This window comes from Phyllobacterium trifolii (assembly GCF_014192095.1).
Lineage (GTDB): Bacteria > Pseudomonadota > Alphaproteobacteria > Rhizobiales > Rhizobiaceae > Phyllobacterium > Phyllobacterium trifolii.
On sequence record NZ_JACHXN010000017.1, the window covers coordinates 1 to 114187 of the forward strand.

114 protein-coding genes and 9 pseudogenes (1 of these 123 cut by a window edge) are annotated in these 114187 nt (G+C 58.2%); 63 read left to right on the plus strand and 60 right to left on the minus strand.

Translation table 11 applies throughout. From position 1 onward, the window contains the following. Positions 1-105: 105 nt before the first annotated feature. Both rsgA and FHS21_RS30780 read right to left on the minus strand, forming a co-directional pair. Positions 106-1152, minus strand: coding sequence for a ribosome small subunit-dependent GTPase A (gene rsgA, locus FHS21_RS21625; RefSeq protein ID WP_246411132.1), 1047 nt, complete (start codon positions 1150-1152; stop codon positions 106-108). Positions 1153-2252: 1100 nt separating this feature from the next. Further along, complete coding sequence (locus FHS21_RS30780; RefSeq protein ID WP_112525310.1) at positions 2253-2381, minus strand: ABC transporter; 129 nt, start codon at positions 2379-2381, stop codon at positions 2253-2255. Between the two features lie 295 nt (positions 2382-2676). Here FHS21_RS30780 and FHS21_RS21630 point away from each other — a divergent pair, with 295 nt between their 5' ends. The 4 genes from FHS21_RS21630 (at position 2677) to FHS21_RS21645 (ending at position 4504) form a co-directional block, all read left to right on the plus strand. Beyond that, complete coding sequence (locus FHS21_RS21630) at positions 2677-2928, plus strand: RraA family protein (protein ID WP_183663859.1); 252 nt, start codon at positions 2677-2679, stop codon at positions 2926-2928. A gap of 12 nt (positions 2929-2940) precedes the next feature. Then, positions 2941-3135 carry a hypothetical protein gene (locus FHS21_RS21635; RefSeq protein WP_162701798.1) on the plus strand — a complete coding sequence of 65 codons (195 nt, stop codon included), beginning with the start codon at positions 2941-2943 and terminating at the stop codon, positions 3133-3135. Between the two features lie 47 nt (positions 3136-3182). After that, on the plus strand, positions 3183-3365 hold the full coding sequence (locus FHS21_RS21640) for a hypothetical protein (protein ID WP_183663861.1): 183 nt from the start codon (positions 3183-3185) through the stop codon (positions 3363-3365). A gap of 155 nt (positions 3366-3520) precedes the next feature. After that, positions 3521-4504, plus strand: coding sequence for an SDR family oxidoreductase (locus tag FHS21_RS21645; RefSeq protein ID WP_183663863.1), 984 nt, complete (start codon positions 3521-3523; stop codon positions 4502-4504). Between the two features lie 114 nt (positions 4505-4618). Here the strand turns inward: FHS21_RS21645 and FHS21_RS31385 are convergent, their stop codons facing one another. From FHS21_RS31385 to FHS21_RS21665, 5 genes are all read right to left on the minus strand, one after another. Beyond that, the gene (locus FHS21_RS31385; protein ID WP_312879908.1) at positions 4619-4798 is read right to left on the minus strand and encodes a hypothetical protein; all 180 of its coding nucleotides are present in this window, start codon (positions 4796-4798) and stop codon (positions 4619-4621) included. Positions 4799-4806: 8 nt separating this feature from the next. Then, positions 4807-5034, minus strand: coding sequence for a hypothetical protein (locus tag FHS21_RS31390; RefSeq protein ID WP_312879909.1), 228 nt, complete (start codon positions 5032-5034; stop codon positions 4807-4809). A gap of 58 nt (positions 5035-5092) precedes the next feature. Continuing rightward, complete coding sequence (locus FHS21_RS21655) at positions 5093-5416, minus strand: DUF982 domain-containing protein (protein WP_183663865.1); 324 nt, start codon at positions 5414-5416, stop codon at positions 5093-5095. A gap of 453 nt (positions 5417-5869) precedes the next feature. After that, complete coding sequence (groL, locus tag FHS21_RS21660; protein ID WP_183663867.1) at positions 5870-7498, minus strand: chaperonin GroEL; 1629 nt, start codon at positions 7496-7498, stop codon at positions 5870-5872. A gap of 56 nt (positions 7499-7554) precedes the next feature. Next, positions 7555-7869, minus strand: a complete 315-nt coding sequence (locus FHS21_RS21665) for a co-chaperone GroES (RefSeq protein ID WP_183663869.1) — start codon at positions 7867-7869, stop codon at positions 7555-7557. A gap of 510 nt (positions 7870-8379) precedes the next feature. On the opposite strand from FHS21_RS21665, the gene FHS21_RS31580 reads away from it, so the two are divergent. Further along, positions 8380-8535 (plus strand): hypothetical protein, encoded by a 156-nt coding sequence (locus tag FHS21_RS31580; protein WP_376772179.1) that lies wholly within the window; start codon positions 8380-8382, stop codon positions 8533-8535. Between the two features lie 135 nt (positions 8536-8670). On the opposite strand, the gene FHS21_RS21675 is transcribed toward FHS21_RS31580, so the two are convergent. Next, positions 8671-8901 carry a hypothetical protein gene (locus tag FHS21_RS21675; RefSeq protein ID WP_183663871.1) on the minus strand — a complete coding sequence of 77 codons (231 nt, stop codon included), beginning with the start codon at positions 8899-8901 and terminating at the stop codon, positions 8671-8673. Positions 8902-9103: 202 nt separating this feature from the next. Here FHS21_RS21675 and FHS21_RS31790 point away from each other — a divergent pair, with 202 nt between their 5' ends. Continuing rightward, positions 9104-9364 carry an alpha-crystallin domain-containing protein gene (locus FHS21_RS31790; RefSeq protein WP_183663873.1) on the plus strand — a complete coding sequence of 87 codons (261 nt, stop codon included), beginning with the start codon at positions 9104-9106 and terminating at the stop codon, positions 9362-9364. 345 nt (positions 9365-9709) lie between these two features. On the opposite strand, the gene FHS21_RS21685 is transcribed toward FHS21_RS31790, so the two are convergent. The 5 genes from FHS21_RS21685 to FHS21_RS21705 form a co-directional block, all read right to left on the minus strand. Beyond that, positions 9710-9904, minus strand: a complete 195-nt coding sequence (locus tag FHS21_RS21685) for a reverse transcriptase family protein (RefSeq protein WP_246411134.1) — start codon at positions 9902-9904, stop codon at positions 9710-9712. Between the two features lie 111 nt (positions 9905-10015). Next, entirely contained in the window at positions 10016-10822 is an 807-nt protein-coding gene (locus tag FHS21_RS21690) for a DeoR/GlpR family DNA-binding transcription regulator (RefSeq protein ID WP_183663875.1), read from the minus strand. 33 nt (positions 10823-10855) lie between these two features. Continuing rightward, positions 10856-11857 (minus strand): 4-hydroxythreonine-4-phosphate dehydrogenase PdxA, encoded by a 1002-nt coding sequence (pdxA, locus tag FHS21_RS21695; protein WP_183663877.1) that lies wholly within the window; start codon positions 11855-11857, stop codon positions 10856-10858. Continuing rightward, the gene (locus FHS21_RS21700; protein ID WP_183663879.1) at positions 11854-13104 is read right to left on the minus strand and encodes a four-carbon acid sugar kinase family protein; all 1251 of its coding nucleotides are present in this window, start codon (positions 13102-13104) and stop codon (positions 11854-11856) included. Before FHS21_RS21700 ends, pdxA begins: the two co-directional genes overlap by 4 nt. Continuing rightward, entirely contained in the window at positions 13104-14126 is a 1023-nt protein-coding gene (locus FHS21_RS21705) for a 2-keto-3-deoxygluconate permease (protein WP_183663881.1), read from the minus strand. The genes FHS21_RS21700 and FHS21_RS21705 overlap by 1 nt, the downstream gene beginning before the upstream one ends. A gap of 1328 nt (positions 14127-15454) precedes the next feature. Between FHS21_RS21705 and blh the strand changes: the two genes are divergently transcribed. The 6 genes and pseudogenes from blh to FHS21_RS30800 all read left to right on the plus strand — a co-directional run. Further along, on the plus strand, positions 15455-16753 hold the full coding sequence (gene blh / locus FHS21_RS21710; protein WP_183663883.1) for a bifunctional sulfur transferase/dioxygenase Blh: 1299 nt from the start codon (positions 15455-15457) through the stop codon (positions 16751-16753). Continuing rightward, the gene (gene bigR / locus FHS21_RS21715) at positions 16750-17091 is read left to right on the plus strand and encodes a sulfite-sensing transcriptional repressor BigR (protein WP_183663885.1); all 342 of its coding nucleotides are present in this window, start codon (positions 16750-16752) and stop codon (positions 17089-17091) included. Before blh ends, bigR begins: the two co-directional genes overlap by 4 nt. Further along, a complete protein-coding gene (locus tag FHS21_RS21720; RefSeq protein WP_183663887.1) occupies positions 17088-17495 on the plus strand; it encodes a YeeE/YedE family protein in 408 nt (135 codons plus the stop codon). The genes bigR and FHS21_RS21720 overlap by 4 nt, the downstream gene beginning before the upstream one ends. Next, positions 17492-17923, plus strand: a complete 432-nt coding sequence (locus tag FHS21_RS21725; protein ID WP_183663889.1) for a YeeE/YedE family protein — start codon at positions 17492-17494, stop codon at positions 17921-17923. The genes FHS21_RS21720 and FHS21_RS21725 overlap by 4 nt, the downstream gene beginning before the upstream one ends. Further along, positions 17920-18685: pseudogene (locus FHS21_RS21730) on the plus strand (sulfite exporter TauE/SafE family protein). The gene FHS21_RS21725 and the pseudogene FHS21_RS21730 overlap by 4 nt, the downstream one beginning before the upstream one ends. Positions 18686-19215: 530 nt before the next feature. Next, a pseudogene (locus FHS21_RS30800) lies at positions 19216-19415 on the plus strand (site-specific integrase); the annotation flags it as partial. A 52-nt stretch (positions 19416-19467) separates the two neighbouring features. On the opposite strand, the gene FHS21_RS21735 reads toward FHS21_RS30800, so the two are convergent. From FHS21_RS21735 to FHS21_RS21785, 11 genes and pseudogenes are all read right to left on the minus strand, one after another. After that, positions 19468-21204, minus strand: coding sequence for a nitrilase-related carbon-nitrogen hydrolase (locus FHS21_RS21735; RefSeq protein ID WP_183663890.1), 1737 nt, complete (start codon positions 21202-21204; stop codon positions 19468-19470). Positions 21205-21266: 62 nt separating this feature from the next. Beyond that, on the minus strand, positions 21267-22265 hold the full coding sequence (locus tag FHS21_RS21740; protein ID WP_183663892.1) for an acetamidase/formamidase family protein: 999 nt from the start codon (positions 22263-22265) through the stop codon (positions 21267-21269). 42 nt (positions 22266-22307) lie between these two features. After that, positions 22308-23021 (minus strand): ABC transporter ATP-binding protein, encoded by a 714-nt coding sequence (locus tag FHS21_RS21745; protein ID WP_183663894.1) that lies wholly within the window; start codon positions 23019-23021, stop codon positions 22308-22310. After that, a complete protein-coding gene (locus FHS21_RS21750) occupies positions 23011-23730 on the minus strand; it encodes an ABC transporter ATP-binding protein (RefSeq protein ID WP_183663896.1) in 720 nt (239 codons plus the stop codon). Before FHS21_RS21750 ends, FHS21_RS21745 begins: the two co-directional genes overlap by 11 nt. Further along, positions 23730-24794 (minus strand): branched-chain amino acid ABC transporter permease, encoded by a 1065-nt coding sequence (locus FHS21_RS21755; protein WP_376772184.1) that lies wholly within the window; start codon positions 24792-24794, stop codon positions 23730-23732. Before FHS21_RS21755 ends, FHS21_RS21750 begins: the two co-directional genes overlap by 1 nt. A 19-nt stretch (positions 24795-24813) precedes the next feature. Further along, positions 24814-25686 (minus strand): ABC transporter permease subunit, encoded by an 873-nt coding sequence (locus FHS21_RS21760; protein WP_183663900.1) that lies wholly within the window; start codon positions 25684-25686, stop codon positions 24814-24816. An 87-nt stretch (positions 25687-25773) separates the two neighbouring features. Further along, complete coding sequence (locus tag FHS21_RS21765; RefSeq protein ID WP_183663901.1) at positions 25774-27012, minus strand: urea ABC transporter substrate-binding protein; 1239 nt, start codon at positions 27010-27012, stop codon at positions 25774-25776. Positions 27013-27048: 36 nt separating this feature from the next. After that, positions 27049-27714: an ANTAR domain-containing response regulator gene (locus FHS21_RS21770; RefSeq protein WP_183663903.1), complete on the minus strand. Its 666-nt coding sequence runs from the start codon at positions 27712-27714 to the stop codon at positions 27049-27051. Next, positions 27711-28871 carry a transporter substrate-binding domain-containing protein gene (locus FHS21_RS21775; RefSeq protein WP_183663904.1) on the minus strand — a complete coding sequence of 387 codons (1161 nt, stop codon included), beginning with the start codon at positions 28869-28871 and terminating at the stop codon, positions 27711-27713. The genes FHS21_RS21770 and FHS21_RS21775 overlap by 4 nt, the downstream gene beginning before the upstream one ends. 292 nt (positions 28872-29163) lie before the next feature. Continuing rightward, positions 29164-31041: a heavy metal translocating P-type ATPase gene (locus tag FHS21_RS21780; protein ID WP_183663906.1), complete on the minus strand. Its 1878-nt coding sequence runs from the start codon at positions 31039-31041 to the stop codon at positions 29164-29166. Positions 31042-31215: 174 nt separating this feature from the next. Then, positions 31216-31444: pseudogene (locus FHS21_RS21785) on the minus strand (phosphoketolase family protein); the annotation flags it as partial. 566 nt (positions 31445-32010) lie between these two features. Here FHS21_RS21785 and FHS21_RS21790 point away from each other — a divergent pair. Together FHS21_RS21790 and FHS21_RS21795 are read left to right on the plus strand one after the other, a co-directional pair. Then, positions 32011-32625, plus strand: a complete 615-nt coding sequence (locus FHS21_RS21790) for a type IV toxin-antitoxin system AbiEi family antitoxin domain-containing protein (RefSeq protein ID WP_183663908.1) — start codon at positions 32011-32013, stop codon at positions 32623-32625. Then, positions 32622-33464 (plus strand): nucleotidyl transferase AbiEii/AbiGii toxin family protein, encoded by an 843-nt coding sequence (locus tag FHS21_RS21795; RefSeq protein ID WP_246411136.1) that lies wholly within the window; start codon positions 32622-32624, stop codon positions 33462-33464. The genes FHS21_RS21790 and FHS21_RS21795 overlap by 4 nt, the downstream gene beginning before the upstream one ends. 832 nt (positions 33465-34296) lie before the next feature. On the opposite strand, the gene FHS21_RS21800 is transcribed toward FHS21_RS21795, so the two are convergent. Beyond that, positions 34297-35247 (minus strand): AEC family transporter, encoded by a 951-nt coding sequence (locus tag FHS21_RS21800; RefSeq protein ID WP_183663910.1) that lies wholly within the window; start codon positions 35245-35247, stop codon positions 34297-34299. Between the two features lie 708 nt (positions 35248-35955). Here FHS21_RS21800 and FHS21_RS21805 point away from each other — a divergent pair. From FHS21_RS21805 to FHS21_RS21855, 11 genes are all read left to right on the plus strand, one after another. Continuing rightward, a complete protein-coding gene (locus FHS21_RS21805) occupies positions 35956-36711 on the plus strand; it encodes an alpha/beta hydrolase (RefSeq protein ID WP_376772185.1) in 756 nt (251 codons plus the stop codon). Between the two features lie 66 nt (positions 36712-36777). After that, entirely contained in the window at positions 36778-38448 is a 1671-nt protein-coding gene (gene mdcA, locus FHS21_RS21810) for a malonate decarboxylase subunit alpha (RefSeq protein ID WP_183663914.1), read from the plus strand. Positions 38449-38459: 11 nt separating this feature from the next. Further along, entirely contained in the window at positions 38460-38777 is a 318-nt protein-coding gene (mdcC, locus tag FHS21_RS21815) for a malonate decarboxylase acyl carrier protein (RefSeq protein ID WP_183663916.1), read from the plus strand. Continuing rightward, positions 38770-39699, plus strand: coding sequence for a biotin-independent malonate decarboxylase subunit beta (locus FHS21_RS21820; protein WP_183663918.1), 930 nt, complete (start codon positions 38770-38772; stop codon positions 39697-39699). Before mdcC ends, FHS21_RS21820 begins: the two co-directional genes overlap by 8 nt. After that, positions 39686-40417: a biotin-independent malonate decarboxylase subunit gamma gene (gene mdcE, locus FHS21_RS21825; RefSeq protein ID WP_183663920.1), complete on the plus strand. Its 732-nt coding sequence runs from the start codon at positions 39686-39688 to the stop codon at positions 40415-40417. The genes FHS21_RS21820 and mdcE overlap by 14 nt, the downstream gene beginning before the upstream one ends. After that, complete coding sequence (gene mdcG / locus FHS21_RS21830) at positions 40410-41087, plus strand: malonate decarboxylase holo-[acyl-carrier-protein] synthase (protein ID WP_183664010.1); 678 nt, start codon at positions 40410-40412, stop codon at positions 41085-41087. The genes mdcE and mdcG overlap by 8 nt, the downstream gene beginning before the upstream one ends. Beyond that, positions 41063-41959, plus strand: coding sequence for a triphosphoribosyl-dephospho-CoA synthase MdcB (gene mdcB, locus FHS21_RS21835; protein WP_183663922.1), 897 nt, complete (start codon positions 41063-41065; stop codon positions 41957-41959). Before mdcG ends, mdcB begins: the two co-directional genes overlap by 25 nt. Next, positions 41938-42891: an acyltransferase domain-containing protein gene (locus FHS21_RS21840; protein ID WP_183663924.1), complete on the plus strand. Its 954-nt coding sequence runs from the start codon at positions 41938-41940 to the stop codon at positions 42889-42891. Before mdcB ends, FHS21_RS21840 begins: the two co-directional genes overlap by 22 nt. Before the next feature lie 47 nt (positions 42892-42938). Continuing rightward, positions 42939-43364, plus strand: coding sequence for an organic hydroperoxide resistance protein (locus tag FHS21_RS21845; protein ID WP_183663926.1), 426 nt, complete (start codon positions 42939-42941; stop codon positions 43362-43364). A 271-nt stretch (positions 43365-43635) separates the two neighbouring features. Next, positions 43636-44589: a helix-turn-helix domain-containing protein gene (locus FHS21_RS21850; RefSeq protein ID WP_183663928.1), complete on the plus strand. Its 954-nt coding sequence runs from the start codon at positions 43636-43638 to the stop codon at positions 44587-44589. 147 nt (positions 44590-44736) lie between these two features. Beyond that, complete coding sequence (locus tag FHS21_RS21855) at positions 44737-47649, plus strand: ATP-binding protein (RefSeq protein WP_183663930.1); 2913 nt, start codon at positions 44737-44739, stop codon at positions 47647-47649. A gap of 121 nt (positions 47650-47770) precedes the next feature. On the opposite strand, the gene FHS21_RS21860 is transcribed toward FHS21_RS21855, so the two are convergent. Next, complete coding sequence (locus tag FHS21_RS21860; RefSeq protein WP_183663932.1) at positions 47771-48532, minus strand: SDR family NAD(P)-dependent oxidoreductase; 762 nt, start codon at positions 48530-48532, stop codon at positions 47771-47773. 237 nt (positions 48533-48769) lie between these two features. Here FHS21_RS21860 and FHS21_RS31225 point away from each other — a divergent pair, with 237 nt between their 5' ends. The 6 genes from FHS21_RS31225 (at position 48770) to FHS21_RS21890 (ending at position 54151) form a co-directional block, all read left to right on the plus strand. Further along, the gene (locus FHS21_RS31225) at positions 48770-49027 is read left to right on the plus strand and encodes an SDR family NAD(P)-dependent oxidoreductase (protein WP_183663934.1); all 258 of its coding nucleotides are present in this window, start codon (positions 48770-48772) and stop codon (positions 49025-49027) included. Continuing rightward, complete coding sequence (locus FHS21_RS21870; protein WP_183664021.1) at positions 48963-49346, plus strand: Rossmann-fold NAD(P)-binding domain-containing protein; 384 nt, start codon at positions 48963-48965, stop codon at positions 49344-49346. The genes FHS21_RS31225 and FHS21_RS21870 overlap by 65 nt, the downstream gene beginning before the upstream one ends. A gap of 1 nt (position 49347) precedes the next feature. After that, positions 49348-50190, plus strand: a complete 843-nt coding sequence (locus tag FHS21_RS21875; RefSeq protein WP_183663936.1) for an alpha/beta fold hydrolase — start codon at positions 49348-49350, stop codon at positions 50188-50190. Between the two features lie 100 nt (positions 50191-50290). Beyond that, positions 50291-51343, plus strand: a complete 1053-nt coding sequence (locus FHS21_RS21880) for a cupin domain-containing protein (RefSeq protein ID WP_183663938.1) — start codon at positions 50291-50293, stop codon at positions 51341-51343. Between the two features lie 81 nt (positions 51344-51424). Next, the gene (locus FHS21_RS21885) at positions 51425-52549 is read left to right on the plus strand and encodes an HlyD family secretion protein (RefSeq protein ID WP_183663940.1); all 1125 of its coding nucleotides are present in this window, start codon (positions 51425-51427) and stop codon (positions 52547-52549) included. A 12-nt stretch (positions 52550-52561) separates the two neighbouring features. Further along, complete coding sequence (locus tag FHS21_RS21890) at positions 52562-54151, plus strand: DHA2 family efflux MFS transporter permease subunit (protein WP_183663943.1); 1590 nt, start codon at positions 52562-52564, stop codon at positions 54149-54151. 262 nt (positions 54152-54413) lie between these two features. Here FHS21_RS21890 and FHS21_RS21895 read toward each other — a convergent pair whose 3' ends face one another. After that, on the minus strand, positions 54414-54644 hold the full coding sequence (locus tag FHS21_RS21895; RefSeq protein ID WP_183663945.1) for a hypothetical protein: 231 nt from the start codon (positions 54642-54644) through the stop codon (positions 54414-54416). Here FHS21_RS21895 and FHS21_RS21900 point away from each other — a divergent pair. From FHS21_RS21900 to FHS21_RS31585, 5 genes and pseudogenes are all read left to right on the plus strand, one after another. Continuing rightward, positions 54625-54752, plus strand: a pseudogene (locus tag FHS21_RS21900) (AraC family transcriptional regulator); the annotation flags it as partial. The gene FHS21_RS21895 and the pseudogene FHS21_RS21900 sit on opposite strands and share 20 nt — an antisense overlap. A gap of 15 nt (positions 54753-54767) precedes the next feature. Next, positions 54768-55133 (plus strand): benzoate/H(+) symporter BenE family transporter, encoded by a 366-nt coding sequence (locus tag FHS21_RS21905; protein ID WP_246411141.1) that lies wholly within the window; start codon positions 54768-54770, stop codon positions 55131-55133. Between the two features lie 937 nt (positions 55134-56070). Beyond that, positions 56071-56349: pseudogene (locus tag FHS21_RS21910) on the plus strand (SDR family NAD(P)-dependent oxidoreductase); the annotation flags it as partial. Next, a complete protein-coding gene (locus FHS21_RS21915) occupies positions 56315-56590 on the plus strand; it encodes a hypothetical protein (protein WP_183663948.1) in 276 nt (91 codons plus the stop codon). The pseudogene FHS21_RS21910 and the gene FHS21_RS21915, both read left to right, overlap by 35 nt. Positions 56591-56622: 32 nt before the next feature. Then, complete coding sequence (locus FHS21_RS31585; protein WP_376772180.1) at positions 56623-56901, plus strand: NAD-dependent epimerase/dehydratase family protein; 279 nt, start codon at positions 56623-56625, stop codon at positions 56899-56901. A gap of 349 nt (positions 56902-57250) precedes the next feature. On the opposite strand, the gene FHS21_RS21925 is transcribed toward FHS21_RS31585, so the two are convergent. Further along, positions 57251-58567 carry an MFS transporter gene (locus FHS21_RS21925; protein WP_183664015.1) on the minus strand — a complete coding sequence of 439 codons (1317 nt, stop codon included), beginning with the start codon at positions 58565-58567 and terminating at the stop codon, positions 57251-57253. A 193-nt stretch (positions 58568-58760) separates the two neighbouring features. Between FHS21_RS21925 and FHS21_RS21930 the strand changes: the two genes are divergently transcribed. Next, positions 58761-59660, plus strand: coding sequence for a LysR family transcriptional regulator (locus tag FHS21_RS21930; protein WP_183663949.1), 900 nt, complete (start codon positions 58761-58763; stop codon positions 59658-59660). Between the two features lie 185 nt (positions 59661-59845). Here FHS21_RS21930 and FHS21_RS21935 read toward each other — a convergent pair whose 3' ends face one another. The 4 genes from FHS21_RS21935 to FHS21_RS31230 form a co-directional block, all read right to left on the minus strand. Continuing rightward, positions 59846-60415: a TetR/AcrR family transcriptional regulator gene (locus tag FHS21_RS21935; RefSeq protein ID WP_183663950.1), complete on the minus strand. Its 570-nt coding sequence runs from the start codon at positions 60413-60415 to the stop codon at positions 59846-59848. A gap of 71 nt (positions 60416-60486) precedes the next feature. Then, positions 60487-60972: a DUF302 domain-containing protein gene (locus tag FHS21_RS21940; protein WP_183663951.1), complete on the minus strand. Its 486-nt coding sequence runs from the start codon at positions 60970-60972 to the stop codon at positions 60487-60489. Positions 60973-61025: 53 nt separating this feature from the next. After that, complete coding sequence (locus FHS21_RS21945) at positions 61026-62474, minus strand: amidase family protein (protein ID WP_183663952.1); 1449 nt, start codon at positions 62472-62474, stop codon at positions 61026-61028. A 622-nt stretch (positions 62475-63096) separates the two neighbouring features. Next, on the minus strand, positions 63097-63711 hold the full coding sequence (locus FHS21_RS31230) for a TetR/AcrR family transcriptional regulator (protein WP_312879910.1): 615 nt from the start codon (positions 63709-63711) through the stop codon (positions 63097-63099). Between the two features lie 101 nt (positions 63712-63812). On the opposite strand from FHS21_RS31230, the gene FHS21_RS21955 reads away from it, so the two are divergent. From FHS21_RS21955 to FHS21_RS21975, 5 genes and pseudogenes are all read left to right on the plus strand, one after another. Then, complete coding sequence (locus tag FHS21_RS21955; RefSeq protein ID WP_183663957.1) at positions 63813-63995, plus strand: hypothetical protein; 183 nt, start codon at positions 63813-63815, stop codon at positions 63993-63995. Between the two features lie 33 nt (positions 63996-64028). Continuing rightward, positions 64029-64166 carry a hypothetical protein gene (locus FHS21_RS21960; RefSeq protein ID WP_183663958.1) on the plus strand — a complete coding sequence of 46 codons (138 nt, stop codon included), beginning with the start codon at positions 64029-64031 and terminating at the stop codon, positions 64164-64166. Between the two features lie 165 nt (positions 64167-64331). Further along, positions 64332-65198: an MBL fold metallo-hydrolase gene (locus tag FHS21_RS21965; RefSeq protein WP_183663960.1), complete on the plus strand. Its 867-nt coding sequence runs from the start codon at positions 64332-64334 to the stop codon at positions 65196-65198. A gap of 82 nt (positions 65199-65280) precedes the next feature. Continuing rightward, positions 65281-65817, plus strand: coding sequence for a hypothetical protein (locus tag FHS21_RS21970; protein WP_183663962.1), 537 nt, complete (start codon positions 65281-65283; stop codon positions 65815-65817). A gap of 173 nt (positions 65818-65990) precedes the next feature. Further along, positions 65991-66548: pseudogene (locus FHS21_RS21975) on the plus strand (beta-barrel domain-containing protein); the annotation flags it as partial. An 89-nt stretch (positions 66549-66637) separates the two neighbouring features. Here the strand turns inward: FHS21_RS21975 and FHS21_RS21980 are convergent. Then, positions 66638-66913: a hypothetical protein gene (locus tag FHS21_RS21980; RefSeq protein ID WP_112525340.1), complete on the minus strand. Its 276-nt coding sequence runs from the start codon at positions 66911-66913 to the stop codon at positions 66638-66640. Between the two features lie 257 nt (positions 66914-67170). Here FHS21_RS21980 and FHS21_RS21985 point away from each other — a divergent pair. Next, positions 67171-67389, plus strand: a pseudogene (locus FHS21_RS21985) (antifreeze protein); the annotation flags it as partial. A gap of 304 nt (positions 67390-67693) precedes the next feature. On the opposite strand, the gene FHS21_RS21990 reads toward FHS21_RS21985, so the two are convergent. After that, on the minus strand, positions 67694-67894 hold the full coding sequence (locus tag FHS21_RS21990; protein WP_112525344.1) for a cold-shock protein: 201 nt from the start codon (positions 67892-67894) through the stop codon (positions 67694-67696). Between the two features lie 252 nt (positions 67895-68146). Continuing rightward, positions 68147-68404 (minus strand): hypothetical protein, encoded by a 258-nt coding sequence (locus FHS21_RS30820; RefSeq protein ID WP_246411144.1) that lies wholly within the window; start codon positions 68402-68404, stop codon positions 68147-68149. Positions 68405-68696: 292 nt separating this feature from the next. On the opposite strand from FHS21_RS30820, the gene FHS21_RS21995 reads away from it, so the two are divergent. Continuing rightward, positions 68697-69377: a DUF2161 domain-containing phosphodiesterase gene (locus FHS21_RS21995; RefSeq protein WP_183663964.1), complete on the plus strand. Its 681-nt coding sequence runs from the start codon at positions 68697-68699 to the stop codon at positions 69375-69377. Positions 69378-69546: 169 nt separating this feature from the next. Here FHS21_RS21995 and FHS21_RS22000 read toward each other — a convergent pair whose 3' ends face one another. The 6 genes from FHS21_RS22000 to FHS21_RS22025 form a co-directional block, all read right to left on the minus strand. Beyond that, positions 69547-70446 carry a sugar phosphate isomerase/epimerase family protein gene (locus FHS21_RS22000; protein ID WP_183663965.1) on the minus strand — a complete coding sequence of 300 codons (900 nt, stop codon included), beginning with the start codon at positions 70444-70446 and terminating at the stop codon, positions 69547-69549. 67 nt (positions 70447-70513) lie between these two features. Beyond that, positions 70514-71452 carry an ABC transporter substrate-binding protein gene (locus tag FHS21_RS22005; RefSeq protein WP_112525460.1) on the minus strand — a complete coding sequence of 313 codons (939 nt, stop codon included), beginning with the start codon at positions 71450-71452 and terminating at the stop codon, positions 70514-70516. A gap of 74 nt (positions 71453-71526) precedes the next feature. Then, positions 71527-72510, minus strand: coding sequence for an ABC transporter permease subunit (locus FHS21_RS22010; RefSeq protein WP_112525348.1), 984 nt, complete (start codon positions 72508-72510; stop codon positions 71527-71529). A gap of 36 nt (positions 72511-72546) precedes the next feature. After that, the gene (locus FHS21_RS22015) at positions 72547-74106 is read right to left on the minus strand and encodes a sugar ABC transporter ATP-binding protein (protein ID WP_112525350.1); all 1560 of its coding nucleotides are present in this window, start codon (positions 74104-74106) and stop codon (positions 72547-72549) included. Continuing rightward, positions 74103-75500 carry an FGGY-family carbohydrate kinase gene (locus tag FHS21_RS22020; RefSeq protein WP_183663967.1) on the minus strand — a complete coding sequence of 466 codons (1398 nt, stop codon included), beginning with the start codon at positions 75498-75500 and terminating at the stop codon, positions 74103-74105. Before FHS21_RS22020 ends, FHS21_RS22015 begins: the two co-directional genes overlap by 4 nt. Continuing rightward, a complete protein-coding gene (locus FHS21_RS22025) occupies positions 75497-76279 on the minus strand; it encodes a DeoR/GlpR family DNA-binding transcription regulator (RefSeq protein WP_112525354.1) in 783 nt (260 codons plus the stop codon). The genes FHS21_RS22020 and FHS21_RS22025 overlap by 4 nt, the downstream gene beginning before the upstream one ends. 194 nt (positions 76280-76473) lie before the next feature. Here FHS21_RS22025 and FHS21_RS22030 point away from each other — a divergent pair, with 194 nt between their 5' ends. The 3 genes from FHS21_RS22030 to FHS21_RS22040 are packed head-to-tail and all read left to right on the plus strand — an operon-like array spanning position 76474 to position 79672. Further along, a complete protein-coding gene (locus FHS21_RS22030; protein ID WP_183663969.1) occupies positions 76474-77538 on the plus strand; it encodes a class II aldolase/adducin family protein in 1065 nt (354 codons plus the stop codon). Beyond that, entirely contained in the window at positions 77535-78806 is a 1272-nt protein-coding gene (locus tag FHS21_RS22035; protein WP_112551829.1) for an FGGY-family carbohydrate kinase, read from the plus strand. The genes FHS21_RS22030 and FHS21_RS22035 overlap by 4 nt, the downstream gene beginning before the upstream one ends. Beyond that, positions 78803-79672 (plus strand): TIGR01459 family HAD-type hydrolase, encoded by an 870-nt coding sequence (locus FHS21_RS22040; RefSeq protein WP_112525360.1) that lies wholly within the window; start codon positions 78803-78805, stop codon positions 79670-79672. Before FHS21_RS22035 ends, FHS21_RS22040 begins: the two co-directional genes overlap by 4 nt. Before the next feature lie 401 nt (positions 79673-80073). On the opposite strand, the gene FHS21_RS22045 is transcribed toward FHS21_RS22040, so the two are convergent. After that, a complete protein-coding gene (locus tag FHS21_RS22045) occupies positions 80074-81051 on the minus strand; it encodes a L,D-transpeptidase family protein (protein WP_183663971.1) in 978 nt (325 codons plus the stop codon). 602 nt (positions 81052-81653) lie between these two features. On the opposite strand from FHS21_RS22045, the gene FHS21_RS22050 reads away from it, so the two are divergent. Then, entirely contained in the window at positions 81654-82892 is a 1239-nt protein-coding gene (locus FHS21_RS22050) for an adenylate/guanylate cyclase domain-containing protein (protein ID WP_183664017.1), read from the plus strand. A gap of 84 nt (positions 82893-82976) precedes the next feature. On the opposite strand, the pseudogene FHS21_RS31590 reads toward FHS21_RS22050, so the two are convergent. From FHS21_RS31590 to FHS21_RS22060, 3 genes and pseudogenes are all read right to left on the minus strand, one after another. Further along, a pseudogene (locus FHS21_RS31590) lies at positions 82977-83234 on the minus strand (hypothetical protein); the annotation flags it as partial. After that, positions 83119-83355, minus strand: a complete 237-nt coding sequence (locus FHS21_RS31595) for a hypothetical protein (RefSeq protein ID WP_183664023.1) — start codon at positions 83353-83355, stop codon at positions 83119-83121. The pseudogene FHS21_RS31590 and the gene FHS21_RS31595, both read right to left, overlap by 116 nt. A gap of 218 nt (positions 83356-83573) precedes the next feature. Beyond that, positions 83574-84425: a sugar phosphate isomerase/epimerase family protein gene (locus FHS21_RS22060; RefSeq protein WP_112525368.1), complete on the minus strand. Its 852-nt coding sequence runs from the start codon at positions 84423-84425 to the stop codon at positions 83574-83576. Between the two features lie 346 nt (positions 84426-84771). Between FHS21_RS22060 and FHS21_RS22065 the strand changes: the two genes are divergently transcribed. From FHS21_RS22065 to FHS21_RS22080, 4 genes are read left to right on the plus strand one after another with little or no spacing between them, the layout of a single operon-like run. Beyond that, entirely contained in the window at positions 84772-85659 is an 888-nt protein-coding gene (locus FHS21_RS22065) for a sugar phosphate isomerase/epimerase family protein (protein ID WP_183663973.1), read from the plus strand. A gap of 58 nt (positions 85660-85717) precedes the next feature. After that, positions 85718-86887, plus strand: a complete 1170-nt coding sequence (locus FHS21_RS22070; protein ID WP_183663975.1) for a mandelate racemase/muconate lactonizing enzyme family protein — start codon at positions 85718-85720, stop codon at positions 86885-86887. Continuing rightward, positions 86884-87582 (plus strand): FadR/GntR family transcriptional regulator, encoded by a 699-nt coding sequence (locus tag FHS21_RS22075; protein WP_162701801.1) that lies wholly within the window; start codon positions 86884-86886, stop codon positions 87580-87582. Before FHS21_RS22070 ends, FHS21_RS22075 begins: the two co-directional genes overlap by 4 nt. A 22-nt stretch (positions 87583-87604) precedes the next feature. Further along, positions 87605-88579 (plus strand): NAD(P)-dependent oxidoreductase, encoded by a 975-nt coding sequence (locus FHS21_RS22080; protein WP_183663977.1) that lies wholly within the window; start codon positions 87605-87607, stop codon positions 88577-88579. 34 nt (positions 88580-88613) lie between these two features. Here FHS21_RS22080 and FHS21_RS22085 read toward each other — a convergent pair whose 3' ends face one another. From FHS21_RS22085 to FHS21_RS22115, 7 genes are all read right to left on the minus strand, one after another. Continuing rightward, complete coding sequence (locus FHS21_RS22085) at positions 88614-89690, minus strand: ABC transporter ATP-binding protein (RefSeq protein WP_112525378.1); 1077 nt, start codon at positions 89688-89690, stop codon at positions 88614-88616. Then, positions 89690-90799: an ABC transporter ATP-binding protein gene (locus FHS21_RS22090; protein ID WP_183663979.1), complete on the minus strand. Its 1110-nt coding sequence runs from the start codon at positions 90797-90799 to the stop codon at positions 89690-89692. Before FHS21_RS22090 ends, FHS21_RS22085 begins: the two co-directional genes overlap by 1 nt. Then, the gene (locus FHS21_RS22095) at positions 90796-90999 is read right to left on the minus strand and encodes a hypothetical protein (protein WP_112525382.1); all 204 of its coding nucleotides are present in this window, start codon (positions 90997-90999) and stop codon (positions 90796-90798) included. The genes FHS21_RS22090 and FHS21_RS22095 overlap by 4 nt, the downstream gene beginning before the upstream one ends. Beyond that, positions 90996-91955: a carbohydrate ABC transporter permease gene (locus tag FHS21_RS22100; RefSeq protein WP_112525384.1), complete on the minus strand. Its 960-nt coding sequence runs from the start codon at positions 91953-91955 to the stop codon at positions 90996-90998. The genes FHS21_RS22095 and FHS21_RS22100 overlap by 4 nt, the downstream gene beginning before the upstream one ends. Before the next feature lies 1 nt (position 91956). After that, entirely contained in the window at positions 91957-92862 is a 906-nt protein-coding gene (locus FHS21_RS22105; RefSeq protein WP_112525386.1) for a carbohydrate ABC transporter permease, read from the minus strand. A 155-nt stretch (positions 92863-93017) separates the two neighbouring features. Next, a complete protein-coding gene (locus FHS21_RS22110) occupies positions 93018-94328 on the minus strand; it encodes an ABC transporter substrate-binding protein (protein WP_112525388.1) in 1311 nt (436 codons plus the stop codon). A 368-nt stretch (positions 94329-94696) separates the two neighbouring features. Beyond that, positions 94697-95338, minus strand: coding sequence for a TetR/AcrR family transcriptional regulator (locus FHS21_RS22115; protein ID WP_162701802.1), 642 nt, complete (start codon positions 95336-95338; stop codon positions 94697-94699). A gap of 99 nt (positions 95339-95437) precedes the next feature. On the opposite strand from FHS21_RS22115, the gene FHS21_RS22120 reads away from it, so the two are divergent. Genes FHS21_RS22120 through FHS21_RS22135 form a run of 4 tightly spaced genes read left to right on the plus strand, consistent with a single transcriptional unit; the run spans position 95438 to position 99151 of the window. Beyond that, positions 95438-96634, plus strand: a complete 1197-nt coding sequence (locus FHS21_RS22120; protein WP_112525392.1) for a Tm-1-like ATP-binding domain-containing protein — start codon at positions 95438-95440, stop codon at positions 96632-96634. A 12-nt stretch (positions 96635-96646) separates the two neighbouring features. After that, positions 96647-97489, plus strand: coding sequence for a phosphoenolpyruvate hydrolase family protein (locus FHS21_RS22125; RefSeq protein ID WP_112551827.1), 843 nt, complete (start codon positions 96647-96649; stop codon positions 97487-97489). Between the two features lie 26 nt (positions 97490-97515). Further along, complete coding sequence (locus FHS21_RS22130; protein WP_183663981.1) at positions 97516-97929, plus strand: cupin domain-containing protein; 414 nt, start codon at positions 97516-97518, stop codon at positions 97927-97929. A gap of 34 nt (positions 97930-97963) precedes the next feature. After that, positions 97964-99151: a M24 family metallopeptidase gene (locus FHS21_RS22135; RefSeq protein WP_183663983.1), complete on the plus strand. Its 1188-nt coding sequence runs from the start codon at positions 97964-97966 to the stop codon at positions 99149-99151. Positions 99152-99222: 71 nt separating this feature from the next. On the opposite strand, the pseudogene FHS21_RS22140 reads toward FHS21_RS22135, so the two are convergent. Both FHS21_RS22140 and FHS21_RS22145 read right to left on the minus strand, forming a co-directional pair. Continuing rightward, a pseudogene (locus tag FHS21_RS22140) lies at positions 99223-99339 on the minus strand (protease); the annotation flags it as partial. Between the two features lie 61 nt (positions 99340-99400). Then, positions 99401-100075: a GntR family transcriptional regulator gene (locus FHS21_RS22145; protein WP_112525400.1), complete on the minus strand. Its 675-nt coding sequence runs from the start codon at positions 100073-100075 to the stop codon at positions 99401-99403. Positions 100076-100303: 228 nt separating this feature from the next. Between FHS21_RS22145 and FHS21_RS22150 the strand changes: the two genes are divergently transcribed. From FHS21_RS22150 to FHS21_RS22180, 7 genes are all read left to right on the plus strand, one after another. Continuing rightward, the gene (locus FHS21_RS22150) at positions 100304-101422 is read left to right on the plus strand and encodes an aminotransferase class V-fold PLP-dependent enzyme (protein WP_183663985.1); all 1119 of its coding nucleotides are present in this window, start codon (positions 100304-100306) and stop codon (positions 101420-101422) included. Between the two features lie 84 nt (positions 101423-101506). Further along, positions 101507-102301, plus strand: a complete 795-nt coding sequence (locus FHS21_RS22155) for an ABC transporter substrate-binding protein (RefSeq protein ID WP_183663987.1) — start codon at positions 101507-101509, stop codon at positions 102299-102301. 82 nt (positions 102302-102383) lie between these two features. Continuing rightward, a complete protein-coding gene (locus FHS21_RS22160) occupies positions 102384-103058 on the plus strand; it encodes an amino acid ABC transporter permease (RefSeq protein WP_112525406.1) in 675 nt (224 codons plus the stop codon). 64 nt (positions 103059-103122) lie between these two features. Next, a complete protein-coding gene (locus FHS21_RS22165) occupies positions 103123-104403 on the plus strand; it encodes a cysteine desulfurase-like protein (protein ID WP_183663989.1) in 1281 nt (426 codons plus the stop codon). 126 nt (positions 104404-104529) lie between these two features. Further along, positions 104530-105321: a cyclase family protein gene (locus tag FHS21_RS22170; protein WP_183663991.1), complete on the plus strand. Its 792-nt coding sequence runs from the start codon at positions 104530-104532 to the stop codon at positions 105319-105321. A 41-nt stretch (positions 105322-105362) separates the two neighbouring features. Beyond that, positions 105363-107516: a thiamine pyrophosphate-dependent enzyme gene (locus FHS21_RS22175; protein ID WP_112551826.1), complete on the plus strand. Its 2154-nt coding sequence runs from the start codon at positions 105363-105365 to the stop codon at positions 107514-107516. Position 107517: 1 nt separating this feature from the next. After that, the gene (locus FHS21_RS22180; protein ID WP_183663993.1) at positions 107518-109047 is read left to right on the plus strand and encodes an indolepyruvate oxidoreductase subunit beta family protein; all 1530 of its coding nucleotides are present in this window, start codon (positions 107518-107520) and stop codon (positions 109045-109047) included. On the opposite strand, the gene FHS21_RS22185 is transcribed toward FHS21_RS22180, so the two are convergent. The 6 genes in view from FHS21_RS22185 to FHS21_RS22210 are tightly spaced (at most 23 nt apart) and all read right to left on the minus strand, a layout consistent with a single transcriptional unit that may run on beyond the window. Then, positions 109044-109439 carry a RidA family protein gene (locus tag FHS21_RS22185; RefSeq protein ID WP_112525414.1) on the minus strand — a complete coding sequence of 132 codons (396 nt, stop codon included), beginning with the start codon at positions 109437-109439 and terminating at the stop codon, positions 109044-109046. The genes FHS21_RS22180 and FHS21_RS22185 overlap by 4 nt on opposite strands. A gap of 23 nt (positions 109440-109462) precedes the next feature. Continuing rightward, entirely contained in the window at positions 109463-111088 is a 1626-nt protein-coding gene (locus FHS21_RS22190) for an AMP-binding protein (protein ID WP_183663995.1), read from the minus strand. A gap of 17 nt (positions 111089-111105) precedes the next feature. Next, a complete protein-coding gene (locus FHS21_RS22195; protein ID WP_112525418.1) occupies positions 111106-112263 on the minus strand; it encodes an acyl-CoA dehydrogenase family protein in 1158 nt (385 codons plus the stop codon). A 1-nt stretch (position 112264) separates the two neighbouring features. Then, positions 112265-113077 carry an enoyl-CoA hydratase family protein gene (locus FHS21_RS22200; protein WP_210283590.1) on the minus strand — a complete coding sequence of 271 codons (813 nt, stop codon included), beginning with the start codon at positions 113075-113077 and terminating at the stop codon, positions 112265-112267. Beyond that, positions 113070-113573 (minus strand): MarR family winged helix-turn-helix transcriptional regulator, encoded by a 504-nt coding sequence (locus FHS21_RS22205; RefSeq protein WP_112525422.1) that lies wholly within the window; start codon positions 113571-113573, stop codon positions 113070-113072. Before FHS21_RS22205 ends, FHS21_RS22200 begins: the two co-directional genes overlap by 8 nt. Then, on the minus strand, positions 113570-114187 hold the 3' portion of the coding sequence (locus tag FHS21_RS22210; RefSeq protein WP_112525424.1) for an SDR family NAD(P)-dependent oxidoreductase. The gene runs 138 nt beyond the window's last position; the window shows 618 of its 756 coding nt (coding positions 139-756); its start codon lies beyond the right edge, outside the window — the gene reads right to left on this strand; its stop codon occupies positions 113570-113572. Before FHS21_RS22210 ends, FHS21_RS22205 begins: the two co-directional genes overlap by 4 nt.

Consider the following 114187-nt stretch of genomic DNA (forward strand, 5'->3'; position numbering starts at 1 on the left):
CTGCTCGTCGCTGAAACGGGATCGCTTCATTTTCTGTCTCCTGGTGTGGAGAACAGACTAACCTCAAATCGAGGACATTCCAGGGGAGCAGGTCACGAACTCCGTTCATTCCCTGTTTTTGCGCCGGGGCACGGAACTTGTGCCACGGGGTCTGACTTGATTGGCGCTGTTATCGCAGTTTTCGTTCTGCAGCTTGCGCCAGCGGGTCAAACGCTCGGGATCAATCTTGCCTGTAGCCATTGCTGCTTGCACTGCGCAGCCGGGTTCATGATCGTGACTGCAGTCACGAAACCGGCAATGCGGGGCAAGTTCTGTGATTTCCGCGAACACCGTGTCAATGCCGTAACCCACGTGGCTGACATCCAACGTTCGAATTCCCGGCGTATCGATCACCCAACCGCCGGCGGCAATCGCGTGCAGAGACCGGGATGTGGTGGTGTGACGACCCTTGGCATCATGCTCGCGGATAGCGCCCGTCTGCTGGGGCAGTTCTAGGGCCGGGCCCGCCAGCGTGTTCACCAGAGTAGATTTGCCTACACCGGAGGACCCTACCAAAGTCACTGTCTGCCCGACTCCGCACCAGGGAAAGAGCGCAGTCTTGGCCTCAGGAGAGCGCGCATTCAGGGTCACGACAGTCAAACCGCGTTGCAGTGCAGCCGCCTGCTGTTCGAATTCCCAAGCGTTTGACACCGTATCAGCCTTGGTCAACACGATGACCGGATTTGTTCCGGCTTGGTTGGCCAATGCAAGGTAACGTTCCAGCCGAGCGCCATTGAAATCGGCATTGCACGAGGTAACGATAAACAGTGTATCGATGTTCGCGGCAACCAGCTGTTGGGGTCGATGGCCCGCTTTGCGACGTTCCAGCAGTGTTTTTCGCTTCAAAAGGCGTTGCACCAGGTGCGTGCTCGGGTCAACGAGAACCCAGTCACCGACGGCAAAACCTGCGGTCGTCACGTCGGCAGGATAGGTTAGTTTGGCTGTTCCGGATTGAAAAATCGCAGTGAGGCGCGCGCGGTGAACCGTATCAATGCGCATTGGGAGGAGGTTTGTCTCGTTTGACAAAAGCTGATCGCTAAAAAATTCCGACCATCCTAAACTCGAGAGCGAAGCGCTAGAATCAGTCATGGTTTCGTTCATTGGTTGGGGCATCGCGACACAGGCCTTTTTTAAACTGATATATATATTTTGCACCTCGGAACTAACAATATTAGCAATGTCTGGCGCCGATTCTGTAGTCGTTGAATCAGCGCCAGACCTCTACTGGACGGGGAAGGCCAGGAAAACTTTGATGCGTGTGAGCTCGCTCAACTATTCTTCGTCATCTCGTCCAACGCGCGCTTCTCAATCGGATCGATTCTTATATCTGTTTTCATGGCGAAGTCGTGGACTAACGCGCAATTAATGGCTGCGACGCGGGTAGCGAGTTCTTCAATCTCACCTCCGTGGGATGAATGTCCTGGCCTGCAATGTCAGAGATATAGCGCTGAAATCGGTATTGCGCGCGATGGAGAATAATGCAGGATTTATTACGGTGCTTAACTCCACCATATTTTTTGCGCCGAGAAACACCCCCAGTTCCAAAGGCATGTTGAACCGGAGCAGTGGGGGAGTGCCATCGACTTCGGTGCGCGAGATATCGTGTATGCCGTAACGGCAGTCCGCAATTATACGGCAGAACTTGTCAAATCGATTGTCGGCCGCATTGTCGGTCTCGAGCGCGCAGCGCGCGACAAAAGGGGAGGCGCTTTCGTGGGACCTGCGATCCTGCCAATACCACGATCGATTGTTCGGGTCCTTTCAAGGCGGGCATTTGAAGCCAGATCTACGATGAGTGGCGGTCCCGTACACTGATTATCTGGAATTGGTGGGTGAGCGAGATAACGGATATGCACCACTACTCGTCATTGCGGCCATAGCGGCCACTGAACCGATGCCATCAAATGACCGAGATGGGGCCGCTTCCGGTCAGGCAGCTTTCAAGAACCGCCCAGCGAAAGCAGACGTTTAGGTCGGCTGCCGTGATGTCTGGCTCTGACCCAAAAGCGGATCTTTGTCAGTCGTTGGAGCGGCGGTGAAAACTGCTGACTGGGTGGCAGAAGCGCGGTTGTAATACGCTCCGGACAAGGTACAAGCCAGTACCAACTGGCGCTAAATATTTACGGCGGGAACGTACGTCGTGTACAAGGCCGGTTCCTTGCATCAATGGAATGGGAAGGTGGACTCACCTTCCCAGAACACAGAAGCAGCCTTTATTTATACACTGGCGCTGCAGTCGGTTCTGCCATTGGCGGAGGCGCTTTTCCTTTGCCGATCGATCCGCAGGCACTTAAACTCATTACTGTTAGTACGGCAACGACGGTGATCAGAGCTCTATTCATTCGAAGATCCTTTTCATCAAGTTGAAGTAGGCCAACCACTCTAGGCTACTATGGAAAGTGTTAAGAACTGGTCGTCGGATCGGGAACGTATGGATATTTTTAGAGTGCGGGATCAACTCAAAGGACGAAAGGCAAAGCAATTGCTCCTAGAGACTGTCCTGAATTTCACCAAGGTTGCAGTCGGGGCTCTTGGGCACCAAAACACTGAGCAGAGCTTTCATAAGGGAAGGTGAGGCTTTGCCCAGGCAGCAGCGCGCTGCTCGGCGTTAGCTCGATCCGCGTCGGACCAATGATAATGCCTGACTTTGATTATTCCGACACCGACGGGGATTCCATTTCACGTCTCAAGAAATGGTATTCTGGCGATGTGCATGACAGCATGAAGCACCTTGGCCTTTGGGGGCATCTGGAGGGTATTTCACTGCTCGGCTCCCTCGGGGCAGGCGAGGTGGTCTGCGGACCAGCCGTGACCGTGCTCTTTGAAGAGCCAGACGGGAAGGGCGAACCGCAGGACGTCTATCACCACGCCATCGACGACACCCCCTAAGGAGGAATCCTCGTGTGCGAAGCATCCTGTGTGGCAGGTTCGTGTTCCGATAAGTTCATGAGTTCCGGCGCCAAAACGCGCGGAGCAGCCGCCACCATCGTCAACTGCACAGTGCGCGACCTGGCACAGGTTCGCGCGCTCGGATATTCGACGAGCGGGCCGCCATTCGAAATCGGAGAGCGCCACTGGGCAGGGGAACGGTATTGATCCAGGATTTTCGAGATTAAAATGAGATATTAACGGAGCACTCCTGTATGGTTGAACCCGCACGCTTCATCGTTGTTATGGCCTATGACAAGGCTAAGGAGGGCAGTTTTGTCCCAGCAGGCGCTTGCCTGCGCGGCAACGCGGCGATGTTCAAGGATGGGTACAGGCTTGTTCACTGCATCGACATCCGCTGTAAGCTCGGCGATCATCCAGTCCCTGACCTAGCATGACCAGAGGCCAGTGCGTTGTTGGGGGCAACAAGATATCAAACCGTGGGATCAGTACGAACCCGGCGAATTGAATGTTATCGGACGCAGTGGAACCGATTTGCGATTTAAGCCTTTACCAAGCAATCACCGAAACCGAGCTATGTGAGGGATGAGCTATGACACAACCACCGGCGACCCGCAGTCGGGCAGGAGAAGCGACGGCAAAACGTCAGCGCGCTATTCAAACAAAAACCAACCAACGCGAGAAAAGCGCGAGCAAACCCACGACTAAAGCGCCTCAAACCGGAGCTCGGATATATCCTGTTCCACCATTCCGCAAGCAGCATCTGAAAAAACCGGGGCTTGAGGCCTCGCTTGATCCGGCTCCGATGTTCGACGCACCGTTCTATCTCGGCTCAAAAAAACTCGATGGCAAGATCGCTTTGATAACCGGAGGCGATTCCGGTATAGGCCGGGCGGTCGCTGTATTGTTTGCGCGCGAAGGTGCGGACGTGGCGATTGTGCACCTCGATGAGGAAAAGGACGCCAACACGACGAGGGACCTGGTCGAGAACGAAGGCAGAAAGTGTCTGGTGATTGCCGGAGATGTGCGCAAGAAAGCCTTTTGTGAGACTGCCGTCAGCAGAACCATCAAGGCCTTGGGCACGCTGGACGTGCTCGTCAACAACGCCGCGTTCCAATTGCACACCCGTGCTCTCGAAGATCTCAGTGAAGAACACTTTGATGAGACGCTCAGAACGAATCTTTACGGGTATTTCTTTCTTTCGCAGGCGGCGGCAAGGCACATGCAACCTGGCTCAGCCATCGTCAATACTGGCTCGGTGACTGGTTTGATGGGAAGCAAGAATCTGCTCGACTATTCCATGACGAAAGGTGGAATTCATGCTTATACCCGCGCCTTGGCGGCAAACCTGCTGGAAAGGGGCATCAGGGTAAATGCCGTCGCGCCCGGCCCTGTGTGGACGCCACTCAACCCTGCGGACAAGGAAGCAGACGACGTGTCGAAATTTGGTTCGGATACGCCAATGAAACGGCCTGCGCAGCCCGAAGAAATAGCGCCGGCCTATGTGTTTCTCGCTTCACCCCACTGTTCGAGCTACATAACCGGCGAAATACTGCCGATCGTTGGGGGATACTGAGGCCAGTCGCCGCCTCGGCTGGCATTCTGAGGGCTTGGTACCGCGACCCGTGGCTGAAGCTGTTGCATTTCTCGCGCGCAACTGGACCCGCGCCCACGCGGTTGGTGAAATGCCCTAAGCATAGCCGCCCCGAATTTCGATCGGCGTTTCCACCAGATGATCGAAATTCTGAAAAGAATACTCCAGCCATTCGACTTCTGGCAGGGCCGTTGCCATGTGAACGCCGATTTCCAGGAAGGTGTTACCCAGACTGATCGGCACGCCCAGTTCGGCTGCCAGCCAGCCGATGCGCATGACATCGGTCACCTGCCGTGGACGTTAAGGATATCGGCGCCATGATTGTCCAGCAGGATCAGCTTTCCTGCAAGGTCGAGATATTCCCCGCTATTGATCCGGGTCCAGTTGACCGCATGACGCAGTTTACGCAGCCCCTCAAAGTCATGCCGCAATATCGGATCCTCGACGACACGCGTGCGTTTTTCACGCGCTTCGTCGGCAATAGCGCTCAGTCCCAGCTTTGCGAAAAGCATTGGCCGATGATGATCAAGGCGGCGATAAAGGCGGTCAGCTCGACGACTTGCAGGTCCATTATGTCGGCCTCCTGTCATTCACAACTGGTGCTGGAATGATCCTTCCTGTCAAATCAGCTCGGCCCGGGACGTGTTCGCAGTCAGGCGCCAAGGCATCGTGCTTGCGAGCAAAAGCAACGAACAAGCTTCGGGCGGTCTCCGCTTCTAAATCACCCCATAGCGCTGCCTTGCACGCCTTGAGCGCCATAGCATGGGTCGGCTGCTTTTTCGACAGAGGCCATTCGCTGAGCAATGCATAGGCTTCGGATACCGTCCTGACCTCGGTGGGAAAACCTAGTCCGACGAAGATCGTGACGGGGGTGTTGAACATATTGCATTCCATAGGCTCCTCCTTCCTTCGTTTATGGTCGAACAGTTGGTGCTGAGGGTGAGGCCGGTCGCTTTAGACCCGGCGCTGATTTTCTGCTCTGTTTCCGGTAGGTCGAAATAGCGCCCGAAGAACGGATCATTGTAGAGAGGATTGGTTTCGGTGGGCGAGGCGGATTCACCGCGATGTTGACGACAGCGGGCGTCACCTCCTCCAGCACATCGGCGAGCGGACGCTGCATATGTGCCGAAATGGCGGGTTGCGCCTGTACCGGCGATGGCGCCGGAGCCAGAACGAAAGCGAGTGCAACCGAATAGGCCGACAAAAGGCGCAGCATATCCGGACGAACGTTCGCGGCTCGGAGTGATCGACGGCCGTTTATTGTTTGTGATGTTGATCCAATTCAGGTTCATGGCATCACCCGTCGATAAATGGCTGTGACCACCCGGGCGGGCACAGCCTTCCTCATCAGAAGTCCATACCGCCTGCCGGCATGGCAGGTGCAGCGGCTTCCTTCTTCGGCTTCTCGGCAACCATCGCCTCGGTGGTCACCAGCAGGCCGGCGACTGAAGCTGCGTCCTGCAGGGCGGTGCGCACCACCTTGGCCGGGTCGATCACACCCTGGCTGTAGAGATCACCGAACTCGTTGGTCTGGGCGTTCCAGCCGAAGCCGAATTCGCTGTTTTCACGCAGCTTGCCGACGATGATGGATCCCTCGGCACCCGCGTTCTCGGCGATCTGGCGAACGGGTGCCTCGATGGCGCGGCGCACAATCTCGATGCCGGTCCTCTGGTCGGTGTTGTCGGTCACCAGCGTGTCGAGCACCTTGGCTGCGCGCAGCAAGGCCACGCCGCCGCCCGGCAACACACCTTCCTCGACGGCGGCCCGGGTTGCGTGCATGGCGTCGTCGACCCGGTCCTTGCGTTCCTTGACCTCGACCTCGGTCGAGCCGCCGACGCGAATGACCGCAACGCCGCCGGCAAGCTTGGCAAGGCGCTCCTGCAGCTTCTCACGGTCATAGTCGGAGGTCGTCTCTTCGATCTGTGCCTTGATCTGGACGATGCGGCCATCGATCTCGTTCTTCGAGCCGGCGCCATCGACTATGGTGGTGTTCTCCTTCTCGATTACCACCTTCTTGGCACGGCCGAGCATCTCAAGCGTGACGTTCTCGAGCTTGATGCCGAGATCTTCCGAAATTGCGGTGCCGCCGGTGAGGATGGCGATGTCTTCCAGCATCGCCTTGCGCCGGTCACCGAAACCCGGCGCCTTCACGGCTGCGACCTTCAGACCGCCACGCAGCTTGTTGACCACCAGGGTAGCAAGCGCTTCACCTTCAACATCCTCCGCGATGATCAGCAAGGGCTTGCCGGACTGCACCACGGCCTCAAGCACGGGAAGTAGCGCCTGCAAGTTAGAGAGCTTTTTCTCGTGGATGAGAACATAGGGCTCTTCAAACTCGACGCGCATCTTTTCCTGGTTGGTCACAAAATAGGGGGACAGATAACCGCGGTCGAACTGCATGCCTTCCACCACTTCGAGCTCGGTCTCGGCAGTTTTGGCCTCCTCAACGGTAATGACGCCTTCGTTGCCGACCTTCTCCATCGCCTCGGCGAGGAAGCGTCCAATCTCGGCATCGCCGTTGGCAGAGATGGTACCGACCTGGGCGATCTCGCCGTTCTGCGTCACCTTGCGGGCATTGTTCTTCAGTTCCTGGACGACCGCATCGACGGCCTTGTCAATGCCACGCTTCAGGTCCATCGGATTCATGCCGGATGCCACGGCCTTGGCACCCTCCTTGACAATCGCCTGGGCCAGCACCGTCGCCGTCGTGGTGCCGTCACCAGCGATGTCGCTGGTCTTCGAGGCCACTTCGCGCACCATCTGCGCGCCCATGTTCTCGAACTTGTCCTCCAGCTCAATCTCCTTGGCGACAGTGACACCGTCCTTGGTAACGCGCGGTGCGCCGAACGATTTATCGATAACGACATTGCGGCCCTTGGGGCCGAGTGTGACTTTCACCGCGTTTGCGAGAATATCGACGCCGCGCAGCATCTTTTCGCGGGCCTCGGAATGGAATTTCACTTCTTTCGCAGCCATTGTTCTACTCCTTTAAATCGGCAGCGTTGCATTGTTCGTGTTTTAAGTCGGCATTGTCAGGCCGCCCTTTTCGCCGTGTTTTCGGCCTCAATTACCCCCATGACATCGGATTCCTTCATGATCAGGAGCTCCTCGCTCTTGAGCCTGATCTCGGTGCCGGACCATTTGCCGAACAAAATGCGGTCGCCAACCTTGACGTCGAGCGGCTGCAATTGGCCGCTTTCGTCGCGCGCGCCCGGCCCAGCGGCGATAACCTCGCCTTCCTGTGGTTTTTCCTTGGCGGTGTCGGGAATGATAATGCCGCCGGCGGTCTTTTCTTCGGACTCGATGCGGCGGACCAGAATACGGTCATGCAATGGACGGAACGTCATCTCGCTCTCCTCTTTCGACAAACAGTTTTGAGGTTCCTCGGCGCCGTATCCGAAGCGGCTTCGGCGCACGGCGCGCAACCCTTTGAAGGCATCGCGCGCATATCGAGCTAGTTGGGGTGGAATGGCATTTCAAGAGACTCCGCAAAAAATTTTAGCACTCGATCCATCCGAGTGCTAATGCTCGGTATTCGTGCAGCAATTTTGGTCAAACGATATCCAAAGGCTCTTGATCGGAACAAAATCCTTTCAAAATAATGGACAACGGAACGCCTTTCGGCTTGCCGGAATATTCGACAAGAACCATGGAGATTGTGTGTGGGGGAACCTTCGAATGAAACGCAAAGTCGCAATGATCATCCCATCAATCGCCCCGCAAACCTCTGACGCGACGCTTGATCGACTGTTCGATCCATCTCGGTTGTTCAGGCATCCGGAGACGATCGACTCGAAGTTCAGGAAAAGCGTGCCATCTTCTCGTCGTGGGCATCGGACGCGTGCGCGGTCGAATCCATGCCGGCGCTGCGCCAGCCGCCAGGCGCGGAACAGCCCGTCGCATTCGACGACATCATGGTCGCGCTTGGTGAACTTGACAGCGATCGCGGCTATATTCGGCCGACGACGACGTCCGACCGCAAGTACCGCAGCGGCCAGAGCCTCGATGCCTGAGGATTTGTGACGATAGGGGAAGACAAAGAATAAGCTAGGGATTCTTGCTGTAAGCCTACCAGGGCCTGAGCACGGCTAATTTTTGACCAAAGGGCTGGTAAGTCTGCGGCATCGCGACTTGGCGCTGCATCCGGCTTACAATCCGAAATCATCCTCATCTTCCTGAGGTTCAATCAGATCGATGAGGGCAGCGACGCGGGTTCCTGGAAGTGGTCGGCCTTCGTTCATCAGCGCTTCATCGGAGTTTATCCAAGCGAAAGCCTCCCTGAGTTCGCTCGGCGACGCCCCGGTTGCTATTATCTCTGCCACCAACGCTTCGTCGACGGGTCCGAGAACGGCGACGACGTCGCCATGTGTTATGATCACGGATCGATCCTCCCTGACAGTGACGATCAACTGGAAGCCGCTGGTCCATTGCGATCATCTTCCAAAGGACGGGAAAATAACGCGCGCAAGCCCGGAGCGTTCCATCATGGAAACCTCCCGTGGAGGCAAAAGACGCTGTTTCTCCCCTTGACGCCGGTCGGCCGCCACTGTTGGGCCGGCAATGTCAGGGAGCGCCAGCTTCTTGGCGCGCCATCGTACCGATGTTGCTCTAAACGAGGATATAGCTATGAGAAGCAATGTGGATTTTTCCCCCTTCTACTGGTCGAGCATCGGCTTCGACCGCATTTTCAACCTTCTCGAAAATTCCGGTCATCTGCAAGGCAGCAGCGAGAAATGGCCGCCTTATGGCTGCGCCATCAGCCGAAATCAGCGCTCAGTCTCTGGTTTACAGCACGGGTCCAATCGAACGGCGGCCGCAGCTGGCGCGACCATTGCTGGTTGAAATATATGACCGCCCGTGTAGTCATCGAAGGTGCTGTGATGAAGACCACCTGACAATACGTTGTCAGGTTGCAGGTTTGGATGTCGGCGCCGTGGACCTACAGAGTGCCACATTGGATGTTTCTGGGCGTGGCTATCGGACTTGGTCTGCGCATCTATCAACGAACAAAGAGTAATTTGAATGAACCACTGAATTAGGATCGCCCTGTTTCACACGTTCCGGCGAAATTTAGTGTTTCCAGCTTCGACCTTCCTTGCGAATGATCCGGTGTTCCAGAAAGACAAACCCGTCAATAGGCAACCGCAGGGTTCCATTGCCGGTTCTCTCCAACCGCAATGGGGCGTTTCATGCCCAGCGATCCTTGCGGATTTTGCGGTTCAGGTATTTCGCCTCCATCCACGCGTCGAACTCATGGATCATGATATTGGACAGGAGTGGTGACAGAAAACCACCTTGCGGAAGAATACCTTCACTGGAAACCGCAAACAGGCCACGGTCGATGTGACCAGCCTTAAGCGTGCGGCCAGCGAAGATCGACAAACCGTCCGTCCCGCACCTCGTCGTGCATTTCACCGACATGTAGGGCCTACGCCGGCAAAGTATCGTCGCCACCTTTCATCGGTGTCGCTGCAGCAATAATCGATGGTCGCCTTAACGTTGTAGGCTGACCGTTGTTCCTGCCGCCAACTTCGGTGCACTCCCCATTTGCGCGATAATCGGCTGTGCACCACTGGCAGCTAAAGCAATGACCCGCTCGTCCGTTGGCCCGGCATTGGTAACGAGCGTCCAGGACCGCGGTAGCGCTGTCCAGGCAGATTGTTCTGCCCGACCCAGCTTCGTGGCATCCGCCAGAACAACCACGTCACGCGATTGCTCGATCATCGCGCTTTTAACAAAGGCCTGATCCAGACTTGCTTCGCAAAGTCCGCGTCCGGCTACGACACCGTCGGCGCTCATGAAGGCCCGGTCTGCGGTCATGCGCCTCATACATTCGATAGCAAGCGGCCCAACGGTGCCCATGCTTAGCGCACGCACTGAGCCGCCGACGACGATAAGTTCGATGTCCGGTTCGTTCGCCAGAACCGGTAAGAGGGCCAGGTTCGTGGTAATGACGCGCAGGCGTCTCCCACGCAGCAATCGGGCAAATGCAAGCACAGTTGTGCCGGCATCAAGGATGAGGGTCTCCCCATCTTTAACAAGCTCCACTGCGGCGCTGGCAATAGCTTGCTTCTCCAGATCCTGCGCCTCCAGACGCTGATCAAGCGTCTTTTCGGGACCATGTGTCGCCAGAACAGCGCCGCCATATGTTCTCAGAACCGCATTTTCATCGGACAGCCGCTGCAGGTCGCGCCTGACCGTCGAAGCTGATACAGCGAGGCGATCGGCAAGAACGCCAACGTCGACTTCGCCGGCGTGCAGAGCGTGGAGAAGAAGCGAGCGGCGTTCTTTGCTGCGCATCGACAATACCCCAGATGATGACGATAGGCCGTCTTACGCTGCCGCTGGCTTGGGTGCAAGGTCGACCGCCTGGCGCAGCGCTTCTACGAGGCTGCGCTCGTCGGCAATCCCCTTGCCTGCGATATCAAAAGCTGTCCCGTGATCGACAGAGGTCCGGATGACCGGCAAGCCCACAGACACATTAACTCCCGCTTCGAGGCCAAGGACCTTGATTGGACCGTGTCCCTGATCATGGTACATGGCGACAACCATGTCGTAGTCGCCCCGTCCTGCAAGGAAAAAAAGTGTGTCGGCGGGCAATGGACCACGCACATCCCATCCTTTGGCTTTGCAGGCTTCGACCGCCGGTGTGATCTTCTCAGCCTCTTCTCCACGCCCAAAAAGGCCGTTCTCGCCCGCATGGGGATTTATGGCGCATACTCCGATTTTCGGGTTCGCTATCCCGGCCTTTGTCAGCGTGTCGTATCCGCGGGTGATCACCCTCTCGACGAGGCCCGGCTCGATTTTGGCGATCGCATCCAGGAGGCCGATATGGGTAGTGACATGAATGACGCGCAGCTTTGGCGAGACGAGCATCATGGACACTTCGGGTGTGCCAGTTAGATATGCGAGCAGCTCCGTGTGGCCCGGAAACTTATGACCAGCGGCGTGGAGCGCTTCCTTGCTGAGCGGCGCTGTGCAGATAGCATGAGCCTGTCCGGAACTGACGACTTCGACTGCTTTCTTGATGTATTGAAATGCAGCTTCGCCCGATATCGCGGAGACCTCACCGAACGGCAAGTCGCGGGGTACCAGCTTCAGATCGACACATTGAACGCTGTCTGATGAAAACTGCGCCTTCGCCGGGTCGTCAAGTGCCACGACCCGCAGCTGGGTGCCAATGATCATGCCTGCCTGGCGCAGCCTTTGGGCATCGCCAATTACCAACGGATTGCACATGCTATGCACGCTCGGGTGAGCCAAGGCTTTCATAATGATCTCCGGGCCAATCCCCGCAGGGTCACCCATGGTGATCGCAATAGTTGGTCTGCTCATGCAAACGATCCCTTCTGCCGAATGCTGCCAAGTTTATCGGCAATGCGTAAAAAACTAGATTCGTCGCCAAATGCACCTGCCTTTGTGACGACGGGAATGGACAAGTCCCCAAGTGTGAGGCCGAGCGCTACTCCCGGCTCGATTTCGTCGACCAAGCGAATGCCATTGACGCCGAAATGGGACAGCAACGCCGAGGCCGTCTCGCCGCCGGTCGCGGCAAAGGCGCTCATTCTGGACGCGGCCGGCGTGAGGGCCTCGGCAAGGCCAGATGCCAGGCGACGGCCCAGCGCCATGTTTGGCTCACCGTTCATCCCGATCTCCACGAGGACATCCTGACCCGCATCAAGGTGACCAGCGACACGCTCTCCCAGTGCCTTGCGCCCCTCGCCGTCGCAAAGCAGGATATGCGGATCTACCAGGAAATGGACAACGCGACCACTGTCCGCCAGAGCTCTGGCGCCCATCCTTGAGGTTGCGGCAAGCGAACCGACGATAATTAGCGCACCGTTTTTGGATGCGGTGAATGAAGGCGGTGCGCAAGGGATTTTCGGCTCAAGCACCGCAATGGCCTGGGCGAGGCCGGCGCTGCCAATGAATAATGTTTCCTTTGCCGACGGCAGGCTTGCCTCGGCGATCCGAAGAAGATCGTCGTTTGTCTCGGCGTCGCAAATCGCGACGGAGCTGCCCATGGCCGCTACTGTGCTTAGCGCCTCTCGCAGCACTGCCTCGCCGCCGCGGATCGTGGAAAGGGGTATCGTTTGCGCCCCAACGCCGGCGGTTGCCAGTACCTCCATGAGGTCAGCGGTCGGATAGGTATGATCGCGCTGCCATAGCTCGGTTTCTTCAAGCGGGCGTCCGGCGACATGTATGCGACCATTGACGGTAATGCGTGCCGTGTCGGGAAATGCAGGCGCAAAGATGCCAAAGGCAACGCCCGATCGCAATTTCATATGCTCTAACGCCATCGCCGTCTCGGCTGCGGGTTGGCCGCGCAAGGTAGAGTCGATCTTCTTGAACAGCGCCCGCTCATCATCGTGCAGCCTTTCAAGGGCAACCTTGTGCGCTTGCACTGCCGTAAGCGCATCCATTGCGCGGCTGTCGGCATCATAGGAAAAGACTGCAGGCCGTGCCGCGAGATCGACCACGCCTCCACCCCAGCTGACGGCGGACGCCTGACCCCGACGAGCAAAAGCGATGGCGCAATCGGCAGCACCTGTCAGATCATCTGCGAGTATGAACCACCCCATCAATGTGCCTCTGGCGCTCCGGCGTAAACCGGTGCTGCTGGCTCCGATGCCGGCTCGTCCTCATGGTCGTCCGGACGACCGAAGTTTTTTGCCGCCCACGCAGTTACGAGCGGTACAAGAATCGCGGTGACGACAACGCAGGCAGCAACAAGCATTGTCGCTGGCGCAGCCGCTTGCGCGTATGCCGGGTTCGCGGCCGCGACGATCGCCGGAACAGCAGCGGCATTGCCTGCTGTTGAAGCCGCAGCGACGCCGGCGACGCCAGTTCCACCTGTCGCCCGGTCGGCAAAAAACAGGGCAACACCTGTCACCGCGACCACCGCCACGCCTAGCCCAAGGCCGAGCAGCCCCGCATGCCAGACCTTCATCAGATCGAGACCGGTGCCGAGGGAGAAAGCGAAAAACGGAATCAGAACAGGGATGGCGCGGCTGAGAAATTCGCGCATGCTCCGATCAAGGTTGCCCAGAATCATGCCGACGACCAAGGGCAGGATCGCGCCGACAAGTGTCTGCCAGGGGAATGCGGACAAGCCGGCCACACCAAGTGTGACCATCGTCAGGAATGGACCGGACTCCAGTGACATAATCGAGTAGGCACCGATGTCACGCGGCCGACCGTATTGACCCATCAATGCCATATAGAGGCCGCCATTTGTATCGTTCATCGCCGCAACGACGGCAAGGGCAGAAATGCCCGTGAACAGGCCGCCGGTTACCGGCCCCTCTCCCAGGAAATGACCGAAGATTATACCAAGCACCACGGCCATGCCGACCTTTACCGACAACAGTGTGCCACCTTTCTTGAGGAGATATGGCGTAGTCTTGAAATCGATGCTTGCGCCCATGCAAACGTAAAACACCGCGAGAATTGAAAGTGCCCCGGTAAAAAGGGCGCCGGTAAACGAACCGAAGGTCTTCGGCGTGTCCGGGAAAAATGTTGCGATCAGGGCACCCAACAGCAATGGCACAACCATCATGCCGCCGGGGACACGGTCAATAGCTGATTTGACTGGAATTTGCATAATTTCCTCCTTGCGTGCGCAAATCGCGCAAATGATTAGGCCAGTTTGGCGCAAAAGTCCATTAAGTTTTGCGTAGTATACGCAAGTGTGATCATTGACTTGCGTGTTTTAGTCAACATGGTTGACCGCTGGATCATGGGTGATGGCGGGTGTGCGGTTTTTCACGATGTAGGGGCTGGATCATCTTTAGAACGGTGGGGGAGACGATCTCGGTAGGGGAGCTCAGCGCCAGAGGACCGCACCGATCAAATCATTCCGCTCGCCATAGTGACGTGAAGGGTCCGCCCACGCCGGCAGCTGGGTCGGACGATGGAAACAGCAGGCTGCGCATTGCGTTGCTGCATTGCTGCGGTCGGCGCGTCGCGGCAAATGTCCCAACTCTGCCCCGGCGGATAGGGCCCACCACGAGGAAATTCAGCTGGCTTCCAGGCGGCAATGCCCGGTCCCCGCCGGCAGGATGGATTACCACATCCCCCCGCCTGAACGTTGACCTCCTTGCCGCCATGGCCCCCCAACATGGGTTTTGCGGATCCTGCGGCGAACCCGAGCACCTCATGCGCCGTCGAATGGTAGTGATGATAGCTATAGACACCATTTCGCCGCTGCGGTGGCCAACCGTTACGGTCAAACATCACCTGGCGCGGCTATCGCTTCCGCACCAATGGACGTCGCTCCGAGGAAGCCCATAGCCCCAACGATGCTGTTGAACTTTCATCGATCAATGTCCGACATTTCAAGGCCTTCCAATTTGGGGGAGGCGCTTCTCGTGCAGCTTTCCTTGCCTTAGGCGCAGTGTTTCAGAAAATACGCTGCGGGCATCAGGCCGCACCGGTCGATTAACCGATCTATGGCGCCGAGGACGAAGTTCGCGCTCGGCTCGTCCACGAACAATCCATTTTCAATCTTGCTGGCTATACTGCCGATAACAACTGCGGCGCCGGGACTGGAACCGCCTGTATGGCCAGCAAGGTCTCGTTCAGCTGCGCTTGTGCACGCACGCACAAGTCAATGCCGGCGAAATTGATATGGCGAGTACCGGCTTGCCGGTCAGCGAAGATTTTCCGTTTCATAACGAGGATCATCGATGGACTGGCTGCACCGGAGCAAGTGACGGTATTCGACAATCCATCACGGAAAGCGACGGGATCGTCATCGTTAATGCCGCAATACAATCACGCAATTCCAGGTCTGCTCCCTGTGTGGCGGCAGGCACGATAGGCAGCGCCGCGAGTTAACGAATGCTACCGACCAATTTCAGCAGGGCTTGCAGGGGTCAACAATATACATTATATTAAATTATATATTGATGATACGAAAGGGATCAATTCATGACGATCACCCGGGTCAATGACCGCCTCTCCGTTATGCCGCAGCCTGATCCAGGGGAATTCAACTTCCTGCTGGCAAGCGGATTCAAGGCCATAATCAACGTCCGCCCGGTCGGCGAGGAAGCGGGACAGCCTGGCACAAAAGCCGAGGAGAAAGCTGCGGAACATACAGGTCTTTCCTACAGCTTCATACCGGTCACCGTTGCCACCATCACCGAAGCCGACGTGCAGGCGTTTCACGATGCTCTTGAGGCATCTGAGGGTCCGGTGGTCGCACACTGTAAATCCGGTACACGGGCCTTGCTCCTCTATGTCATCGGGGAGGTCCTCGACGGCCGCATGAAATTGGAGGACATACGATCTGTCGGTGCCGGCTACGCCGTCAACCTGTCGGCGGCGACTACCTGGCTCCAGAAGCATTTCGCGCGCCGTCCGGTCGTCAAAGGGTTTTTCGACAAGCGCACCTGGAGTATCCAGTACGTGGTTTCCGATCCTGCGACCGATAAGTGTGCTATCGTCGATCCCGTGCTTGATTTCGATGAGAAGGCGGGAGCGACTTCGACCATCAACGCAGACGCTATCCTTGAATATATCCGGGCGAATAACCTGACGGTCGAGTGGATATTGGACACGCATCCCCACGCCGATCACTTGTCCGCCGCCCATTATCTGAAGGAAAAGACGGGCGCCGCGACGGCAATCGGCGAGCGTGTGGTCGATGTCCAGAAGCTCTGGAAAGGCATCTACAATTGGCCTGAGCTTGCGACCGATGGGTCGCAGTGGGATCGGCTGTTCGCTCATGGCGAAACCTTCAAGGTGGGGTCGATTGATGCGAAGATCATGTTCTCTCCTGGCCATACGCTTGCTTCCATCACTTATGTGATCGGTGACGCCTCCTTCGTGCACGATACGCTGTTCATGCCCGACAGCGGCACGGCGCGTGCGGATTTCCCGGGCGGCGACGCGCGCCTGCTCTGGAGGTCGATACAGGAAATCCTGGCGCTGCCGGACGAAACGAGGATCTTCACCGGTCACGACTACCAGCCGCAGGCGCGCGCTCCCCGCTGGGAGTCTACGGTCGCCGAGCAGAAAAAAACGAACCCTCATCTGGCCGGAGTGTCCGAGGAGGAATTCGTCAAGTTGCGCACCGAAAGAGATAAGACGCTTCCGATGCCGAAGCTTATCCTGCACGCGCTGCAGGTCAATGTCCGGGGCGGACGGCTTCCGGAACCGGAATCGAATGGCAAGCGCTATCTGAAGTTCCCTTTGGATGCACTTGAAGGAGCCGCTTGGTCATGACGATGGACAGCATGGAGACGAAGAAGACACGAATGAGTCCACAGGACATGGGCGCCCGAGCCGCGCAGGTGTCGGGCCTGCTCAAGACACTTGCACACCCCGGCAGACTGATGCTGGTCTGCACGCTTGTGGAGGGCGAATTCTCGGTGGGCGAGCTTGAGGTGAAGACGAACATTCACCAGCCGCATCTGTCGCAGCACCTGACATGGTTTCGCGAGGTGGGGATTGTCGCGACTCGCCGCGAGGGCAAGCAAATATTCTACAGCCTGACGGAGGAGAAGGCGGCGCAGCTCGTGAACGCGCTCTATACGATTTTCTGCCAGGAGGACGGACAATGATGGCCTATCTTCCATCGCTTCTGGGGGGCATGCTCATCGGCATATCGGCTGTCATGCTGCTCCTCCTTAACGGCAGAATTGCAGGGATCAGCGGCATCGTCGGCCGTCTTGCTCAAGGTACGAATGTTACGACGAACCTCGCATTCGTTGCAGGTCTGATGCTTGGTCCGGTTGTTTTCCTATACGTTTTCGGCCAATGGCCTGACGTGCAGATAACCGTTGGCTGGCCCCTGGTTGTCGCCGGTCTGCTGGTCGGATTTGGTTCACGGATGGGCTCCGGCTGCACAAGCGGCCACGGCGTTCTCGGCCTCGCACGTCTTTCATCGAGATCGGCCGTTGCCGTTGCGACCTTTCTAACCACCGGCGCGGTGGCAGTGGCCGTCATGAGAGGTGCAGGCCTGTGACACGACAACTACTGCAGCCTATTGCTGCCCTTGTATCGGGAACGGTCTTCGGGTTCGGTCTGGTCTTGTCAGGTATGCTGAACCCGGCCCGAGTCCAGGGGTTCCTGGACATCTTCGGAGTATGGGATCCGAGCCTCGCTTTTGTCCTCGGCGGAGCGGTGATGGTCGCCTTCATCGGTGTCCGGACCATGTACCGGTTGGACAAACCTGCTTTCGACGAGACTTTTCAGGTCCCGACAAAAAAGAGGATCGACGCCCCCCTTGTATTTGGCTCAGCGCTCTTTGGTTTGGGCTGGGGCATCGGTGGCTTCTGTCCAGGACCGGCCGTCGCGTCACTGTCCGTAGGTCTTACCGAATCCTTCCTGTTCGTAGCCGCCATGCTCGTCGGGATGACAATCCATGATCGGATCTGGAGCAGGCGGGGATGAGCTATTCAATCATCTCGGTGGTTGGGTCCGGCGGCATCGTAGGTTTTATGCTTGGCCTCCTCGGCGGTGGCGGCTCCATACTCGCGACACCGCTGTTGCGCTACGTCGTCGGGGTCGTCCAGCCGCACGTCGCCATCGGAACCGGAGCGCTTGCTGTCTCGTTGAACGCCTTAGCGAATTTCGGCATCCACGCTTCCAAGGGCCACGTCTGGTGGAGGTGCGCCATCGTCTTTTCAGCTCTTGGGGTGGTCGGAGCCTTGGCAGGAGCGACACTTGGCAAGGCTATGGACGGGGAGCGTTTGCTGTTCCTGTTCGGGATCGTCATGCTCGTCATCGGCGGCCTAATGCTGATGCCAAGGAAGCCGGTTCCTGAAAAAGCTCAGCCGGTCGATCTTAGGATGTGCCTGATGACTGCTGCTGTGGCGTTAGCCGCCGGGGCCGCGTCAGGCTTCTTCGGCATCGGGGGAGGCTTTCTGATCGTGCCCGGGCTCATCCTGGCGACCGGAATGCCCATGATCAGCGCAGTTGGATCGTCGCTTCTGTCGGTAGGTGCCTTCGGACTTGCGACAGCAATCAAACTATGCGGCTTCGGGGCTGATCGACTGGATACTGGCCGCAGAGTTCATCGGGGGTGGGATCGGCGGCGGCGTTATTGGCATGTTGCTGTCGACTCGTCTGAACCACTATAAGGGTCTCCTAAACCGCTTGTTTGCGGGGCTGATTTTGGTCGTGGCCGCCTATGTGCTTTACCAAAGTGTTTAAGCGCCAACACCGGCCAAGTTTCCAAGATTTCCGCTTAAATGCACGCTTCAGTGCTGTGCTTCGGTTTAAGGGCGTCTGACACGAACACGGGACCGGGTCGCAGCAATAACTATAGATTCCCGTTGCATGGCAATTTGATCGCCAGTGTGTCGCGAACTCGTAAAAACAAATATCCAGTGGTATCTCGGGGTGGTTTACTTTCGACGTTATATCGGCGACCACTGGACGGCGAGCGTTGATAAAATCGTCGACGGTACCATATCCATGCCTGGACGGGCCAAAGGGACGCTCTATTCGGCGTGTTGAAGTCAAGCGTCGTCGCGCTTCCGGCTTTTTCTATTGCGGCTGACGTCGTTCACGGGGCTTCGCTTCTCTTAGGGATCGGCTCTTGGCCCTCCCAGTATGGATCAGAAGAACGAAGCGGCTCAATCTTCCTCGCGTCCTGGTCGCAATGCCCGCGGGTCAAACATCAAACGATGTCCTCGCGGTGTAGGAGGGGCGGCTTTCGGCTAAGCTTTCTGAGACGCTCAGGTAGTGAGCGCATGCTGCTCAGTGTCGAGCGCGGCAAAGGCGGCCGGTATCGCAACGCCATGCTGTCGCAAGACCTGCTCTTGTTGCTGTGGAAGGTCGGGCGGCAGCAAGGCGTAACCGCATCGTCGTCGAGGCGGCCCAGGCCGCCGATATCGCCAAGCGGGCCGGGCCGCACACCCTGCGCCACAGCTTCGCCACCACCTCAGTTACGGCAAGAAAGTTGCGGCGGTTGCTATTGCCGCTATCCGGTTTCACGGGTGAGACTCCAAAGCAACTATTCCTCCGTAATGGTGTGTTTGGCGCATCACGATGAGATCCTTCCGCCGGACCACATTCGTTGGGTAAACTGGATCGGCGTTTCGGGTGTCAATTTCCGCAACGGCTATTCTGGCATTATCCGAGATGATCGCCTCATTGCGTGGAAACGCAAATGTATCGGGTCCGAAGACGCCGCTGAAGCCTGCTTTGCCGTTTGTTTGACATATGTTTGCAAACAGAAAATAGACATTGTTCTCGCCAGCGCGAACGCGATACTGATGCCAGTGCAAGGGATCGGCGCATGTCGGTATCGGGTCTGCCTGACGCACGGAGGTGCCATCATGCCCCGAATGGAACCGCTGGGTGATGGCTGAAGGGCAAGCGATAATGTCACATCCTCTCAGTGCAAGAATTCGTCCCGATTCCGGAAACGAAGCATCGTGACCGATAAGTAGGCCCACACGCCCGAAAGGCAGATCGAAAACCTTCCATTCGGATCCAACGCTTGCCCACTCTCGCTCGGCCATTGTCCGATGGACTTGACGATAACAGCCGATCAAAGCACCACTATCGAGGAAAGCCGCTGAATTGTAACAGCACTCACCATTACGCTCAGCGAAGCCTACGATTATCGCAATCCCGGCGGTTGCCGAAAGTGCCTTCAATTCGGCTATTTCAATTCCATCAATTGCACACGCATTCATCGCGGATCGTGCCAATCCGGTCAAAGCCCGTTCAGGAAAAACAACGAGTCGGGCTCCCTCCTGCTTCGCCTGATCCGTCAACAAACGGATAGCCCGCAGATTTGCCGCGATATTGTCTTCTGGCACAAATTCTGCAACCGCGACCTTGACCGCATCTCCAGCCGGTCGTGTTCGATAACCATAAAGGCCGAAGAAATCGTTGGGGTTCCACAAGAACGTGTTGGTCATCAGTTCCGTATAGAGTTCCGGCCGGCGCTGCTCCATGATTGGCTCACCCCAGACTTTTCGCTCCCTGGCCAAAGCGGGATCAATGACCGCTTCAGCAATACCATTGCCATTGTCGACAACCGCGAGAATTGAAGCGTCCGGAGCGATGACACAGGAGCCGCCTGAAAACTGCACGCCGCGTTCCAGTCCCCAACGATTGCTCTCCATCAGGTAGCAACTGTTTTCGAAGGCCCGATTGATCCAGTAGGGGGCCGGGGTTCGTTCCGCTAGCCAATTCGAGATATGGCATATGACATCGGCGCCACCGAGACCGGCGAGACGGGCGGTCTCGACAAAATGGATATCCATGCAAATGAGCATAGCAATCCGCCCGACAGCCGTTTCGAAGACACGGTGCCCAAGATCCCCTGCAGCCGCCCATTTCGGCTCGGAGATGTATGAATGCGTCTTGCGATGTGTCCCGATTATTCCGTCCGGTCCTACCAGAACCGCAGAATTATAGTAAAGCCTTGTAGCCGTCTCGATCTCAGGCATGCCGACGACAATGTAACAATCATAACGGCGTGCAAGCGCTGCAAAACGTTCCGTGGTCACTCCGGGAACGGGCTCGACATACGGCGTTATCTCATCGCGATCGTACCAGCAGTAACCGGTTGTTGCCATTTCGGGTGTGGTTATCAATTTCGCACCCGCTATGGCCGCGCTTTCCACAAGTTGCAGCAGCGCATCAATATTGGCATCCTTTTCAAACAAAGTCGGCTCGAACTGTATGGCGGCAGCTTTAAATGGGGGAAGCATTGGAGACCTCAACGAACAGTGGGCGGGAAGGCGGCCGCAGGAGCGCGGCCGCCTCTATCGGATCAGCGCGAATCGCCGGAAATCGATTTCAGGATTGATGCACCCAACGTATATTTCGGATCGACCATATTGCCGAGCCGAACACGGCCGCACTGGGTAAGCAACATGTAGGCATCGATCTCATCGAAGCCAAAATCCGCCGACAGCCAACGAATAAGTTCGCGATAAGCACCTCGAACAGCATCCTCCATCGGTCGGGCCGACCCTATTGTCATAAAGAACTTCTCATTTTCGAGCCGAGGAGACTTAATTGTCCAGTTCTTGATGAGATCGACCTTAACCGTCGTAACAGTTGGATGTTCGATGGCAACGCCACAAAGTTCACCGTCCCCTTGCGCGGCATGACAATCACCAAGGAAGAGATAAGCGCCCTTTGTGTTCACAGGCAGATAAATAACCGCCCCCGGTCCAATATCGGGCAGGTCCATGTTGCCGCCATAATAATCCGGAACGAGGGAAGAAATCGCCTCGATTTCCGGCGCAGTGCCGATGGTCCCTATAAACGGCTCATAGGGCAGAGTGATCCGATCACTCCATTTCACGCCGGTATCGATGTCGACGTGAAGTTTGCGGACACGTTCTGGTAGCGGAGCGGTCAAGAGTGCCGTATCGGCCGTTGGTACAAGCCCACCGAATTCCGGCATAATGACCGTCGTGCCGCGCGGCTGTGGCCCGCGCGGAACAATGCTTTCTATATAAACCGCCAGGCAATCGCCTTTCTCGGCGCCGTTGACATAGATGGGGCCATTCTGCGGGTTAAGATAGGGGAAATTGAGAATTTCGCTTGGCTTATCGGTCTCGTGTTGGATTTTTCCTTCGAAGGCATCGTGCGTTTCAGCTGAAATCACAGCTCCCGGATCGACAGTCAAAACCGGTTTTTCAAAAGCGCCATATACGTAAGGATAGCTGCCCTGTGTATCTTCGGTTATGGAATGCGTGCTCAGCGCCTTTCCCCCGGCCACACCTTTGCGGGCCATGATGGATTGTTCAAACCAGGACATTTTTTCTCCTTTGCAATGTAATTGGGATGTTTTCGTGAACCATCAAACTGAGAGATAGCGGCGGACCGTTTCCCGATCCTGCAGCATGTCTTTCGTGAGTTCTGCGACGACGCGGCCCTTATCCATGACGTAGCAACGCTGTGCCATTGCCCGGATCATGTCGATATTCTGTTCGACAAAGACAATGGTAACTCCGGTCCTCCTGTTCAGTTCGACCATGATCCGGGCAATGTCCTGAACAATACTAGGCTGGATACCTTCGGAGGGTTCATCGAGCAAAACAAGCGATGGGGCTCCCATCAAGACACGGCCAATGGCCAGCTGCTGTTGCTGTCCGCCGGACAAGGTACCGGCGAGCTGATTTTTCCGCTCCAGAAGGATCGGAAAAAAGCGAAAGATGGTACTCAACATATCGTTTGACACGGACCCGCCTATCGACTCGCCAACCGCAATGTTTTCAAGAACGCTCATGCGTGGAAACACGTCGCGTCCCTGGGGTACATATCCTATGCCGAGCCGTGCGCGGAGATAGGCCGCCAACGCGTCGATTGGCTTGGTCCTGAACAAAACGGATCCCTTGTCTGAAGGAAGAAGGCCAATCAGGCTTTTGATCAGGGTCGACTTTCCGACCCCATTTCGTCCGATAATTGCAACGATCTCGCCTTCGCGGATGGTCAAATCCACGCCCTGCAATACCGGTTTCCCGCCGTAGCCCGACCAGAGTCCTATCGTTTCAAGAATGACTTCACTGCGCATGAGCTTCTCCCAGGTAGATAGCCGCGACCTGTTCGTTGGCAACGATTTCATCGATCGTGCCTTGAGCAAAAATCTTACCCAAGTGCAGAACCGTAACGCGATGGGCAATCTGACGAACAAAAGCCATGTCATGTTCGACAGCCAAAACCGTGACGCCTTCACGATTAAGCGCCTGCAACATTTCTCCTGTCGCAAACGTCTCATCGGGCGTCATTCCCGCGGTTGGCTCGTCCAGCAGGAGAAGTTTCGGCTTCAAGCCAACGGCCATACCGATTTCCAGCCATTGCTTTTGTCCATGGCTGAGATTGCCGGCCAATTGTCTCGCGACCGGCTTCAAATTGAGAAAGTTCAGGAGAAGATCGATCTCATGGTCGAGTTCGGCGGGCGCTACATGGTGCTGAAGCGCTATCTGAATATTTTGTGCGACGTTCAGCGCCTTGAATATACCGGGCACCTGAAACTTGACGCTGATGCCGTGACGGATCCGTTCATAGGATTTGGTCAGGGTTATATCGTGACTGTTGTATAGAATCTGACCGCTTGTTGGCAGATGCTCGCCAAGGATCAGCCGGAAAAAAGTGCTTTTTCCAGCACCATTAGGACCAATAAGACAATGCATTTCCCCCGTTTCAAGCGCGAAGTCGACTCCGCCAGTCACATGAAGACCGCCAAACCATTTATTAAGTGCACGTGTTTCGAGAATAGGCATCACGACACCTCTCCCGATTGCGCTTTTTTCCTCGTCCAGCGTTTGGACGCCAGCGACACCGCACTTGCGACAATTCCTCTAGGTGCAACCAAGACCGTGAGGACCAGAAGCGCGCCCATGACGACAAGCGCATACTGACTGCCATAAATCGTCAGCGCCTGGAAACCGATGAGAACCAGAAGAGTGCCAAACAGCGTGGTGGTCAAATCGCTCCGCCCACCCACAGCTACCCAAACGATCGGCAACGATGCGGCCGTCATTCCCATGGATGCCGGTGTAATGTAATTGCCCCAAGAGGTATAAAGCACACCGGACAACCCTGCGAGGGAGGAACCGATTATGAAGGTTCCAAGCTGATATTTACGGACGTCATAGCCCAGCATCTCGGCCCGTTGCGGATTCTCGCGGATGGCAACGATGACATTGCCAAAGCGAGAATTTACCAGCACGCGCAAACCAAGATAAACGAGGATGAGCAAGACCAGCGTTGCGTAATAGAGCGCCACATCCGGGAATAGCACTATGGGACCGCCGGGCCATGGAATAGTCAGTGAAGGCATCGCACCCATTCCATTAAAGCCGTTAAGACGCGCCGTGCCGATATGCCATTCAGGACCGGCAGTTTGAGAGATAAAGCGTTCCATGACCAGCGTCACCGACAGCGTGACAATGCCGAGAAACACGCCGCTGATCCGGCCGAAAAACAGGAAGTAGCCAAGGATTGCTGCACAGACGGCGCTGATCAATACGGCTGCAACGAGCGCCAACAGCGTCAGGCCATAGGCATCGCCCAGGTTGATGGTCAGTACGCCGTAGGCATAGCCGGCAATGCCAAAAAAAGCTGTCTGTCCGAAGCTCAGAGAACCGCCGTAGCCCCAGATCAGGCAAAGACCGAGCGCCATGAATATCCAGTTGAAGAAATACACATTATTTCCAACGTCATAGCCATCGGCAAAAAGTGGATAGGCCGACGCTGCTGCAACGACGAGGGCGAATCCTGCCCAAAAGCGTCGGCCTCGGCCGAGCGTTTGCGGTCCTTCGAGCAGAGTGAGGATAGAAGTGATACGGGAAAGCAGTGCCACATCAGGCCCTTTCTTTCAGGATCCAGCCGGAGATGCCACGCGGCAGGATGCGAATAACGATAATGACAGCAAGGAGCATTCCTATCTGCCCGGCAAGTTGGCCTTGCCACGAGGTAAGGGCTGCCTTGACCACACCAAGGATTGCGGCGGCGGGAGCAGTGCCGAGGAAAATATCGGCGCCGCCGATAACGACGGTCACAAACGCTTCGACGATAAAGGCGCTGCCCATAGTTGGGACAAGCGTCATCGTGGGTGCGTAAAGGCCACCAGCCAAACCCGCAAGCGCTGCGCCTAGCCCAAAGGTCAAGCTATAGATCAGACCTGTATTGACGCCGAGCGCCTGCGCGATATGAGGCACTTGAATGGTGGCGCGAGCGAGAACGCCAAAGCGGGTGCGGGTGAATACCAGCCACAACGCTGCAAGCGTTGCCAAGGCCATTCCCATGAGCACGATCCGGTAGACAGAATAGGAATAGTTGCCAACCATGAAACTGCCAAAGGGCGTTCCGGTCCCCTGCATCGTCGAGCCAAGCACAATCAATGTGCCTTGGGTTGCGATCATCGATATTCCCCACGTCGCGACAATCGTATCGAGCGGTCTCAAATAGAGGTGGCGAACGATAAGACGTTCGAGCAGCATACCGATCAAACCGGCCACACCCGCACCAAGCGCGATGGCAAGTGGAAGCGGCAATCCCATATGCGTTGCACTTGTCGAGACATAAGCTCCACACAGGATAAACTCTCCGTGCGCCAGATTGATAACGCCCATCATGCCAAAAATGACAGCAAGACCGCATGCGGACAAAACGAGGAAAGCGAATGCATCGCCACTCTGGTAGAGAAAACTGAAAGTGGAATAGAGCACGTCCATTATAAGCCCCAAACTGGAGAAAACGGGTCACCAGGAACATTGAACGGACGCGGCAGAAAAGCAGTCCGCCACGGCCGTTCGACGTTGTTACTTGGTAGCAACAGGGGGATTCGAAGGCGTATATTGCGCGCTCGGGTCGCTCTTCATCAGATCGCAGCCTGAATCTCCGAGCCAATAGGGCTTCACGTCCTGCCAGACCTTCGGAAAGTCGATCGTATGATCTTCACCCACATGCGCCAGATAGATCGTATGTGACATGTGCTGGCTCTTGGGATCTATGCACACCTTTCCCTCTGGTGCATCAAAACACACATCGCCCTGTGCGATAACCTTGCGGATATCATCCCGCTTGGTGGATTTCGCCCGTTCAACCATCTGCTTATAGAGATAGACTGCAGAATAGGAGTTCTCTGCTTCCTGATTGATATAGGGTTCGTTGGGGAATTTTTTATGCCACTTCTCGACGAAGGCCTTGCTGGCAGGCGTATCGACTTCCTCGATATAGTTGACGGTCGCATACATATTGGCAAGGCTGGGAGCTTTGAACCGCTTGTGTTCATAGCCCTGACCAACATTGACAGAAGAGGCCATGGGAACCTTCAAGCTCGCCGCGCCAGCCTGTTCATAATAGGATGCCTGGGCTGTCCCCACGAGCAACGTTACTAGAACGTCAGGCTTGGCGGTCTGAATATTCTGGATAGTTTGCGAGAATTGTGAAACGCCAAGCGGGATGAATTCCTCGCCAACCATTTCGCCGCCATGCTCCTTAACGATATTCCGAACCCATTCAGCCGATATCTGCCCGAAATTATAGTCGGCGGCGATCGTATAGACCTTCTTTCCGTACTTTTCGATCATGTAGGGGATGAGCGTGGAAAACTGCTGTTCAGGCACCGCACCCGTTACGACCATGTTTGCATCGCACACGCCGCCTTCATATTGGTTATTGTAGAATGCGAAACCGTCAAACTGATTGACGATCGGGCGATAAGCCTCGCGGGAGGCTGACGAAAACCCGGCAAATACAGCATCGACCTTGTCTCGTTGCAGGACACGTCGCATGAACTCCTGGTAACGCGTATTATCCGACTGAGTGTCGTAGATAACCAATTCCAGCGGCCGACCGTCGATACCGCCCGCGGCGTTGATCTCCTCAGTTGCCAGTTGAATACCGTGAACCTTGCCGATCGTCGCGACCGCGAAATCTCCGGACTGGTCTTCCAGCACACCAAGTTTGATAGATGTCTTTTCCTGTGCAACCGCTAGCCCTGAAAAAGGCAATAGGATGCCGAGCACCGCGAGGGTGCTGATTACGTGTCTCGCCATTTTTTAACTCCGTTTATATTTGGATAGCTTTGGTTTTCAGCCCTTCAGAGCTTGCCGTTCCCCGTGTGCGTTTTCATTCTTGTCTTGTTCTTGTTTTAAACCGAGCATGTATTCACAATAGTCTTCTGTACTCAAACGCGCACGCATGCTCTCTTTGCGCAGAAGTTCATAAGCGACATCTTCGTCAATATTACGGATATTCATGAGAGAAATAACTGCCTTGATTATAACAGCCCGCCTTCTACGCTTCTCGTATAGAACATCTACCGTGTCGACCAATATTTCCTTGCGGTTATACTCGTTTACGCCAAGAAAAAGTGCCGAATAGACTGCGCTCCCATAGACCGGTTTCGCCAGGAAAGCAGTTGCCCCAAGCAACAATAGGGCTTTGAGCCTGCTGGGTGCCTCAATACCAACAAGCCCTATCACCGGAGCGGGTGGAAGAGCACTCTTCCCCGCCCTGCGCAAGCAACGCCAATCGGTCGCAAGCGTCATATCGCCATCGATAAACAGGATATCGCGGTCGGCATTGATATTTTCAAACGGCAAGACCATTGGTTCAGCCGGACTGTGGCCGATGAGCTCTGATTGAAGACCAAGCTTTTTCAATGTAGGCGCAAGCGCCTCCGTTGAGCGCCCGGGCAGGGCACAGATCAGCGCTCTGTGCCCACTGAAATTCTGGACCAGACGATGTGCTTTCATGACACAATCCTCATCAAAGGCTGGCGTTGCAGTGGCTCCAGTGCAGCCGAAGAACAGACCATGTACGGATCCGGACGAACTGATTTCCGGGCCTCCACCAGAACCTCAAACGTATAGTCGGAGCGTGACCGACCAATACGTGGCGTGAGGTGGGCATGGAGCGTTTCCGGATCGATCATTACACGTCCCTGAGGGGCGTCAAAACTCTGAAGAACGACCGAACGCTTGACCGAATTTACTTCTGCGCTTCCGGCAGCAGCGATGGCATTTGCGAGAAGGGAGACCGCAATATAGGCCGCTTCTGCCTCGGCGGAAACGACGGGTCCATCAGGAAATGCATCGTTGTAGGCAGCCACGAATTGATTGTTGCGTTTGCCTGGGAGAGAGGAAAAATACACGCTGGAACTGATGTGGCCATCTGCGGCATCAGGACCGATTTCAACCAGTTCCGGCTCTGAAAGATTACAGCTTGCCACCGGAAAACGCGCAACTTGATCAATCCCTCTTTCGGCACAGGCCAAACGAAACTTCCTAAAAAATGCATAGGAGGATTCGCCAATCAGAGCGTTGAATACGAAGTCGGGTTCGGCTCGAAAAATCGCGTCGATGACATTATCCATATCGGTATCACCGACAGGAACATACCGTTCGGCCAAAATTGCCCCACCACGTGTTTGGAGTCCTTCGCGGAGCACACGGCTGCTTTCCCAGCCCCATATATAATTTGATCCGACAGAGAAAGCTCTCGGACCAAAATTCGTAAAAAGGTAGTCAATTAGGGGCGACATATGATGGTTCGGCGAAGCACCAGTATAGATGACGCCTGTTGAACTTTCGAAACCCTCATAGTGAGTTGGGTACCATAGTAGGCCATCCCACTTTTCAACTAGCGGAATAACCTCCTTGCGGCTCGAAGATGTATAGCAACCAACAATGTGCTTAATACCTTGATCCAACATTGTTTGCATCGCCGGTGCATAAGCGGCCAGATTACCTTCTGGGTTGATGGCATAGGGCTCTAGATGGACGGCGATATCGGCGCGATGATTGATCTGCTCACACGCCAGATTTGCGCCGTTCAACAAGGTCCGTGCTACAGTTCCATAGGAGCCGGTACTCGAGAACAGAAGACCAATTGGTACGTTAATCCGGTTCATGTTAAGCCCAAAACAGAAAACCCCTCAGCAAATTTATGCTGCGGGGGCCAAGTTGCCAGCTATGAGTATGGTATTGGCGCGTATATGAGCATCGTTGCTCAGCGCTTATTTTTTAGGCTAGCAGCGTTGTTTTCCTCTGTCAATCAAGAAATACAGGTGCCGTATCGAGGGTTAGTCGCCCGAAGCGGACCATCCTGTGGACGGACCGCTTGCCGTGCAAAAAGGACTTAGCTCCGCGGCCGGGGAGCCGAGCCAAAAGGCGACTCATGATACGGCTCCTCCACTGTCGTCGCTAACGTGTGTCACGTCCAAGGGGATCTGGCGAGGGGGGCTCGTGTGGTTCGATGCGCAAAGCTCGCAGTGCGTTCAGGATGACAGCCACGTCAATCAGTTCCTGCAAGAGCGCGCCCTGCACGGGTGTCAGGTATCCGAATGCCGCGGCGATCATGCCCAGTATCGACAAACTAATCCCGGCCACTACGCTTTCAAGCGCGATCCGGCGCGCCCGTTGCGCAATTTCGATCCCGGGCAACAAGCGATCCAGATGATCGACCAGCAGCACGACATCCGCCGCCTCGGCCGAGGCGGCAGCCCCACGCGCGCCCATGGCGACTCCGACGTCAGCGGCGGCGAGGGCAGGCGCATCGTTCACCCCGTCGCCCACCATCATAACCGGACCGTTCTTGTGCTCGGTCACGACCAGCAGGAGCTTTTGTTCGGGGCTCAGATCGGCCCGGACGTCGTCAAGCATTAGCCCATCAGTCACGGCCTCGGCGACGGCGCGGCGATCGCCCGTTGCCAGAAGGATTCGGCCGATTCCCAGCCGCCGTAGTCCCGCGAGAAGTTCGGAAGTGCCCGACCGGAGTGCATCGGCCATGACGAGGTGACCCATGAGCTTCCCGTCGATCGCCAGAACAACGAGGACCGACCCGAAGTCTAGAACTTGCTTCTTGAACTTAGCCACGCCGATCTGCGCCGTCACGAAATCGGCGCCGCCCACGACAACGCTACGGCCCTCTATCGTCCCTGCAATACCCTCTCCGGGCGTCTCCACCACGTCGTCGGGAATGGGCAGAGCGATGCCTTGCGCACGCGCCCCCGCAACGATCGCCTGGGCCATCGGGTGTTTGGAGGCCTGCTCCAGAGCAGCGGCGAAAAACAGGGCGTCTTTTCCGGACATGCCCTCGCGGGTGTCGATCGAAATTATCTGAGGGCGCCCTTCGGTCAGAGTGCCGGTCTTGTCGAGGATCAGAGTCTTGATGCGCGCCAAGGCCTCCAGAGGCTTCGCCCCCTTGATCAGCACTCCGAAATGCGCAGCGCGCGACAAGCCGGCCACAAGGGCCACCGGAACGGCGAGGATCAGCGGACAGGGTGTCGCCACGACCAGAACCGCTACTGCGCGGATCGGATCGCCTGTGAACCACCATGCGGCCGTTGCTAGTGCGACCGTGACCGCTAGGAACAGTAACGAATAGCGGTCGGCCAGCCGGGCCATTGGCGCCTTGGACTTCTGCGCCGCCTCGACCAGCCGGACGATCCCGGCATAGGTGCTGTCCGCAGCCCGCCGCGTGACCCGAAGATCGAAGGCCTCGCCCGCATTGGTCGAGCCGCTCATGACATCCTGCCCGCGGGCCAACCGGGCGGGCATGGACTCGCCCGTCAATGCCGCTTGGTCCAACATGGCGCGGTCGCTATCGAGTGTTCCATCCACGGGCGCCACGTCGCCCTGCCGGATCAGCAGCAAGTCGCCCATTGCGATGTCGTCCAGCGGAACTTCATCTAGCGCGCCGTTGCGATGGCGGGTGGCTGTCCGGGGCACCCTGGACAGAAGGTCGCTCATCTCGCGTCGGGCGCGACCTTCGGCAAAACTCTCGAGGAAGGTACCACCGGAATACATCAGCGCGACCACCGCCGCGGCGAGGGTTTCGCCGAAGAACAGAGCAGTCGACATTGAAAGGGCAGCGACGATGTCGAGACCAACTTCGCCTTTCGCGAGGCTCCGGACGATCTCAACCTGAAGAGCGACCAGAACCGGGATGACACCTGCAGTCCACGCGAACCTTGCGAGGTCAGACATGTCCGCCAGCGTCAGGCCGAGACCGGACATCAGCCCGATCAGGGCAATCGTCAGCAAGCCTACGTTCAGTTGGTTGTGCTGCAACTGATTCATAAGGTCTTCGTGCCGGTATAACAGCGCGCTAGTCTCAACAAGTTCGCACAGTCGTCGCCCTCTCGTCTCACGAAGTTGGCACCGTCCTCGTCAACGTTGCCTAGATATTGCGCTTGTTAAAGGGCGACGTTCGAACTTGGCGCTTCAACCACTTGTCGAAGGACGGTCCTCCACTCATTGCCAATCGCGGATCTCCGGCATGTCTTTGCCGTGCGCGCGAATGTATGCACGGTGCTCAAGCCTTGCTGTCCATCACCTGCTTCCGTCCGATGCGGATGATCTTCAGTTCCGGCACCCAGTCAAGAACGTTATGCACGAGATGGTAGCGGTCAAGTCCGTTTAGCACGGTCATGTCGAATGGTGTCGTGGTCGTGCCTTCCTCGTTGTAGCCGCGCACATGAACTCGTGCTTATTGGCCAATGTAACTCCTTTAGCTGTCCTTCATGTGCATCTGACGAAGAGAGCACCAGTCGGCCGTCCCGACCTTCATCAAGTGGTGCTGCGGACCAGCCGAAAGCAGAGGATGCTCGACGCGCACGGTTCGAGTTGCCCGCGCCGCGCTAGCCGGACGCTTTGATTGCATGCACTCAAGGGCATGCCTTCCAATCTTCTATCGAATGTCAGAACATTTGATTAGTTTGCGAAGACTGCATGTAGTCATAAGCTGCACTCATGAATAGCTGAGGTCACTAACTGCCCGTCGAGCCATCGAGACGGGACATCGGCTCGACCCAAAAAGACCGCAAAAGCGCGACGACATGAAAGTTAGAAAGGCGGCCAGCAGCTGCAGGGTGCGCAGATCAGCTGGTCTCCTCGTTGTAACGGCGGCTAGACTTCGGCGGCTTATACGGCTTCTTCTGACACCCTTCAAAGTTAACGGTCATGGCCAAGTCCGATTTTTCCAAAGAAAGCAAATGTTATAAAACCATATATATTGCAAATTAAGACCTAGGGTTTATAACAAGCACTATGGCTATCCAAACCCACCGAGATCGCGCCCTGGAGGTTGCACGTCGACAAGGAATCGCGCGCGGTCGCGATTTCGACGCTGCCGGGGTGCCGCGTGTTTATCTTCAAAGGCTGCGCGACGAGGGAGTTCTCCAGCAGGTCGGCCGTGGCCTCTATAAACTGGCGAATGCTAAGGTCGCCAGCGCCACCAGCCTGGCTGAAGCCGCACGTATACAGCCAAAAGGGGTCATCGGCCTGCTGTCGGCGCTGCAATTCCACAACCTCACGACCCAGACGCCGCATGCCGTGTGGATGCTGCTCGGGCCAAAGGACTGGGCGCCGACCAATCCATCGGTCTCGCTGAAGATCGTCCGCGCCAGCGGTGAGGCGCTGAGGGCCGGTATAGAGACTCATCAGGTCGACGGCGTGCATGTCCCGATCACGTCGCCAGCGAAGACCGTCGCTGACTGTTTCAAGCACCGCAACAAGATCGGCCTCGATGTTGCGATCGAGGCACTGCGGGACCTCATCAAATCGCGAAAGGGGCGGGCAGGGCTAAACGAGCTTTGGCGCTACGCTGAGATCGATCGCGTCCAGACAGTAATGCGCCCCTACATCGAGGCCATGGTTTCATGAAGGCGCCGAAGAATATTGGCGTTTCTGTACGCGATCGGCTGACGCAGCGTGCTCGCGAACGTCGTGAGAACGCCCAGTTGTTGATGACGCGTTATGCCATCGAGCGTGTGCTCTATCGTTTGAGTGTTTCGCCGTACCGGGATCGCTTCGTCCTAAAGGGCGCGATGCTGTTCAGCCTGTGGGCGCCTGTGCCCTACCGTGCTACCGGCGACCTTGATCTCCTCGGTTTTGGAGAGAACGCTCCTGCTGCAATCGCCGCCATATTTGTTGAAATCCTTGCCACACAAGTTGAAGATGACGGGGTAATCTTCCGGCCGGAGACGCTGAGTGCCGCCCCGGCACGCGAGCAAGACGAATACGCTGGCGTGCGGTTGGACTTCGTGGCCGAACTCGCTGGCGCGCGCCTTCCCATGCATGTTGACGTTGGATACGGCGATGTGATCACGCCGGAGCCGGTCGACATCGAATATCCTGCACTTCTGGGACAGCCCGCGCCGCACCTTAGAGCCTATCCACCCGAAACTGTTGTGGCGGAGAAGTTCCAAACCATGGTGGCGCTCGACATGCTCAATTCGCGAATGAAGGACTTCTTCGATCTGTGGGCCATCGCGGGCGCCTTCGCCTTTGAAGGGGAGGTTCTGGCGCGAGCGATTCAGACGACCTTCGAGCGTCGTGAAACACCGCTTCCCATCGAGACGCCGTTGGCGCTGACGGCGGACTTTGCCGACGCAAAGCAAGTCCAATGGGCGGCGTTTCTGAGGCGGACCGAGATCGCCCTTGCACCGAACCGCTTCCGGAAATCCAGGCGCGTATCGCCGAACTCGTTATGCCGCCGATGATCGCAACGACTGAGGCTGCGCCTTTCAATGCGCACTGGGCGCCAGGCGGTCCCTGGATCGACGGATAGCATTTCAAGGTTGCAGATAGAATTAGGCGCAGCTATCGATGCCGTCGCGCCGATGCTTGATGGGATGGCACCGGTTTTCCGAGCGTGATATGACTCAATGACGGTACTTTAGAGGCAGGTTCGGGTGCGTTGTCGGAGGCTGCGAGGAGTAAAAATTGTCCGACTGACCTCGATAGTTGCTGAAATCACAGAAAAATTTTTGTGCCGATTTTCCCTTTGAAATCAAAAGCGTAGCATTTTGACAGGCTCGGCGTCGGAGTTTTCTCGCCACCGGAATAAATTTGCATGCAATTTCAATTGGTTATATACTTTTAAATAGTAGAGTGGGAATGAAGGGGTAGTAGAAGCGGCGGTAGACGGTGGCAAACGGGCAAGTTTTTCGAAACATCGCCCCCGATAGACAACGAAAGATAGCGATCGATCGAAAATGTCACCGAATGTACCGGTCATCTCCTCATCTGCATACAATTCGTCGACGACCTGCACCAGTATCATCACAATTGCGCAGTCTTGGCTATAATCATAGCTGAGTGATCCGGCAGCGAAATCCGGAGTTTTGCAAGCAGTTCGGCGGCCGGTCTCGGAGGCAGCGAGCCACCACGGCGAGCCTCAAGACTTACTCGAAACACCGCGACGAGAGGATACCCCTTTTCGCTCTTCGGGATTGAAGTTGCCAGATAAATGCATTTGCGTCCGCACATGGCATTCGCTGTCAATCGGCGTTTTCTGCAGACAGCGATGCCCTCCCACAGGACGATATGTTCTCAGAAAAGCAACGCTATGACTGTTGCCAGCGTGACAATGCTGAAAAGAGTGCTCGCTATGACCATCGAGCCGGTTGACGCAGAGTTCAGGCGATAGTTCACAGCAAAGAGAATGCCGAAAAAGCCCGACGGTATAGCGGAGAGCAGGATGGCAATCTTCGCCGTCTCGGTCGAGATCGGCAAGGTAAACACGACCACGGCAGTCAAGATAGGTCGGCCGATATCGGCAAGCCCTGTCGCAGCAACTACGCTCCAGTTCAAGCGAAAAGGTTGCGACGAGAGAATGAGACCTGTCAGGAACAGCGCCACGCCGGGGGCGGCGACCCCGACGAGCATAAGGCTCGCCTTGGCAAGTGAAAGCAGCTCCCATCCGGCAAGGGAATATAGGATGCCGACCGTAGGAGCCAGAACGACCGGTTTCGTCACTGAGCGGAGGAATGCCGTCCAAACCTTTCCCGGGGAGCCCGTCGCTAATTCTTCCTTTGGGTTCCCGGTATCCAGTTCGACGAGAACCAACGACAGCGGGCTGATGATGATCGAACCTGCAGCAAGTGCGACAGCGACAGGGACAACGCCGTCTGGCCCGACCACGGCAGCAGCTATGGGGAGGCCAACGCCGGCCAAATTCGGGAAAGATATAGTCAGGGCCTGAAGGGCCGCGTCTGCCTTCGAAACGTCCGAAGAAGCACGGACGAAAAAATACCACGCAAGTTGAACGAGCAACATCACGAGGGCGAGGATCAGGAAGAGAGGCGCCTGATCGAGCATCTCTTTTCGCGGCGCGGATGCGGTTGCCACGAACAGGGAGGCAGGCAAAGCGAAAATCATCACGAGGGCGTTGAGGCCGTCCACATGATGGTTTTCGACTATGCGGAGCCTTCCGGCGCCGTAGCCAGCAAGAATCACGAAAAAGATCGGGGCGAGTGCCAGAAGGATCGGGTTGGCCGTCATGTCGGCAGCTTCCTGCAGATGCAAGTCGCCCCGTGGGTATCGCCCAGGATGCGCCACACGCGCTTTGCGCTTTTGATGATGTGTCGGGCCGACAGATCCAACGCGGCCTTGGCCGAGCTTGCAGCCGCATTTCCCAACCGGATTGCTTCGGCTTGGAAACGGATGGCGGTGAGCGCATCCGCTATCTGCGATCGCGCGCCGCCTGGGGCAGCCTGCGCGCTACAGGGCCGGTCGTGGATTCCGCCGTTTGGCCCGGATCCACGACTGGCACTGTCGATGTTAAGCAAAGCGCAGTTCGGCGACCGCATTCGGGTGGGTCCTCAACGTCACGACGACATCGGTTCGTCATTAGGAGCACAGGCTTGCACAGGCTCGCGCTAACCGCGCGTAAATTGTTGGAAAGTTTTGTAGGGGGCCGACGACGGCAGAGTGCTCGGCCAAGTCTGGATTTCGCGGTGTCCGGGGCCAAGACGGTGACTGACGCGTCAGCCAGTCTCGACGATTCCGTAAAAAACGGACAGGACAAGGGCGCAGTTTCTGCTTTGGAGCGCTGAGCCAGCCTTATTATTTTCAGCTTGCGATTTTTTACCCATCTTAACGCGCGCTCCGTTCCTTCGCATGCCAGCATCTGGTCGTTCACGGCTTCCTGAACGTCAACCCAACCGTCGAGGTGCTGCCATGTTATTGCGCCATATCTGTTCCGCCGCCATGCTTGCGTCTTCTCTTGCCCTGATCGCTCCCGCTGGGGCGGTGGCCGAGCCCATCAAGAACATCGTCCTGGTGCATGGTGCCTGGGTTGATGGGTCCGGCTGGAAACCGATCTATGACATTCTGATGAAGAGGGGTTTCCGCGTATCGATGGTCCAAGAACCCGAAACGTCGTTCCAGGATGACGTCGCCGCCGCAAAGCGCGTCCTCGACATGCAGGACGGTCGGGCCATCCTGGTCGGTCATTCATACGGCGGCTCGATCGTTACCGAGGCGGGCGTGCATCCGAAGGCGGCCGGCCTCGTCTATGTCGCCGCTCACGCACCGGACGTCGGTGAGGACGAGGGCGAACTGGGCAAGAAGATGCCGAGCGCGCTGGCCAAGACAGAAGGTGCGATCAAAACCACGCCGGACGGCTATACCTATCTGAACCCGGAACTGTTCCCGAAACTGTTCGCCCCTGATCTCCCGCGCGAACAGGCAGAGTTCGCCGCCCGCTCGCAGGTGCTGGCCAAGGCCGAGGTGTTCAGCACGCCGCTGACCGCCGCCGCGTGGAAGACCAAACCGACTTGGGGCATCGTCGCCGGCAACGACCAGATCATCAATCCCGACCTGGAGCGCTTCTATTATGAGCGCGCCAAGGCGCCCTTCATCGTCGTCGAAGGCGCCAGCCATTCGGTCTACGAATCTCATCCGGAGCGTGTTGCCGATGTGATCGAGGAGGCCGCGCGGAAAGTCGGCGAGAAGACCAACTGAACGCAGTCCAAAGCCGTCGCACAGCGTTGGCCATGCCACGGCTTCTTTCAGGAACGAGGTCCGGTCATGACTGTCCTTTCGAACATCTCGTCGACCAGAATCTGGGACGCATCGCGTCAGTCACGCGAGCAGCGCATCGCCGCCGGCAGCGCTTATGCCAGCGGCAAGCAGGTCGCGCCTCAGGATACGACGAAGCTGCTGGAGGCGGTTATACGTCCAGGCGACCGCGTGTGTCTCGAGGGCGACAACCAGAAGCAGGCGGACTTCCTCGCCGCTCGGCTCGCAGAAGTCGACCCCTCGGTGGTGAAGGACCTGCACATCGTACAGTCCGGCGTGGTGCTGGCCGAGCATCTCGATTTGTTCGAGGCCGGCATCGCGAAGCGGCTCGATTTCTCCTATTCCGGACCGCAGGGCACCGCGATCGCAAGGACGCTGAAGTCCGGCAAGATCGAGCTCGGCGCCGTCCATACCTATCTCGAACTGTTCTCACGCTATTTCGTCGATCTGACCCCCCATGTCGCGCTCACCGTGGCGCGCTGCGCGGACCGCGATGGCAACCTCTACATGGGTCCGAACACCGAGGACTCGCCCGTTGTCGTTGAGGCGACCGCCTTCAAGCAGGGAATCGTCATCGCGCAGGTGAACGAACTGGTCGACAACGTGCCGCGCGTCGACGTGCCCGGCGACCGGGTCGACTTCGTGGTGGTGACACCCGAGACCTTCTATGTGGAGCCGCTGTTCACTCGCGATCCGGCACAGATCACCGATACGCAGATCCTCGGCGCCATGCTGGCGATCAAGGGTATCTACGCGCCCTACGGCGTCAAGCGTCTGAATCACGGCATCGGCTTCAACACCGCTGCCATCGAGCTGATCCTGCCGACCTATGCCGAGCGGTTGGGTCTGAAGGGCAGGATCGCAACGCATTTTGCGCTCAACCCACACCCAACCCTGATCCCCGCGATCGAGGCGGGCTGGATTGAACAGGTGCACAGTTTCGGCTCGGAAGTCGGCATGGACGACTACATGCAGGCCCGGCCGGACATATTCTTCACCGGCCGCGACGGCTCCATGGCCTCGAACCGCATGTACTGTCAGTCGGCCGGGCTCTATGCGACCGATCTGTTCATCGGCTCGACACTGCAGATTGACCTTCAGGGTAACTCTTCGACGTTCACCCGCGACCGCATCGCCGGCTTTGGTGGTGCGCCCAACATGGGCTCGGACCCGCACGGACGGCGCCATGCCAGCGAGCCCTGGTTGAAGGCCGGCCGCGAGGCTGCTGGTGAGAGGACTGGCTTGCCGCGCGGGCGCAAGCTCGTCGTGCAGATCGTCGAGACCTTCAGCGATAAGCTCGTCCCCACCTTCGTCGAAAGCCTCGACAGTATCGAACTGGCGAAGTCGCTCGACCTCGCTTTGCCGCCGGTGATGATCTATGGCGACGACGTCTCTCACATTGTCACCGAGGAAGGCATCGCCAATCTGCTGCTGTGCCGCAGCGCTTACGAGCGCGAACAGGCGATCCGGGGCGTGGCGGGCTATACCGACGTCGGGCGGGCTCGCGACCGCACAACGGTGGAGGATCTGCACGCCCGCAAGATAATCCAGCGGCCGGAAGATCTTGGCATCGATCCGCTTGATGCCAACAAGAGCCTGCTTGCCGCGCGCTCGATCAAGGACTTGATGCACTGGTCGGGCAACCTCTACGACCCACCGGCCAAGTTCCGCAACTGGTAGGGAGACGGCACATGGACACCCTCAAGTTCCACCATACAACCCGCGGTCCAGCCGCTGGCGCCGCCAGCACCGCCCTTGTCGGCGTCATCGCCTCGGGCAATCTCGAAGTGCTGGTGGAACGCACGCTTGCCGATACTGAATGCACCGTCGAAATCACCACTCCGGTGCGCGGCTATTCCGAAGTCTGGGAGGCCGTTGTCGCCGATTTCGTCGAGCGCACATCGCCAGGGGGACTGCGTATCTCCATCAACGACGGCGGCGCACGTCCCGACACGGTGATGTTGCGGCTGCTGCAAGGCGTGCGGACCATGGGGGCCGGCCATGAGTAACACGAAGCATTCCGCCGCCGATGCTACGAGCTGGTTCCTGTCGACCGCCCGCGAGCGTCTCGCGAGGCTGCTCGATCCGGGCAGCTTCACGGAGTTCCTGACACCAACCGAGCGAGTGCAGAGCCCGCATCTTGCGCTGTTCGACCTGCCCGCGGCATTCGACGACGGCATGATCGTCGGACGCGGGCGGCTAGAAACACGTAACGTGCTTGTCGCCGCGCAGGAAGGCCAATTCATGGGCGGCACCTTCGCCGAGGTGAGCGGCGCCAAGCTCGTCGGCCTGCTGCGAGCCGCGCGTGACGATGCGAGGCTGCCACGCATCGTCCTCTTGCTGCTCGACAGCGGCGGGGTGCGATTACAGGAAGCCAATGCCGGCGAGCTCGCAGTGGCCGAGGTGATGCGCGCCATCGTCGAGGCGCGCAGCTCCGGCGTGACCGTCATCGCCCTCATCGGCGGAAGAGCAGGCGCCTTCGGTGGTGCGGGCCTCACCGCCGCAACCTGCTCGCGAATCGTCATTTCCGAGCAGGGGCGCACTGGCGTGTCAGGCCCGGAGGTAATCGAGACCAACAAAGGCGTCGAGGAATTCGACTCGCGGGACAAGGCGCTGGTGTGGAGCGTCACCGGCGGTCGCACCCGCCGCCTGATCGGAGGCGCCGACGCCTATGCCGAGGACACGGTTGCGGGATTCCGCGACGCCGTGCTCGCGTTGATTAGCCATGCGCCGTCCGTCGACCTCGCGATGCTGCGCGCCGAGCATACACGGCTCGCCGGTCGGGCCGAGCGGCTTGGTGCGTGCAACTCCGCTCTCGAGATGTGGGCACAGCTCGGCATTGCCGAACCGCGAGCGGTTCGGGACATGGATGACGCTGCCTTCGCGGCGATCGTCACAGGTCTGACAGGAGCTGACCATGACGCTCGATGAAATCCTCTCAAGTCTCTTCCCCACGGGCCACGGCATTAAACCCCGGCCCAATCATCTGATCCTTGGTACGGGAAAGCGCGTCGATGGTGGCACGGTCGAGGTGGTCGGCATAGCAGACGGCGAGGCACTGGGGATCGAGGGTGTGCTACCGCTGGCCGGACGCGTGCTCGACATCGTGGCGACCGGCAGCAAGGCACCGATCCTCGTCATCGTCGACACACAGGGCCAACTTATGTCCCGCCGCGACGAGATGCTCGGCCTCAACGAGTATCTCGCCCATCTGGCGAAATGTCTGCTACTGGCGAGCCGCAGCGGCCATCCCACCGTCGGGCTGAACTATGGCAAGGCCGTCGCTGGCGCTTTCCTAGCCACTGCACTTGCCACCGACATCCTGGTCGCGCTGCCAGATGCTGAACCATCTGTCATGGATCTGCCCTCGATGGCGCGCGTGACCAAGCTGCCGGAGGACAAGCTGAAAGAGCTGTCGCAAACCAGCCCGGTTTTTGCGCCGGGCCTTGTCTTCATGAAAGCCGTCGGCGCTGTAGCGCAAGTTTGGGATCCCGCCAAGCCGCTCGCCGATCAGTTTGAGGCGACGCTGGCCGTTGTCCCCGCGCGCGATACCCGGGACGCGCTAGGCGCCGAGCGCGGCGGACGCCCGATCGCGGCGCAGATCGCGCGGCGCGTAGCACACCAAGCGTCCGGTGGCGATGATGTCTAGCCATGCCTATCGCCGCCATGATCTGCTGCGCGTAGAGCCCGAGGCATGGAGGAAGATGCTCCTCGCCAGCGGTAGCCTCGATTGTCTGGCCGAGGAGCCCCAGCGGCTGGTCGAAGACTGGGCCGAGCGCGGCTTGCCGGTGATCGTGCGGCGGGGAGCCGCTGGCGACGATGAGAGCGCGCTCGCCGTCGGCCTCCCCCTGCCGCCCGAGCTCGGCAAGCTGAGGCTGGGCTTTTTCATCCCTCAAGGGCACGTGGCGGCAAGTGTTGCGGCGCTCTCCGTGGCAGAGGCAGCTCGGTCGGCCCCTGCGAACCTGCGCGTCCAGCTGGAAGCCGCTGCCGCTCTTGGGAGGCGGTTGGGGTTGTGGCCGGCCGTCTTCGGCGCGCTGCTCTGGCAGCATCTGACAGGGCTTACCTATCTGCGGCCCGGCTCGGACATCGACCTCATCTGGCCGGTGTCTCGTCGGGAGGCGCTGGACGAGCTGCTCGACGGCCTCGCCACGCTCGACGCCACCGGCCCGGCCCGGCTCGACGGCGAGATCGTCCTCAGCACAGGCGAAGGCGCGAACTGGCGCGAACTGAGCAGCGCACTCACCCGCCCTGACGGCACAGTCCTCGTCAAATCAATGCACGCAGCGGAGCTCAAATGCGCACGACATCTCTTCATGTGACCGCCCGCTTACCGAAGCGCGCGCCAGCGCAAGGACGGAGACTGGTCGCACCAGTCGACGTCGATCGGTTCGGCGGCTTGGCGGCGGATGCGCTGCTCGCCGAACTCGACACCTGGCCAAAGCCCGGCCTCGTCAGTCCGCTCGACAACGGTAGCCATGACGATATGGACTATGACACATTCCTTTGCAGCATAAACGTCATTCGCCCCTTCTTTGCCGAGCTTGCCGAAGTCGGGGCGGCAGGCGCCGACATGACCGAGTTGCGCGGGATAGGTCGGCTTGCAGAAAACGCCATGCTCGCCGCCACCGGCGGGGTGAACACCCATCGCGGCGCGATCTTTGCGCTGGGCCTGCTCTGCGCGGCAGCCGGTGCAGCATGCGCCGAGCGGTTGCCTCTCTCGGCTGTGGGGCTGGCGCGGATAGTCGGAGAGCGCTGGGGTCGAGAAATCATGCGCGGCCCGATCCCGCTGAACAGCCATGGCAGCAGTGCACTGCGGCGCTTTGGGGCCGGCGGGGCGCGCATGGAGGCTGCCCGCAGCTATCCACATGCGCGGACCATCGGCCTTCCGGCGCTGCGGGCCGGACGGGTGCTGACTGGCGACGAAGGGGCGGCACGGGTGCACGCATTCTTCGAATTGCTGGCGGCGGTGGAGGACACCAACCTGCTCCATCGCGGCGGTATAGAAGGGCTGCGGGAGGCACGCAGCGTGGCACACGATTTCCTTCTCAGCGGAGGCGTCGGCCGGGCGGACTGGCTGGCCCATGCGATGGCCGTGCATCGTGCATTTGTGGCCCGGAGCCTCAGCCCGGGCGGATCGGCCGATTTGCTGGCGGTAACGGTCTTCCTCGATTGCGTCGAGAATGCGCCATGAGCGGCATCGCGATATTGTGCTCGGGACAAGGCAATCAGAGTGCGGCCATGTTCGATCTCGTCGCATCTGAGCCGGCGGCGGCGCCTGTCTTCGCGCTTGCCGCGGGGGCTCTCGGCGGCCACGATCCGCGCGACCTCGCCCTGCGCGGCGGCGACATCATTCATCGCAACGATGTTGCGCAGGTGCTGTGCTGCACTGCGGCGCTCGCTGTATGGGCGGTGGTTGGCTCGTCAGCTCTGCGCCCGCTTACCGTCGCCGGCTACAGCGCAGGTGAAGTGCCAGCCTGGGCGATCGCCGGTGTTATGGACGCGTCGAGTGCTTTCGACCTCGTGGCGCGCCGCGCCGCCCTCATGGACAAGGCCACCCGAGAGCCTTCCGGGCTCGCCGCCATTGTTGGTTTGCCGCGCACTGTAGTCGACGGACTTTGTAGCGCCTATGGGCTCGACATTGCCATCGTCAACGGTCCGCTGCATCTCATTGTCGGCGGACGCATGGCGGTGCTCCGGATGGCGCTCACGCAAGCCGCCGCGCGCGGAGCGACCCGGACCACGATGCTGTCGATCGAGGTCGCATCACACACGCCGGGTCTCAAGGTCGTAAGCGGCCGGTTCGGCAGGCTGCTGAGGGAGGCCGTCGCAGACGACAGTCGCTTGCCGAGCGATATGCGGCTGCTCAGCGGCGTTGACGGGATGCCTGTTCGCAGCGTTACCGAAGGTCTCGCCAAGCTCGCCGCGCAGATCTCGACGACCATCGACTGGGCGGCCTGCATGGATGCGTGTCGGGCCTCCCGTCCCGCCCGCGTGCTCGAACTCGGGCCGGGCAACGCGCTATCGCGGATGATGGCTGAATTCGAGCCGGGCACACCGGCGCGCAGCGCCGCCGATTTCCGCTCCGTTGCCGGCCTGCGCAGCTGGGTGGAAGCGGCGCCTTGAACACCCCAACGGATGTTGGCCAGAACCCTTCATGAAGGAAACAAGGAATGACCAATCTCTACTCGACCAAAGTCACCGCAACGGGCGGCCGCAAGGGCACTATCCGCAGCGAAGACGGCATTCTCGATCTCACGCTTGCCATCCCCAAGGAACTGGGGGGAATAGGCGGGGCCACCAATCCCGAACAGCTCTTTGCTGGCGGCTATGCTGCCTGTTTCGAGAATGCGCTGTTACGCGTTGCTCGGCAGTCGGGGCACCGCTTCGCCGATGGAGACGTGACGGTCGTGAGTGAAATCGGCGTCAGCCGCAACAAAGCCGATGCCTTCGTGCTGCACGCCTCTCTCGCCGTCACCGTCTCCGGCGTCGATCAGGCCACAGCCGAGGAACTGGTGAGAAATGCCGACGCCATTTGCCCCTACTCAAACGCCATTCGAGGAAACGTCGATGTCGCAAAGACAGTGGTTGCCGTCTGACGATCGGGCCAGAAATAGCGTCGGCGGCCGTCGGCATGTCGCAAGCGAGGTCGCACTTGCCTATCTGGGGCAATCGTGACGCCGATGACCGGTCGAATTCTCAAACCTCACAAGACTGACTGCTGAATTGACGGCGGATGGTATGTTATGCTCATTGGCCGCTGAACTCTGGGTGGCAGCGGTTCTGCGCGCCGCCATTGCCGGACTTGAAACGCGCGCTTCGCGATGGCATTGTTTTCGCAATCTGGGGTTGTAATTCGTGGGTGTCCCAATGGGCAAGACACTGCTCACCGGAAATAAAAAAACTCGAGGCCGCGCCTACGGTTCGCAATTAGGCGAACGCTTGGGTTTGCCGAAGCCTCCCAGTCACGTCTATCGCACGTTGAATCGAGGTACGCTCGCTATCACGGAATTGCAATCCCGAGCGCCGCCGCGGGACCCAACTCCGTCTTTCGGCCATGATGACGCCTATCAGGTGATTGTTAGCCTAAGGCATATCCGGCTGCAGCTTTGGTTGAACGATAGTTACCACTTGAGTGATATGCATGGGGGAAAGACCTACATTGCCGATCTAAGACAGGAACCACGGGTCCTTATACAGAATCCTTTCCACACCGTGAACTTCTACATGCCCATCTCGACCCTGAAGGCGTATTCCGAGCAGAACGACATGCCAATCTTCACAGATTTTCCTCAACCTCCCACTGTTGGCCAAGATGATCCGGTGATGCGTCAACTTGCCGGGGCGGCGTCGGCAGCATTTGCCTATCGCCACCAGGCGAGCGGACTGTTGCTCGACGCGGTCCTCGATGCTGTCTGTGCCAATATGCTGGGGCGGTATGGCGCCTCGACAAGCACGGCGTCAGCCCGGTCCCGTGGTTTGGCGCCTTGGCAGGAGCGTCGCGCGAAGGAGCTGATGGACGAGCACCTGGATGTGTCCATGTCGAAACTCGCCGAGGAGTGCGGTCTTTCGGTCGCCCACTTCGGCCGGGCCTTCAAGAACTCCACGGGCACTGCGCCGCATCAGTGGCAACTCGGTCGTCGCATGAAGCGGGCGCAGGCGCTGCTGACGGGCTCGTCTCTTTCGATATCGGAGGTCGCTCTCGAATGCGGGTTTTCGAGCCAAAGCCATTTCACCACCGCCTTCAGGGAGACTATCGGCGTCAGTCCCGGGCAGTGGCGTCGGTCGGGATCCACGGGCATCAGCGGCTTGGATACTGACTGAACGGCCAACCTGCCGTCGTCTCTCCACGAGGCACCGAACGACAACAGGTCATATTTTCGCAATTTGCAGCAGGTTTTCGGAAGACACGCCCGCTGTTCCTCAGCACGTTCATCGATCTGCAATATAGTGGCGCAGGAGCGGAAAGCCGTGACAGGTCATGCGATGGCCCGGATGGAAGTCTTGTCTGTCCCGCCACACCGCGAAGCTGGTACGCCCGCGGTGGGTGCGACCGTGTCGTTTGGAAGCTTTCGATTGGATTACGCGCAGCGGCTGCTCTTGAAGGATGGCGAGCCTGTGCGGGTCGGCTCACGTGCTCTGGATCTGCTGATTGCCCTTATCGATCAAGCCGGAAAAATCGTCAGCAGACATGAGTTGCTGGACCTGGTATGGCGCGACGTTGTCGTCGACGAGGCGGGGGTGAGGGTCCATATGGCTTCACTTCGCCGGACCCTGGGAGACGGTCGAGATGGCGCCCGATACATCGTCAATGTCGCCGGCAGGGGTTACAGTTTTGTCGCTCCAATAACACGTAGCAACCGAGATCCGCAGCCGCTTCCCCCGCCCGCGTCCCGCGCACGCCTAGCCACAGGTCGTGTGCCACCGCCGCCACCCCGTACGCTGATCGGCCGGGAGGCCGTCGTCAGCAGCCTGAGCGAACTTCTCCTGACGCGCCGGTTCATCAGCATTGTCGGATCGGGAGGCATCGGCAAGACGACGGTGGCTGCAGCCATTGTCCAGAGGCTGCGGTCCCAGTTCGGCGATGAGAACGTCGTTTTTGTGGACTTCGGCGCCATTTCCGAAGGTAAACTTGTTGCCGGTGCCGTCGTTTCGGCGGTCGGCTGTACGATTTCAGGTACTGATCCAGCCGTCGAGCTGCTGACCTTCCTCGCCGACAAACGCATGCTGATCGTTTTCGATAGTTGCGAGCACTTGATAGACCAAATCTCGTATTTGGCCGACCAACTCTTTCAGCGCGCGCCAGGCGTTCATTTGCTGATCACCTCGCGTGAATCGCTGCGTGTCGAAGGGGAGACAGTTCATCTGCTGAGTCCCTTGGCGTATCCGGTCTGCGAATTTCCCACCGCGTCCAAGGCACTGGAGACGCCGGCGGTGCAGCTCTTCATGGATAGGGCGTCGTCGGGTGGCTTTCGCGAGGAACTCAGCGACATCGATGCCCCGGTTGTCTCGGAGATATGTCACCGGACCGACGGTATCCCCTTGGCGATCGAACTGGTTGCCAGCCGCGTCGGAACCTACGGCATCCATGGCGTCGCGAATTTGCTCGCCAGCAATATGGAGCTCCGTCTGACGGGTCGGCGCAACGTCGCTCCACGACATCGAACGCTGGAAGCGATGCTAGACTGGAGCTTCATGCTGCTTGCCGAAAAGGAACAGAAAGTTCTTTGTCGCCTGTCCGCGTTCGTCGGTCTCTTCACGATGGAGGCCACGTGTGCCGTCGCCAGCGATGAAGGGCCCGCTCATGACGCGGTCACAACCGTATTGGCTAATCTCGTCGACAAGTCTCTCGTGCGGGTCCATCCTTTGGGGGACGCAGTCTACTATCGACTCCTAGACACGACGCGGGCCTATGCGGCAGCCAAGCTGGTGCAGGCCGGAGAATCGGAGCTGATTGTCAAGCGCCACGCCCACTATTTTGCGATGCTATTCAATGCCATTGCACTCGAACAAGGTGGTGGCTATGCCAATATGGAACGCCTTGCTCCGCATATAGGCAATGTTCGCAAAGCGCTCGAGTGGAGCTTCTCTCACGAGGACTCCCGTGTAATCGGCGTCGAACTTGCGGCCGATGCAGTGCCGCTGTTCCTCGGTCTCTGGCTGCTTGCCGAATGCCGGCATTGGTCAAGTCTTGCATTGCGGGATATGAAGGGCAGGAGCGAAACGACGGAGCGGGAAGTACGTTTGCTAGAAGCGTTCGCGCTCTCCTCGATGCATACAGGAGGCAACTCGCAGGAGGTTCGTGCGGCCTTGGAGCGGGGGCTGGATCTCACGGAGACGGACGGGCGCAGATTGCCGCAGATTCACCTTATCGCCGGGCTGAACATCTTTCTCACAAGAATCGGTGACTTTGAGGGCGCATTGGCGGTTGCGAAAAGATGCGTTGCGATCGCACGGGGTCGCGACTCAAGCCCCGACCAGGCGATTGCCGAGTGGATGCTCGGTTCCGGTCACCATCTTGCCGGAGATCAGCTGGCGGCGTGGGAGCATTACGAACGGGGCTTCCGGATCGAAGCAGATATTGGCGGTCTCGATGCCCACGTATTTGGGTTCAATCACCGTCTGCGCGCTTTGCTCGGACGCGCACGCGTTCTTTGGCTTCTCGGTTCACCTAAGGCCGGGTGCCAGCTTGCTCGCGCAGTCATCGACGAAAGCGCAAACGCGAGTCCCCCGACGAATTATTGCATATGTGTGCTTTATTGCGTTCCTGTTCTGCTCTGGAGTGGCGATACCGAATCGTCGTACGCGCCTATCGAACGCGCGCTTGCGCACGCCGAAAGACATTCCCTCTTCCCTTACGCAGGCGCGGCCCTGGCCTTGAAGGGAGAATGGCTTGTGATGACGGGACAGGAATCGCGCGGATTGGACGATCTGCGCCAGGCGCTGAAACTGTTGCATCGCGAGAACTATGGGATCGTCGTTCCGGCGACCTTGCGGGCGCTGGCGAGAGGTCTTGTTCAATGTGGCCGGCATGACGAGGCCCGGGCCACGATAGATGCCGCTATTTTTACGGCGATTGAAGTGGGGCAGAAGTTCTATCTGCCGGAACTCCTGCGCACGCAGGGCGAAATCGTCCTGATGAGTCCTCATCGGGATGTGAATGCGACGGAATTGTCGTTCCTGGCAGCGCTCGATCATGCCAGAGCTCAAGGAGCTTTAGGCTGGGAGTTGAAGGTTGCGGTCCCGTTGGCACGATTGTTGAGGGAACAGGGTCGGGACGCTGAGGCTTTCCAATTACTCGAACAGATTTATGAGGCCCATTCGGAAAGAACCGGTACTACTGATCTCGCGGACGCAAAGAGTATCCTGGAGTCTTTGAAATGATAGCCGGCGCTGATTTCCGGGAGCGCCGAGCCGAACTTCTGGCCGTTGCACCGGTCACCAGCGCCGTACTGCCCTCCAGTTGAAAATACATGTCGTCCTCATTCCGCCAATGCGGTTGCAGCTAGATCGCCATGCCGCCAGAGACCTCGATGCGCTGCGCGTTGACCCAGCGATTGTCGTCGGAAAGCAGCGAAGCGATCATTGGCCCGATATCGTCTGGAACTCCCGCTCGACCGAATGCGGTCATTGCCGCGACCTGCTTGTTGAGCTCTGGATTGTCACGAACCATGCCTCCGCTGAAATCCGTCTGGATCGATCCTGGCGCCACTGCATTCACGGCGATACGTCGCGGACCGAGTTCCTTGGCCTGATAGCGCGTAAGGACCTCGATCGCTGCCTTGAGTGCACCGTAGGGTGCGCTGCCGGGGACGATAATGCGGGCGAGGCCGCTCGAAAGGTTCACGATCCGCCCGCCATCATTGATCAGCGGCAACAGCTTTTGGGTAAGAAAGAACACACCTTTGAAGTTGACTCGATAGAGCGTGTCGAGTTCGTCTTCCGTGGTCTTCTCGATTGAATTGTGATGCGATATGCCCGCATTGTTGACGAGATAGTCAAAGCGCTGGGCGCCGAGCCCCGCCAGTGTGTCGCGAACTTTCTCTGCAAACGCAACGAAGGTCGACGCCTGTCCGACGTCAAGTTGCAGGGGGATGGCTTTGCGTCCGATCGCGGCAACCTCTGCCGCGACAGCTTCGGCTTCGGCGCTGGCCGAGTTGTAGGTGAAGATACTGTCGACACCGCGATGAGCGAGACTGATGACGGTGTTGCGGCCGAGACCGCGGCTTCCTCCCGTCACGAGCGCAATTCTGTTCTTGGACTGCATCGTTCGCCTCCACAATTCGCGCGCCGCATCGGTCTCAGGATCCTCTCTACGAAATATAACTTCGGAGTCTTATAGTGATGCCAGTAAAGATTCGAAAAGAATAGCAAAGGAAGCGCTAATCCAATAACGCACAGCGAGATTCCAAAGAATTATTTCACAATTTTTCATAATATACGCTCACTCACACAGACAAAAACTATATGTGTGTTTGAGATCGACAATTGTGGGAGAAACTCCATGAGCTTTCGGGAAAAAGTCGCGCTGGTAACCGGCTCGGGCCGTGGCATCGGTCGCGCAATCGCCAAACGCTATGCTGCGCGCGGTGCAGGAGTTGTATTCAATTATGCGAGCAACAGCGCTCCGGCTCAGGAAGCTTCGAAAATGTGCGCCAGGGAGGTAACGCAGTTGCGATCCAAGCGGATGTCGCCCGGTGCTGGCCAAGGAGGTCGGCCACCGTGCAGTCGCGGTAAATTCCATCCTGCCAACCGCCATTGAGGGAGCCGGCGTTTTCACAGACGGCGTGCGTTCGGAGGTCCCTGAGTTGGGGAAGTCATTCCGGCCGATGCAACGGATGGGTACCGAGGAGGATGTCGCAGAGGCAGCTGAATATCTGGCCGGTTTCGTCAGCTGTCAACATCCAATGGTTAGCGGGGGGACTGGCGTGATCAAGAGCCTGCGGCCGAAGTACGAGCCGGCATTGCGGCTGAACCGCCGCGAAGTGGTCGCGGGGGGCCGCATGGGTGTCGGCCGCAGCACTGCTTCCGACCGTTGCGTCGGCGCAAACAGCATCCCGATTATCGAAAGGAGAATTTAACATGGGCAGCGGTTACATCACCACTAGGGACGGCACTCAGATTTTCTACAAGGACTGGGGTGACAAGGGGGCTCAGCCCATCGTGTTCCATCACGGCTGGCCGCTCAGTTCCGACGACTGGGATACGCACATGCTGTTCTTCCTTGCGAACGGTTATCGCGTCGTCGCGCACGATCGTCGCGGCCACGGCCGGTCCACTCAGGTCGACACCGGAAACGATATGGATCACTATGCTGCCGATGCCTCGGCCGTCGTCCAGCATCTCGACCTCAGGAACGCGGTTCATATCGGCCATTCAACCGGCGGCGGCGAGGTGGCACGCTATGTCGCCAAATTCGGCGAGCCGGAGGGACGCGTCGCCAAGGCAGTGCTCGTCAGCTCCGTTCCCCCGCTCATGCTAAAGACCGAGGAGAACCCGGGCGGCACGCCGATCGAGGTCTTCGATGGCTTTCGCAAGGCGCTCGCAGCCAACCGGGCGCAGTTCTACATCGACGTTGCGTCGGGTCCATTCTACGGCTTTAACCGGCCTGGCGTTAGGGTCTCCCAGGGTATAATCGACAACTGGTGGCATCAGGGCATGATCGGTGGTGCGCTAGCGCACTATGAAGGCATCAAGGCCTTCTCCCAAACCGACCAGACAGACGACCTGAGAGCGATCACCGTGCCGACCCTCATCCTGCAGGGCGATGACGACCAGGTCGTGCCGTACAAGGACGCCGCGCTGCTCCAAGCCAAGCTGATCAAGAACAACACGCTCAAGATCTATCCCGGCTTCCCGCATGGGATGATGACCACCCGTGCTGACGTGATCAATGCGGATATTCTCGCCTTCATCAGAAGCTGAGTCGAGCGCGGGAGGGGTGCAATCGTGCAAGCGCCGTCCCGCGACAACAGTCGTTGCGCCGCTTCCGTTACGTAGTAACAACGCGATCGGGGAACCAACCATGACTATTGCCAAGCGGAAATCACAACACGTAGCATCCCTCGCGCAGCAAACGCCGCGTTTCGAAAGCTCCGAGGGCTCCGTCAGCCACGTGGACTCCAGCGATCTGCCGATCCTGCGCCGACTTTCGATCCGGCGTCTGCTCCTTGGCGTGCACGGCGTACGTGAGCCGCATTGGCACGCCAATGCCCATGAACTCGGATACTGCCTGCACGGCGAGGCGCTGGTTACAATGGCCGGCAATCATGCGCAGCGCGAAAGCTTCATCGTCGCCGCAGGCGAGATGTTCTTCATCCCCTCCGGCGCCATACACAGCATCGAAAACATCGGCCAACACCCTGTAGAATTCATCCTGGCTTTTTCACATGAAAAACCCGAGGACTTCGGGATGAAAGCCGCCTTCGCTGTGATGTCGGATGCGGTCCTTGGCAATACATACGATCTGCCTTCTGCCGCCTTTTCCGGTTTCGACCGATCTGCGAGGCCGAGCGAAATCCTTAGCATTCCCCGTCAGGCAAGTGTCGAGGATCAGGCCCGCTACATAAACGCCTGCAAATACAGCATCGAGGCGACGCCGCCGCAGATCGATTTTCCCTCTGGCACTGCACGCGCCGCCAAGGCTGCCCTCTGGCCGGTCCTGCGCGACATCGCCATGTATTCGGTGACTATCAGCCAAGAGGGAATGCGCGAACCCCACTGGCATCCGGAAACGGCCGAGATGGGCTATATCACGTCGGGCACGGCTCGCATGACCGTCCTCGATCCCGATGGCAGTAGCGACACCTATACAATTAGGCCTGGCGATACCTATTTCATCCCGCGTGCCTTTCCCCATCACATCGAGAATGTCGGCGAGGGGATGGTTCATCTCCTCATCTTCTTCGACCAGGCTTCGCCTGGCGACGTCGGCTACAGGTCGCTGATCAACGTGTTTCCGCGCGGCGTGATCGCCGCAGATTTCGGAATGAAGGAATGCGATCTGCCGGTCTTTCCCTTCACTGAGATCGACCCGTTGCTGGTGCCTCGCCGCAATCTAACTGATCCGGTGCCTTGAAATTTCAGCACGCCCGCAGGTGAGCTTGAAGATTACCCAGGAGAACAGGAACTGTCGGACAACAAACCCAGGGAGAAATCCATGAACGTCGTCATTCATTCCGCCGGCTTGAAAGCGGATGCTTCGCGCTCAGCCACCTTGCCATCGGAAAAGCCGAAGATATCGCCCGTGCGTCGCGTGTTGTTGGGCGTCGCCGTGGTCGCCGCACTTGGCGTTGGGGCAGCGCTCGGCTGGAAATACTGGACGGACTGGCGCTTCGAGGAAACGACAGACGACGCCTATGTTCAGGCCGACATCGTCGCTATCGCGCCACAGGTGGCAGGATATCTTGCGAACGTCGCTGTTTCCGACAACCAGCATGTCAAGGCTGGCGATATCCTGGCGACGATTGATCCTCGAGGCTATCAGGTGGCCGTGGATCAGGCTAAGGCCGACGTTGCCGGAGCCGAAGCCGCCATCGAGAGCATAGAGGCGCAACTTGGGGAGCAGCAGGCCCTGATCGAAGAGGCGAGTGCCACGCTCGATGCCGGCCGGGCGGCCGAGACCTATGCGGAGCAGAACAACAAGCGCTTCGGTACGCTCGCTGGCACCGGCTATGGCTCGGTGCAGAATGCCGAACAGGCGGCCTCCCAGATCGCGGCGGCCTCGGCCATGGTCGCCAAGAACAAGGCAGCGCTCGATGCCGCGCATGCGCAGGTCGGCACGCTCAATGCGCAGCTTGCAGGCGCCAGAGCCACGCTGCAACGCAACAAGGCCGTGCAGGCTCAGGCAGAATTGAACCTTGGCTATACGGTGTTGCGGGCGCCGGTCGACGGCGTGGTTGGCATGCGCCAGCTGAGAGTCGGCCTCTACGTGCAACCTGGTACGCAGTTGCTCGCTGTCGTGCCGCTCGCAAACGCCTATATCGTCGCCAACTATGAGGAAACGCAGCTCGCCGATGTCGAACCGGGCCAGCCCGTAAGCATTGACGTGGATACATTTGCGGGCGCTTCTGTGCGCGGTACAGTCGACAGCCTTGCGCCAGCGAGCGGACAGGAATTCGCGTTGCTGCCACCCGACAACGCTACGGGCAACTTCACCAAGATAGTGCAACGCATCCCGGTACGGATCGCGATCGACCGGAGTGATCCGCTGGCGGGACGCCTCCTGCCTGGCATGTCCGTTACCACCACGATCCATGTTGGCCAGACCCGGCGGACGAAATAGCCGGAGGATGCAATGGCTGAGTCGGACCAGGCAGACGCTGCGTTGCAGGCGGTAACGCCAAAAGAGCGTAATGCAAGCTTTCGTGAATGGGTATCTGTTTTTGGATGCATGGTCGGCGCGCTGATAGCCGTCCTCGACATCCAGATTACCAACTCGTCGCTACCCGAGATCGAGGGCGGCATCGGCACCGGTTCCGACAACGGAACCTGGATATCGACCTCCTATCTGATCGGGGAGATCATTATGATTCCACTGACCGACTATTTCAGCCGCGTCTTCACCGTTCGCCGCTTCCTGCTGACGAGCGTCGGGCTGTTCCTCGCCTTTTCCGTCGCCTGCGCCTTCGCGACGAATCTGTCGCAGATGATCGTGCTGCGTGGCCTGCAGGGCTTCTGGGGCGGCGTGATGATCCCTATCGCGTTCGCGCGCGTTCTGACGACGTTGCCGAAGCACCAGCAGCCGGTCGGGCTTGCAGTCTTTGCGATGACGGCGACATTCGGTCCCTCGATCGGCCCGACGATCGGTGGCTATCTGACTGAGAACTACGGCTGGCAATATATCTTTTTCATCAACCTTGTTCCCGGCGCCTTGATGCTGGCGCTGCTCTATCCGACGCTCGAGCAACAGAAGATGAATCTCGGCCTGCTGAAGCAGGGCGACTGGTGGGGTATTGCCTTTATGAGCGTCGGCCTCGCCTGCCTGCAGACCGTCCTCGACGAGGGCAACCAGAACGACTGGTTCGGTTCTCCATTTATCGTCAGACTGTCGATCATCGCGGCGATGGCGCTTGCGATCTTCGTCGCAATCGAGCTGAAAGGCCGCAATCCCGCAGTCCAGCTAAGGCTTCTCGTGCACCGCAATTTCGCACTTGGTACGCTTGCCAATATCGGGGTCGGTATTGCGCTGTTTGGTTCGGTCTATGTGCTCCCAGCCTATTTGCAACAGGTGCAGGGCTACAACGCTGAGCAGGTCGGCTTCGTGCTCGCCTGGGCAGGCCTGCCGCAGCTACTGATCATTCCCTTCGTGCCCATGCTGCAGAAGCATTTCGACGCGCGCGCCATTGTCTGCACCGGGCTCGTGATCTTCGCCGTCAGTTGCATCATGAACGTTCATCTCAGCGCAGACAGCGGTGCGAACCAGTTCATGCCGTCCAACATAGTTCGTGCGCTTGGGCAGGCGATCGTGCTTGCGCCACTGGCAGGTATCGCGATGATCGGCATCCCGAAGGAGATGTCGGGCGCAGCGTCCGGCGTCTTCAACATGATGCGCAATCTGGGTGGTGCGATCGGCACCGCAGCGCTCGCCACAGTCATCACCAAACGCGAGCAATATCATTCAAACATCATTGGTCAGTCGGTCACGGCCTATGACTCCACCGTGGAGCAATTCCTCGCGGAAGCGCAACATAGGCTTCAGCAGCAAGGAGCCGGCGATCCCGCCCTTGCCCGTCATCAGGCGGAGGCGCTGCTGGGCCGACTGGTCGAGCAGCAATCCTCTGTCATGGCCTTTTCGGACGCATTTCTCGTGCTCGGATGCATTTTACTTGCAGCGGCGGTAGCGGTGGTCTTCACGCGCACTCGCGATCCAGTCAACACAACCTGACAATCATGCAAGTTGCCGATGCGTGAAGCAGGTGGGGGGTATAGGAGTTCGTCGCAGCTTCGGCAATTGGGCTTCATGCAACTCACGTACAGCATTTACCGCAGGCCTTTGGCGCCCCCGGGACGACTGCCAGCTGAACTCATGCCCCGCAGCCGACGATGGGTCGTCGATGGGCTCGCAGACTCGATTCGTGCTGATCTCGTTTGATGACGTCCTGTTTGGATGATTTCAGGCCGTCGAGGTCTCTCTCTACGCTTACAGTTCACCCCACGTCGGGGTCACCTTCTTCTTCCAGCTTCCGTTTGTAGGTGGAATCGAACGCGAAGGTGCTGACGTCCTTGATCCGCACATAGCCGATCGTCGCTCCATATCGGCGCGGGCTCACCGACTTCAAGAATTCCGACCGATACCAGCCTCGAGGGCTTTTGCCCTGCCTGGCTTGCAGTTTCTGCGAAATAGCCAATAGTTGAGCGGTGTCGAATGCTCTGCGCATCGCGCGTGGCCGCTTTGGGAGGGTGGCACTGCTGGATATGGATCGCCCCTGGTGAGGCACGCGCAACCGCATTGCCATGTCCTGTTGAAGATCGAGGGTGCCGACACGCCCGATGACAGCGATATGTTCGTCCGAACAGGCCGGCTGGAACAAGGAGGGGCGCTATGCCGCGACGGTCGTCAACTGCGTGCTCTTTGCAGCGCCTTCGGCCTCCTCGCCGGCGCCGCCGTTCCGATCGCGCTCAGCCTGCCGTCGGTCCTCATCGGCACTGTCGCAGGCCTTGCCATGATCGGCGTGCTCCTGTCCGCCTTCCAGAACGCCTTCGGCAAGTCGCTCGGCAACCAGACCGGCGCCTTCGTCGCGCTGGCCGTGGCGATGTCGAACGTCTCGCTGGTCGGCATCAGCGCACCCTTCTGGGCCCTGGGCGCCGGCGTCATCGTCTCGACCCTGGTCGAGGCTGGCACACTCAGCGAGAAACAGGTTGCATGAGCACGGCAGGAATGCGCGGGTTTCGCATCTGAACGTAAACTCTTCCCGCGGCATTTGTTTTGCCTCGGGGACGAGGGTTCAAAGTCCTGACTGGAATCGAGTTGGCAATGCCCGTCGAAGCTGATGAAAATCGGATCAGCGGGACTTCAGTTACTGTGAGATCGCCGTGTGTTGTACGCGCAACGCCGAAATGTGCCGCACCTTTGGTCATAGGTTTGGACCAAACCTGTTCGTAAAGCTCCTCCCGAGAAACCGTCGTCACCCTCTGTCTTCCACGCACTTGCACAAGACCCCCCAACTCCTGTCATCCTGCAATCTAGGATCGAGGTGCGTCTAGTGATTTTATCGGTTTTGACGGTACTTTTTGAAAGGTGAGATTCGACTTTCGTCGTCCAAGACGCGCGCGAAACGGCCAATAGATGTCGATAGTCCACAGAATTTTTACAGCTGCAGATGCGCCGAAAAACCCCATAAAATCAACAGGCAAACTTTTTAGCGGTCCCGTTAGCGCATATGGAGTTGGAAAATAAATTTTTGATAGTGAAAACAAATGCTTAGGGTAAAAAGAATGATAGAGTGGGCGTAAGGGGTAGCAGAAACGGCGGTAGACGGTGGCAAACGGGCATGGTTTTTTCGGAACACTGCCCCGATAGACGATGAAAGATGGCGATCGATCGAAAGCGTAACCGAATGTCCGATCGTTCTGCAATCCTCATCTGGATACAGTTCGCCGAAGGCCTACGCCGGTATCATCACAATGGAGTGGTCCTTCCATTGCTCCGCGGAAAAGCAGCTAATTGGACTTTCGTTCTCTAACCTGTGGTTTAAGCAAGTTATTGGCGATTTTCCATCGCGTACCCAATGATTGGTCCGCAACGAATCGGACCTATGCCCACCCCACATGATTCGCCTTGCCACGCCTTAGGCAGCCTACTGTGCATCCAAAGGTGCGGTGCTGGCACTCACGCGCCAGGCAGGTGTGCAACATGCACCGCTGAATATTCAGATCAATTCCGTTTCACCCGGCACGACCATGACCGGGCTACAGCGGGATGTAACGGAAGAGCAGCGTGCGGCATTCCTGCCACTCACCCCGATTGGCCGCTTTGCAGCATCGGAAGAAGTGTCCGCGGTCATCGTCTTCCTGTGCTCGACCGGCTCCTCTTTCATGACCGGCGCCGATGTCAGCATCGACGGCGGAATGGTTGCGCTATGAGGGTTCTGATGACCGGAAGTGCGGGGTTGATCGGAATGGCCGCCCGCGAAGCTATTACGGCAGCCGGGCACATTGTGACCGCAATGACGTCACGGACTTCGGCCGTGAAGACAGCAAAGTCTGGATCATCGGTTTGGACAATAGGGATGCACTCGACAAGCTCATCAGGGAACATGCGATCGAGGCCATTGTTTACTGTGCAGCCATTTCAGGTCCTATGATGGCTCGGACGATCCGCTGAAGATCGTTGCGGTTAACATTGACGCGACCGCTTTGCTGCCTGATCTGGCTCGTATCCATAGGCTGAAGCGTTTTGTGTTCTGCTCTTCGATCAGTGTTTACGGCGATGCAGGCATGGTTGTCATTGATGAAGGGACCGCGCTTCATCCGACCTCGGTCTGCGGCGCCAGCAAGGCCGCATGCGAACAATTGGTTGAAGGTTTGCCGCGGAATATGGCCTGGAGGGTGTTAGTCTCGGGATTGGACGCGTCTATGGTCACGTGCGCGATGTTACCGCAACGGCCAGGCCAACGCCAAAAACGACTATCTTGAGCCACCAGGGAGTGGAATATTTATGTCGTTCAAGTTTTTTGTTATTCATCACCGCAACCTCATATGGGAATGAAATACCGCGGGGATTTGACAAGGGCTATCATTCACTCCGCATAGTCGCGACAAACCAATGTATAATTTCCTCACAAGGGCTTCGAATATAGTCTGGCTGAGTAGCGAAACCTCCCTTCACTTTGCTACTGCTTCGGTGTATTTCCGTCCACCGCAGTGTCGCGGATTTCGATCCGCTGGACCGTCCAGTCCCTCTCACTGGGCGGTTCCTTTTTGAGGATAGGGCGGCGGCCTCCAAAGAACGCCCTCGTTCACCCGGGTGGCCGTGATCCCCCGTTCAGGCCAATCCGGGCTGTCCCGCTACTTCGTAGCGAGCCCGGCTCAGGCTGACAAGGCTTGCGATTGCCGCGCAACCGCTGGCAATGACGACCGCAGATTCGAGCGCGGTCGGCAACGGCAGGATTGCGAAGATGATCGACATGCTGATCCCGCCCAAGGTTTGGCCCAGAAGCCGCGCGGTACCTTGCATGGCGCCAGCCGCACCGCTTCTGGCTTTCGGTGCCGACAGAAGGAGAATTCGGTTGTTCGGAGTCTGGAACAGTCCGAAACCGAAGCCGGCGATCATCGTTCCGGCGATAAATGCGATGCCTCTCGGGTCAGGCGGGGCGAAACCGACTATGAGAAGTCCCAGGGCCAGCAGCGCCCCGCCGATGGCGCAAAGCCATGCCGTTTTGAAGCGGTTTGCCAGGCGTCCCGAAACCGGTGCAATGATCGCGGTCGCGGCAGGCCAGGGCATCATGTATAGACCTGCCAGTACCGGCGTCATGTGGTAGGTGTGCTGAAGGTAGAAGGGCAGTGCGATATAGCTCAACATCTGGCCGCAGAAGCAGGATATCGAGGCGATGACCGCTACCCGGAATGCCGGCGCCGCCAGCAGGTCCGTCGGGACGATCGGGGCGCCGCTGTTCTGTTCGAGGCGCAGCAGAACGAAGAGGCAGACCAGGGCAGTGGCGATAAGGGCGGTACCACTCACTGGCGCGGTCACGATATGGTCGGCGCCGCAGAAGAAGAGAATGAACATCAGTGTATTGGCAAGCAAGGCCTTCGCGTTCAACTTTCGCTGTGCGCCCTCGATCTGCCCAAGCACACTGCCGCCGATGAGAACGATGACGCCGAGCGGCAGATTGACCGCAAACAGCCAGGGCCAGTTCGTTACAGAAAGGATCGCGGCGGCGATACCGGGACCGGCAGCGGCCGAGATTGCGATGACCATGGCATTGATGCCAATGATCGGACCCAGCATGTGCTGCGGCACGGCCGCGCGCAGGTTCATCATGCCAAGCGCCATGATCGCGCCGCCTCCCAAGCCCTGCGCGAAACGGGCGAGAATCAGCAACGGAAGGTTGCCCGCGAAGGCGCACGCCGCGGAGGCTACGGTGAACAGCGCCACGCCGACCAAGAAGATACGCCGCGCGCCGTAGATTTCACCCAGCGCGCCGCAGGGAAGAATGGCGACAAGTACGGCCAGCTGATAGGCCGAGACGACCCATACGGTACTACCCGCTTCCGCGTGCAGCGAGAGGGCAATCGAGGGCAAGGCCAAATTGGCAATGGCTCCGTCCAAAACGACCAGGACGATCGTCAGAAGTATCATCGCAACAGCCAGGTGCCGTCGAGGCGACTCCAGGCCATCTTGCAAAACGGGTGCGGTGGAGGTGAAGGTCATCGAGAAACTCCCAATCTTTGTCAGATGGCTGGCTACTTAATCCTCGCAAATCACTTGCGCCAGACGCAACGAAATCAATTGGCCGTTGCGTTTGACGCCATGCATGAGTAGAATGCGGGCCATGGCTGATCTCGATCTCAACCTTTTGGTGGCTCTGGATGCTTTGCTGCGCGAGCAAAGCGTATCGGCCGCTGCTCGCCGGCTTGGGCTGAGCACATCCGCCATGAGCCGGACGCTGTCACGGTTGAGGATCGCGCTGGGTGATCCGATCCTCGTGCCGGCCGGGCGTGGCATGGTCGCGACCCCGCATGCCCTGGCGATTGCCGAGGACGTGCATTTGTTGAAAGAAGCTGTGAAAACGGTGCTTAGTCCGCCGTCGACAGTGGAAATCCGGGAGGTGCGGCGTCACTTCACGATCCGCGCCAATGAGGCATTCGTGCTTCTCTATGCCGCCGGTTTGAGTGCTGCCGTGACGAACACTGCGCCCGGGATACGGCTTCGCTTTGCGCCGAGATCGGATAAGGACGTTCAGCCTTTGAGGGACGCGGAGGTCGATTTGGACATTGGTGTCCTGCCGGCCGACAGCGGCGAGCTGCGTTGCCAAACCCTTTTCGAGGACCGGTATGTCGGTCTCGCAAGGGCAGGGCACCCGATCTTCGATGCAGATATGATCACAGTCGAGCGATATGCCGCCTGGGGCCACGTCCTCTTTTCAATGCAAGCGGACTTTGCCGGTCCGGTCGACAGGGCACTCGCCGAATTGGGCCTTTACCGTGATGTCAGACTGATCGTGCCAAGTTTTCCGGCGGTGATTGCAGTTGCGGTAGCATCCGATCTGATCGGCTCGGCTCCGAAGTCTTACTGCAAGTCCGCCGCGATAGGCCAGATCAAGACCTTTGACCTGCCGGTCGCCATGTCGGGCTTTAGCATCGTACAGGCTTGGCACCCGCGGATGGATGCAGATCCCGTTCATCGCTGGCTGAGGGCTCTGATTTTTGAGACGTTCCGCTCGGTGAACTGAGTGTGCGTGCCAGCCGGCAAGCGCTTGGCTGTATTCCGCAGGTGCGAATCGGCAATCTTGTTCAAGGCAGGAGAGAGGTTTTCGGCAACCGGCACCTACGGCTGTTGAGCGGAGAACCACCACTACGGGAGCTACTGTTCGATTCCCTTCAGGGCGGTCAAGTTTCGGCATGGCAGCGTCCGCGGCTATGTCTTCGCGAGCAACAGCGCTGCTTGCACGCCCCCTTCCAAAATTTGTGCTGCCACAATCTCGTTAGAAACCGCTCGAGCAATTTGCAGGGTACCCACCATCAGAGCGAAAATTGCCATGGCGCGTTCACGCGATGACGATGACGAAGGTGGAAGATAAGAAGCGAGTGTTTCGACGTACTTCCCCAGTCCAACCTCGTATGCGTTACGCGTCGAATCCGGTTGCCGTCCGATTTCAGGTAAAAGGGCCGCTGAAGGACACCCATCCTCGGTTCCATGCAAGTGAGCGACGTTCAGGTAATGGCGAATAACATCTTCAATCCCCAACTCCGCCGCACCGGCTTGCTCCAGACTTGCACGCTGATCCGTCAGCGCACTTACAATGGCCTCCCTTACGAGAGCTTCCTTCGATTCAAAGTGCGGATAGAAGGCTCCGTTTGTGAGTCCGGCTTCGGACATGATCCCCGCCAGGCCCGAGGCTGCCGCACCGTCTTTTCGAAAGCGCTTGGAAGCGACGTCGATTATTCGACGCCGCGTGTTCTCCTTGTGACCCTTTTCAAAGCGCATCTATGTCTTCCGTGAATGTTCAGCTTCTGCATCAGATCGTTGCTGCGATTGGCATGTGGGCTCGCGACAGCCTACGCGGCTGCCGATTCAAGCACGGCTTGCAGATCGTTATCAAGCTTTCGCGCAACTTCGTTGACTTTCTGGTCAGCGAACTGGCCAAAAGTCGAGATCGGACGATCGTACTCGAATGCCACGCCGTCATTGTCCTCGCGTAGCAGCACCCGAACTGGTGCGTAAAGGCCGGCAGACATGCGATGTCGCGTCATCTTCGATGCCGTCAGCGGATTGCCGATGTCGTACTGTATCGACTGACGCTGAAGTCCGGCCACCTGAAGGAGCGCGCCGTGATCTCTAAAACCGAAAATTGAAAGCGCCGGTAAAGCCTCCAATTCGCGAAGCGCTCGGGTCGTTTCCCGATAACGGAGCAGCGTAAAGATGCCGTCATCAATACGTGGGATCATGCTTTCCAGCTTTGACTTGACGACGCCAAAGTCCTTGCTGGAGTGGATCGTAACATGTTCAACGTCAATTTTTTGGATGTCGATCATATTTGCCATTTTAGGGGCCCTTTTTAATTAGAGTTGGTTGAGACTCTTGTCCGGTTTGTTTTTCAAAGAGACGAGATACCGAGCGTCTCCACCCGAGGGGCGATTTCCAACAGTCTGCGATCACCACCCAAGGGAGCATCGATCTCAAGGCCGATGGGAAGATGGTTGCTCGCATTGCCCATGGGGAGGCTGATCCCTGGAAGGCCCGCACCACTTGCTCGAACAGTGTTCTTCGCTAAAGCAGCGTAGGTAACCTCCCGCCCTGCGATTGAAAACAGGTTCTCTTTTCCGATCTCCGGTGCCGTGCAGGGGGTCGTCGGGAAAAGAAGCGCCTCAGCCCCACTTGTCGCGAAGGCGTCTTTGAATCGCCGCTGGATTTCGGGCCGATCATTTGCCAATGCCACGTTATAAACATCCTGAGAAAGCCATTGGGATCCACTCGGCAGTACATGATGCTGCCACGCCTCTTTCAGACCCGGCTTAAGGTCTCGGTAAATCTCCTCGAATGACGTGGGAATAGCATTATCTTCAAGGAAATCGGCAATCGCATGCATCGTGTCATGGAAGAAGATGTTCCATGTTGTTGTGTCGGCAAGCGCTGAAAAGCCTTCTCCCAAGTCGATCTCAACGATCTCGGCTCCGGCGTCGTGCAGTCTGCGTATAATGTCTCTGAAACGCGCTTCAACTTCTGCGTCGACCAGGTCCAGATATTGCTTCGGTGCATATGCGAACCTGACGCCCTTGAGGCTGCCCGGTTCGGGTCCCATCAATGCAGGAGGAGCGTTAGTGACAATCTGATCGATGAGCTCGCAATCTTCGACAGTGCGGGCGAAGACGCCAGTCGTGTCGAGAACGTGGGAGATCGGCGCGACACCGTTTCGCGGCCAGCGTCCTGTCGTTGGCTTAAAACCAACCACTCCGCACAGCGATGCTGGCACGCGGATCGAACCGACGGTGTCTCCTCCGAAAGCTGCAGGTACGATCCCGGCAGCGACGGCTGCGGCAGACCCACTTGACGATCCGCCACTGACCCGATTATGAGCGCGAGGGTTTTGCACCTGGCCATAGGGATTGTTGTCGCCAGTCAACCCGTAGGACATCTCAACGAGGTTATTCTTTCCGAATACAATTGCCCCGGCTTCCTTGATTGCACTGACGACCTCGGCGTCTTGCGCGGGTACAAAATCTTTCAGATTGCTGACGCCGAGAGTCGTGCGCAGGCCGCTTGTCAAATAGCTATCCTTGACGCCCAGAGGAACGCCAAGCAAGGGACCGGACGCGCCAACGGATCGGGATTTGTCGACCTTGCGCGCCGCGGCAATAACAGCCTCTTCGTCAATCGTGATGAAAGCCTTGATATCCGACTGTTCCCGGGCACGCTCGAGAAGTGCTTCAGCGTATGACTCTGCCGTGAAGTCGCCGCTGTTAATGGCGCGAGCAGCTTGTGCAACACCGATCGCTTCGAAACCAGCGGCATTGCCGGTCTGACCTGACTGTACTTCCTTTTGCATCGGAATCCTCACTTTCATTTGCGTGTTGATAGAGCGCCGCGTGGAACACCGGCTATGAAGCTCAACTATTGGAGTACGAACATAATATCAAATTATGATCATAATGCAACGGGCTTTTTTAAAGGCGTTTTGCTGGCGGTTCACTAAAGTAGAGGACGCGAGAGAACCGCGACGAAGTCATTTCTGGATGGATGGACCCTGCGGTGGCAAAAGGCGACGAGACAATCCGCAGCCAGGCCGAACGGGCCGTATAGGGCTGGGACAATTCGCGAGATTGCCCAGCAGAGGTGTGCTTGGAATTTGCGAAAAGTTCGCCCAGGACCCGAGCACCAACTTATTTCGCCGTCGAGCCGGCACTTGGCATCTCGCGTGGTATAAGCTGCGGAAGGGAGCATAAAATGCGCACTGGTGAACAGCCATTCTTGCAGCGTTCTCACCAACGATAAAGAGTGGCTACGGCCGTCAAAGAGAGCAGGGAAACTGCGCATCGCTTGCTCACTGCTTTTAATTCACTATCGGCAGGTCGAGCCCTCGACGTATTTAGCTTTGTCCTCGAATCTCGAAGCAAATGTCTCGTGCCAACGCGGCGACTGCCCTTGGCCGCCGCCGCTCGTAGCCATCGCTAAGTAAGTAGGACACTGAAAACTATCGACTTGAATTCGAGTAGAGGTTCATCGCTCCTATCGGCCCGCATGCGCAACAATGCACCCTCCCAGCTGTTCAGTACGAAGCGAGCTAGCAATTCTGCCGGCATACGACTATCGATCGCGCCGTCATCCTGCGCTTGGGCGATACAGGTTTCGAAATATCCGCTCCACGCTGCGAAATGTTTCACGAGACGCTCACGCATGAGGGCGCTGTGATCAGCAACCTCCGCACTGATGTTTCCGAGCAGGCAACCTCTCACAAAGCCGGCCGCCCTGAACGCTTCGATCAGCTCATCAAAATAAGCTTCCAGGCGGGCAAGCGGTGCAATTTCGGCATCGCAAAGCATGCTGCGAAGCTTGTCCTCATTTCGGTTGAAGTAAGCATCAAGGACGTCAGCACCGAAAACTTCCTTGCTTGCAAAATGATTATAGAATGACCCCTTGGGAACTCCGACCCTCTCAGCGATGCCCTGAACGCCCGTCGCGGCATATCCCTCAGCATAAAACATCTGCAACCCCGCCTTGACGAGATTGTCGCGAGTGCCGGGCTTTGGTTTCGGGCCCCGTCGGGCAGCAGGCGAAGATTTCACGCAATGCATCCTTGACTAATTAATTCCGACCGGTCACTTTATAATTATCGCTTCTGCACGAGCGGTGTCAAGAACGGTATCTGCGGCAGGGAGAAAAAGCTGTGGTTTTAAGGCTGGACATAGAAATTCTCGTCGATGACGGAATTGAGCTGCCTGCTTGGTTGTTTCTGACCGAGGTGTCGGGCCCGCGTCCTGTGGCGCATGGGCTCCACCGGACCGGAGAAAACGGCCTCGAGCGTCTTTCCAAAGCATTTGCAGCCTATCCCGCTGGACCATTGGCATAATGAGGTACGCTTCGCTCGACAGGAGCCGCCCGGATGTACCAGCCCTGCAACCGGATTTTGCGCGTCTCGGCGACACTGCTTCTTGTGGTAACGCGCCAAGACAAGATTACCGCACCGACGTTGCACTTGCAGCTTACGAAAGCGCGCCTGAAGCTAGGCGGCATGCTTTGATCCCGGGCGGCCATTTGCCCCTATCTCGATTAATTTCCAATGGCGGAGGCTGTCGCCACCGACAGGCCCGCCTGAATCTCGCAGCGCCTGATGCTTAACTGTTCCACCGCGCTCCCTCTTTGCCCGAACCGACAATCCACCTTTTCTCAAGTCATGGAGACAATCATGAGCGCAAACACAGCCTTAAATAGCGGACTTGGCTGGAGCACACTCAATATCAAGCGTCCGGGGCTCAGTCGCGATGTACCGCCCGGCCAAGAGGAGCTGATGTGGGTGGCGAATTCATCGACGCTCATCTACGGCGAGCGCGACGCGGTCCTGGTCGACACCTTCCTCACCATCGAACAAACACAGGCTTTGTCGGACTGGGTTGCCGCCAGCGGCAAGAATCTCAGGGCAATCTATATAACCCACGGGCACGGTGATCACTTCTTCGGCCTGGCGCCGCTCCTCGAACGCTTTCCGAGCGCCAGGGCCTATGCGACGCCGGCCGTGGTGGGGGCCATGCATGACCACCTGTCGCCGGCCTCGGTTGAGAACTTCTGGCGCAGGCTTTTTCCAGGGCAGATACCCGAGCAGCTACTTGTCGCCGAAGCGCTGGAAAACAATGAGCTGGAATTGGAAGGGCACACCCTAGTGGCGGTGAACGCAGGGCGGACCGATACAGCAGTGTCGACATGCCTGCATGTCCCATCGGCCGGCCTGATCGTCGGGGGCGACGTCGTCTACAACGGCATCCACCCCTATCTCGGTGAAACCACGATCGAGAGCCGGCTCGAATGGGTTTCGACGCTGGATAGGCTCGAAGCCCTTGCTCCCCGCACGGTAATCGCCGGGCACAAGATACCGGAAAATCCTGATGATCCGCGCATTATCGGCGAGACACGGCAATATATCCGCGACTTCAATCGTCTGAACGAGACGACAGTGACCGCGCGCGAACTCTATGACGCAATGCTGCAGCTTTATCCCAATCGCGTCAATGTCGGCTCGCTCTGGGGAGCTGCAAACACTGCCAAGAAACAGGTTTGAGTACAGAGAAGAGCGACCGTCGTGATCGGCCCCTTCTCCTGCAGCCATATTTCAAAAAACGCATTGGAACAGAGGATATACAATGCAAAAAATGCTCTTTGCCGCTACCGTCACCCTGGCAAGTGTTCTCGCGAGCTTCGCGACACCAGCCTCGGCAGCCAACAATGACCTGCTGGACACCCGCACCATCCGCACGATCGAAACGCGCTTCAGCAAGCTCATGGAGCTGGCGAACAAGCATGACATCAAGGGTCTGCACGCGCTTTTCTGGCAGTCACCCGCCGCTCTTCTGGTCGCGAAGAGTGCGATCCCATCCGAAGGCAACTGGGCAGGCTTCTGGGGCAACGACGCGATCGATCAGAAACTGCACGATATAGCGGCCTCAGGCCCTGTCGTGTTAACGCCCGATCTATCCAAACTCAAGATCGTCGGGCTGACCCCCGATATCGCCGAATCTTATGCGCCTATGGAGATTACCGTCTCCTATGCTGGACAGGACGGAACTCCCAAGCCGTTCCTGATGATCATCAACTGGAAGAAGATCGGGAAGGACTGGAAGGTCGCCTCGGAAATCATCCTGCCCGTGCCGTCCACGACGTCGGCCACTCCGGCTCAATAGGCCCATGACAATGAAATCCTCCTTGTGGCATCTGGTGATGTGTAATTGGATATTGAGCTCGATATGGAACGAAGTTCCCGGCTCAAGTTCCCTAAAGGATTGATCCACTCGCCCCCGCGGCTTGGTTGCCGGTTGCACCAGAGCCAGGCCTGCCCGTGCCAGTCCCGCGGCATGAACAGCAACTGATCAAGGCCAACAAACGGCGTCAGTCGATGACCATCAGGAGCCCGATCGACGGAACGGTCCAGACATCGGCCATTACCACCATCGGCCAGGTGGCAACGGCGGGAGGCGAATTGATGCGCATTGTCCCGAGCAATGGCACGCTCCAGATCGAAGCATATCTTCCCAACCGCGAGATTGGTTTTATCGCCGCCGGTCAGCCCGCCGTCATCGAGATCAAGGCCTTTCCTTTTACCCGCTACGGTACCATCGAAGACGCGTCACGCGGGTTGCCACCGATGCCATCCCCGAACCAGATGCACAGCAGCTGGAGGGCGCGGCAGCGAAAGAACTACAGAGCATCATTCCCACCGGCAATGTTCAACGCATGCAGAACCTTGTGTTCCCGGTGACGATCAAACCCGACACCACCACCATCGAGATCGACGGCAGGAAAATGCTGCTGTTGCGGGGAATGTCTGTGACGGTATAAGTCAAAAAGCGGCGGATCTCGGAGTATTTGTTTTCGCCGCTCGCCGATTTCATCGCAAGCCATGCAGGAGCGGTAAACAAAACATGCAGCGGTAGCAACCGGACATAGGCGATGATGAGAAAGCCGAGACGTCGAGTGGTGGCCAAATTTTCCGCTCCAGATCGATCATTGGTCGAACGGCGCTGGAGGCTCGACGGTACGGTCGTAGGTGGAGATCTCAACGGCCGTTGCTCCAACCTGCGGGCCGTATCCAAGTGCGACAGCGGTGAAAATCCTCTCTGTTCGCAGGAACTTGCCTGTGTCCGCTGATATCCAGACCTTGCTTTTGGCCCGATTGGAACCCCGGTGCCAGTCGGCGGCAATCACGATCGCAATGACCTCGTCGGCTAGCCTGGAACAGTTCTTGAAGACCGGCTCACCATTTTGCTGGCCTTCAATCATCGGTCGGGGATATTTCTTCCCGGAAAAAAACCAACGCCGAATAGTGCATCCGAAGGCGCACAATTGCAGGATCGAGATATTTTAAAACAGCGGCGGTAGGCCGATTGTTACGCCCTGTAAGACAAAAGTTTGCTTGTTCACGCTTTATAGTCCCCGTTACATTTTGTTATACAAAAGTATGGTTTTCGTAAGAACAAACAGACATGCCTTGGTATGATGACGAGACTGCTCCGACCCCTGACACCGCCACATACAAGGGCGAGCCGGCAGCACCGACGACAGCCGCGCCGCGCGGGGTGGGATTCCCGAGTGCTGTTGCCACCAAGTTTTCCAGTGAAAGCGCAGGCAAGGCGCGCATGCACACGTGCCTGGAACAATACTATGCCAACAAACAGAACAACTCGCTTGGAGGACTGAAGTGGATTCAGAAAGGCGGCGGCTATTACAGCTTGTGCAATTCCCGCCTCAAGAGCTAGTGACAAAGGCAGCAAGCGGGCCACTGCGGACCCGCTTGCTGCTGCGGAAATCCGACGATGATCTGGCTGGCTTGGTTAAAAGACAGCGGACATTTAGGCACGAGTCAGAAACCCGCCCTGGACAACAAACCGCCTTGATGTTTTCGTTCCGTGCGTCAAGGATCGCATAGTGCCTCGTATGGGACACCCAAAAAGTAAAGCGCCGCATTAGGGCCAAAAGGTGCCAGACACGACGTCTATGAATTAAGTTCGGTGTGCTTCCGCAGACCGTGTAGGGCTCAATCGATTCGAAGCCAGCGTCGACTCAAAGTATGCGGACGTTTTCGGCTTTCGATTTTCCAGTCTTGCGATCTTGCCCCAAATCGTAACTCACACGTTGCCCTTCGCTCAACGAGTCACCCTGAAGAGCGGACACGTGCACGAACACGTCCGTGCCTCCGCTTTCGGGCGTGATGAACCCGAACCCCTTTTGTGCATTGAAAAACTTAACAGTGCCGGTCGCCATAGATTTGTCCTCAAAGGTTCAACAGCTGGTTGCCGTTGGAAAAAACCTATAGCCGTTGAACTTCATTCGCAATGCGTTCGGGCCGCAAGGACAATATATCAGTTATTCCACACAGCGCGAAGCTGACTTGCATGATCGGCAACCCTCGTTGTTCAGTACCGCTGCTGCCGGTGGCAGATTCAACACCCTGCTTGATCGGGACAATAGGGTCGATGATTGCGCTTTTTTAAGGAGGCCAAGTCTCTTGGTATCTCAAATTGTCGATTTGATTGGAAACATGTCTTCCCCATAGTGATGAAGGCGAGTGTGATGTCGCCGGCATAGCCAACGGACGTGCAGTGGCTCATCGTATTGATCGTGATGAGCGTCGACAGCTTCAATACCGCAGACTTCACAGGCGAGTCTTTCCAACGGTCCAGCTTTCAGCGCTCTTTGCACCGCCAAACGGGCATCATATTGTTTCGGGTTCGCGCGACGCCAATCTGCCTGCCTTGTGTCACTCTCGATCATTAATTGGGTCCTGTCAGGTTCTTCGAGTTTGGCAACGAAGGCAAAATATAACATCAAACCCGTTCGCAAGGTAAGCTACCCAAGTTCATGACAAATGCCCTATTATCGGCATTTTCAAAGGAAGGTTTCTGGCAGGTTCTGCAATTGAACAGGCCGAATCTTGCGTTGGGATCGAAAAGATTTCAGCGGGGTCGTGGGTTAGATACGCCTCAATGCGCGGCAAATGCGGTGTCCATAGCGGCCATATCGGTGTAGTTTTTTGTGAAACGATTCTCCGATTTGATCTGTATACATGGAAACTTCGCTCTATCTGCCGGTAAAAAGCTTTCTCGAAAAGGCAGGTTACGTCGTCAAGGGCGAGGTTGGCGGCTGCGATCTTGTCGGCCTCAGTAGTGACGATCCGCCTGTTGTCGTGGTCGCCGAGCTAAAATTGAGTTTCAATCTGGAGCTCATATTGCAGGCGGTCGACCGGTCGACCGTTTCAAACGAGGTGTGGATCGCTGCCCGGATATCGTCCAGCGGCAAAGGTCGTGAAGCCGACAAACGCTACCGCAACCTCTGCCGCAGGCTTGGCGTTGGCATGCTGGGCATTTCCGATGCCGGCGAGGTCAGTGTCATCGTCGGCTCCGTATCACCAATGCCGCGGACCGATCCAAAGCGGCGTTCGAGGCTTATGCGCGAACACCAGAAACGACGCGGAGATCCGGTGCTTGGTGGTAGTACCCGCACGCCAATTATGACGGCATATCGGCAGCAGGCGCTTGCCTGTGCGGCAACGCTGACGGCAGGACCGCTGCGCGTGCGTGATATCAGAACCACCGTACCGGACGCGGGCAAGATATTGCTTTCGAATGTTTATGGCTGGTTTGAGCGCCTCGATAGGGGCGTCTATGCGTTGACGGAAGCTGGCCGCATCGCGCTGCAGCGATGGCCGCAGCCGGATGTGCAGGGAGCCAGTAGCCACGGCACTTGAGTGTTTGTCTCATGCCAATGTGCGTTAGAGAGGATCGCGCCTTCGATGGCTTGCGCTCTGCGCCCGGCAATCGGCCTGAAGGGCTGAAAGATGACAGAGCGGGCCAGCATTCCATCCGCATCATAGCATCTTGCCGTCATCAAAAATGCGAAACCATTCGATTTGCCACTTAATGGTTTGCCTTATGCTCCGCCTTCATCAACTCCATTTTTAACCTGGAAGTCTCCAAACCAAGATCGATAAAACGGTGTGCATGTTTCGCCAATGCGACGTTATCTGACCAAAGGTTCCGCCAGATACCTGTCTTCAGAGACAAGTCCTCGTCTACAACTTCCGAAGAGAAGGACTCGAATGTTAGATAATCGTCATACCCGATCGCCCTCAATGCATCGAATATCGCGGCAAAATTGATGTTGCCTGTTCCCAGATAACCGCGATGACTTTCGCCCAAATGCACATATCCGATCTTATCCCCGGCGTGGCGCAAAGCGAGACCAATATCGGCCTCTTCGATGTTCATGTGAAAGGTATCGAGATGAAGAAAGATATTATCGGAACCCGTATCTTCGATGAAAGCGAGCCCTTGTGAAACCGTATTGAGAAGATTGCTCTCGAAACGATTAACGATTTCAAGATTGAGCGTGACGCCGGCGCTCTTTGCAGTATGTGCCGCGTTCGCCAAAGTAAAGGCACTGGTCTTCCAGGCGCGTGCAGTGGGTGCCTGCTCCTGCTTGCCATGGGACGATGATAAGATGCCCGCCAGTTTCTGCCCACCGAGATCACGTGTTAATGCAATTGCCCTTTCAAGTATTGTCACACCGTTAGCAACGACCGATGGATCGTCACTCGACACGTCGCCATCACGCGGAAGGCCCATGCTGACCGCGACGCCCAGCCCACAGGCGTCGATCCTTTTGGCGAGCCATGCCACATCGGCCTGGCGGGGATCGAGGTAGGAAAATTCGATCAAATCAAATCCCAGTTCTAAGGTCATCTTAAGAGCATCTTCAAGTTCTGCCTGCGACGAGCCTGCGCTCCAGACGAAAGAATGAATTCCAAGCTTGGACATGATCGAGCCTTCTTCGATTGAAGTGAGTGGCAGCCGGAATTTCACCGGCTGCGTGTTTTGTCTGACCTTATCGCGCCGCGGTCCAGCCTTTATATTCTCCCAAATTGTCTTTGGTGATGAGGACGGGGTCCAGCAGGATCGTAGTCTCCGCAGGTTTTTCACCCGCAAGGAGCTTCGCCGCCAGATCGAGCGACTGTCCTGCCATCGTGTAAGGATCCTGGGAGGCTGACGCCTTTATCAGTGAGGTGCCCGTCTTGAGAACAGCCTCGATGTCAGGCGCTCCATCGACTGCTGTGATGATGAATTCCGACCGTCCAAGCTGCTTTGCCGCAAGCTCGGCACCGATTGCTGTCGGATCATTAATCGCAAAAACAGCATCGATCTTGTCAAAGCGCGTCAAAATGCTCTGGAACACTTTCAAGCCGCCATCGCGCGAACCTTCGCCATTCTGATCATCGGAGAGAATCTTGATATCGGGATGTTTTTCCAGCACGCCCTTGCATCCCTTGACGCGGTCAAGGATGGAGGAGGAGGCCGGGCCGTTTATGATGACGTAGTTTCCCTTGCCACCTGTCTGATCGACAAGATACTGGCAGGCGAGTTCACCAGCTTTGATATTGTTGGTCATCACGGTGATGTCGGCACCGGGCGCCGAAACATCAAAGGCTGCGACGAGCACGCCCGCGTCGTGCGCTTTCTTAACGGCAGGCGCGATCGCACTGGCGTCGACCGCGTTGAGCATGATGACATCCACGCCTGCGGCGATGAAGCTGTCAACTTGCGATGACTGCTTGTTGAGATCGTAGTCGGCGGAGACCGATGTTACCTGGACATTCGGATTGATTTTTTTTGCCGCGTCTTCAATGCCTTTGATGGTGGCGACGAAAAAAGGGTTGCCGAGAAGTCCAACGGATATACCAACCTTGTTGAGCTCTGCCGCAGATGCTGGCGCCACAAACATCGCTGTAACCGCGACCCCACAAAGCAGTCTTTTAAAATGAATCATGCATTCCTCCATTTGTGCCGTTTCTGCGGGCACCTTTGTGAACCGGTATAGAGCCGGCGTCTCCTGATCGTTCACTACGTCCTGACACCTCCCTGGAGCCGGTATCGGTCCAGAGTGACAGCCGCGATGATGACCAAACCTTTGATGATGTACTGCCATATGTCCGATACACCGGCGAGAATTAGACCATTGGAGAGAACGGCTATGATCAGCGCGCCGATAAATGTTCCCCAGATAGAACCAACGCCGCCGACGAAACTTGTACCGCCGAGAATGACCGCCGCGATGGCATCGAGTTCGTAGGACTGCCCCAGTTGCAGGCCATTTGCCGCGTAAAGCCGGGCGGCCGACATGGCCCCGCCAAGGCCGGCAAGCATGCCCGAAACCGAATAGACGAAAACAAGTACGAGAGGCACCTTGATGCCGGTCAGGCGCGCTGCTTCCGCATTTCCGCCAACTGCATAAATCCAGGTCCCGAGCACGGTTCGTCGCAAGAGCAGCCAGGACAGAAGGACCACAACGACCGCGATGATGACGAGCCAGGGTACGCCCAGAAATTTTCCGTTACCGATAAATTCGAAGGGGAGCGCAGGGTTGAAAACGGTGGTGTCTCCACCAAGGAGCCGTGCAACCCCGCGCACTGCCGTCAGCGAGCCGAGCGTAACTATAAAGGGCGGTAGCCGAATAAAGGCGATCAGAAGTCCATTTGCCAATCCGAACAACAGACCAACGAGCACAGCGGCCGGCACGCCCAGCATGCCGAAGTCTGGAATGAGCGATATGATCACCGCAACCATGGCGGAAACGGCGAGTATCGATCCCACCGACAGGTCTATGCCGCCTGTCAGGATAACGAAGGTCATGCCCGCCGCGAGCACGGTGTTGATCGAGGACTGCTGCATGACAATGGAAAGATTTGCTCCCGTCATGAAGCGCGCATTGATGAGCTGGAAGGCGATGGCGAGGATTACCAAAACAGGCAACATTCCAAGGGCTGCTACCGACGTGCGGATGCGCGATGGACCCGATTGCGTGGAGGTGGTTGTGGATTCAGTCATGTTCCTGCCTGCAAAATATTGAGTGAAGACGTGGTCTCATGCGTTAACCTCCTCGGGAGAATTAGCCTGGGTGGAGAGATGCATGATTGCTTCCTGGTGGATTGGATTGTCCGGCGTGGCGGCAATCTCGCCTGCAATCCGCCCTTCGCGCATGACAAGTACGCGATCGGCAATTCCGATAATTTCCGGCAATTCACTGGAGATGACGAGGATGGCGATCCCTCGTTGCGCAAGATCGTCGATAAGGCGGTAGATTTCTGATTTTGCCCCAACGTCCACCCCGCGGGTCGGTTCGTCCAGAATGACAACGCGGGGGTTAGTCTCGATCAGCCTTGCAAGCAGCACTTTTTGCTGGTTGCCTCCAGAAAGGCTTCCCGTGTTGATGTCGGCACTATGTGTGCGAATGGCAAAATTGGAAATTGCGGCGGTCGCCCGTCGCTTTGCTCTATCGAAATCGAGAATTGCGCCATATCTTGCATCGTCACCGAGTACCCCCATGTTGATATTGTCCGAAATGCTCATGTCAAGAAACAGGCCAAGAGCCTTGCGGTCTTCGGTCAGGTAAGCAACGCCGGCATTGAGCGCTTCGCGTGGCGAGCTGATCGCGATAGCCTCGCCATCGAGTTCCACCGTGCCGGAGATGCGTTTGTCGGCGCCAAAGATGAGTCTCGCAAGCTCTGTCCGTCCCGACCCGACAAGCCCTGCAATACCAACCACTTCCCCCTTGTAGAGATCAAATGAGCAAGCGTGAACTCGCCTGCCATCGGACATGTCCCGCACACGCATGGCGATCGGTCGTCCCGCTGCAGGTGGTCGATGGGCTTTTTTATAGAACGACGAGATATCGCGTCCGACCATCATCGAAACCAATGCCTTGGCGGAGAGGTTTTCCCTTGCGAGCGTGCCAACATAAGCGCTGTCGCGCAGAACACTGACCCGGTCGGCAAGTTGATAAACCTCTTCCATACGGTGACTGATGTAGATTATGGCAATACCTTGGGCCTTGAGCGCGGCAATTACGCCAAAGAGTTTTTCAGTCTCCCGCGTGGTCAGCGATGTGGTCGGCTCATCCATAACGATGATGCGGGCATCCGTTGACAGGGCACGCGCTATTTCAACCAGTTGTCGCTCGCCCAAGGACAGCTGTTCCACCTTTGTCAGTGACTTGAAGCTCACGCCGAGACTGTCCAACAGAGGCTGTACCCGGTCTGCCATTGCAGCCCGATCGATAAATCCAAACCTGGCAATCTCGTTGCCGAGAAAGATGTTTTGCGCAACGGTGAGGTTGGCTGCCAGGGAAAGCTCTTGATAGATGACGGCTATGCCGCTCGACTTCGCTTTTAGCGGATCACCCGTGATGACCGGCACACCGTCGATCAATATCTCCCCGCCAGGATCAGCTCTGTATGCGCCTGACAATACCTTCATCAGTGTGGACTTGCCCGCACCGTTCTCACCCATCAAGGCATGCACTTCGCCAGGATGAACGATGAGAGAGACATTGCTCAGGGCTTTTATCGTGCCAAATGTTTTGGAGATGTCGCGCATTTCCAGGACAGGTTTGTTAGCGACAGATGATCCAGGTGTCGATGTCATGGCGTGCTTTCCAGGGGTGCTGAAGCCAAGGCTACTGGCCGTCGCTCCACCGCTTGTTGACGCCAACTATCCCTGTATGAGGCCAGTCCGGTTATTGACGCGGCCGCGACCGGAATAGGTGGCTGGCCGGGTGGTGTCAGCCCCTTTGATTCGAACGCCAACGCGGCGGCGCCGGTAGCGCTGCCTTCGATGCTGCTGCTTTGAACTATTGTCTGTGCGGGACGGAGTTGTGCGAGAAGCGACGCGAACAGGCCCGAGCGGTTGAGCCCACCATCGACGACAACAGTACTGGATGACCGGATTTCGTCCAGCGACAGATCGGTCATCAGAATGACGTAGAGGAAGGCCGCTGCGGCTCGATCTTCTGGGTTCGGTTTGGGTCCCACCACCACACCTTTTTGCCCCGGCATCGGCCCGCCAGGGGCGAATGAGGGAAGTGCGAATATCGAGCGTTCGATAATGCGTTCTATATCATGGGGTTCGATGGATTTGACCCAGCCCTGACTAATGACATCAAATTCGCGCCCACCCATGAAGCGTATAGTTGCAACCGGTTCTCCATCGACGCTGACGTTGGCAAGCATGTCCTTACCCGCGTCGAGCGAGCCGAGGGGGCAATTCGGATTGAAAATAATTACCCAGGTTCCCGTGGATACAAGGGTGAAATCGGAGAGCCCAAGTGAACGATAAAAATAAAGTGCAGCATTGCTGTCGTGAACTCCGTTGTGCACGGCAAGTGTCCGCATGGAGCCGTCCGGAAGTTTCAAATCATAGGAACCGAGCACTGCACCCGCCCGTGCGAATGCAGGCATTTTGCTTTTCCAGCCCATTGCATCGACGAGGCTGCTGAAATCTTTTCGTAGCGGCGCCCATAGATGCGAATGGCACCCAAGATAAGAAACTTCGTTTACGGGGATCCCGGAAAATTTCCAGCTCCAGAACTGTGGATAGCCAAGGATCGATTTTGTCTTGGCGAAGCTTTCAGGAGACCGTTCTGCAAGCCAAAGCATGTGTCGACCGTAATTAAAGCCGAGGGGAAGCCGTGGCGAAAACGTCTCTGGAAAGCCTGGTATGCGATCGTCAATCCTTTCAGCGATTTCGGTCGGTGGTTCCTGTTCGTAATCCAAAATCGGATGTGTCAGTTCCGTGTCATCGACAAGAGCGAATGTGCAGCCATGACCAGATATCATGATCCCCGTAATATTGTGAACCGGTGTGGTGTCCTTTAACGCTTGTTGCATCCATTCAAACATGGCGTGCTCGTCAAGCACGGTCAGGTCGTCAACCGTTCGCCATTTTGGCTGTATCCGGCTTTCATGGATGATCCCGCCTGCTTCGTTGAAGACGAAGAGCTTGGTGTTGGTCTTGCCAAGGTCAAATACTGCCAAGCTCATGCATCGCCTCCGTTGAGCTGTGCAATCAGGATTGAAATGCCTTCATCGACGAGCATTTTTGCATCGGCGTCCTTTAGTCCATCATCCGTAATGATCGTGCCAATGCGCGAAAGGGGCAGCGCAATATTTCTGGCGCGGGTGGCGAACTTTCGGCTGTCGGCCAGCACCACGATCTGGTCGGCGCATGTGCTTAGATCCTGGATAGCCTTCACGAGAAGCGGATGCGACTCCTGCAGACCGGACACGCTCACTCCTTGCGTACCAACAAAGAACTTGGTGGCAAAAAAGGCGGGCGCGGCCGCGCCGGCAGATTGAATGATGCCTGGTTCGCGGTGCAGATCCCCGCCTGCCACCACCAATTGGCATGTGCCTCGCTCGCCTAGGTAAGCGGCAAGCGGCATGGAATTTGTGAAGATGCGGATATTGCGTTTGGCAAGACGCACTCCAAGTTGAAAGCAGGTGGAGCCTCCATGAATGATAACGGAATCGCCGTCGCGGATGAGCGTCTCTGCCGTTGCCGCTATGGCACGCTTGGCCTCAACGGCCAGATCGCGGTTTTCGTCATAATAGCGGGCCGATAACCGACCGGAAGCCACTCCTTCAGGTGCGGAGATACCTCCGTAGACCTTACGAACCTGTCCGCCATCGTGGAGTTTGTCGATGTCCCGGCGAATAGTAGCAGCGGAAACACCAAGCATTTCCTGAAGGTCGCGCACCGAAGCAAACGGCCGTTCTTTCACGATTTCTATAATCTGATGATGACGATCAAAATCGTTCACATATCACTCCCTTGCGGCCGCCTCCCAACGCTACGTGACGAAGATTACTCATGATGTGGCCCATTTTGTCAAGAAGCTGATTTAATTTAATCACTATTGACGTAAGTACATCTTTCTAGATATTTAAGTCACGACACCGGCGCAATGCTTGCGAGCCGGCGGACGCAACGTTGTCGAAGGTTTTAAATCAAGGAATGGTCACGTCAGTCGAACTTGAAGTACTCAAGCAACTTTCCTTCCGGCTGGGTACCGACATCACACGTACGCAGGGCGCTGGCGGCAATGTGTCGCTAAAGCGCGATGGGATGATGTGGGTCAAGGCGTCGGGAACATGGCTTGCTCATGCACTGGAGCGAGACATCATGGTTCCTGTCGAGACGAAGCCCTTGCTTGAAGCGATTGCTGCACGCGACGAGCGTGCGGAAAAGGCGACCGATTTCATTGTGGATGCGCTGAATCATTCCAATCTGCGTCCTTCGATTGAAACCAGTTTCCATGCTCTTATCCGCCAGCCCGTCGTGGCGCATTTCCATTGCGTCAACACCATTGCGCGCTGCGTGATTGAAAACAGCGAAGCGGAAATAGCGGCTTTGCTGGCTGCTTATGTGCCAGAATTGAGCTGGACCTTGATACCCTATTGCAGACCCGGGATTCCATTGGCGCAGGAAATCGCCAAGGTGGTGGATCGCAAGCCGGACATTCTGGTTCTGCAGAACCATGGCATTATCATTGCAGGCCAATCGGTCGATGAAGTGGATGACCGCATCGAGAAGGTTACAGCTGCCCTTGCCACTTCGCGTCGCCAACCTTCGAAAGCCGATCAGCCGTGGCTGAAACGGGCTGCTGAAGGGAGCGGGTATCGCTTGCCTGACGATCCTCAAATTCATGATTTGGCTATGGATGCTGCTGGAGTCGCATTCGCTCTTGGCGGGACACTTTATCCCGATCACATCATTTTCTTGGGACGAACCATCGGCATCATCAATGACACAATCCCAATCGAAGCCTTGTTGAAGGACAGCGGATCGTCGGGACAACCAGAACCAAAGCTCGTTGTGGCGCCTGGCAAGGGGGTTCTGCTTTTGCGTGATCTGACTGCCGGCGGCGAGACTATGGCGCGCTGCCTGGCGGAAGTCGTCACCCGCATTCCGGAAGGGGCGCAAATTTCCTATTTGAGTGGCGAACAGGAAGCGGAACTGTCAAATTGGGAGGCCGAACAGTATCGCCAGGCCCTCGACCGGGAAACGGCGCGACTATGAATCAGAACCGAGCGATTGCCGTTGGCGTTGATCTTGGCACATCTGGTGTGCGGGTGGCGGCACTTGGCGAGCTCGGCAATATTGTCGGCATGGCGCTGTCATCTTACGGTTCTGCCGAGGAACGTCGAAAACCCGAGGCTTGGTGGCGTCACGTTCGACAATCGTTGAAGCAACTTGCAACAGAAGTTCGCCTGGATGGCGTTCGTGGCATTGCGGTCGATGGGACGTCGGGCTCACTTCTTGCTCTTGATGCGGCTGGTAAGGCTCTGGGTGAGGCGTCGCTTTACAACGATACCTGCAATGACACCGCCATTTTGGCCGCCATCGATGCACATGCACCTCCCGACAGCGCTGCACGCGGCCATACGTCCCCCCTCGCGCGCGCGTTTAGTCTTCAGAAGCTCGGCGGTATCGCGCAAGTGGTGCATCAGGCCGACTGGATAGCAGCTCAAATAGCCGGCGACGGTTTGGTCATCAGTGATGAAAACAACGCCTTGAAGACAGGCTTTGATCTGAATACGCGCTGTTGGCCCGATTGGATGGAGCGCATAGGATTCGATCGCTCTCTGTTGCCGACTGTCTGCCCGGCCGGATCTCCTCTCCGGACTGTTTCTCCCCGTGCAAGAACTGTGGATTTCCCGAAAGATGCCATGCTCTTTGCGGGAACGACGGACGGGTGCGCTTCCTTTCTCGCCACGGGCGCCAAACACCATGGCGAGGCGGTTACGGCACTTGGCTCGACGCTTGTGATCAAAATCGCGTCGCACAGGCCAATCAATGCTCCGGAATATGGCATCTATAGTCACCGCGTACGTGATATGTGGCTGGCTGGCGGTGCTTCCAATACGGGCGGGGCGGTGATCCGAAACTTTTTCGCGGATGACCGCCTTCGCGAACTGAGTGCGGGCATGTCTCCGGATCAGCCAACCGGTCTTGACTACTATCCGCTGATCGAGCCCGGCGAGCGTTTTCCAGTTAACGATCCTGTTATGGCGCCTCGCCTTACGCCGCGTCCGAACGATGATGTCAAATTTTTTCAGGCTATTTTGGAGGGAATAGCCACGGTCGAAAAACAAGGATACGACCGGCTGCACGAGCTCGGCGGCCCGGCCGCGATCTCCGTGCGGACGGTCGGCGGGGGTGCGAAGAACAAAGCCTGGACCCAGATCCGGCACAACAAAATGGACGTGCCCTTTGTTGATAGCTTGTCTGCCGAGGCGGCTGTTGGAACGGCGCGGCTGGTTTTAATGGGACTGCAAACCGCATGAACAACCACGTCACGCTCGAAGACCTGGCGAAGCGCTACGATACCTTCTTTATCGACCAGTTCGGTGTACTGCTTGACGGGGTCAAGGCCTATCCCGGCAGTATAGAGGCGCTGCATTGGCTCAAGTCACGTTCGAAGGAAATCGTCATTCTGTCCAATTCGGGCCGTTCGGGCGCGTACAATACACAGAGGCTGGTTGCACAAGGATTTGACGCGTTGTCGTTCGACCATTTCGTAACATCTGGTGATGTTGCCCGTCATCTCATCACCAGTGGCGCCCTTGTCATTCCCGAACGGGCAGGAACGCGTTGCCTGACAATCTCGATTGCCAATGACAGCACACTTTCCGACAGTCTTGGTTTCATACGCACCGATAGCGGGCATGACGCTGATCTCGTGGTAATCGCAGGCAGTGAGGCCGATCGAGTGCCGATGGAACGATATCGGGACCTTCTCGCACCCGCAGCTGCCCGCAAAACCATGTGCATTTGCACCAATCCCGATATCAGCATGCTGACCGGGAAAGGGCTGGCGCCTGCTGCTGGCGCGATTGCGATGCTGTATGAAGAAATGGGCGGACCGGTCAGGCGTGTCGGTAAGCCGTACCGCGATATCTATGATTATGCTTTGCATATAATCGGACACAAGGACAAAGCGCGGATTGTCGCGATCGGCGACAGCATTGAGCATGATATCGTCGGTGCCAGCCGGTTTGGAATAGCTGCTGCGCTGGTCAGAACTGGCGTTTTGGCCGACACTCCCGTACCGCAGCTCCAGCGTCTGTCGCAGCATCTCAACGTCGATCTGCCTCAGATATTGCCAAACTTCGTTCGTGAAATTGAATCGGGCTGCGTCGATAACAGCTAGCTGTTTCAAATTCAACGTGCGGTCACGAAATGAGGCAGACCGCTTTTCGATCCGATTGAACTTAGTCTGGAACTCCAAACGTCAGCTCCTAAGGCATTGATCAGGACATTTAGGCACAAGCTGAAACTGGCCACTATCGGCATTTTCAAACGAACATTTTCTCGCAGGCTTTGCGATTGAACAAACGTCCGACCGCAGGTGATTGATCCGCTATGAACTTCAGAAACTGGGATCGTGAGAGCTTTTTGCGAAACTTCCAATCATCGTATCCTTCATTTTGCCGCCTTCTCCGCTTCGCGGGTTAACGCACCACAACATTGGCACATTGCGATGCCGTCAGGGGCGGGCGGCAACCATCCCATCTCGTGTGGAATTCGATCGGAACATGGCGGCCGATACCTTTAGTTGACAAACCGGACAACGACGCCAGGCTTCACCATTCCAGCTAGCTCCTCGGCGTCCCAGTTCGTCAGACGAACGCAGCCATGCGACCCGACTTTGTTGATAAGCTCGGGATCAGGCGTTCCATGAATGCCGTAGGTTGGTTCGGTTAGATCGATCCAGACACTTCCGACCGGCCCATTGGGGCCCTTGGAGATGGTGAGGATCTTGTTGTTGTTCCCTTGCTTAAAGTTGACCTTTGGATTGTACCTAAAGACGGGCATCCGCGCGACGCCCTTCACCTTGTGCGTTCCCCCTGGAGAAGGATTGTCCGCGCTGCCAACTGTCGCGGGATATGCCGCTACTATGCCATCGCGATTATCGTAAGCCGTGACCTGCCCGGCCGTCTTGTCGGCTTCGATTCGGGCCACCTTTCCTTGGCGCGGGGGACCCGGCATCGCTACCTGGACTTCCTCCCCAGGGACGAAATCCGAACCTGGATTAAGCGCAGTCAGCAGGTCGATATGCATGTGGAAACGCTCTGAAAGCCTTTCGGCGACGCTGGTGTAACCCAAGCTGGGCATCTTCGCCTTTTCGCCGTAGTCAATGGGAATATGATCGACGAGGCCTTTCGCGTCGTCGGCCGTGACCGTGTAGGTGTCTATGATCGGACCACCCGTTTCCAGCCTGCTGATTACATCGGGGTCGATTGTGCCGTCCGGCGGCACTCCCGTCATCTTTTCGAAACTGGCCACCGCCTTGGTAACGTTCTTTCCATAAATGCCGTCGATCACGCCCGGCGATGTACCCGCGCGGTCGAGGAGAACCTGAAGGCGCACGACCGCAGGATCGGGATCCGCAGACGGTCTGGAAGCGCGCTCCGCCGGGATTGTAGACAGCGATGCAGAATTGATCGCGTCGGGTTTGACCTCTGCGGCTTCAGCGCCGATGATAGAAACCATCAGGAAGATCGTGGACATTCCAACAAAAGTCTTCATGTCAGCTCAAATGGAATTGCGATGAAGATGTTCCGAAAGTAATTGTTCTTCTGTGGTTGCCGCCACATTCCATGACGCCTCTTCATTACCGGCAGTAACGGTAGACGGTTACTGAAGCTGCGCGACAGGAGTGGTGGACATAGTCAGCCCGCTGGATGCGCGATATCCAGGATTCAGGCGATTATGAATCTGTTGGATTTGCAATACTGACTGCACGGAACGTCCGCTGTCGTTAAATCATCTCTTCCGCCTTACGACGGAAAAGCAAAAGTCGACCTAACTGATCTTTCGGCATGTCGACTTTTTGGTACCAATCAAATCGGCCATTATCAGCCTTTTCAAAGGAAGGTTTATTGTCGCATTTTGGATTGAACAGCTTTCCGAATCCGAGGGAGTTGAAAGAATGTCGTTCCTTAGACTTCAAGTCATGACTGTAGCGCCAAGAACGCGGCGTTTCGAACAATTCGTTTGGCATTTTCTGCGCATTGTCACCGTCAGCACCTTATAATCGAACCTTGGAGGAGCCACATGTAGTCCGAACTTTTGATGTGGTTAAACACACAAGTTTTTCCTTTCAGACTCAGATCAATGGAGCGTGTGTCATGCAGCCTTTGGTAAATTTGTCATCGCCGGATGACAGCGGCGCCTGGCCGGCGAAAAGAAGAAAAGTTCTCGACTGGCTGATGATGGATACCCAGAACGAACGTTTCATTGACAACATATTTGTAAAGATGTGCGAGCGGCTACTAGATGCCGGCGTCCCCCTTGGCCGGGCAACGCTCCACTTTGCTATCCAGCATCCCCAATGGTTCGGTGCCCGAATCTTGTGGCATAAGGGGATCACGGAGGCGAAAATCGACACATTTGAACACGGTGTTGAAGAGACTGCAGAATATCTTGAAAGTCCGGTATATGAGATCAGAAGGGGGGCAAGCGAGTTGCGGCAACGTATCGATGACGGTTCCCAGGCCGCCTCGCGCTATCCACTCTGGCGGCAGCTGGGTAACGAGGGCCTTACGGATTATGTTGCGTGGCCGCTGATCCATACTCAGGACAAGCGGCACGTAGTCAGCTTCGTCAGCGACAAGCCGCAAGGATTCAGCCAGGATCACTTGGCCTTGTTTGCTGACGTCCTGCCTGCGCTGGCTCTCGTCAGTGAGATCAGACTCAAGAACCGTTTGGCGCGCACGTTGTTAGAAACCTATGTTGGACCACACGCGAGCGAACAGATACTCGCCGGCGCTACCAGCCGTGGCAGCGGATCGACCGTGGGAGCAGCGATTTTGATCTGCGATCTACGCAATTTCACTGCCATATCGGACGCCTGGCCACGCGACGACGTGATCGAGCTTCTAAATGGCTATTTTGACGCGATGTCCGAGCCCATTGAGAAGCATGGCGGGGAAATTCTCAAATTCATGGGCGACGGACTTCTGGCGATTTTCCCGCTTAGCAATTCCACAGCATGCGCCGATCTTCTCAAGGCGATCAGCGAGGCGCAAACAGCGGTCACCGCATTGAATAAAGAGCATTCTGCAGCGGGGCGCGAACCGCTAGCATACGGCATCGGTGTTCACGTGGGAGATGTAATGTACGGCAATATCGGCTCGCGATCGCGGCTTGACTTCACTGTCATTGGGCCAGCCGTTAACATTGCATCACGCCTCGAGAGTCTTACCAAGGAGATAGGACATTCCGTTCTGCTCTCAGAGGCGTTCGTGAAGTTGGCCGGGATCAAAACCCAGGTAAAGAGCTTGGGGTCCTATACGCTTAAAGGCCTTGAAAAACCAATCGGTGTATTTGGAATTCCCGCTGACCAAAAAGAAAATATTGAAGCTTAGGAGGCGACGAAGTCGAATCCACAGCAGCTTGCCGGTTGTGGCGCGGCCTTCCATGTCGATATGCGCCCGAGCAGCTTCAGCAAGCGCATAGACGCCACCGATCGTCAACTTCAGCGAACCGTTGCTGATCCAGTCGAAAAGCTGTTGCGTATGAGCGCGCAACAGCTCCGCGTGTGGATGTGGTCGAAAAAGGTCGCGTAGCCGATCGCGATACTTCCAGGCAGGCTCATGATGTCCAGCGGACCGGGCCCACCGAGCACCGGCCTGTACCAGCAGAACGTACCGGCGCGACGGAGCGAGGGAGCAAATCGAATGAGGAGCCTGAACCGCCATAGACAACATGAACGCCTTCACCTCCGGTCAGGTAAAGGGCTTCCTCTGCGAAATGTCCCTCGGTATCGACGATGACGTGATCGGCACCCGTCGAGCCGACGGGGCCGGATACAATGCTGACGACAGGCATCGCAGGTCAGAGCATCATCGCCTGGGTCGGACCGCGTTTGCCAGAAAAAGTGGAGAACCTGTCGCCTTTGCTGTCGATCGAGCGAGCGTCGATTTCTTCGATCCTGAAGTACAGTCAAGCATACAGAGTTGATTGCAAAGGTTTTTCATGGCGTTGGGTGGCGCGGTCGTGAAGCCGATCCTCGGATCGAGATCAGACATCGATGGGATAACTTGCGTTCATGCCGCCGCGTCCCATCCATTGCGAATATGGCGGTGGCCTTCACGGTAGACCGCTTCCGGCGTCTCGGAAAGGTCGCGCCAGATCTTCGTCGCGGCGGCAAGGTCCTTTAACGCGCGGCCGAAGGCCTCGATCGTCAACCAGCCGTCGTAGCCACTCGCGCGCAGTGCCCTGAACGTCTGCGCCCAGGAAATGTTGCCGCGACCCGGTACGCCGCGGTCGTTCTCCGAAACGTGGACATGGACGATGCGGTCACTGTTTCGCGTGAATGCGCCGATGGGATCGGCTTCCTCGATATTGCTGTGGAACGTGTCGTACATAGCGCGGATGTTCGGATGCCCGACTGCGTCGACATGGGCCGCAAGGGCGTCCATCGTGTTGAACAAATAGCATTCAAAGCGGTTCAGCGCCTCGAGCCCGATCGTGACGCCGCGCTTTGCTGCGTGATCGCCGATCGCGCGTTGCGAGGAGATCGAGCGCTTGAGTTCCACCGCGCTCGGCCCGCTTCCGGAAAAATGGCCGAGCGTTGAATGCAACGGCCCGCTCAGTATTGGGGCACCGAGCGCATCGCTGCAGTCGATTGCCCATTTCATGTAGTCGATGCCGCGTCTACGGGTGGCGGAGTCGGGGGCAATCAGGTTCATCGAGGGGTCGCCCATGGCGGAAACGGCAGTCCGTTCCAAGCCGATCCGCTCCAGCAGATCCCCCAGCCGGCGGTAGTCGTCTGGCGCGCCCGAAAAGACCGGGATTTCGACGCCGTCAAACCCCGTGTCCTTGATGTCCCGCAACAGTCCTTCATGCTTCCGGCCGACGCTGGTCGTCCAGAGGAACATGCACATGCCGATCTTCACGTGTCCTCCTTTTTGGCGCTATGGGCCCTGCGCGTCGTTTCCAGCGACGCGCAGTTTTTGCTTTATCTGGTAATACCAAATATGAAAATATGGTCAAGCCAATTCGCTGGTTCCGATCGCCCGCAAATCCGCGCAAGAGCAAGAGATTAGCATTAAACGATGGCATAGTAACAGAAATCGCCGTTTTCGACTCCATCTTGCATAGGATGAAAAATTACGCTAGAGCTTTCAAATAACAAGAATTGGCCAAACCAGTTGCTCAAGACAGCCGGTGGGCTGACGAGAGGGTGACCGTCACTGCCGCCGACGGTGCTCGAGCAAGCTGTAAACAGCCTGGGAGGACTTCATGCATCTTTCGACACACAACTGGATGCGGGCGGAACCGCTCGCACTCACGCTGGGGCGGATCAAGAAATATGGTTACGAAAGCATCGAGATATCCGGCGAGCCGGCACAGTACGACGTCAAGGAGACGCGCGCACTGCTGAAAGAATACGGCATCCGCTGCTGGGGCGCCGTCACGCTGACACTCGGGGAACGCAACCTTGCCGCCCGGGACGAAGGCCAACGCGCCAGGTCGGTGGACTATGTCAAGAGCGTCATCACGATGGTCGGCGAACTCGAGGGCGAGATCGTCACCCTCGTACCGGCGACCGTGGGCAAGGTGGTGCCGGATGGGACCGAGGAGGAAGAGTGGACCTGGGTCGTGGAGGCCACCAAGGAATGTTTTGCCCATGCCCGGAAGAAGGGCGTACGCATTGCCGTCGAGCCGCTCAACCGTTTCGAGACCTATTTCTTTAACCGTGCCGCCCAGGCGTTGGCGCTCGCCGATGCCGTCAGCCCCGAATGCGGGGTCTGTCTCGATGCTTTTCATCTGAACATCGAGGAGGAAGACATGTATGAGGCGATCCGGCTCGCCGGAAAGCGCCTGTTCGATTTCCACGTCGCCGACAACAACCGTTTCGCCGCCGGCCTTGGCCAGCTCGACTGGCCAAAGATCATCGGCACGCTTAAAGAGATCGGATATGATGGAGCGGTAACGAACGAGTTCGTCGCTCCGGTCGATCGCACGCCAGCGGCGAAGTACCCGGATATGGTGGAGCGCAACCCCGTCGATATCCCGCCGGAGCAACTGAAGTTCATCCAGGACCACGGCTCAAGCCTGCTCACCGAGAAGTTCTACGATGATCAGATGCGGATAACCGCCGAGACGATCCTGCCGCTGATCAAGTAACCAACGGAAAGGCATTTGCCCTGCGGCCCGCGGGTCGTGAGGGCGAGGGATCCGACACATGCGTATCAAGACCGTAGAGGCCTGGTGGGTGAATATCCCCATAGCGGCGAGCCGCCAACATCGCAGCGATTTTGGCAGGCTGACGACCTTCGATGCTGCGATCCTGCGTATCGAAACGACTGACGGTATCGTCGGCTGGGGAGAGGGGAAGAATGCCGCCGGCAGTGCAGGCACCTATGGCACGCTGGTCCACATGCTGAACCACGAGGTCGCGCCGAAGCTCGTCGGCCGTGACCCTGCCGATATCTCCAGCATATGGGAGATGCTCTACAATGGCGTGCGCCACGAGATGGCGGCGATTTCGGGTCACGCCATGCCCGAGATAGCGCGGCGCGGCCTGTCCATCGCGGCTATCAGCGCGGTCGACATAGCGCTGTGGGACATTCTCGGCAAATCGCTCGGCGTCCCTGTCTGGAAACTGCTGGGTGGTCGCAAGGCGGACAGGTTGCCCACATATGCCTCAGGTGGTTGGGAGAGCGCGGACCGGATCGGCGGACAGCTCCAGTCCTATATCGCGGCCGGCGGTTTCAAATCGGTCAAGATGCGGGTCGGCGCGATGGACCGTGCACCGCATGTCTCGGCGTCGCGGGTGCGGGCGGCCCGCGAGGCGATTGGCCCCGACGTCGACCTTATGGTCGACGCGCACGGCACCTATACGGTTGCCGAAGCGAAGCGCTTCATCCAGATGGTGGCGGATTGCGACCTCGCCTGGTTCGAGGAACCGGTGATCGCCGACGACAAGCCGGGCATGGCGGAGGTGCGCGCGGCGGGGAACGTGCCGATCGCTGCGGGCGAGAGCGAGGCGACACGGTTTGCCTTTCGCGATCTTGCCATCCTGCGGGCGGCCGATATATTTCAGCCCGATCCGGCCTTCTGCGGTGGCATTACGGAGGCGATGCGCATCAGTTCGCTCGCCAGCGCCTTCAACCTCCGTTTCGCACCGCATCTTTGGGCCGGTGCGCCCTGTTTCTTCTCCGGCCTGCACTTATGCGCGGCTTCCCCGGCAAGCTTCGTCATCGAATATTCGCTCGGCGCCAATCCGATGATCCATGATCTTGTCGAGGACACTGTGTCGGTAAAGGATGGTATGATAGAGATTCCTGATAGACCCGGCCTGGGATTCACCATCAATCAGAGGGTCCTGGAGGCCCACGCACAAAGACTGTGACGATGCAAAAAAATTCCCTCCTCTCCGATCTCGCGGCATATCTTTTCTCGACTTCGAGCGGCAACGGCCGCACGCCTTCGGAGCGGGAGCTTGCGGAGCATTTCGGCGTCAGCCGCGGCCAGATCCGCGAGGCGCTGGCGATCCTGGAGGCGATGCGCATCGTCGAGCGCCGCGCCAAGTCGGGAATCTACCTGACGACCACGGAGGCGAGCGTAGAGGCCATGGCACTTTTTGCCCGCGCCGGCGTGCCGCTTGATCCGATCCTGATCTATGAGACCGTGGAACTGCGCAAGATACATGAGATAAAGGCCGCGGAACTCGCCTGCCTGCGGGCGACAGAAGAGAATTACCAGCGCCTGAGCGTCATACTCGCCGCGTCCGAGGCGAAGCTTGCGGCAGGCGAGGGGCTGGCGCGCGAGGACCGGGATTTCCATTTGGAGATCGTCCGAGCCACCAAGAATAGCGTCTTCTATCGCGTGTGCAGCGTCTACTACATGATGGGCGAGCAGCGGCTGCCGATCTATTTTGGCGACGCCGCACGCAGCCGGCTCTCGCATGATGAACATATCCGTATCTACGAGGCGCTGCGTGCCCGCGACGGCAATCTCGCCCAGGCGTTGATGAACGCGCATCTCCAGGGTGCTGAAAGCTATTGGAAGGGTCTCATCGGCGGGCCTGCGGCTGCCGCCGGATAGGCGTAACCGGCGGGGAGGGCCGATGAGCTTTATCTTTTCTACACATCCCCTGCATCCTGCGGCCGAGGCCATGCTTAAGGCTGCGGGTGATCTGCGCGTCGCCTCAGCGCCCGATCCCGAAACGTTGCTGCGAGAAGGGCGGGGTGCCGGCATCGTCGTCGTGCGCGCTCCGATCCCGCCGGCCTTCTTCGAGGACGCGCCGGCGCTTCGTGCTGCGATCCGCCATGGCGCCGGGCTCGACATGGTGCCGATGGATGCGGCGAACCGCGCCGGCGTGCTTGTCGCCAACGTGCCGGCCGTCAATGCGTCGACGGTCGCCGAGCACGTCTTCCTCGTGACGCTGGCCCTGCTTCGGCGCTTCCGCCTGATGGACCGGGAACTGCGACAGAAGGGCTGGGCTGCCGGGCGTGGCCAGTCGGACGGGGCGAGGGACCTTTGCGGCCGCGCCATGGGGATTGTCGGCATGGGCAATGTCGGCAAGGCGATTTTCCGGATCGCGAAGTTCGGTTTCGGCCTGGAGGTGGTCGCCACGAGCCGGTCGCCGGAAAGCGTGCCGGACGGTGCGCGCTTCCTGCCGGTCGACGACCTCGTCGCGATAGCCGACATCGTCGTGCTCTGCTGCCCGCTGACGTCGGAGACGACGGGCCTGCTCAATGCCGGGCGCATCAGCCGCATGAAGCCCGATGCCATTCTGGTCAACGTCGCGCGCGGCCCGGTGATCGATGACGCGGCGCTGATCGAGGCGCTGGGCGAGGGCCGCATCGGCGGAGCCGCGCTCGACGTCTTCGCAACTCAGCCCCTTCCGCTCGACCATCCATACTTCGGCTTCGACAATGTCATCGTCACTCCGCATCTCGCCGGTCTTACCGACGAGAGCATGATGCGCATGGGAACGGGCGCGGCAAGCGAAGTCCTGCGCGTCATGAGGGGCGAACTGCCCGTCAATCTGCGCAATCCCGAAGTGGTCGTGCACTACCGCCGGCGCTTTCCGGCATAGCTGCGGGCCCTTCGCGACATCTTGGACTATGAGCTCAGCCCGCGTGCCGCAGGCTGACGCCGCTTCCGCTGTCGAACAGCACGACCTTCTCCGGATTCCACGAAAAACGCACCGTATCCTCGATCTGCAGCACCGTCTGCGCCGGCACGGTCGCGTGGATGAACTTCTCACCGGTGCGCAGCGTCACGATCTTTTCGACGCCATGGTTCTCAACGTCGTGCACCCGTGCTTCCCCCGGCGCACCGCTGTCGAGGAAGAGGTCCTCGGGGCGGATGCCGAAGGTGAGTGGGCGACCGTCCATGGCGATGCCGTGACCGTAGCCGAACGGCAGCCGGTAGCCCTCGCTGGCCACTGCCTCGCCGCCGGCAAGCGTCCCGGCGATCAGGTTCATCGGCGGTGACCCGACCGCGCGCGCGACGAAGGTGTTGACCGGGTTTCTATAGATTTCCTGCGGCGTACCCATCTGCACGAGTTGGCCGTTGTTCAGCACGCCGATCTTGTCGCCCATCGACATGGCCTCGATCTGGTCGTGTGTGACAAACAGGAAAGTCGCGCCGAGGTTCATCTGCAGGTTTTTCAGCTCGGTCCGCAGCGCCTCGCGCAGCTTCGCGTCGAGCGCCGAAAGCGGTTCGTCCATCAGAAAGACGCGCGGCTTGCGCACGATGGCCCGGCCGATCGAAACGCGCTGCATCTCGCCGCCCGACAGCCGGTCAGTCTTGCGGTCGAGCAGGTGCTCGATGCGCAGGGTTTTCGCAACCCGGTCGACGCGTTCCTTGATCTCCGCTTGTTCGACGCGGCGGATGCGGGATTTCAATGGAAATTCCAGGTTCTCCCGCACCGTATAGCGCGGATAGAGCGAATATTGCTGGAGCACCAGGGCTACATCGCGCTCGGCGGCACCCCAGTCCGCAACGTCCTGCCCGTCGATGAATATCTGCCCTGCCGTCGGCTTTTCGAGACCGGCTATCAGGCGCAGCGTCGTCGTCTTGCCGGCGCCGGTCTGGCCGAGCAGCACGAAGAACTCGCCGTCGGCGATGTCGATGTTCAGGTTTTTCAGCGCCGTGTGGTTGCCGAAGGTCTTGGTGATACCCTTGAGTTCGATGTGTGCCATCAGAGTCTGATCCCGAGCGACGAGCCGGTAGCCGTGTTAAAAAAATGCGCCTGGACGGGGTCGATGCGCGCCCATACAGCTTCACCCGCACCGGGCACGAAACCGCTCTTGGTGCGTGCCCTGATCATCTGGTCGCCGACCTTCAGGTCGACAATGTCGTGCGAGCCGAGCGGCTCGATGATATGCGCCTCGACCGGCATGAAGCCTTCGCGGGCCTGGCGCGAGATCAGAACGCCCTCGGGCCGGACGCCGAGCGTCAGCTTGCCGTTCTCGGCCCTCGCGTCCGAAAGGCGATTGGCAAGGGCAGCCGGAAACTCGAAGCCCTTTGCCTGACCGCCGACCTGCACGCTGGCATGGCCGCCCGTTTCGCTGACGATCGCCTGGGCCATGTTCATCACCGGGCTTCCGACGAACTGGGCGACGAACATGTTGGCGGGGTGCGAGTAGACCTCGTCCGGCGAGCCGACCTGCTGGAGAATGCCCTCATGCATGATGACGATGCGGTCTGCGAGCGACATGGCCTCCACCTGGTCGTGGGTCACGTAGATGGTGGTCGAGCCCTGCTTGATATGCAAACGCTTGATTTCCGCCCGCATCTCTTCGCGTAACTTCGCGTCCAGCGCACCTATCGGCTCGTCCATCAGCATGGCCTTTGGCCGTCGCACGAGCGCACGGCCGATCGCAACACGCTGCATATCGCCGCCCGATAGAGCCGAAGGCTTGCGTGCCAGCAGCCCGGTGATGCGCAGCACGCCGGCGATCTCGCGCACCGACGTATCGACATCGTTCCGGCCCATCCGGGTGGCGCGGAGCGGAAAGGCGATATTCTCGTAGACTGTCATGTGCGGATAGAGCGAGAAAGATTGGAACACCATGGCTATGTCCCGGTCGGATGCCTTGATATGCTGCACCGGCTGACCGTCGATCAGGATGTCGCCTTCATCGATGGTCTCGAGGCCTGCGACGGCACGCAATGTCGTCGTCTTGCCGCAGCCGGATTGACCAAGCAGCACGATGAATTCGTTGTCGGCGATGGCGAGATTAAGGTCCTTGATGACCTGGACGGCACCGAAATATTTCTGGATGCCGCGAAGTTCGATCTGCGTCATGAATGGCTGCCTTCGTCTGGTTGATCGTCCCGCGGGATCTTGGTCGTCACCATGAAGGCGATCAGTCCGACGAGCGTCATCGTCATGCCGTAGCGGTGGAGAAACAGGTTCCAGGGTTGGCAGAGCGCGATGATGCCGAAGATCATCAGGTACTGCGAACCGGGTTCGAGATATTTCTGATTGAGGGCGCGGAAGTTCATTTGCGGATCGCTCCGAAGCTCATACCACGCAGGAGGTGGTTCCTGAGCAGGAAGGTGAAGATGGCGACCGGTAAAAGGAACAGGAACGTGCCGGCGGCTATCACCGTCCAGTCCGGCAGGCCGGAGCCGACCTGGCTCGGGATGAAGGGCGGCGCGGTCTGCGCGCGCCGGTTGGTCATGATCAGCGCAAATGCATATTCGTTCCAGGCCGTGATGAAGCAGAAGACGGCGGTGGCGGCGATGCCGGTGGCGGCTTCCGGGATGACGATCTTGAAGAAGGCCTGCATCCGAGTGTAGCCATCGACGAGTGCCGCCTCTTCATATTCCTTGGGGATTTCGTCGATGAAGCCCTTCATCAGCCAAACTGAAAAGGAGAGATTGAAGGCGGTATAGAGGATGATGAGGCCCCAATGTGTGTCGTTGAGGCCGACGACGCGATACATGAGGAACATCGGGATCGCCACGACGACGGGCGGCAGCATGCGCGTCGAGAGGATGAAGAAGAGAAGGTCCGCCTCTCCCTTCACCCTGAAACGCGAGAAGCCGTAGGCCGTGAAGGTTCCCATGCCAACGGCCAGCACCGTCGACGTGATGGCGACGATCAGCGAGTTCATGAAGCGATTTGGATAGCCGGAGGGCTGCACCTCGCCCCGGCCGGAGCGGACGATCTTCTCGCCGCCGTCGAACACCATGCGCTCCCACCAGGGGGCGGCGGCATATTCTTCCGGGGCCGGCGCTTCGCGCAGTTGCGAGCGCTTGGTGAAGAGCTTCACGAAGGGCGAGATTTCCGGCTCGAAGAGCACGGTCGGCGGAATGGTGGTGGCGAGGTTGCGCGGCTTGAAAGCCGTCGCGGTGATCCAGTAGATTGGCGCCAAGAAGATCAGCGTGATGACCAGTACGGCGGCGATCGCTATCCGGTTTAGCGCGCGTTCAGAGCGGGTTTGGACGGCAGCCATCTCAGCGCTCCTTCACCTTGTTGAGGTACTTGACGTAGATGTTGGTGATGGCGAGCACCATGATGAGCACGATGTAGGCAAGCGCGCAGGAGCGTCCCGTCTGCCATTCCTGGAAGGCCATCTTGTAGAGCCGGATCGAGATCACCTCGGTCGTCGGTTGGCTGGTCAGGATGTAGGCGAGGTCGAAGGTCTTGAAGGCTTCCATGGTACGGAAGATGATCGCGATCATCAGGATCGGCGCCACCAGCGGCAGCGTAATGCGGAAGAAGGTGTAGAACGGCCCCGCCCGGTCGATCGCCGCTGCCTCGTAGAGATGCTTTGGCACGGCCGAGAGGCCGGCAAGCGATAGCAGCATCACGAAGGGCGACCACATCCAGATGTCAGTGATTGCGACCGCATAGAGCGCCATGTCCGGATTTGACAGCCACTCGAAGGAGCCGAGACCGAATGTGTAGTTGATGATGCCGAAGGACGGATCGTAGAGCAGCTTCCAGAAGAGGCCGACCACGGCCATCGAGAGCATCATCGGCAGCAGCAGCAGGGTCGTAAGCAGACCCTTCAGCGGAATGTCGCGGTTGAGCAGCATCGCGGTGCCGAAACCAACGATCACCTGCCCCGTCACAGAGATGATCACATATTTCGCGGTGATAGCGAAGTTCAACCAGATGAAGGGGTCGTTCAGCAGCGCGCGATAGTTCTGCAGGCCGACGAAATTGGCCGGCGCGTTCGACGAGGCACGGAAGTCGGTAAAGGAATAGCCGAGCGAATAGATCAGCGGAAAGATGTTGAAGACGATCAGGAACAGGATCGTCGGAATGATGAACAGATTGCGGATCCGGATGTCGCTCATGCCGCGGGATGCGGACCGCGATTTCGTATCCAGCGATGTCATGACTGCGGTGGCCAATACTTCTCCTCCTCCGAGAGTTCGGCGCCGGATGCCGGAAGAGCATCACGATGCGCGAAGTTAATGTCGGCGCGCCACGCCCGCTCGAACCGCGCACTTCGGCGCAGAGGTGCAGGATGAAAAGGAAGGGGGCAGGGGCCCCCCTCCGCAGGGCGCTACTTGTTGCGTCCGTATTTATCGAAGGTGGCTTTCCAGTCCGCGGCCAGGGAGTCGAGCGCTTCCTTCGCCGTGCCTTGGCCGGCGGTGACGAAGGGATAAATGCGCTGATTCATTTGGATCAGCAGTTCGGCATATTCCGGGGTCGCCCAGAAGTCCTTCACCTTAAACATGGTCTCGTAGAAGGCCTTGTTATAGGGCGTCGCATTCTGGAATTCCGGCGATTCAAGCACCTTGGCGCTTGCCGTGTAGCCCCCGAGTTCGGCCCAGCGCTTCTGGGTCTCGTCCTTGATAAACCATTCGAGGAATTTCATCGCCTCTTCCTGGTTGTCAGAGTAGGAGATGACCGATATGCCCTGGCCGCCAAGCGCTGCGAACTGCTCGCCGCCGGGACCTGCCGGATTGGCAAAGAAGCCGGTAACCTTGGCGTTTGGGTTAGACGCCTCGTTTACCAGTGCCGGGAAGAAGGCGAAGTAGTTCATGCTCATCGCTGCCAGGTTCTCGGTGATCGCCTGGTTGTTCTCGACGAAAAAAGTCTTGGCCCAACCCGGAGGCGTGAAGCCATAGAGCTCGCGATACATCTCGAGCGCCTTGACGTTCTTCTCGGAATTGATGATGCCGTCGACCTTGTAGCTCTGATAGTCGCCGAGTTCGCCGCCATAGGAGAACATCGCGTTCTCAACGCCCATGACGAGGCCGTCATAAGAGTTGTCGGTGTATATCGCTATGCCGTAGCGCTTCTCGCCCGGGCGGTGGAAAAACTCCGCGATGTCACGCATCTCGGCCCATGTCTTCGGCGGGGCGAGGTCGTAACCGTATTTGGCCTTGAACGCTTCCATCTCCTTGGGGTCTTCGAACCAGTCCTTGCGGTAGGACCAGCCGACGGCGTCACCTTCGGCCGGGATCGACCAGTATTTTTTCGAGTTCGACGGATACTCGGCGTAGTATTTCACCGTTGCCGGCGCCATGACTTCGTTCAGTTTGTGCTTGTTGAAGAAGTCGGTGAGATCGACGTAATGTCCGGCTTCTGACGCTGCACCGATCCACTGGCTGTCGCCCACGACCATGTCATAGGCCGAGCCTTTGGCATTGAACTCAGTGAAAGCCTTGGTCTGGAAGTCGGCCCACGGCGTGGTCTCGACAGTGACCTTCACGCCGGTTTGAGCCTCATATTCATTCGCGAGCTCCTGAAGGTAATTTGCCGGGTCCCACTCGGCCCAGAAGATCGTTAGTTCCTGGGCCTGTGCGGATGATCCGCAGGCCCACATCAAGCCGATCCCGGCCAAGAGACCGGTCATAGTTTTGCGCATAACGTTTCCTCCCATTTATGCACGTTTCCCGCTTCATCGCGGGCCTTCCGATCCGGCTTTCCGATCCTCCTGGGTGGTGTTCGTGTGGGGGTTCGCCCCGACCCTTAGCTCCGTTTCAGATCTGAAGCCTGAACTATTTTTCCCTAATCTGGTAGTACCAAATTTCACTATCGTCAAGAGTAACTTTGGCCGGCCTTGCGCCAAAACCCGTCTCAAAATTTTCTATATCGCCCAATATAAAGCGTTCCTTGACGCGTTCTTGCCGGATAAGTCTGATCCGCCATCACCGGTCTTGGTCGACGAACCAAAAAGGATATCGATTAAACTGGTAAAACCAGATATCGCTTCAATGCGAGGGGTCGCCGATGTCATGCCTCGCTCTCCGCCTGCCGTATCGCGGCGTCAACAAGCGCCTTGGCCGCCCATTCGGCAACGGCCTGCGCGCGTGCGGAGGTCAGTCCCCAGATATCTTTCAACACGATCAGCACCTCGACGCCGAAGACAAGCGAGAGCGCCTGTGCGAGGCGTTCGCGGGATTCGGGCGTCACGGTCCCCTGCAGAGGCGCAGTCGCGCACTTCAGCAGATCGACGCGGTGGCCGCGTGTGAACAGCGGCTCATTGCCGAGCGTGCCGGCCTGGCGCTGCACCCACTGGTCCAGCGAAAGCTTCAGCGCCGCCTTGAAGGTAGCCTCGAACTCGTCGATGCGCGGCATCGCGGTCGCCAGCAGATCGGCAACCCGGGTGCGTGCATCGGGACTGTCGGACGACCAGTCGAGTATAGGCCCCAGGGCCTCGCCCACCACGGCATGCACGAGCGCGGCCTGGCTTGGAAAGTAACGGTAGGCCGTTGCGCGCGAAACTTCGGCAGCCTCGGCAACTTCGCTTACCGAGGGAGTAATGCCGGATTGCATGAGCCGTGTTGCGGTATCGAGCATCAGTTTCCGCGTGCGGGCACGCGGGCCCCGCTCGGCGCGACTGGCGGTTTCGTTCTGTTGACGTGAGACAGACATATCTTTATGATACGCTCGTCTCATAAATTTGCAAGGGTCGATGGCCTGGCCCAAACCTTGATATCACTGCGAGGGAATTCACCCGGTCGCGGAGGAGAAATGAAGCGGATTTACGTCGTCGGCACGGCCGATACGAAGGGCGAGGAGCTTGCCTATCTGGCCGCTTGCATCAAGACGGCGGGCGGGAGCGTTGTGCGCGTCGATGTCGGCACACGCGAGCCTGCGACCGAGGTCGATATAAATGCCGAGACGGTTGCGGCCTGCCATCCCGAGGGCGTTGGAGCCGTACTTGCCTGCGACGACCGCGGCAAAGCGGTCGAGGCGATGGGCATTGCCTTCTCCAGCTTCCTCGTTGCGCGCGAGGATATTGCCGGCATCATCGGGATCGGTGGCGGCGGGGGCACTTCGATCATCACCGCGGGCATGCGCCAATTGCGGCTCGGCCTGCCAAAGATCATGGTCTCGACGCTCGCGTCCGGCGACGTCGCTCCCTATGTGGACGTTTCCGACATCGTGATGATGCCATCGGTGACTGACATGGCGGGTCTGAACCGGCTCAGCCGGGTCATTCTGCACAACGCGGCCCAGGCGATCACGGCCATGACCAGCCGGCCCGCTGAGCTGACGGCATCAAAACCGGCCCTCGGGCTTACCATGTTCGGGGTAACGACGTCTGCCGTAACCGCCATGGTCGAGCGCCTCAGGGCGGACTACGACTGCCTGGTTTTCCACGCCACCGGCACGGGCGGGCGTACAATGGAGAAGCTTGCCGACAGCGGGCTTGTCTCGGGCGTGCTCGACATCACGACGACCGAGGTCTGCGACCTGCTTTTCGGCGGCGTCCTGCCTGCCACCCCGGACCGTCTTGGCGCGATTGCTCGCTCGGGCTTGCCCTATGTCGGCTCCGTCGGCGCGCTCGACATGGTGAACTTCTGGGCGCCGGAGACGATCCCGGAGCGCTATGCTGGCCGGCTATTCTACCGCCACAACCCGAACATCACCCTGATGCGCACGACGTCGGCGGAATGTGCGCAGATTGGGCGCTGGATTGGCGAGAAGCTCAATCTTTGCCACGGCCCTGTACGCTTCCTCATTCCCGAGAAAGGTGTCTCGGCCCTCGACGTCGAAGGCGGTGCATTCTTCGATCCGCAAGCCGACGTCGCGCTCTTTGCCGCGCTCGAGGCGACGGTGAAGCCGACGGCGGCTCGACGTATCGTCCGCCTGCCGCTCCATATCAACGACCCGCAATTCGCAGAGGCCGCCGTTGCAGCCTACCGTGACATCGCCAAGCCCTGAAAGACAGAATCGATGCCAGCCATACCTCGCAAAGCCATTCTCGAAAAATTCCACGGCATGATCGCAGCCGGCGTGCCAATTGTCGGCGGCGGCGCCGGTACGGGCATCTCCGCCAAGGCGGAGGAGGCTGGCGGCATCGACCTCATCATTATCTACAACTCGGGGCGCTACCGCATGGCGGGGCGCGGTTCAGCGGCCGGCCTGCTTGCCTATGGCAATGCCAACGAGATCGTGAAGGACATGGCGCTCGAAGTGCTGCCCGTTGTGAAAAAGACGCCGGTGCTTGCCGGCGTCAACGGCACGGATCCCTTCGTGCTGATGCCGCGCTTCCTCGCAGAACTGAAGGCAATGGGCTTTTCCGGCGTCCAGAACTTCCCCACAATCGGCCTGTTCGACGGCCGGATACGGCAGAGTTTCGAGGAGACTGGCATGGGCTACGCTCTGGAGGTCGAGATGATCGCCATGGCCCACGGGCTGGATCTGCTGACGACGCCCTATGTATTCAATGAGAGCGAGGCGACCGCCATGACGGGTGCCGGCGCCGACATCGTCGTGGCGCATATGGGGGTGACGACCGGCGGCACGATAGGCGCAACCTCCGGCAAATCGCTTGATGACTGCGTCTATGAGATCACGGCAATCGCCAAGGCGGCGCGCTCTTTGCGCGACGACGTCATCGTGCTCTGCCACGGCGGCCCGATATCAATGCCGGAGGACGCGCGCTACATCCTGGAGCGTTGCCCTGGCTGCCACGGCTTTTACGGCGCAAGCTCGATGGAGCGCCTGCCGGCCGAGGCGGCGATCCGCAAGCAGACGGAAGATTTCAAGGCGCTCGCCATCGGCCCGGCCGGCTGACGAGAGGCACGGGAGGAGACCATCTCATGGCAAAGACCAACTACTTCAACTATCCGCAGGATGTGACCGCCTTCGGTTTCGACTGGGGCAAACTATCGCTGACGGTGGCGCCGGAGGTCAACGGCGCCGGGCGTTTTTCTGGTGGTGTCGTCGACCTGCCGGGTGGCGAGAGCCATGCCCGCCACAATCACCCGGGTGCGGAGGAAATCATCTTCGTCATCTCCGGCGAGGGCGAACAGATGGTTGAGGACGAGAACGGCAATCCGATCACGGCGAAAGTGGGCCCCGGCTGCACCATTTATGTTCCGGAAAGCCGCTTTCATTCGACGAAGAATACTGGCCATGATCCGATGCAGCTCTTCGTCGTCTATTCGCCGGCGGGGCCGGAGCTTGCGCTTCGCGAGCTGCCGGACTTCCGCCTGTTGCCGCCGGGCTCCTGAAGCCGGGGCCACACATTTTCTGGGAGGAAAACCGTTGAACATCAATCCAGGGGAAACAAGGTCCACCGTGCCGCCGTTCGATACGGCCAAGCTCGACGGGCTCATGGAGGAGGCAGGCATTGATGTCATCGTCGCCACCTCTAAGCACAATACGCAATATCTGATGGGCGGCTACAAGTTCATCTTCTTCGCCGTCATGGATGCGATCGGCCATAGCCGATATCTGCCAATGGTAATCTACGAGAAGGGCGCGCCGGACCACTCGGCCTATGTGGGCAACCGCATGGAGGGCGCAGAGCACCAGAACAATCCGTTCTGGACGCCCGCCGTGCATACGGCAACCTGGGGCACGCTGGATGCCGCCGGGCTCGCCGTCGAGCACCTGAAGAAGATCGGCAAGGCCGGCGGGCGCATCGGCATCGAGCCGGCCTTCCTGCCTTCCGACGCCCGCGATCTTCTTGCCTCGCGGCTGGAGGGCGCGCGGTTCGCCGATGCCACGCATGCTTTGGAGCGGCTGAGGGCCGTCAAGACGCCGGATGAACTGGCAAAGCTGAGGAGCGCCTCCGAACTGATCACCGGCGCGATGCTGGCTACGATCTCGGCGGTCCGCGCGGGCTCGACGAAGAAGCAGATCATCGAGCAACTGCGGCGCGAGGAAACGAACCGCGGCCTGCATTTCGAGTACTGCCTGCTTACGCTGGGATCCAGCCACAACCGCGCAGCCTCGCCGCAGGCCTGGGCCGAGGGCGAGGTGCTGTCGATCGATTCCGGCGGTAACTATCACGGCTATATCGGTGACCTCTGCCGCATGGCTGTGCTCGGTGAGCCGGATGCGGAGCTTGAGGACCTTCTGGCCGAGGTGGCGTCCATCCAGCAGGCGGCTTTCGCCAAGGTGAGGGCAGGGCCTGCGGGCGGTGAAATGATCGAGGCAGCCGAAGCCGTGCTCAAGGCCTCGCCGTCGGCGGCTTTCACCGACTTCTTCTGCCACGGCATGGGCCTCATCAGCCACGAAGCGCCGTTTCTCATGACGAACCACCCCGTCGCCTATGAGGGCATCGATGCCCACCGGCCGCTGGAAGCCGGCATGGTGATCTCGGTCGAGACGACGATGCTTCACCCCAAGCGCGGCTTCATCAAGCTGGAGGATACGCTCGCCATCACCGATACCGGCTATGAGATGTTCGGCGACCGCGGCCGCGGCTGGAATCGCGGCGGCCTTTAGTCGATCGACTTTCGGCATATCGGGGACTCGGCGACCTTCGGAGATCGGGTCGCTTGCGCTCATGGCTCGGCTCAGGTGTGGCGGATCTGCGTTCCCAGCACCTTCAAACATTCGCGGATGAAGGCGGCGAGCGCCGTCCAGCCCTTTGCGGAAACCATCGTGCCATCGACATGGGCCTCGGTCGGAGTGAACACCAGAGAAGTTACCGGCCTTGACACGTCCGTTGCGAGGCTGACCCCAGCCCCGCGATTATTCCGGACAGAGCGGGCGCAACACGTCCTGGGTTGTCGTGATATCAGCTATGAGTTCATCGCGTGCGCGGGCAAAATCCCTGTTTTGAAGCGCCTCGACAATGGCCATGTGTCGCCCGGATGGTTCGGATTCGCCGGTTCTTATCTGCGGCGCCACATGCGTTGATAGCATACGCATGTAAGGACCGAAACGCAGCCACAGCGTTTCGATGAGCTGGATGAGAACGTCCGATCCGGAAGCCCGATAGATGGTAAAGTGGAACTGCTGGTTCTTGGTGATGAGCGCGTAAATATTTTTCTGGCGACCGATTTCCCTTTGTTCGGAAACAATGCCCTTCAGCACATCGAGATCCGCGGACGTCAGGCGGGGAGCTCCAAGTTCGGTCGCCAGAGCTTCGACGGCAATGCGGGCGCGGCAAAGGTCGTCGAGTCTCGCAGCCGTTACTACTGGCACGCGGGCTGAACCATTGGACGCGATTTCGAGGGCATTTTCCGCCGCCAGGCGGCGCAAAGCCTCGCGCACCGGCATGTTGCTTGTGCCGAAGGTTTCAGCCAGACCTGCAATCGTCAGACTTTGAGCCGGATTGAACTGACCATTCATCAAAGCCTGTCGCAATTGCTGGTAGACGCCATCCTGAATCGTGGTGCGCGAAGACACTGGTCCAAAATTCATATCCAACAAGGTGTTTCCTTTTTTCGTTTCGCTCAATCCAGCCCTGGCAGCTTGTGTGACAGGCGTTCATCTGAACACTTATTTAAGAAGTCCAGATAGCGCAAAACATTCGAACATTACAATCTTGCCACAGCGAGCATCCGTGGAGATGCAGATTCCGAAGGGCGCTCCGATTGACGCATTATAGCATTTATGATCAAATGATCACAAATGTAATTTGGGGCGTTGATGTCAGGCTATTTCCTTTATCACTCGATCGGCACGTTTCCAGGCAAGGCGGCGGCTATGAGCAAGGGACTGGCGGCCTTTTCGGAAATATGGTCGGCCGAAAATGACGGACAATGGCCTGCTGCCCTGAATGGGCGCAAACGTTTCATTGATTTATGGAGTGCGCTGATCGATGCACCGGCAGGATCGCTGACCACTACGGAAAATGTCACCACCGCGCTTTACAGTCTGGTCGGCAGCCTGCCAGAAGCGAGCCTTGCCGGGCGCCGCGTTCTCGTCGCGGCGGACTGCTTTCCAAGTCTGCATTTCATGCTCGCCAAGATCGCGCCCCGCTTCAGCTTCGTGCTTGACACAGTCCCCATGAGGCCCGGTGAGAGATGGGTGCGCGAGGAAGACATGATAGCGAGCTGGCAGGACGATGTCGGCGTCGCGCTGCTGACGTTTGTCACCTCGACTGCCTCACATCGTTCCGATATGGCCAGGCTTGTCGAGCATGGCCATCGTATGGGAACCATCGTTGGTGCCGACATTACTCAGGGCGTAGGCGTCGCGCCGTTCTCGGTTGAACACTCCAACGTGGATTTCGTTGTTTCGACATCGCTGAAATGGCTTTGCGGCACGTCCGGCGCCGGCATTCTTCAGCTGAGGCCGGATCTTCTTTCCAGATGTGAACCGGAACTGCGCGGCTGGTTCAGCCAGGAGAATCCTTTCTCGTGGGATCTCGATCGCTTTGCCTACGCACCCGACGCACGTCGTTTCGATCACGGAACGCCCGCTATTCTTGCTTCCGTCGCCTCGCTGCCAGGCCTCGAATGGGTGATCAGCACCGGCGTAGATGCCATTCGTGCACAAAATTTTGCCTTGACCAGCCGTATCATTGAACGATCGCTGGAAAATGGCTGGGTGCTCGGTTCGCCCTTGGATGAACTCGAACGCGGCGGCAGCGTCATGCTTTCGCTACCGGAAAATCTCGATGCCGCGACCGTCGTTTCGGCACTGCGCGAGCAGAAACTCTATTGCGACGCTCGCGGATCGACATTGCGTCTTTCGCCGGGCAGCGTGACGAGCCTTGACGACGTCGATGCACTTTGCGACGCGCTCAAGCAAATGATGGAGTAACTGGCAGGTGCATCTCCTGAGAGGAAGCATGAGATGCGAATATCAAAAATGCCACCGCGAGTGGCTAAAATAGAGGGAAACAGAATGCTGAAACGTTTGAGTTTAATGGGAATTCTGGTCGCGTCGGGCCTATTTTTCGCCGCACCGGTCTTTGCCGCCGATACTATCGTCATCGGGACGTATCCGGCCAATCCCCCTTGGGAATATAAGACTGCCTCGGGCGCTTTCGAAGGCTTCGAAGTCGATGTCGTGCGCGAAGTTGCCAAGCGCCTCCAACTGACGCCGGATTTCCAGGACATGGGCTTCCAAGCCTTGTTTGCGGCAACAAGTTCCGGGCGTATCGACTTCGCCATTTCGTCGATCTCGATCACCAATGACCGTCTGAAGAACCAGTCCTTCACCCAGCCCTATTATGACAGCGATGGCACGGTTGTCGGCAAGACTGACTCGTCCATCAAATCGCTGGAAGAGCTCAAGGGCAAGACCATCGGCGTCATCGCTGGTTCGACAGGCGATGCATGGGCCAAGGCAAATTCCGAAAAGCTCGGTGTTGCCGAAGTGAAGAGCTATGCCGCCCAGCAAGATCTGCTGATGGAAGTGCAGAACGGCCGTATCGATGGCGGTGCGGGCGAGTTGGCGGGCTTCCAATATGCCATGACCAAGATGCCTGGTCTCAAGCTTCTGGTTCGCATCCCGACCGGCGAGCGCTTTGCTCTGATGGCCAAGAAGGACAGTCCGCTGGTTGAAAAAGTCAGCGAAACCATTTCTGCGATGAAGACCGATGGCACGATGGCGGCGATCCACAAGAAGTGGTTCAACGTCGATCCGGAGCCGGGCACCAGCACGGTCAAGGTTCTGCCGCTGCCGAAGGCAGAATAATCTCGAACATCGGGGCCGGTGCTTTTCACCGGCCAACCGGCCCGTCTGAGGGCTGTTGAGCAGTTTACCCGCAGGTAAGTCTATGGAATTGATCCACACTTTCTTCAACTGGGAAATTCTGGTCGAATCCTTTCCGATCCTGCTGCGCGGGCTTGGCAACACGATCATGCTCGGCTGCGCAGCCATATTCTTCGGCTGCATAGGCGGGTTGATCCTGTGCTTGATGAGGCTTTATGCGCCAAGCTGGCTGAGATACCTGGCGATCTTCTACATCGACATTTTTCGCGCTTTGCCGATTCTTGTCGTTTTGATCCTGATCTATTACGCGCTGCCCTTGGCAGGTATCCGCTTTACCTCGTTCACCTCCGCCACGATCGCGCTGTCGATGGTGCTTGCGGCATTCACCGCCGAAGTGTGCCGCGCCGGTATCGAAAATATTTCCAAGGGTCAGTTCGAAGCGGCATCGGCTCTGGGCCTTTCCTTCTGGATAACCATGCGCAAGGTCATTCTTCCCCAGGCCTTGAAGGTGGTCATTCCGCCGCTCACCAGCAATTGCGTGTCAATCTACAAGGACACGTCGCTCGCCTCGGTTGTTGCAATGCCGGACCTGCTGAAACAGGCAACCGACGCGCAGGCATTGATGGCCAATCCGACGCCGTTGATCGGTGCAGCCATCATTTATCTGGCGTTCCTCTGGCCGCTCGTTCGACTTGTCAGTTATCTCGAGGAGCGTGGCAAGCAGCAGCATTCGAGATGAACAAATTTCCACGATCCATACAAGCATGGCGCCCAGCGCGCGCCACTCATTCCAGGGAGCAGTCATGAACCAGCACCAGACGACCCAAGCCAGTTCGACCGAAGCCGCGTTTCCGGTCGAGACCATTCGCCCGATGTTTCCGGCGTTGCAGAAGGCTGGCGATTTCGTCTTTTTCGACAATGCCGCCGGGGCGCAGATTCCGCAGAGCGTGCTCGACGCGGTGACGAACCATTTGGTCGAGTTCAACGTTCAGCGCGGCGCGCGCTACGGTCGCGGCGTCCAGATGGACAAGGCCATTGCCGATGCCCGCGAGAGCGTGGCACTGCTCATCAACGCCCGCGATCCGCAGGAAATCTGCTTCGGCATGAATGCGACCTCGTTCATCCGTCTCGTCAGCCTCGGCATCGGCCAGATGCTGCAGGAGCGCGACGAGATCATCATCACTGACATGGATCACGACGCCAATATCGCGACATGGCTGGCGCTCGAATCGGCCGGTGCAAAATTCGTCTGGTGGCGCATGCGCGACGACGGCAATCTGCATGTCGACGATCTGCGGCCGCTGGTAAACGACAAGACACGTCTTGTTGCCTGCACGGTCACCGCACATTCCATCGGCTCGATTGTGGATGTCACCTCCGTCGCCAAAATCGCCCATGATGCCGGTGCCGAGGTGTTCCTCGACTGCGTGCATTACGGTCCGCACGGTCTGATCGACGTTCAGGCCTGGGATTGCGATTATCTTGTCTGCTCCGGCTACAAGAACTTTTCGCCGCATATGGGCTTCCTGTGGGGCCGCTTCGAGACATTGGAACGCCTGCCGACCTTCCGCGAAGATTTCATTCCCAACATACCGCCACACAAGGTCGAGGCTGGCACGTTCATCTACGAAAACGTCTCGGGCATGGACGCTGCGGTCAAGTATCTTGAATCGATCGGCCGCAATTTCGCTGCGGCCAACAACCGGTCCCGCCGCGAGAATATCATTGCGGGCATGGGCAAGATCCGCGCCTATGAGCTGCAGCTCGCCACCGAAATGCTGCGTGTTCTCAAGGATTGTGGCGCGACGGTCTATGGTATCGACGATGCCGAGCGGATCAATCAGCGCGTTCCGACCTTCTGCTTCAATGTCGGCAAATTGTCGCCGCAGCTTGTCACGGAAGAGATGGCCGAGATGCAGATTGGTATCCGCGACGGCCACATGTATGCGCCGCGCCTGATGAAACGGCTCAACCTCAGCATGGATAGCGGCGCGGTTCGCCTTTCGCTGGTGCATTATAACACGATGGCGGAAATTCACCGTTTCGAAGAGGCGCTGAAGACGATCATCGCCCGACACGCGTAACGACAGCCAAATGCAATCCGTGCTGTTTTCGAATGTGCGGATTGCATGCAAATGCCTGCATTGTGCAGTAGATTGGAATCAAGGGAACGCCGCTCTCAAGGGCGCGAAGGAAGAGGAAGGTTACCGATGCAAACCAATGAAGTTCTTGGCCAGCTGGCTGAATTGCTCCTGTCCGGTGGTGTCGAGGTGGTGGATCTTGCCGCTGTGCTCGGTCCCGATACCCCCTTGCTGAAGTTACCGCCGGAGCTTGCGGTCGACACGCCGAAAATCGAAATCCATGAGATTTCCGCTTATGACAAGAACGGTCCGTGGTGGGCATGGAACTGGCTGAAGCTCGGCGAGCATTCCGGGACGCATTTCGATGCGCCCAAACATTGGATCACCGGCAAGGATTATCCGGATGGCGCGACTGATACCATCCCCGCGAAGAATTTCGTTGCACCGGTCAATGTCATTGATTGCTCGAAGGAAGCCGCCAAGGATCATGACTTCCTCCTGACGGTCGAGCACATCAAGGCATGGGAAGCCGAGCACGGCGCTATTCGCCCCGGCGAATGGGTCGTGATGCGCACCGATTGGTACAAGCGCAACGGCTCCGAGGCGGAATTCCTCAATGCCGATAATACCGGACCACACACGCCCGGGCCTACAGCCGAGGCGATTGAATACATCATTTCCACCGGCGCTATCGGCTGGGGCAGCGAGACCATCGGCACCGATGCCGGTCAGGCTGGTGGAATGACACCGCCTTTCCCGGCGCACAGCCTGATGCACAAGTCCAATCGTTATGGTCTTGCCAGCCTGTGCAATCTGGATCGGCTACCGCCCAAGGGGGCCATCCTGATCGCCGCTCCGTTGAAGATCCACAATGGTACGGGCAGCCCGACGCGGGTTCTGGCGCTTATTCCAAAAGCCTGAGGGCGGGCATATGCGATACAAAAAATGAGGAGGACTTTCACATGGCTGAACGGTCATTCGCAAAGGAAGTCGAAAAGCTGAGACTGGGTGCCGGGGAAGAATTCTCCGGCGAAGGTATCCTGGCCATCACCAAGGCGCTGCTGCAATGCGGCGTCGGTTATGTTGGTGGTTATCAGGGTGCTCCCATCAGCCACCTCATGGATGTGCTTGCCGATGCTCAGGATATTCTCGGCGAACTCGGCGTGCATTACGAGGCAAGCGCCTCCGAAGCGACGGCGACGGCAATGCTCGCCGCCTCAGTGCATTATCCCATTCGCGGCGCGGCAACATTCAAATCCACGGTTGGCACCAACGTCGCCTCCGATGCGCTTGCCAACCTGGCATCGGGCGGCGTTACCGGCGGCGCGCTGATCATCGTCGGTGAGGATTACGGTGAAGGCTCGTCCATTATGCAGGAGCGCAGCCACGCCTTTGCGATGAAGAGCCAGGTCTGGCTGCTCGATCCGCGTCCGAACCTGCCCTCCATCGTCAAATCGGTCGAAGACAGCTTCGAGCTTTCCGAAGCTTCGAACACGCCGGTCATGCTGCTTGTGCGTATCCGCTGCTGCCATGTCCATGGCCAGTTTATCGCCAAGGATAACAAGCGCCCGGGAATGACCGTCGCCGAGGCACTGGATTCGCCCCGGCGCGATACGAAACGCATCGTCCTGCCGCCGGCCTCTTTTCTGCACGAGAAGGAAAAGATCGAAAAGCGCTGGCCCGCCGCGGTCGATTTCATCCGCTCGCACAAGATCAACGAGTTCTTCGGCCCTGATATCGCCAAGGTTGGTATTGTCCTGCAGGGCGGCATGTACAATGGCGTCATCCGCGCGTTGCAGCGCATCGGCCTTGCCGATCTTTACGGCGAGACGCAGGTGCCGCTTTATGTGCTCAATGCGGTTTATCCGTTGGTCGAAGACGAATTTCTTGGCTTTTGCCAAGGCAAAGACGCGGTGCTCGTCGTCGAGGAAGGCCAGCCGAACTATATCGAGCAGGCCATGGCGTCGATGCTGCATAAGGCGGATCACACAACGCGCATCATCGGCAAGGAAGTCATGCCGATGGCTGGTGAATATACCGGCCAGGTCATGTTCGACGGGGTCGGCGCCTTCCTGCGTGAGCGCGCACCGCATCTGCTTCCAGCTCAGATACGTGCGCCTAACACCACCGATATGAGCCAAGATCTTTCCGATCTTACGGCACTCGTTCCCGGGCGACCGCCCGGCTTCTGCACCGGCTGCCCGGAGCGGCCGATCTTCGCCGCCACCAAACTGATCGAGCAGGAACTGGGGCACCATCACATCGCGTCCGACATCGGCTGCCATCTGTTTTCGATCATGCCGCCCTTTGAGCTCGGCGCAACGACCATGGGTTACGGCCTCGGTCCGGCATCGGCTTCCGCGTTCAATTCTCCCGACGCCAAGCGCCGGTCGATTTCCTTCGTCGGCGATGGCGGCTTCTGGCACAATGGCCTGACCTCTTCCATCGGCAACGCGGTATTCAACCGCAATGACGGGGTGATCGTCATCGTCGACAATTTCTATTCGGCCGCCACCGGCGGGCAGGACATTCTGTCGTCACGCGCCAATAACCGCTCGAAATCGACCAAGCACCCGATTACCGAAGCGGTCAAAGGCATGGGCGTCAAATGGGTTCGCCATATCGAGCGCACCTATGACGTCAATAAAATGCGCGACACGCTGCGCGAGGCGCTGACCACGCCGACGACAGGTCCGAAGGTCATTGTCGCTTCGTCGGAATGCATGCTGAACCGGCAGCGCCGCGAGAAGCCGCTGATCGACAAGGCGATCAAGGGCGGTGAACGCATGGTCAAGCCGAAGTTCGGCGTTGATGAGGATATCTGCACTGGCGATCATGCCTGTATACGCTTGTCGGGCTGTCCGTCACTTTCGGTCAGGACGCTCGACGATCCGCTGCGGGACGATCCCGTTGCCCATATCGACCAGAGCTGCGTCGGTTGTGGCAATTGTGGCGAAGTTGCCGATGCTGCCGTGCTTTGCCCGTCCTTCTACCGTGCCGATGTCGTGCACAATCCCGGGACATGGGACCGTTTTGCCGACAACATACGTCGCAAGCTCATCGGCATGATGCAGAACTGGCGCGAGCGCCGCCGCCTGGAATTCGTGGACGCATAACTTGGCAGATCAGTCACCTTCCACACCCGAAGCGGACAGGATCATCAAGCTTGCGGTGCTGGCCGTTGGCGGGCAAGGCGGCGGTGTTCTCGCCGACTGGATCACTGCCGTTGCCGAGGTCAATGGTTACCGCGCGCAATCGACATCGGTTGCAGGCGTGGCACAGCGCACCGGCGCGACGATCTATTACGTCGAGCTATGCCGCGATACCGGCCGCCAGCCGGTGTTCGCCTTGTCCCCGGCGCAGGGCGATGTCGATATCCTGATCGCGTCCGAACTCATGGAAGCCGGCCGCGCCATCATTCGTGGCTTCGTCACGCCCAACCGCACCACACTGATCGCGTCCTCGCACCGTATCGCCGCCATCTCGGAGAAGATCGAGCCCGGCGATGGGCGTGCCCCTTCCGATCAGGTTATGGCCGCGGCCAAGGGTTCGGCGAAGCGCTTTATAAGTTTCGACATGGAGCAGATGGCGCTTGATGCCGGGTCGATGATTTCAGCCAGCCTGCTCGGCGCGCTGGCGGGTTGCGGCGCGCTGCCTTTTCCCCGCGAGACCTATGAAGAAATCATCAGGGGTTCAGGTCGGGGGGCGATTGCCAGTCTGAAGGCCTTCGCGGCGGCTCATGATCGTGCCAGAGATGTGGAGGCAGCCCCCGAAGCGTTCCCACCTCAACCCATCCCTTCAACGCCGAAAGTAAAGGGCCCGCAGCAGCTCCTGTCGCAGTGGCAGTCGCTCAACGCCCGCGTCGATGCCTATCCCGAGCTCGTGCGCGATATGGCCCTGCGCGGCCTGCGCAAGGTCACCGATTATCAGGACGTCGCCTACGGCACCGAATATCTCGACCGACTCGATCAGGCGGTCAAGCTGGACAGAGCCGGCTACGCGCTGTCGCTTAGCGCGGCGAAACATCTCGCCAATGCCATGTGTTATGACGACATGATCCGGGTTTCCGATCTCAAGACCCGTTCGAAGCGCGACGCGCGCGTACGGTCCGAAGTTGGCGTCAGGGATGGAACAGTCCTGCAACTGACCGAGTATTTCCATCCCCGCATCGAGGAATTCTGCGGCACGCTCCCGGCTGGATTTGGCCGCTACATCGAAAGCCGCCCGAAAGTTTCGGCTTGGCTTGACAGGCGCATCAATCGTGGACGCCGCATCCGCACCGACAGCATGTCGGGCTTTGCCATGCTGTGGTTCATCGGCGGTCTGCGCCGCTGGCGCCGCTCGCTGCTGCGGCATCAGGTGGAAACCGCGCATCTGCAGCACTGGTACAAACTGGCGCTCGATCACGTTTCGCAGGATTATGCGCTTGCAGTTGAAATCCTCAACTGCCGCCGCCTGATCAAGGGCTACAGCGACACGCATGTCCGCGCCTTCTCCAAGTTTGACCGTGTGCTTTCCGGCCTTGATCTCGTCAAGGGCCGGCCCGATGCGGCCGATTGGATTCGGCGCCTGCGCGAAGCTGCATTGAAAGACGAAAAAGGTACCATGCTCGATGGTGCCCTGAAGACCATCGCCTCACTGGACTAACCCGGGATCACTGCCGTGGCTTCGATCTCCACCAGAGCGCGATCTTCCAGCAACGCCACAACCTGCACTAGCGTCATTGCCGGATAGTGACGGCCGAACACCCGGCGGTAGGCTTCGCCCAACCTTCGCTGTTGGGTGACATAGGCCTCCTTGTCGGTAATGTACCAGGTCAGCCGCACGATATTGGCGGGCGAGGCGCCTGCGCTTGCCAGCACATCGGCGATATTGCGCATGGTCTGTTCCGCCTGTTCGACGAAGTCATCCGTTTCGAACTGCTGATCCTTGGTCCAGCCGATCTGCCCGCCGACAAACAGCGTTTTGCCTTCGCCGATGACGCCGTTCGAATAACCTTTTGCCGGCGGCCATCCCTGCGGATGAACAATCTCTACCATACTGATTTCCTGCCTTCGTGTTTCTAATGCTGGTTGGCCTTGCGCAACTGGAAGCGTTGGATCTTGCCCGTCGCCGTCTTCGGTAGGGCCTCGACGAATTTGATGGAACGCGGATATTTGTACGGTGCGATCACCTGCTTGACATGATCCTGCAGCCGCTTGACCGTCAGCTCGTCGGCGGCAACGCCCGCGCACAACATGATGTGTGCCTGCACGATCTGGCCGCGGGCTTCATCGGGCGCGCCGATGACCGCACATTCGCTGACATCCGGATGCAACAGCAGCGCCGCTTCGACTTCGGGACCGGCAATATTGTATCCGGCAGAGATAATCATGTCGTCGGAACGCGCTGCGAAATGAAAATAGCCGTGCTCGTCCTGGCTAAAGGTATCGCCGGTGAGGTTCCAGGCGTCACGCACATATGTTTTCTGGCGCTCATCCGCCATATAGCGGCAGCCCGTCGGCCCACGCACGGCAAGCTTGCCGGTTTCGCCGCGCGGCAGTTCGCGCATGTCGTCATCGACAATGATGGCTTCATAGCCGCGAACCGGCTTACCGGTGCGGCCGGGACCTGAATCGTCCAGCCGGTTGCTGATGAAGATATGCAGCATTTCGGTCGAGCCGATACCATCGAGTAGCGGCTTGCCAGTCCTGGCCATCCAGGCCTCGTATATGGGGGCGGGAAGCGTCTCGCCAGCGGAAACGGCAACGCGCAGTGAAGAAAGGTCGGCGCCATCGTTCATAGCCTGCAGCATGGTGCGGTAGGCGGTGGGCGCGGTAAAGCTGATTGTCGCCTTATAGGTCTCGATGATTTCGACCATCTTTGTCGGCGTTGCCTGCTCCAGTAGGGCTGCTGCCGCCCCGAAGCGCAAGGGGAAGATCGCCAGACCGCCCAGCCCGAAGGTGAAGGCGAGCGGCGGCGACCCGACGAAAATATCGTCGGGCTGCACGTCCAGCACTTCCTTGGCATAGGCATCCGCGATCATCAGCAGATCGCGGTGAAAATGCATGGTCGCCTTGGGCTCGCCCGTCGTGCCAGAGGTGAAGCCGAGGAGGGCAACATCATCGCGGCCGGTCTTCACCGGCTCGAAGCGCACGGATTTGTTGAGCGCAATACGGTCGAGTTCAGCATCGTGGTTGGCAGTGCCGTCAAAGCCAACGACGTGCTTGAGGAAACGGCTCTCTTTGGCGCAGGCCACCATGTCTTCCATCAGCCGCGTATCGCAGAGAGCGAAACTGATTTCCGCCTTGTCGATGATCTGGGCGAGTTCCCCGGCGCGCAGCATGGGCATGGTATTGATCACCACGGCCCCGACCTTGGTTGCCGCCAACCAGCACGCGACCATGGCCGGATTATTGGCCGAGCGGATGAGAATGCGGTTGCCGGGCTCGACGCCGTAATTTTCGATCAGCGCATGGGCGATGCGATTGGTCCAATCCGTCAGCTCCTTGTAGGTGCGGCGGCGGCCATTGCCGATTAACGCGGTATTGTCGCCAAACCCCCGATTGACCATGACATCGGTCAGTTCGACCGCCGCGTTGAGCCATTCGGGGTACTGGAACTTTTCCATCGGCATTTCCGGCCAGTCTTCGGCCGGGGGCAGATTATTCCGGGTGAAGTGATCCGTATGTGAAGTCGGTCCCAGCATGGTTTATCCCCTCGCAATTAATTCCGGGCAAGCTCGTGCCTTGCGATGATTATTTTCTGCACGTCCGATGCGCCCTCATAGATGCGTAATGCCCGGATTTCCCGGTAGAGCCGCTCGACCACGCTTCCCTTGCGCACGCCGTCACCCCCGTGAATCTGCACCGCCTTGTCGATGACGCTCTGGGCATGATCGGTTGCATAAAGCTTGGCCATGGCCGCCTCGCGGCTGACGCGTTCGGCGCCGTTGTCCTTCAGCCATGCCGCGCGGTAGACGAGAAGGGCGGCGGCGTCGATATCGAGCGCCATGTCGGCGATATGCCCCTGTACCATCTGCAGGTCGGACATGGGCGCGCCAAAGAGATGGCGTCCATTGGCGCGGGATACGGCCTCGTCCAGCGCGCGCCGGGCAAAGCCGAGCGCAGCTGCTGCAACCGTGGAACGAAATACATCCAGCACAGACATGGCGATGCGGAAACCTTGGCCCGGTGCGCCGACAAGCGCCGACGCTGCAACGCGGCAATTGTCGAAAACCAACCGCGCCAGCGGATGCGGGGCGATGACGTCAAGCCGCTCGGCGATCACCAGCCCCGGTGTGTCGGCGGGCACGATGAAAGCCGAAATGCCCTTGGCTCCGGCTGCTTCGCCGGTGCGGGCGAACAGTGTATAGACATCGGCAATGCCACCATTGGATATCCAGGTCTTCTCGCCGCTCAATATGTAATCATCTCCGTCACGCGTGGCCGATAGTTCCATATGGGCGACGTCGGAACCTGATTGCGCTTCGCTGAGGGCAAAGGCTGATATCGCATTGCCGCTGCGGGTCCTGTTCAGCCATGCCTGCTTTTGCACATCTGTTCCGAACAGCGACAAAGCACCGGTGCCGAGGCCCTGCATGGCAAAGGCGAAATCGGCAAGGCCATCATGCCGCGCCAATGTCTCGCGGATCAGGCAGAGGCTGCGCACATCAAGCTTGCTGGAAGCATCGGCGGGATCGGTGGCCGTGTGAAGCAGGTGACCCGCTTCACCGAGTTTGCGCACGAGGTCGCGGCAGGCTGCATCGGTGTCGTTATGATCGATATGGCCGAGACTTGTGCCCGCCCATGTTTCGACGTCATCGGCCAGTTGCCGGTGCCGGTCTTCGAAAAATGGCCAGGCGAGAAACGATCGGTCGGCCATATCAGTCGCCCCCGAAGACGGGCTTTTCATGCGCAACGAAAGCATCGAAGGCGCGCTGGAAATCCTTCGTCTGCATGCAGATCGCCTGCGCCTGCGCTTCCGCCTCGATAGCCTGATCGATGGACATTGACCATTCCTGATTGAGCATTGTCTTGGTCATCATGTGACCGAAGGTGGGTCCGCCCGCCAGCCGCTTTGCCAGTTTGATCGCTTCCGCGTCGAGCTCTGCGGCCGGGACGATGCGGTTATAGAAACCCCAACGTTCGCCTTCCTCCGCCGCCATGGACCGGCCGGTGTAGAGCAGTTCGGCGGCGCGGCCCTGACCGATGATTCTCGGCAGTATGGCGCAGGCGCCCATGTCGCAGCCAGCAAGGCCGACGCGCGTAAACAGGAACGCCGTCCTGGCTTCCGGAGCGGCGAGCCGCAGGTCCGACGCCATGGCGATGATCGCGCCCGCGCCGACACAGACGCCATCGACGGCGGCGATGACGGGCTTGCCACAGTGCATGATCGCCTTGACCAGATCGCCGGTCATGCGGGTGAAGTCGAGCAGACGCTTCATGTCCATCTTCAACAGTGGACCGATAATGTCGTGCACATCGCCGCCTGAGCAGAAATTGCCCCCATTGGAGCCAAAGATTACGGCTTTGATGTCATCGGCATAGGTGAGGTCGCGAAAGCAGTCCCGGAGTTCCGCATAGCTCTCGAAGGTCAGCGGATTCTTGCGCTCGGGCCGGTCGAGCGAAATGATGGCGATACCGCCCTCGACGTGCCATTTGAAATAGGTGGCCTTGTAGTTTGCCATCTCACGCATGGTCATCTCCCGCAATCAGTCCCCGCGAATGCTCGATTGTGTCGAAAATGGAACTCAGCCGTGCCGTCGTATCCGGCGGAAGGCTGCTGAAGATATCATTGATCCACAATTCGTGCGCAGCGGCCATGCGCGCGAACTCGTCCCGACCCTTGTGTGTCAGGCGTACCAGCATGGCGCGCTTGTCACCCACGACAGGCACACGCAGTACGGCACCGTCCGAAACCAGCCGCTCGATGATCCCGGTGACATTGCCATTGGAAACGCGCAGCGCCGAGGACAGTTCGCTCATCTTGAGCCCTTCTTCGAAGCGGTAGAGCGCCGCCATCACGTCGAAACGCGGTAGCGTGGTATCGAATTCCATCCGCAGCTTTTCGCGCATTGTCGCCTCGATATGCTTGGTCGCCTTCAGCATCTTCAGCCAGACCCGCAGGTTCTGCTTGACGAAAGCAGGGGATGCGCCCACATCGAGGGATGGTTTTTGTGTCGGGTCGCTCATATTTCCCCTCCTGAAATGGAAATCGCCTGGCCGTTGATGGAATCAGAATTCGGGCCGCACAACCACAAAACCGTCTGTGCAACCTCGTCCGGCTGGATCAGCCGTTTTTGCGGATTGGATGCGGCGAGCGCGGTGACTGCTTCAGCGCGGCTCTTGCCGGTCTTGCGGATGATAGTCTCTATGGAATGGTCCAGCATGGGTGTATCGACAAAGCCGGGACAGATCGCATTGACGGTAATACCCGTCTTGGCGAGCTCCAGTGCCAGCGCTCGGGTCAGCCCGACAACCCCGTGCTTGGCGGCGGTATAAGCCGAAACATAGGCATAACCCTTCAAGCCCGCAGTCGAGGCAATGGCGATGAGCCTGCCGCTGTTGACCTGCATCATGGCCGGAAGCGCGTGGTGAAATGTGGTGAACACGCCGGTAAGATTAAGATCAATCTGGTTCTTCCACGTCTTGAGATCGAGGCGGTGGAATGGCGCACTTTCGGCGGCACCCGCGTTGGCGATGACGATATCGAGCTGGCTGCCGATCTGTTCGAACAGGTGCTTGGAGGCGGCAGCGTCAGTTACATCGGCGGCAATCGGAACAATCAATGCCGATTTTGCCGCCGT

Coding starts and splice junctions, on each gene's coding strand:
- rsgA (WP_246411132.1), bottom strand. CDS start 1,152: ATGCCCCAACCAATGAACGAAACCATGACTGATTCTAGCGCTTCGCTC.
- FHS21_RS30780 (WP_112525310.1), bottom strand. CDS start 2,381: ATGAATAGAGCTCTGATCACCGTCGTTGCCGTACTAACAGTAATGAGT.
- FHS21_RS21630 (WP_183663859.1), top strand. CDS start 2,677: ATGCCTGACTTTGATTATTCCGACACCGACGGGGATTCCATTTCACGT.
- FHS21_RS21640 (WP_183663861.1), top strand. CDS start 3,183: ATGGTTGAACCCGCACGCTTCATCGTTGTTATGGCCTATGACAAGGCT.
- FHS21_RS21645 (WP_183663863.1), top strand. CDS start 3,521: ATGACACAACCACCGGCGACCCGCAGTCGGGCAGGAGAAGCGACGGCA.
- FHS21_RS31385 (WP_312879908.1), bottom strand. CDS start 4,798: ATGCGCATCGGCTGGCTGGCAGCCGAACTGGGCGTGCCGATCAGTCTG.
- FHS21_RS31390 (WP_312879909.1), bottom strand. CDS start 5,034: ATGCTTTTCGCAAAGCTGGGACTGAGCGCTATTGCCGACGAAGCGCGT.
- FHS21_RS21655 (WP_183663865.1), bottom strand. CDS start 5,416: ATGGAATGCAATATGTTCAACACCCCCGTCACGATCTTCGTCGGACTA.
- groL (WP_183663867.1), bottom strand. CDS start 7,498: ATGGCTGCGAAAGAAGTGAAATTCCATTCCGAGGCCCGCGAAAAGATG.
- FHS21_RS21665 (WP_183663869.1), bottom strand. CDS start 7,869: ATGACGTTCCGTCCATTGCATGACCGTATTCTGGTCCGCCGCATCGAG.
- FHS21_RS31580 (WP_376772179.1), top strand. CDS start 8,380: ATGCCGGCGCTGCGCCAGCCGCCAGGCGCGGAACAGCCCGTCGCATTC.
- FHS21_RS21690 (WP_183663875.1), bottom strand. CDS start 10,822: ATGCGCAGCAAAGAACGCCGCTCGCTTCTTCTCCACGCTCTGCACGCC.
- pdxA (WP_183663877.1), bottom strand. CDS start 11,857: ATGAGCAGACCAACTATTGCGATCACCATGGGTGACCCTGCGGGGATT.
- FHS21_RS21700 (WP_183663879.1), bottom strand. CDS start 13,104: ATGGGGTGGTTCATACTCGCAGATGATCTGACAGGTGCTGCCGATTGC.
- FHS21_RS21705 (WP_183663881.1), bottom strand. CDS start 14,126: ATGCAAATTCCAGTCAAATCAGCTATTGACCGTGTCCCCGGCGGCATG.
- blh (WP_183663883.1), top strand. CDS start 15,455: ATGACGATCACCCGGGTCAATGACCGCCTCTCCGTTATGCCGCAGCCT.
- bigR (WP_183663885.1), top strand. CDS start 16,750: ATGACGATGGACAGCATGGAGACGAAGAAGACACGAATGAGTCCACAG.
- FHS21_RS21720 (WP_183663887.1), top strand. CDS start 17,088: ATGATGGCCTATCTTCCATCGCTTCTGGGGGGCATGCTCATCGGCATA.
- FHS21_RS21735 (WP_183663890.1), bottom strand. CDS start 21,204: ATGCTTCCCCCATTTAAAGCTGCCGCCATACAGTTCGAGCCGACTTTG.
- FHS21_RS21740 (WP_183663892.1), bottom strand. CDS start 22,265: ATGTCCTGGTTTGAACAATCCATCATGGCCCGCAAAGGTGTGGCCGGG.
- FHS21_RS21745 (WP_183663894.1), bottom strand. CDS start 23,021: ATGCGCAGTGAAGTCATTCTTGAAACGATAGGACTCTGGTCGGGCTAC.
- FHS21_RS21750 (WP_183663896.1), bottom strand. CDS start 23,730: ATGCCTATTCTCGAAACACGTGCACTTAATAAATGGTTTGGCGGTCTT.
- FHS21_RS21760 (WP_183663900.1), bottom strand. CDS start 25,686: ATGGACGTGCTCTATTCCACTTTCAGTTTTCTCTACCAGAGTGGCGAT.
- FHS21_RS21765 (WP_183663901.1), bottom strand. CDS start 27,012: ATGGCGAGACACGTAATCAGCACCCTCGCGGTGCTCGGCATCCTATTG.
- FHS21_RS21770 (WP_183663903.1), bottom strand. CDS start 27,714: ATGAAAGCACATCGTCTGGTCCAGAATTTCAGTGGGCACAGAGCGCTG.
- FHS21_RS21775 (WP_183663904.1), bottom strand. CDS start 28,871: ATGAACCGGATTAACGTACCAATTGGTCTTCTGTTCTCGAGTACCGGC.
- FHS21_RS21780 (WP_183663906.1), bottom strand. CDS start 31,041: ATGAATCAGTTGCAGCACAACCAACTGAACGTAGGCTTGCTGACGATT.
- FHS21_RS21790 (WP_183663908.1), top strand. CDS start 32,011: ATGGCTATCCAAACCCACCGAGATCGCGCCCTGGAGGTTGCACGTCGA.
- FHS21_RS21795 (WP_246411136.1), top strand. CDS start 32,622: ATGAAGGCGCCGAAGAATATTGGCGTTTCTGTACGCGATCGGCTGACG.
- FHS21_RS21800 (WP_183663910.1), bottom strand. CDS start 35,247: ATGACGGCCAACCCGATCCTTCTGGCACTCGCCCCGATCTTTTTCGTG.
- FHS21_RS21805 (WP_376772185.1), top strand. CDS start 35,956: ATGCTTGCGTCTTCTCTTGCCCTGATCGCTCCCGCTGGGGCGGTGGCC.
- mdcA (WP_183663914.1), top strand. CDS start 36,778: ATGACTGTCCTTTCGAACATCTCGTCGACCAGAATCTGGGACGCATCG.
- mdcC (WP_183663916.1), top strand. CDS start 38,460: ATGGACACCCTCAAGTTCCACCATACAACCCGCGGTCCAGCCGCTGGC.
- FHS21_RS21820 (WP_183663918.1), top strand. CDS start 38,770: ATGAGTAACACGAAGCATTCCGCCGCCGATGCTACGAGCTGGTTCCTG.
- mdcE (WP_183663920.1), top strand. CDS start 39,686: ATGACGCTCGATGAAATCCTCTCAAGTCTCTTCCCCACGGGCCACGGC.
- mdcG (WP_183664010.1), top strand. CDS start 40,410: ATGTCTAGCCATGCCTATCGCCGCCATGATCTGCTGCGCGTAGAGCCC.
- mdcB (WP_183663922.1), top strand. CDS start 41,063: ATGCGCACGACATCTCTTCATGTGACCGCCCGCTTACCGAAGCGCGCG.
- FHS21_RS21845 (WP_183663926.1), top strand. CDS start 42,939: ATGACCAATCTCTACTCGACCAAAGTCACCGCAACGGGCGGCCGCAAG.
- FHS21_RS21850 (WP_183663928.1), top strand. CDS start 43,636: ATGGGCAAGACACTGCTCACCGGAAATAAAAAAACTCGAGGCCGCGCC.
- FHS21_RS21860 (WP_183663932.1), bottom strand. CDS start 48,532: ATGCAGTCCAAGAACAGAATTGCGCTCGTGACGGGAGGAAGCCGCGGT.
- FHS21_RS31225 (WP_183663934.1), top strand. CDS start 48,770: ATGAGCTTTCGGGAAAAAGTCGCGCTGGTAACCGGCTCGGGCCGTGGC.
- FHS21_RS21875 (WP_183663936.1), top strand. CDS start 49,348: ATGGGCAGCGGTTACATCACCACTAGGGACGGCACTCAGATTTTCTAC.
- FHS21_RS21880 (WP_183663938.1), top strand. CDS start 50,291: ATGACTATTGCCAAGCGGAAATCACAACACGTAGCATCCCTCGCGCAG.
- FHS21_RS21885 (WP_183663940.1), top strand. CDS start 51,425: ATGAACGTCGTCATTCATTCCGCCGGCTTGAAAGCGGATGCTTCGCGC.
- FHS21_RS21890 (WP_183663943.1), top strand. CDS start 52,562: ATGGCTGAGTCGGACCAGGCAGACGCTGCGTTGCAGGCGGTAACGCCA.
- FHS21_RS21895 (WP_183663945.1), bottom strand. CDS start 54,644: ATGCGCAGAGCATTCGACACCGCTCAACTATTGGCTATTTCGCAGAAA.
- FHS21_RS21905 (WP_246411141.1), top strand. CDS start 54,768: ATGTTCGTCCGAACAGGCCGGCTGGAACAAGGAGGGGCGCTATGCCGC.
- FHS21_RS21915 (WP_183663948.1), top strand. CDS start 56,315: ATGTCAGCATCGACGGCGGAATGGTTGCGCTATGAGGGTTCTGATGAC.
- FHS21_RS21925 (WP_183664015.1), bottom strand. CDS start 58,567: ATGATACTTCTGACGATCGTCCTGGTCGTTTTGGACGGAGCCATTGCC.
- FHS21_RS21930 (WP_183663949.1), top strand. CDS start 58,761: ATGGCTGATCTCGATCTCAACCTTTTGGTGGCTCTGGATGCTTTGCTG.
- FHS21_RS21935 (WP_183663950.1), bottom strand. CDS start 60,415: ATGCGCTTTGAAAAGGGTCACAAGGAGAACACGCGGCGTCGAATAATC.
- FHS21_RS21940 (WP_183663951.1), bottom strand. CDS start 60,972: ATGGCAAATATGATCGACATCCAAAAAATTGACGTTGAACATGTTACG.
- FHS21_RS21945 (WP_183663952.1), bottom strand. CDS start 62,474: ATGCAAAAGGAAGTACAGTCAGGTCAGACCGGCAATGCCGCTGGTTTC.
- FHS21_RS21960 (WP_183663958.1), top strand. CDS start 64,029: ATGTACCAGCCCTGCAACCGGATTTTGCGCGTCTCGGCGACACTGCTT.
- FHS21_RS21965 (WP_183663960.1), top strand. CDS start 64,332: ATGAGCGCAAACACAGCCTTAAATAGCGGACTTGGCTGGAGCACACTC.
- FHS21_RS21970 (WP_183663962.1), top strand. CDS start 65,281: ATGCAAAAAATGCTCTTTGCCGCTACCGTCACCCTGGCAAGTGTTCTC.
- FHS21_RS21980 (WP_112525340.1), bottom strand. CDS start 66,913: ATGATTGAAGGCCAGCAAAATGGTGAGCCGGTCTTCAAGAACTGTTCC.
- FHS21_RS21990 (WP_112525344.1), bottom strand. CDS start 67,894: ATGGCGACCGGCACTGTTAAGTTTTTCAATGCACAAAAGGGGTTCGGG.
- FHS21_RS30820 (WP_246411144.1), bottom strand. CDS start 68,404: ATGATCGAGAGTGACACAAGGCAGGCAGATTGGCGTCGCGCGAACCCG.
- FHS21_RS21995 (WP_183663964.1), top strand. CDS start 68,697: ATGGAAACTTCGCTCTATCTGCCGGTAAAAAGCTTTCTCGAAAAGGCA.
- FHS21_RS22000 (WP_183663965.1), bottom strand. CDS start 70,446: ATGTCCAAGCTTGGAATTCATTCTTTCGTCTGGAGCGCAGGCTCGTCG.
- FHS21_RS22005 (WP_112525460.1), bottom strand. CDS start 71,452: ATGATTCATTTTAAAAGACTGCTTTGTGGGGTCGCGGTTACAGCGATG.
- FHS21_RS22010 (WP_112525348.1), bottom strand. CDS start 72,510: ATGACTGAATCCACAACCACCTCCACGCAATCGGGTCCATCGCGCATC.
- FHS21_RS22015 (WP_112525350.1), bottom strand. CDS start 74,106: ATGACATCGACACCTGGATCATCTGTCGCTAACAAACCTGTCCTGGAA.
- FHS21_RS22020 (WP_183663967.1), bottom strand. CDS start 75,500: ATGAGCTTGGCAGTATTTGACCTTGGCAAGACCAACACCAAGCTCTTC.
- FHS21_RS22030 (WP_183663969.1), top strand. CDS start 76,474: ATGGTCACGTCAGTCGAACTTGAAGTACTCAAGCAACTTTCCTTCCGG.
- FHS21_RS22035 (WP_112551829.1), top strand. CDS start 77,535: ATGAATCAGAACCGAGCGATTGCCGTTGGCGTTGATCTTGGCACATCT.
- FHS21_RS22040 (WP_112525360.1), top strand. CDS start 78,803: ATGAACAACCACGTCACGCTCGAAGACCTGGCGAAGCGCTACGATACC.
- FHS21_RS22045 (WP_183663971.1), bottom strand. CDS start 81,051: ATGAAGACTTTTGTTGGAATGTCCACGATCTTCCTGATGGTTTCTATC.
- FHS21_RS22050 (WP_183664017.1), top strand. CDS start 81,654: ATGCAGCCTTTGGTAAATTTGTCATCGCCGGATGACAGCGGCGCCTGG.
- FHS21_RS31595 (WP_183664023.1), bottom strand. CDS start 83,355: ATGCCTGTCGTCAGCATTGTATCCGGCCCCGTCGGCTCGACGGGTGCC.
- FHS21_RS22065 (WP_183663973.1), top strand. CDS start 84,772: ATGCATCTTTCGACACACAACTGGATGCGGGCGGAACCGCTCGCACTC.
- FHS21_RS22070 (WP_183663975.1), top strand. CDS start 85,718: ATGCGTATCAAGACCGTAGAGGCCTGGTGGGTGAATATCCCCATAGCG.
- FHS21_RS22080 (WP_183663977.1), top strand. CDS start 87,605: ATGAGCTTTATCTTTTCTACACATCCCCTGCATCCTGCGGCCGAGGCC.
- FHS21_RS22085 (WP_112525378.1), bottom strand. CDS start 89,690: ATGGCACACATCGAACTCAAGGGTATCACCAAGACCTTCGGCAACCAC.
- FHS21_RS22090 (WP_183663979.1), bottom strand. CDS start 90,799: ATGACGCAGATCGAACTTCGCGGCATCCAGAAATATTTCGGTGCCGTC.
- FHS21_RS22095 (WP_112525382.1), bottom strand. CDS start 90,999: ATGAACTTCCGCGCCCTCAATCAGAAATATCTCGAACCCGGTTCGCAG.
- FHS21_RS22100 (WP_112525384.1), bottom strand. CDS start 91,955: ATGGCTGCCGTCCAAACCCGCTCTGAACGCGCGCTAAACCGGATAGCG.
- FHS21_RS22110 (WP_112525388.1), bottom strand. CDS start 94,328: ATGCGCAAAACTATGACCGGTCTCTTGGCCGGGATCGGCTTGATGTGG.
- FHS21_RS22115 (WP_162701802.1), bottom strand. CDS start 95,338: ATGTCTGTCTCACGTCAACAGAACGAAACCGCCAGTCGCGCCGAGCGG.
- FHS21_RS22120 (WP_112525392.1), top strand. CDS start 95,438: ATGAAGCGGATTTACGTCGTCGGCACGGCCGATACGAAGGGCGAGGAG.
- FHS21_RS22125 (WP_112551827.1), top strand. CDS start 96,647: ATGCCAGCCATACCTCGCAAAGCCATTCTCGAAAAATTCCACGGCATG.
- FHS21_RS22130 (WP_183663981.1), top strand. CDS start 97,516: ATGGCAAAGACCAACTACTTCAACTATCCGCAGGATGTGACCGCCTTC.
- FHS21_RS22145 (WP_112525400.1), bottom strand. CDS start 100,075: ATGAATTTTGGACCAGTGTCTTCGCGCACCACGATTCAGGATGGCGTC.
- FHS21_RS22150 (WP_183663985.1), top strand. CDS start 100,304: ATGTCAGGCTATTTCCTTTATCACTCGATCGGCACGTTTCCAGGCAAG.
- FHS21_RS22155 (WP_183663987.1), top strand. CDS start 101,507: ATGCTGAAACGTTTGAGTTTAATGGGAATTCTGGTCGCGTCGGGCCTA.
- FHS21_RS22160 (WP_112525406.1), top strand. CDS start 102,384: ATGGAATTGATCCACACTTTCTTCAACTGGGAAATTCTGGTCGAATCC.
- FHS21_RS22165 (WP_183663989.1), top strand. CDS start 103,123: ATGAACCAGCACCAGACGACCCAAGCCAGTTCGACCGAAGCCGCGTTT.
- FHS21_RS22170 (WP_183663991.1), top strand. CDS start 104,530: ATGCAAACCAATGAAGTTCTTGGCCAGCTGGCTGAATTGCTCCTGTCC.
- FHS21_RS22175 (WP_112551826.1), top strand. CDS start 105,363: ATGGCTGAACGGTCATTCGCAAAGGAAGTCGAAAAGCTGAGACTGGGT.
- FHS21_RS22185 (WP_112525414.1), bottom strand. CDS start 109,439: ATGGTAGAGATTGTTCATCCGCAGGGATGGCCGCCGGCAAAAGGTTAT.
- FHS21_RS22190 (WP_183663995.1), bottom strand. CDS start 111,088: ATGCTGGGACCGACTTCACATACGGATCACTTCACCCGGAATAATCTG.
- FHS21_RS22195 (WP_112525418.1), bottom strand. CDS start 112,263: ATGGCCGACCGATCGTTTCTCGCCTGGCCATTTTTCGAAGACCGGCAC.
- FHS21_RS22200 (WP_210283590.1), bottom strand. CDS start 113,077: ATGCGTGAGATGGCAAACTACAAGGCCACCTATTTCAAATGGCACGTC.
- FHS21_RS22205 (WP_112525422.1), bottom strand. CDS start 113,573: ATGAGCGACCCGACACAAAAACCATCCCTCGATGTGGGCGCATCCCCT.